This is a genomic window from Nocardiopsis sp. SBT366, from assembly GCF_001083815.1.
GTDB classification, from domain to species: Bacteria; Actinomycetota; Actinomycetes; order Streptosporangiales; family Streptosporangiaceae; genus Nocardiopsis; species Nocardiopsis prasina.
Genome location: NZ_LAVM01000016.1, coordinates 1 through 81,197 on the forward strand (window position 1 = coordinate 1; position 81,197 = coordinate 81,197).

Annotated in this window: 69 protein-coding genes; 30 read left to right on the plus strand and 39 right to left on the minus strand. The window is 71.2% G+C overall.

Features of this window, described 5'->3' with window-relative positions; all coding sequences use genetic code 11:
- Window positions 1–560: 560 nt before the first annotated feature.
- The 13 genes from ADX84_RS06895 to ADX84_RS06955 form a co-directional block, all read right to left on the minus strand.
- A complete protein-coding gene (locus ADX84_RS06895) occupies window positions 561–2,150 on the minus strand; it encodes a polyamine aminopropyltransferase (protein WP_049569232.1) in 1,590 nt (529 codons plus the stop codon).
- A 90-nt stretch (window positions 2,151–2,240) separates the two neighbouring features.
- Window positions 2,241–2,630, minus strand: coding sequence for a hypothetical protein (locus ADX84_RS06900; RefSeq protein WP_049569233.1), 390 nt, complete (start codon window positions 2,628–2,630; stop codon window positions 2,241–2,243).
- 12 nt (window positions 2,631–2,642) lie between these two features.
- Complete coding sequence (locus tag ADX84_RS06905) at window positions 2,643–3,155, minus strand: DUF2617 family protein (RefSeq protein ID WP_049569237.1); 513 nt, start codon at window positions 3,153–3,155, stop codon at window positions 2,643–2,645.
- A 7-nt stretch (window positions 3,156–3,162) separates the two neighbouring features.
- Window positions 3,163–3,762: a DUF4178 domain-containing protein gene (locus ADX84_RS06910; RefSeq protein ID WP_049569241.1), complete on the minus strand. Its 600-nt coding sequence runs from the start codon at window positions 3,760–3,762 to the stop codon at window positions 3,163–3,165.
- A gap of 334 nt (window positions 3,763–4,096) precedes the next feature.
- Entirely contained in the window at window positions 4,097–4,951 is an 855-nt protein-coding gene (locus ADX84_RS06915; protein WP_049569247.1) for a sulfurtransferase, read from the minus strand.
- Between the two features lie 9 nt (window positions 4,952–4,960).
- Window positions 4,961–5,365 carry a hypothetical protein gene (locus ADX84_RS06920; RefSeq protein WP_049569250.1) on the minus strand — a complete coding sequence of 135 codons (405 nt, stop codon included), beginning with the start codon at window positions 5,363–5,365 and terminating at the stop codon, window positions 4,961–4,963.
- 272 nt (window positions 5,366–5,637) lie between these two features.
- Window positions 5,638–6,075 (minus strand): hypothetical protein, encoded by a 438-nt coding sequence (locus tag ADX84_RS06925; RefSeq protein WP_049569253.1) that lies wholly within the window; start codon window positions 6,073–6,075, stop codon window positions 5,638–5,640.
- The gene (locus tag ADX84_RS06930) at window positions 6,068–6,430 is read right to left on the minus strand and encodes a hypothetical protein (protein WP_026129655.1); all 363 of its coding nucleotides are present in this window, start codon (window positions 6,428–6,430) and stop codon (window positions 6,068–6,070) included. Before ADX84_RS06930 ends, ADX84_RS06925 begins: the two co-directional genes overlap by 8 nt.
- Window positions 6,415–6,795 (minus strand): hypothetical protein, encoded by a 381-nt coding sequence (locus tag ADX84_RS26590; protein WP_234003859.1) that lies wholly within the window; start codon window positions 6,793–6,795, stop codon window positions 6,415–6,417. Before ADX84_RS26590 ends, ADX84_RS06930 begins: the two co-directional genes overlap by 16 nt.
- A gap of 12 nt (window positions 6,796–6,807) precedes the next feature.
- The gene (locus ADX84_RS06940; RefSeq protein WP_049569258.1) at window positions 6,808–7,650 is read right to left on the minus strand and encodes a hypothetical protein; all 843 of its coding nucleotides are present in this window, start codon (window positions 7,648–7,650) and stop codon (window positions 6,808–6,810) included.
- Window positions 7,651–7,730: 80 nt separating this feature from the next.
- Window positions 7,731–8,453 carry a MerR family transcriptional regulator gene (locus ADX84_RS06945; RefSeq protein WP_049569266.1) on the minus strand — a complete coding sequence of 241 codons (723 nt, stop codon included), beginning with the start codon at window positions 8,451–8,453 and terminating at the stop codon, window positions 7,731–7,733.
- 88 nt (window positions 8,454–8,541) lie between these two features.
- Window positions 8,542–10,590 (minus strand): N-acetylmuramoyl-L-alanine amidase, encoded by a 2,049-nt coding sequence (locus ADX84_RS06950; RefSeq protein ID WP_049569274.1) that lies wholly within the window; start codon window positions 10,588–10,590, stop codon window positions 8,542–8,544.
- A gap of 139 nt (window positions 10,591–10,729) precedes the next feature.
- Complete coding sequence (locus ADX84_RS06955; RefSeq protein ID WP_049569276.1) at window positions 10,730–11,167, minus strand: hypothetical protein; 438 nt, start codon at window positions 11,165–11,167, stop codon at window positions 10,730–10,732.
- Window positions 11,168–11,318: 151 nt separating this feature from the next.
- Here ADX84_RS06955 and ADX84_RS06960 point away from each other — a divergent pair, with 151 nt between their 5' ends.
- Entirely contained in the window at window positions 11,319–12,872 is a 1,554-nt protein-coding gene (locus ADX84_RS06960) for an NAD(P)H-hydrate dehydratase (RefSeq protein ID WP_049569280.1), read from the plus strand.
- Window positions 12,873–12,877: 5 nt separating this feature from the next.
- Here ADX84_RS06960 and ADX84_RS06965 read toward each other — a convergent pair whose 3' ends face one another.
- Window positions 12,878–13,378: an NUDIX domain-containing protein gene (locus ADX84_RS06965; RefSeq protein ID WP_234003860.1), complete on the minus strand. Its 501-nt coding sequence runs from the start codon at window positions 13,376–13,378 to the stop codon at window positions 12,878–12,880.
- Window positions 13,375–14,040 carry a TetR/AcrR family transcriptional regulator gene (locus ADX84_RS06970; protein ID WP_017546835.1) on the minus strand — a complete coding sequence of 222 codons (666 nt, stop codon included), beginning with the start codon at window positions 14,038–14,040 and terminating at the stop codon, window positions 13,375–13,377. Before ADX84_RS06970 ends, ADX84_RS06965 begins: the two co-directional genes overlap by 4 nt.
- 99 nt (window positions 14,041–14,139) lie before the next feature.
- Between ADX84_RS06970 and ADX84_RS06975 the strand changes: the two genes are divergently transcribed.
- The 3 genes from ADX84_RS06975 to ADX84_RS06985 all read left to right on the plus strand — a co-directional run bounded on the left by ADX84_RS06975 (window position 14,140) and on the right by ADX84_RS06985 (window position 18,846).
- Window positions 14,140–15,237: a hypothetical protein gene (locus tag ADX84_RS06975; protein ID WP_369801059.1), complete on the plus strand. Its 1,098-nt coding sequence runs from the start codon at window positions 14,140–14,142 to the stop codon at window positions 15,235–15,237.
- Entirely contained in the window at window positions 15,237–16,568 is a 1,332-nt protein-coding gene (locus ADX84_RS06980; RefSeq protein WP_049569408.1) for an isoprenylcysteine carboxylmethyltransferase family protein, read from the plus strand. Before ADX84_RS06975 ends, ADX84_RS06980 begins: the two co-directional genes overlap by 1 nt.
- Before the next feature lie 139 nt (window positions 16,569–16,707).
- Window positions 16,708–18,846 carry a PrsW family glutamic-type intramembrane protease gene (locus ADX84_RS06985; RefSeq protein ID WP_049569282.1) on the plus strand — a complete coding sequence of 713 codons (2,139 nt, stop codon included), beginning with the start codon at window positions 16,708–16,710 and terminating at the stop codon, window positions 18,844–18,846.
- Here ADX84_RS06985 and ADX84_RS06990 read toward each other — a convergent pair.
- The 6 genes from ADX84_RS06990 to ADX84_RS07015 all read right to left on the minus strand — a co-directional run bounded on the left by ADX84_RS06990 (window position 18,824) and on the right by ADX84_RS07015 (window position 26,415).
- Window positions 18,824–19,657, minus strand: a complete 834-nt coding sequence (locus ADX84_RS06990; RefSeq protein ID WP_049569285.1) for a CoA ester lyase — start codon at window positions 19,655–19,657, stop codon at window positions 18,824–18,826. The genes ADX84_RS06985 and ADX84_RS06990 overlap by 23 nt on opposite strands.
- Window positions 19,657–20,811: an acyl-CoA dehydrogenase family protein gene (locus ADX84_RS06995; RefSeq protein ID WP_199776497.1), complete on the minus strand. Its 1,155-nt coding sequence runs from the start codon at window positions 20,809–20,811 to the stop codon at window positions 19,657–19,659. Before ADX84_RS06995 ends, ADX84_RS06990 begins: the two co-directional genes overlap by 1 nt.
- Window positions 20,812–20,907: 96 nt before the next feature.
- Entirely contained in the window at window positions 20,908–21,810 is a 903-nt protein-coding gene (locus tag ADX84_RS07000; RefSeq protein WP_053107262.1) for a MaoC family dehydratase N-terminal domain-containing protein, read from the minus strand.
- A gap of 33 nt (window positions 21,811–21,843) precedes the next feature.
- Window positions 21,844–23,481: a DASS family sodium-coupled anion symporter gene (locus tag ADX84_RS07005; protein WP_234003861.1), complete on the minus strand. Its 1,638-nt coding sequence runs from the start codon at window positions 23,479–23,481 to the stop codon at window positions 21,844–21,846.
- Window positions 23,482–23,506: 25 nt separating this feature from the next.
- Window positions 23,507–25,162: a FumA C-terminus/TtdB family hydratase beta subunit gene (locus ADX84_RS07010; RefSeq protein ID WP_082206335.1), complete on the minus strand. Its 1,656-nt coding sequence runs from the start codon at window positions 25,160–25,162 to the stop codon at window positions 23,507–23,509.
- 53 nt (window positions 25,163–25,215) lie between these two features.
- Window positions 25,216–26,415, minus strand: coding sequence for a CaiB/BaiF CoA-transferase family protein (locus ADX84_RS07015; protein ID WP_049569291.1), 1,200 nt, complete (start codon window positions 26,413–26,415; stop codon window positions 25,216–25,218).
- Window positions 26,416–26,598: 183 nt separating this feature from the next.
- Between ADX84_RS07015 and ADX84_RS07020 the strand changes: the two genes are divergently transcribed.
- Complete coding sequence (locus ADX84_RS07020) at window positions 26,599–27,261, plus strand: GntR family transcriptional regulator (RefSeq protein WP_049569293.1); 663 nt, start codon at window positions 26,599–26,601, stop codon at window positions 27,259–27,261.
- Window positions 27,262–27,588: 327 nt separating this feature from the next.
- On the opposite strand, the gene ADX84_RS07025 is transcribed toward ADX84_RS07020, so the two are convergent.
- Window positions 27,589–29,925, minus strand: coding sequence for a molybdopterin-dependent oxidoreductase (locus ADX84_RS07025; protein ID WP_199776498.1), 2,337 nt, complete (start codon window positions 29,923–29,925; stop codon window positions 27,589–27,591).
- Window positions 29,926–30,090: 165 nt separating this feature from the next.
- On the opposite strand from ADX84_RS07025, the gene ADX84_RS07030 reads away from it, so the two are divergent.
- From ADX84_RS07030 to ADX84_RS07040, 3 genes are all read left to right on the plus strand, one after another.
- On the plus strand, window positions 30,091–31,038 hold the full coding sequence (locus ADX84_RS07030) for a CoA ester lyase (protein ID WP_049569299.1): 948 nt from the start codon (window positions 30,091–30,093) through the stop codon (window positions 31,036–31,038).
- 76 nt (window positions 31,039–31,114) lie between these two features.
- Entirely contained in the window at window positions 31,115–31,813 is a 699-nt protein-coding gene (locus tag ADX84_RS07035) for a response regulator transcription factor (protein ID WP_049569417.1), read from the plus strand.
- Between the two features lie 29 nt (window positions 31,814–31,842).
- Window positions 31,843–33,495: an ATP-binding protein gene (locus ADX84_RS07040; protein ID WP_369801060.1), complete on the plus strand. Its 1,653-nt coding sequence runs from the start codon at window positions 31,843–31,845 to the stop codon at window positions 33,493–33,495.
- Here ADX84_RS07040 and ADX84_RS07045 read toward each other — a convergent pair.
- The 3 genes from ADX84_RS07045 to ADX84_RS07055 all read right to left on the minus strand — a co-directional run bounded on the left by ADX84_RS07045 (window position 33,492) and on the right by ADX84_RS07055 (window position 37,308).
- A complete protein-coding gene (locus ADX84_RS07045) occupies window positions 33,492–33,878 on the minus strand; it encodes a hypothetical protein (protein WP_049569301.1) in 387 nt (128 codons plus the stop codon). The genes ADX84_RS07040 and ADX84_RS07045 overlap by 4 nt on opposite strands.
- Before the next feature lie 118 nt (window positions 33,879–33,996).
- Window positions 33,997–35,256: a glycosyltransferase gene (locus ADX84_RS07050; RefSeq protein ID WP_049569303.1), complete on the minus strand. Its 1,260-nt coding sequence runs from the start codon at window positions 35,254–35,256 to the stop codon at window positions 33,997–33,999.
- A gap of 318 nt (window positions 35,257–35,574) precedes the next feature.
- Window positions 35,575–37,308 carry a trypsin-like peptidase domain-containing protein gene (locus tag ADX84_RS07055; RefSeq protein ID WP_049569306.1) on the minus strand — a complete coding sequence of 578 codons (1,734 nt, stop codon included), beginning with the start codon at window positions 37,306–37,308 and terminating at the stop codon, window positions 35,575–35,577.
- A 230-nt stretch (window positions 37,309–37,538) separates the two neighbouring features.
- Between ADX84_RS07055 and ADX84_RS07060 the strand changes: the two genes are divergently transcribed.
- Window positions 37,539–38,144, plus strand: a complete 606-nt coding sequence (locus ADX84_RS07060; RefSeq protein ID WP_049569308.1) for a response regulator transcription factor — start codon at window positions 37,539–37,541, stop codon at window positions 38,142–38,144.
- Between the two features lie 105 nt (window positions 38,145–38,249).
- Here the strand turns inward: ADX84_RS07060 and ADX84_RS07065 are convergent, their stop codons facing one another.
- The gene (locus tag ADX84_RS07065; protein WP_049569314.1) at window positions 38,250–40,415 is read right to left on the minus strand and encodes a SpoIIE family protein phosphatase; all 2,166 of its coding nucleotides are present in this window, start codon (window positions 40,413–40,415) and stop codon (window positions 38,250–38,252) included.
- A gap of 417 nt (window positions 40,416–40,832) precedes the next feature.
- Between ADX84_RS07065 and ADX84_RS07070 the strand changes: the two genes are divergently transcribed.
- Window positions 40,833–45,257: a HAMP domain-containing protein gene (locus ADX84_RS07070; RefSeq protein WP_049569318.1), complete on the plus strand. Its 4,425-nt coding sequence runs from the start codon at window positions 40,833–40,835 to the stop codon at window positions 45,255–45,257.
- Window positions 45,258–45,263: 6 nt separating this feature from the next.
- On the plus strand, window positions 45,264–45,902 hold the full coding sequence (locus tag ADX84_RS07075; RefSeq protein ID WP_049569320.1) for a two-component system response regulator: 639 nt from the start codon (window positions 45,264–45,266) through the stop codon (window positions 45,900–45,902).
- Between the two features lie 769 nt (window positions 45,903–46,671).
- Here the strand turns inward: ADX84_RS07075 and ADX84_RS07080 are convergent.
- Window positions 46,672–47,829, minus strand: a complete 1,158-nt coding sequence (locus ADX84_RS07080) for a PAS domain-containing protein (protein WP_049569322.1) — start codon at window positions 47,827–47,829, stop codon at window positions 46,672–46,674.
- A 154-nt stretch (window positions 47,830–47,983) separates the two neighbouring features.
- On the opposite strand from ADX84_RS07080, the gene ADX84_RS07085 reads away from it, so the two are divergent.
- Both ADX84_RS07085 and ADX84_RS07090 read left to right on the plus strand, forming a co-directional pair.
- Window positions 47,984–48,751 carry an ANTAR domain-containing response regulator gene (locus tag ADX84_RS07085; protein ID WP_049569324.1) on the plus strand — a complete coding sequence of 256 codons (768 nt, stop codon included), beginning with the start codon at window positions 47,984–47,986 and terminating at the stop codon, window positions 48,749–48,751.
- A 163-nt stretch (window positions 48,752–48,914) separates the two neighbouring features.
- Entirely contained in the window at window positions 48,915–49,262 is a 348-nt protein-coding gene (locus tag ADX84_RS07090) for an STAS domain-containing protein (RefSeq protein ID WP_049569326.1), read from the plus strand.
- Here ADX84_RS07090 and ADX84_RS07095 read toward each other — a convergent pair.
- Entirely contained in the window at window positions 49,252–50,247 is a 996-nt protein-coding gene (locus tag ADX84_RS07095; protein ID WP_049569329.1) for an anti-sigma factor RsbA family regulatory protein, read from the minus strand. The genes ADX84_RS07090 and ADX84_RS07095 overlap by 11 nt on opposite strands.
- A gap of 17 nt (window positions 50,248–50,264) precedes the next feature.
- Window positions 50,265–51,539 (minus strand): glycosyltransferase, encoded by a 1,275-nt coding sequence (locus tag ADX84_RS07100; protein WP_049569332.1) that lies wholly within the window; start codon window positions 51,537–51,539, stop codon window positions 50,265–50,267.
- Between the two features lie 847 nt (window positions 51,540–52,386).
- Here ADX84_RS07100 and ADX84_RS07105 point away from each other — a divergent pair.
- Window positions 52,387–53,148, plus strand: a complete 762-nt coding sequence (locus ADX84_RS07105) for a PP2C family serine/threonine-protein phosphatase (protein WP_049569333.1) — start codon at window positions 52,387–52,389, stop codon at window positions 53,146–53,148.
- Between the two features lie 62 nt (window positions 53,149–53,210).
- On the opposite strand, the gene ADX84_RS07110 is transcribed toward ADX84_RS07105, so the two are convergent.
- The 3 genes from ADX84_RS07110 to ADX84_RS07120 all read right to left on the minus strand — a co-directional run bounded on the left by ADX84_RS07110 (window position 53,211) and on the right by ADX84_RS07120 (window position 54,952).
- Entirely contained in the window at window positions 53,211–53,828 is a 618-nt protein-coding gene (locus ADX84_RS07110; protein WP_049569341.1) for a copper resistance CopC family protein, read from the minus strand.
- 110 nt (window positions 53,829–53,938) lie between these two features.
- The gene (locus tag ADX84_RS07115; protein WP_049569344.1) at window positions 53,939–54,505 is read right to left on the minus strand and encodes a hypothetical protein; all 567 of its coding nucleotides are present in this window, start codon (window positions 54,503–54,505) and stop codon (window positions 53,939–53,941) included.
- Between the two features lie 183 nt (window positions 54,506–54,688).
- Window positions 54,689–54,952, minus strand: coding sequence for a WhiB family transcriptional regulator (locus ADX84_RS07120; RefSeq protein WP_049569348.1), 264 nt, complete (start codon window positions 54,950–54,952; stop codon window positions 54,689–54,691).
- A gap of 779 nt (window positions 54,953–55,731) precedes the next feature.
- Here ADX84_RS07120 and ectA point away from each other — a divergent pair.
- The 7 genes from ectA (at window position 55,732) to ehuA (ending at window position 61,693) form a co-directional block, all read left to right on the plus strand.
- Complete coding sequence (ectA, locus tag ADX84_RS07125; RefSeq protein WP_255352558.1) at window positions 55,732–56,238, plus strand: diaminobutyrate acetyltransferase; 507 nt, start codon at window positions 55,732–55,734, stop codon at window positions 56,236–56,238.
- A 92-nt stretch (window positions 56,239–56,330) separates the two neighbouring features.
- Window positions 56,331–57,599: a diaminobutyrate--2-oxoglutarate transaminase gene (ectB, locus tag ADX84_RS07130; protein ID WP_049569350.1), complete on the plus strand. Its 1,269-nt coding sequence runs from the start codon at window positions 56,331–56,333 to the stop codon at window positions 57,597–57,599.
- 147 nt (window positions 57,600–57,746) lie between these two features.
- Window positions 57,747–58,148, plus strand: a complete 402-nt coding sequence (locus ADX84_RS07135; RefSeq protein ID WP_026129663.1) for an ectoine synthase — start codon at window positions 57,747–57,749, stop codon at window positions 58,146–58,148.
- A gap of 449 nt (window positions 58,149–58,597) precedes the next feature.
- A complete protein-coding gene (ehuB, locus tag ADX84_RS07140; RefSeq protein WP_369801061.1) occupies window positions 58,598–59,446 on the plus strand; it encodes an ectoine/hydroxyectoine ABC transporter substrate-binding protein EhuB in 849 nt (282 codons plus the stop codon).
- Between the two features lie 6 nt (window positions 59,447–59,452).
- On the plus strand, window positions 59,453–60,181 hold the full coding sequence (ehuC, locus tag ADX84_RS07145) for an ectoine/hydroxyectoine ABC transporter permease subunit EhuC (protein ID WP_049569355.1): 729 nt from the start codon (window positions 59,453–59,455) through the stop codon (window positions 60,179–60,181).
- A gap of 20 nt (window positions 60,182–60,201) precedes the next feature.
- Entirely contained in the window at window positions 60,202–60,870 is a 669-nt protein-coding gene (gene ehuD, locus ADX84_RS07150) for an ectoine/hydroxyectoine ABC transporter permease subunit EhuD (RefSeq protein ID WP_049569424.1), read from the plus strand.
- On the plus strand, window positions 60,857–61,693 hold the full coding sequence (ehuA, locus tag ADX84_RS07155; RefSeq protein ID WP_017546873.1) for an ectoine/hydroxyectoine ABC transporter ATP-binding protein EhuA: 837 nt from the start codon (window positions 60,857–60,859) through the stop codon (window positions 61,691–61,693). The genes ehuD and ehuA overlap by 14 nt, the downstream gene beginning before the upstream one ends.
- Before the next feature lie 86 nt (window positions 61,694–61,779).
- Here the strand turns inward: ehuA and ADX84_RS07160 are convergent, their stop codons facing one another.
- Window positions 61,780–62,478, minus strand: coding sequence for a class I SAM-dependent methyltransferase (locus ADX84_RS07160; RefSeq protein ID WP_049569357.1), 699 nt, complete (start codon window positions 62,476–62,478; stop codon window positions 61,780–61,782).
- Between the two features lie 239 nt (window positions 62,479–62,717).
- Between ADX84_RS07160 and ADX84_RS07165 the strand changes: the two genes are divergently transcribed.
- The 5 genes from ADX84_RS07165 (at window position 62,718) to ADX84_RS07185 (ending at window position 68,382) form a co-directional block, all read left to right on the plus strand.
- On the plus strand, window positions 62,718–63,659 hold the full coding sequence (locus tag ADX84_RS07165; protein WP_247665942.1) for a CPBP family intramembrane glutamic endopeptidase: 942 nt from the start codon (window positions 62,718–62,720) through the stop codon (window positions 63,657–63,659).
- A 196-nt stretch (window positions 63,660–63,855) separates the two neighbouring features.
- Window positions 63,856–65,958 (plus strand): RNA degradosome polyphosphate kinase, encoded by a 2,103-nt coding sequence (locus ADX84_RS07170; protein ID WP_082206331.1) that lies wholly within the window; start codon window positions 63,856–63,858, stop codon window positions 65,956–65,958.
- A gap of 74 nt (window positions 65,959–66,032) precedes the next feature.
- A complete protein-coding gene (locus ADX84_RS07175) occupies window positions 66,033–66,977 on the plus strand; it encodes an NUDIX hydrolase (RefSeq protein WP_049569429.1) in 945 nt (314 codons plus the stop codon).
- Window positions 66,978–67,032: 55 nt separating this feature from the next.
- Window positions 67,033–67,476: an SRPBCC family protein gene (locus ADX84_RS07180; RefSeq protein ID WP_049569363.1), complete on the plus strand. Its 444-nt coding sequence runs from the start codon at window positions 67,033–67,035 to the stop codon at window positions 67,474–67,476.
- 174 nt (window positions 67,477–67,650) lie between these two features.
- Window positions 67,651–68,382: a M50 family metallopeptidase gene (locus tag ADX84_RS07185; RefSeq protein ID WP_199776500.1), complete on the plus strand. Its 732-nt coding sequence runs from the start codon at window positions 67,651–67,653 to the stop codon at window positions 68,380–68,382.
- A gap of 80 nt (window positions 68,383–68,462) precedes the next feature.
- Here ADX84_RS07185 and ADX84_RS07190 read toward each other — a convergent pair whose 3' ends face one another.
- The 3 genes from ADX84_RS07190 to ADX84_RS07200 form a co-directional block, all read right to left on the minus strand.
- Window positions 68,463–68,819 carry an STAS domain-containing protein gene (locus ADX84_RS07190; protein WP_049569369.1) on the minus strand — a complete coding sequence of 119 codons (357 nt, stop codon included), beginning with the start codon at window positions 68,817–68,819 and terminating at the stop codon, window positions 68,463–68,465.
- Window positions 68,820–69,415: 596 nt separating this feature from the next.
- A complete protein-coding gene (locus ADX84_RS07195; protein WP_049569431.1) occupies window positions 69,416–71,614 on the minus strand; it encodes a hypothetical protein in 2,199 nt (732 codons plus the stop codon).
- A 301-nt stretch (window positions 71,615–71,915) separates the two neighbouring features.
- Window positions 71,916–73,013, minus strand: coding sequence for a CaiB/BaiF CoA-transferase family protein (locus ADX84_RS07200; RefSeq protein ID WP_049569371.1), 1,098 nt, complete (start codon window positions 73,011–73,013; stop codon window positions 71,916–71,918).
- 358 nt (window positions 73,014–73,371) lie between these two features.
- Between ADX84_RS07200 and ADX84_RS07205 the strand changes: the two genes are divergently transcribed.
- Window positions 73,372–74,463: a resuscitation-promoting factor gene (locus ADX84_RS07205; RefSeq protein ID WP_049569434.1), complete on the plus strand. Its 1,092-nt coding sequence runs from the start codon at window positions 73,372–73,374 to the stop codon at window positions 74,461–74,463.
- A gap of 81 nt (window positions 74,464–74,544) precedes the next feature.
- Window positions 74,545–75,429 (plus strand): 16S rRNA (adenine(1518)-N(6)/adenine(1519)-N(6))-dimethyltransferase RsmA, encoded by an 885-nt coding sequence (rsmA, locus tag ADX84_RS07210; RefSeq protein WP_049569377.1) that lies wholly within the window; start codon window positions 74,545–74,547, stop codon window positions 75,427–75,429.
- Between the two features lie 336 nt (window positions 75,430–75,765).
- Here rsmA and ADX84_RS07215 read toward each other — a convergent pair whose 3' ends face one another.
- Window positions 75,766–75,990: a hypothetical protein gene (locus ADX84_RS07215; protein WP_049569384.1), complete on the minus strand. Its 225-nt coding sequence runs from the start codon at window positions 75,988–75,990 to the stop codon at window positions 75,766–75,768.
- A complete protein-coding gene (locus tag ADX84_RS07220) occupies window positions 75,971–77,629 on the minus strand; it encodes a PspC domain-containing protein (RefSeq protein ID WP_082206334.1) in 1,659 nt (552 codons plus the stop codon). Before ADX84_RS07220 ends, ADX84_RS07215 begins: the two co-directional genes overlap by 20 nt.
- A gap of 224 nt (window positions 77,630–77,853) precedes the next feature.
- On the opposite strand from ADX84_RS07220, the gene ADX84_RS07225 reads away from it, so the two are divergent.
- Window positions 77,854–79,059, plus strand: a complete 1,206-nt coding sequence (locus tag ADX84_RS07225) for an ATP-binding protein (RefSeq protein WP_049569387.1) — start codon at window positions 77,854–77,856, stop codon at window positions 79,057–79,059.
- A gap of 178 nt (window positions 79,060–79,237) precedes the next feature.
- Window positions 79,238–79,909, plus strand: a complete 672-nt coding sequence (locus ADX84_RS07230; protein WP_049569393.1) for a response regulator transcription factor — start codon at window positions 79,238–79,240, stop codon at window positions 79,907–79,909.
- Window positions 79,910–79,971: 62 nt separating this feature from the next.
- Here ADX84_RS07230 and ADX84_RS07235 read toward each other — a convergent pair whose 3' ends face one another.
- Window positions 79,972–80,901 (minus strand): nucleoside hydrolase, encoded by a 930-nt coding sequence (locus tag ADX84_RS07235; RefSeq protein WP_049569396.1) that lies wholly within the window; start codon window positions 80,899–80,901, stop codon window positions 79,972–79,974.
- Between the last annotated feature and the right edge of the window lie 296 nt (window positions 80,902–81,197).

The window sequence follows — 81,197 nt, forward strand, 5'->3', positions numbered from 1 at the left end:
GTACAACCGTGCGCCGGTCAAGCCCTACCGCGTCCTTCTGTGGCCTCCCCTGTGCGAGCGGGAGCCCGGTACTGCCGAAAAACGGTACAGCGTTACTGCGTTACTGCGGTCCTACCGGCCCCCGGCGCCTTGAAGCACGTGCGCACCGTCGAGCCGTCCTGCTCTGTTTCCTGCACGGCGTCCCCCGAAAGAGCGAAACGCCGCTCACACGGTCCTACCGGCCCCCAACGCCGAACAACCCCGCGCCGGTCAAGCCCTACCGCGTCCTTCCTCCAGCTGTGGTCCCCCCTGTGCGAGCGGGAGCCCGGTACTGCGAAAAAACGGTACTGCGTTACTGCGGTCCTACCGGCCCCCGGTGCCTTGACGCACGTGCGCACCGTCGAGCCGTCCATCCCTCCACCGGCGTATCCGGTGGTCCAGCCGTGTGTCTCAGTGGCTATGGCAGAAAAGATAGCAGCGAGCGGCGTGCATGTCTACATCAGCCGCTACAGGTTTCCAGTCCTGCTGGAGGGAGTTTCGTCGGGGGGTTCCGGGGAAGGAAAGGGGGCTGGCCGAACCGGTCAGTAACCGCGCCAGGCCTGGCGGTCCTGGTGGTAACCGATGATCTTCGGGTGCATCATCGTCGAGGCCTCCACCTCGCCCTCCTGTCGGTCGATGGGAAACACCAGCGCCGCGTCAAGCAGGTCCTGGTCCAGGAAACGCAGCTCGGGGGCATCCTCCGGCAGGGTCAGTTCGGGGGCGCCACCCGGCTCAGCACCGGACACCCCCAGGTAGAAACCCCAGTTCCCGAAGGTGGGCACGTCCACGTTGTACGGGGTCACCGCCAGCCCCGCCTCCTCCAGCGAGTGGCTCACGCTCCAGTAGGCGTCCGGGGCGAAGAACGGCGATCCGGCCTGCACGACCACCCGGCCCCCCGGCTCCAGAGCCTGCTCCAGCAGGGCGTAGAACTCGATCGTGTACAGCTTCGAGGTGCCCACGTCCGTGCCGTCCGGCAGGTCCGCGATGACCACGTCGAAGTTGGCCAGGTTGTCCCGCAGCCACTGGAAGGCGTCGGCGTTGACCACCTCCACACGCGGGTCCAGGAAGGAATCGTCGTTGAGGTCGCGAATCACCGGGTCCGTGGACGCCAGCTCGATCACGGCCGGGTCCAGGTCCACCAGGGTCACCGACTCGACGTCGTCGTAGCGCAGCAGCTCCCGGATGGCCAGGCCGTCCCCGCCCCCGAGCACCAGGACGTCCTCGCGCGCGCCGTCCATCGCCGGGTGGATCAGCGACTCGTGGTACCGGTACTCGTCCAGGGTGGAGAACTGGAGGTCGCCGTTGAGGAACATGCGCACGTCCCGGCCGTCCAGGGACTGGGTGAGCACGATCTCCTGGTACTCACTGCGCTCCGCGTGCGCGATCGGGTCCCGGTACATGGCCTGGCGGGCGTCCACCTCGAAGTTCTCGGCGAAGTAGTAGGCCAGACCCAGCACCGTCACGATGAACGCCAGCCCGACCGTCAGCCCCACGTACGCGAGCCGGGTCAGATCCGTGCGGAACAGCCACAGCACCACGGCCACGCCGATCACCGCGTTCAGCACACCCACCATCAGGGCGCCCTTGGGCAGCCCCAGCAGGGGGAGCAGCAGGAACGGGAAGGCCAGACCACCGATGAGGCCGCCCACGTAGTCGGCGGCGAACAGGTCGGCCACCGCCTCGGAGGCCTCCTGCTTGCGGATGCGCTGGATCAGCGTCATCAGCAGCGGGATCTCGATACCGATCAGCGTGCCGATCACGAACGCCAACAGCACCAGGGTGGGCTGGTAGGCGGAGGCGGACAGCCAGGCGAAGGACCCGTACAACAGCAGGACCGACAGACCGCCGACCAGGGACAACAGCCCCTCGACCACGGCGAACGACAGCGCCGGGCGGGCCTGGTAGCGCTTGGACAGCAGCGAACCCACACCCATGGCGAACACCATCACGGACAGGACCACGGAGGCCTGGGTGATGGTGTCGCCGAGCAGGTAACTGCCGATCGCGACGAGGGCCAGCTCGTACACCAGGCCGCAGGCGGCGCAGATGAACACCGCCAGCAGAACGAAGAACCGGGCCGCACGCGGCGGCACCGGGAGTCGGGGCCGTGCTTGGGCCGTGGTCTCGCTCAAGGTACTGCTCTCTCAGGAAGGGACACGAGGGTGTGGAAAGTGCGTCGGGGGGTCGGGCTGGACGCCAGCCCGACCCCCCGAACACGCGGACTACTTGCCGAAGCCCGAGCCTCCGCCGCGGCTGTCGCTTCCGCTACCGCCGCTGTTGGAGTTGGAGTTGTTGTTGTTCCCGCCACCGCCGCCGAAGCCGCCGAAGAAGAAGAACCCGCCGCCACCGCCGCCGCTGCGGTTGGAGCACTCGTCGGTCGGGGACGCGGACGGGCTGGGCGAGGCGCCGGACGCCGAGTTCGTGGTTCCGGCGGTGCCCGTCGCGTTGGTGGAGCTCGTGGCACTGGAGGTGGGGTCGGCCTTGGGCTCGCAGTCGGCGTTGTTGCTGCCGCCCGAACAGGCCGAGAGGAGGATCAGCAGCGCGGTGGCCCCGCCGATCGCGGCGATCTTGTGTCTGGGAGCGCGGGCTCCCCGGGTCGTTGTCGTGGCCATGTCGGCCTCCTCTTAGGGGGTCAGGGTCGTGGTCGTCGTCACCAGCTCGTCGCTCTGCGGGTAGGCGTGCCAGGTACGCCAGCGCAGGGACGCCCCACTGCCAGAGGTCAGGTGCAGCGCGGTGATCGCCAGAGGATCACCGGGGAAGGCGACGAGGAGCCCACCGGGTGAGTCGGAGGTCGCTTCGTGGATCTCCGCCACCCGGTGGGTGAGTTCGGCGCGAGGCAGCGACTCGACGATCGAGTCGAAGCGGTAGCCGCCCACCCCAGGCAGGGGGTGCTCGGCGTAACCGGGAAGCCCGCCGGAGGAACCCGGCAGGCAGGCGACCGTCTCCACCAGCGCCCCGCCGTCGGACTCCGGGCGCAGAACGACCTGGTGTGAAGCGCCGAGCACCCGCAGCTCGACCTCTCTGCCCGACACCGTGACGGTGCGGGTCGCGAGGGGTGCGACCAACGGGTGGTTCAGGGTCCAGACCAGGTCATCGGCCTTGGTGTCGACGAAGGGGGCGCTGATGCTCGCGCGCATGTGGGTGTCAGCTCCCGGGGAAGATCGTGAAGGTACCGGCGGCGACCTTGGTTCCGGTGCTGACTTCCCAGCTCCCGTGGTCGAAGCGCTCGAAGGCGAGCAGCTGGCCGTCCTCGGACTCGTAGTCGGCGTAGTCCATGCCACCCTCGGCCTTGAGACCGGTGGTGCCCTCGGAGCGGTAGGAGCCGGAGCCCTTCTCCTCGAGCTTGTAGGTGACGCCCTCAAGCTCGATGGACTTGCCCTGGGGGACCATGGTCAGGTCCGGGCGGCCGGTCCACAGGGCCAGCTCGACGTCGGGGTCCTCCTCGACCGAGAGCCAGCGCTTGCCGCCCTCGACCTCGAGGAAGTGCTCGGACCAGACGTAACCGCCCTCGGACAGGCGGAGGGTGCCGCGAATCCAGGTCCGCTCGTGGCCCCAGTCGATCATGTCGCCCGCCTTGATGGCGCGCGGGTCACCGGCGGTGTCAGTGGTGGAGGACGCGGCGAAGGGGTCCTGGGGAGGCGGGGGAGGGGTGTCCTGCTTCTGCGCCTGCGAGCGCTGCTTGTATATCAGGACCCCGATCACGATCCCGGCGATGAGAATCAGTAGCAGGAGGAGTTCGATCACCAGTGTTCCTCGATTCGCGGTGAAGCAGTCTTGGGGGTTCCCGGGGCCGGGCGGTCCTGTGTGTTCTGACGCCGGTTCGGGTGTTGTGGTTCCGCTCCTGGCCGGATCGGGTCAGGGAAAGAGGGCGTTGGGGGGAACTCGTTCGCGGGTGTCAGCGGTTGCAGGACCAGCACGTTCCGGATTATTCGGACCGTTGTCCCCCACCAGCCTAGGTGGTTTTCGGTCCTTCTGGGGGACCCGTACGCAGCGTGCCGGGGCCGCCACGGCCTGCCCGGACGCCACGACGGGGCCCGCGCGGGAGGCGCGGGCCCCGTCGTGGTGAACGGAGGCGGGGTCAGGGTCGGGAGTCGCCGGTCTCCAGCGGCAGGGAGTCGTCGCCGCCCCAACGGCTCCACGAGCCCGGGTACAGGCGGGTGTTGGTGAACCCCGCGTGCTCCAACGCCAGGAGGTCGTGGCAGGCGGTCACCCCGGAGCCGCAGTAGGCGGTGACCGTACCGGCCGAGTCCGCGCCGAGGGCGGCGAAGCGCTCCCGCAGGACCTCGGGTGCGGCGAGCAGACCGTCCGGGCCCAGGTTGGCGGGCCACTCGGCGCTGCGCGCACCGGGGATGTGCCCGGCGCGGGCGTCCACCGGCGCGGGCTCCTCGCCGGTGAAGCGGCCGTGCACGCGGGCGTCGAGGAGGAGACGGTCGGGGTCGGCCAGCTCCCGCTGGAGGGCCTCGGTGCCGACGACGCGGTCGGCGGGCCAGGGGAGCGCGGTCCGGTGCGCGGGCTCGGCGCTCACCTCGCCCTTCTCGAGTTCGCCGGTCCAGGCCTGGATGCCGCCGTCCAGGAAGGCCGCCGAGGTGCCCAGGACCCGCAGCATCCACACCAGGCGCGCGGCCACCGAGCCGTTCGCGTCGTCGTAGACGACCACGGAGGAGGTGTCGCCGATCCCGAGGCGACCCAGGGAGCGGGCGAGGTCGGCGGCGGCCGGAAGCGGGTGGCGGCCTCCCTCGCCGCTGGCGGGCGCGGCGAGGTCGGTGTCCACGTCGGCGTGCACGGCCCCGGGGATGTGGCCGTTCAGGTGGGCCTCCCGGCCGGAGCGGCCGTCGAGGTACCAGCGGGAGTCGACGAGCACGACCTCGTCGCGGTGGTCACGGAGCCAGGCGGCGGAGACGGCCACCGGCAGGGACAGTGTCTGATCGGACATGCCGCCAGCCTAGGGCGTGGAGCGGTCCGTGCCGGGACGGAAGGCCGCGTAGGCCAGCCCGGTCAGGAGGGGGACGGAGAACCAGAGCTGGTACCAGAACACCGAGCCCAGGTCCGTCCAGGGCATGGTGGCCACCGAGGCCGCGCCCACGACACCGATCGCGAACGTCACCACGCTCCGTGACACGCGCGGCGCCGCGCCGGGCGGGCCGTCGAGGAACAGCCGGGCGGCCAGGAGGGCGACGCCCATGAACCACAGGGAGAGGAAGATCCGGTGTCGAGCGGGGTCGGGTACTGAGTCGTTCCAGGCCACGAGGGTCAGCCACAGACCCGTGACGAGAAGGAGGGCGCCGCCCACCGCCGCGCGGGTGAGGGGCGTCCGGCTGGGGTGGCGCGTTCGCGTGTGTGCCTCCATAGGCCTCAGGCATGCCCGGAGGAGGCCGGTCCATGCCTGTGCGCCCGGGTCGGGTTCACCACAGGAAGCGAGGGTTTGAGGGGGTTGGTTCCCGAGGGGCCGCCAGCCAGGCGGGATACATCCGTGTTCCCCCACCCGGGCGTGGGGGCGGAGAGGTCGGCGGTCTCCGGGGCGGGCCGCCATGATCCTGCCGTGCGCCGCGTTCGTCGTGATCACGGCGGGGGGTGCGGCTGCCACCCGCCGGACCGGGCCAGCGCTGACCCCGTGACGTCCTAGGTGCGCGCCGCGTCCCGGTCCATGCGGTGGACGTGCAGGATCCACCACAGACCCAGCACCGGCAGGACCAGCGGGATGAACAGGTAGCCGCTGCCGAAGTGCGACCACACCGTGTCGTCCGGGAACGCCCCGGCGGCCAGCACGCTCACCGCCCCCACCAGGAGCACCCCGATCATCTCCACGGACACCGACACCAGCGCCACCAGGCGCGAGGTGCGCCCGGCGCGGGCCAGGCCGACCGCCGCCACCAGGTAGATCAGCCCGGCGAGCACGGAGAGCCCGTACGCCAGCGGGGCCTCGTCGAACCGGGTGGCGAGCTGGTAGGAGCCGCGCGCGGTCGCCGCGAGCGCGAACACGGCGTACACCGCCACCAGGAGCCGGCCGGGGCCGGTGCGCAGGGTGCGGTCGCCGACGGGATCGGGCGCCTCAGACAACGGGACTCCACAGCTGCTCGACGCGGACCATGAGGACGGGGAGGATGAGGCAGGCGAAGGCGATCACGGCCGGACCCCACTTGCTGCGCTCCATGAACCCCCACACGGCGCAGGCGGGCGGCAGCAGCGCGACGGTCGCAAGGTAGGAGACGAGCATGACCGTCTCACCCGGGCGTTCACCGCCGACCATCGCCACGGTGATCGCGCCGACCTGACCGAGCACCAGCAGCCACAGCACACCCATGCCCACCAGGTGGGGGACGAGCATCGGCTGGTCGCGGAAGGTGGAGACGAGACACCACACGGCCATCGCCAACGACACCATCTGAATGGTCATGGTCAGCCAGTCGACCACGCCGCCTCCGCTCGGGTACTCCGCACGTCCGCCCATGTCAGCGGACCACAACAAACTACGACGCATCGTAGTCGTAGCCGGGCACCACCCCGTACCCGGGGGAGGGCCCCGGACACCGGAGCACGGGCCGGGCCGGGGTCGCGTTCCTCGTGGGTCTGGCTGACCTCGGCCGTGATGGTCTCCTGGAGACCGAACAGCTCGGCCATCTCGACGGAGGCGATGTCGAGGTCGTCGCCGACCACCGCGATCTGGCCCTCCACGCGCTGACCAGGGCTGAGGGAGACGACGGAGAGCTTGTCGATGTCCGCGAAGAGTGTGTCCGACCAGTCGGAGCGGACCGTGCCGTCGGCGAGGACAACCGCCACCGGATCCGCGAGTCAGGGGGAGCGGTCGAGGTGGCCGACCAGGACACGCACGGCCTCCTCGGGTGAGTCGGCGTGGAAGCGGACGGCGGTCACGTGCTCCTCCTCACGGTCGAAGAAGCGTGCGGGTACCGGGACGCCGAAGTCGACCACGACATTGGTCCCGCCGAACACGGAGACCGTCAGCGTGCCCTCGTCCACTGAGACGGGGCCGCCCCGGTGGGCGCTCCGGGACACCCTCGCGGAGACCACCTCACTCGTGGGAAAGGCGAAGTCCGCGTTCGCGCCATGACGCACCCGTAGGAACCGCTCGCTCACCAGGTGGCCCTGCCTGCCGTAGAGGGACCAGAGACCGAGCGCGTAGAGGACGAAGTAGACGGCGACGGCGAAGAGCACCCAACGAAGCCAGCCCGGCCCGCCTACGAACAGGAGAGCGAGCACGGCGCCCGACAGCGCCAGCACCGACATGGACAGGGCGACGGCTGCGGTGGGCCCACCAGAGCGCACCGACGTGACGCCTTCGGCCCGCGACTCCCGGCGGAACAGACGGGGCAGGGCCAGGGTGACCAGCAGCTCCTGCTTCACGACGAAGGCGACGCTCGGCGGGAGGCAGGCGTCCAGGCCCGCCATGAAGGCCTGGGTTCGGCTGGCGCCACGGGAACGGGCCCTCCGGTAGGCGATCCGGATCGCTGCGAACTCCGCGACGACGACCCCGAGCAGGCACACCTCCAGGACGACGACGATGATCGCGGCCCGGGCCAGGTCGACCACTCCGGTGAGGACGAGGAGGAGGTTGGCGGCGATGACCACGAACGGCAGCCACCGCAGGAGGGCGGTCACCCGGGGATTGCGGAGCACGGAGTCCGTCCTTTCCGTCGGCGTCACGGAAGGGCCATGCTGGCGCCCTGACGCGGCGTCAGGGCAAGTCGGTTCGGGAGTCAGTCCGGGCTGGCGGAGAGGCGCGACACGACCCTGCCCAGGACGCGCCGCTGCGCCGGGGTGAAGGAGGAGAACAGTTCCGAGGTGAGCCCGTCGGCGGGGCCGGTGGGGCCCGCGTCCGTCACGAAGGGCCGCGCCAGGTCGACGAGGTCCTCCACCAGCTGTTCCGTCCCGGCCGACTTCTCCGTCTCCGGGGACAGCTCCATGAAGCCCTCCATGACCGGGCCCAGGCGTGGGTCGGCCCCGGCTGCGCCGGGATCGTCGGGCGCCCCGCCGAAGAGCGACATGAGCTGGAGCGCGGTCCTCTCCTGTTCGACGAGGTCCGGGGCGACGCCCTTCTCGTTGAGCACGTCCACCCAGGCCGACCAGGGTTCCAACGGGCTCCCCGGGCCGAGCCGACCGGCGTCCTCCCGCAGCCGCGCGATCATCAACCGTCGCTGCTCCAGCCTCTCCTGCTGCCGGACGATCTCCGCCTCCCACCTCTCCAGCGCGGAGCCGAGGTCGGTGCCGTCGGCGTCGACCAGCCCGGCGCACCGGTCCAGCGGGAGGTCCAGTTCGCGGAGGGCGAGCACGGACTTCAGCGCGTGGAGCGTGGCGATGTCGTATCTCCGGTGGCCCAGTTCGTCCCTCTCCGGCTCGGGGACGACGCCCCGGGAGTGGTAGAAGCGGAGCGTGCGCGGGGTCGTTCCGAGAAGGCGGGCGGCCTCTCCGATGGACAACATGGCCCCATTATCGCCGCGTGGCCCGCGACGGAGCGGGGTGACGGGGTGGTCTCCCGGAGGCCGGGTACCACCCCGTTCACTCGGGGGCTCAGCGCTTCCAGTAGAAGACGTCGGCGGTCGCCGAGGTGATCCGCGCCTCCGCCTTGCCGAACTGCGCGACCCGGACGCGCACCCGGCGCCCGGCGGCCAGGTTGCCCTTCCAGGAGTAGGTGAAGTGCGCCTTGCCGCCCACGTGCACGGGGCTGTCCAGCGGGCGGTTGCGGGCCACCTTCCAGCCGCCGTCACCGTTGGGCTCGTACTCGGTGAGGCGGATCTGCGCCTCGGCGCCGGAGTCGAGCCCCTCCAGGGTCACCCCGACCGAGACGTCGTAGTAGGCGCCCTTGGTCTCCTCGACCCCCACCAGGGCGTAGAACTCACCGGTCTCGCCGTCGTGCCGCCGGTCGAAGGCCAGGCTCGCCCAGCTGCCCGACTCCAGGGTCTGGGCGTTGTCCTTCTCGAACCTGCGGTGTGAGGGCATGTCGTCTCCTTCAGAGTTTCCGGGAGCCTGTGCGAAGGTGCCGTCCTTGACCAGCTGGTAGGCCTTGTCGCCGGGGCAGGACGTGGAGATGAAGTCGCGGTGGCCGAGCACCTTCCCGGAGATGGAGGTGTCGGGTTCCATGAGCCACTGGCGCAGCACGCGGACCGCGTTGATCTGCTCGGGCGTGATGGTGTCCGAGGGTCCGGTGGCCAGGGTGCAGGAGTAGTGCGAGGAGTTCCCGCCGGGCTGGGCGGCCTGGGTGCGGTACAGCCCGCGCCCCTCCAGCACGTACCCGTGCGGACACGCCATGAACGAGTTGCCCGTGTAGTACACCGTGCCCCGGCGCCGGGCCAGCCAGGTGCCGTTGGGGGTGGTGGGGCACCACACGTGGCCGCCGTAGGTCTCCTCGCTGATGGAGAACGCCGCTTCGCGGGAGGCCGCGGCCTTCGGCGAGAAGTGGGTCCGACGGTGCAGCTCCACCCTCCACATGGCGTGGCCGGTCGAGTCGGCGGGCGGCACACGGGTCAGCGAGGTCGCGTGACCGGCCAGGATTGCGGCGAACTGGAACGCCTCGGCCGCCGCACGGTTTTTCTGGCCGAGCGCCCGCGCGTCGTCTGTCCCGTTGTCGTGCCCCTCCGCCAGGAGAGACACCTCGACGAAGCGTTCGAGCTGCGTTCGGGTGAGGGAGCACAGGAACGCGTGAGTGGGAACCCGGTCCGGAGCCTGCTCCAGCAGGATCCGACCGGCGTCCACGGAGAGGTGGAACTCGACCAGGTCCTGGTTGGGCACCTCACGCCAGCGAGGAACGCCGTCCGAGTCCGAGCCGGTACGGGGGAACCGATCGCACGCGGGACCGAAGAGGTCCCCGAGGCAGGCCCTGATCCTCGCGACGTTCCGGGCGTCCTCCTCCCGCGGCTGGTGGATGACCACACCCGTGTCGGGTTCGCGGCCCCTGCCCGGGGGCTCCACGTGGCCCTCGGTCCAGAACCACCCGATCACCTCGACGAGGGAGTCGTCCCACTTGGGTTCGTCGGGCAGGCTGTCGCAGGGCGCGGACAGGGGAATCCCGTCCCAGTGGGTCAGCGACTCGGTGGTCGCCCACACCCGCTCCCGGCTCTGCTGTGTGCGTTCCGCGCGCCCGGTCGCGGCCCACGTTCCGTCCGCCGCCCTCTGGCGTTCGGTGCCCGTCCGTCGGTGGGACCGTTCCACGGGCCAGCGGTGCTGGGGGGTGGTCAGGGAGGAGTGCGAACGCCCCTCCATGCGGACGAGCGTGCGCTCGGTGGAGGGGAAGACGTTGACGGCCTGGACCGGCTGCCACTGGGAGGTTCCGGTCGTGTGGTCGAGGGTCAGGACCACGTCACCCGTGCGGAGGTCGCGGAAGGTCCGCCAGCCGTCCTCGGTGAGGATCTGCGTCTCCTCGTCGGCGCAGTAGCCGATGTCCGCCCAGCCGCGGGAGGGGCCGGTGTGGAAGTTGCGGGTGTTGCGCCAGTAGGTCAGGCAGGCGGAGTGATCCTTGTTGGCGAGGTTCTGGTCGCCGCTGTCGTAGTGGATGACGAGACCGGAGCGGGGGTTGGCCTGCTCGGCGGGGGAGGCACCCCAGCCCAGATCGGACCTGGACACATATTTGCTTGGTCGAGGCATACACCTATTGTCCCCTGCGAGGACTTCTCTACGTGGTGAATCCGTGACAACGGGCTATATGTGAATAGGGTGATCTCTGAGCCAGGAATCCCTTTTGCGAATTCTGTGGCCGGAGTGGTTATCGGGGCCAGAGGAACACCACGGCCTCCGCCGCGACCAGGTGTGCGTCGGCCTCACCGAACTGCGCGGCCCACACCTCCACGCGATGGCCCGGCTCCAGCCGGTCCTTCCACGCGTACGTGAACCCCCCGTGCCCGAACCCGTGGGTGGTGACCTCCACCGGCAGGTCCCGGTGGGTCCGCCACCCTCCCGAGCCGTCGGGAGCGAGCTCGACCGCCCGCAGTCGCACCTCGTGATCCGGGGTGATGTTGGTCAGCGTCACCCCCACCGAGAGGTCGTACAACGCGCCGGAGGGTTCGTCGGCCCCCACCAGCTCGGCCGGGTCCGCCGGGGCCAGGCCGTCGCGGAGGTCGAAGCCGATCCGGTGCCACTCCCGTGGCTTCAGGGCCTGGGCGGTGGTCTTGACGAAGCGTCGGTAACCGGGAGTCGGGGGCATGGCAGTTCCTCGCGTCGGGGTCGGGTGGCCCTGCCACCTGCGGTCACATCAAAAAGTAATCGAGTAGGCACCGTTCGTGCGTGTGGCGGTGTGGGCGCGTCCCGAGCCGGGTGCGCCACGATGGGGGGACCGCCCCTCGAAAGGTGTGACCATGCGCTCCGCCCACTCCGTCAGCGCCGTCCGGCAGGCCGAACAGGCGCTCATGGCCCGACTGCCCGAAGGCGCGCTGATGCGCCGCGCCGCCATGGGCCTGGCCGTCCACTGCGCCCGCCTGCTGCCCCGTGTCCACGGCGCCCGCGTGACCCTGATGGTCGGCGGCGGCGACAACGGCGGCGACGCCCTCTTCGCGGGGGCGGACCTGGTTGCGCGCGGTGCCTCCGTGCGCGCGGTGCTGGCCGGGAGGCGCGTCCACCCCGAGGGGTTGGCCGCGCTGGTGGCGGCGGGTGGCCGGGTGATCGAGGGTGTGACCACTGGGGCTCATGGGGCCACAGATATTTCTGAGACTGGTGGGGATGGTGGTCCGCAGATCACAGTCGAGGCGGAGTCGGCGCTCCTGGAAGCCGACCTCGTCGTCGACGGTCTCGTCGGGATCGGGGGGCGCGGTGGCCTGCGCGAACCCTACGCGGCGCTCGCCGCCCTGGCCTCGGACTCGCGCGCCGTCGTGGTCGCGGTGGACCTCCCGAGCGGAGTGGACGCCGACACCGGGGAGGTCGCCGGGGAGGCCGTACGGGCGGACGCGACGGTCACCTTCGGCACGTACAAGCCGGGGCTGTTCGTGGATCCGGGGGCCGGGCGGGCCGGGCGGGTGAGCCTCGTGGACATCGGGCTGGGGCCGGAGCTGCCCGACGCCGACCTCGTCCGTCCACAGCCTGTGGACATCGCCCGGCTCCTGCCGATCCCCTCCGCCGAGGACGACAAGTACCGCCGGGGCGTGCTCGCCGTCCGCGCCGGATCCGACCAGTACCGCGGAGCCGCCGTCCTGTGCGTCGGCGGCGCGCTGCGAACCGGGGTGGGCATGGTCCGCTACGGAGGCGGTGAGGACGTCCTCTCCCAGGTGATCTCGCGGTGGCCGGAGGTCGTGGGGCTGCACTTGGACCCGACGAGCAGCACGGACCTCGCCCCGGGACGGGTCTCGGCGGTGGTGGTCGGACCCGGTCGCGGCACCCACCCCGCCAACGCGGACGAGCTGCGGGCGCTGCTGGAGAGCGACGTCCCGGTGCTGCTCGACGCCGACGCGCTCAACCTGGTGTCGAGCAGCGTCTCCCTCACCGAACTCGTGCACCTGCGGAGCGCGCCGACACTGCTCACACCGCACGCCGGCGAGCTGTCCCGGCTGCTGCCGGACACCGACCGCGCCGAGATCGAGGCGCACCGGCTGGCACAGGTCACCCGCGCCGCGAAGCTGTACAGGTCCACGGTCCTGCTCAAGGGGTCGACGACGGTGATCGCCCACCCCGGGGAGCGGACGGTGGTCAACCCCACGGGCACCCCGCTGTTGGCCACGGCCGGTTCGGGCGACGTGCTCTCGGGGGTGGCCGGGGCGCTGTTGGCCTCGGGCCTGTCCGCGCAGGACGCCGCGATGTGCGCCGCCTACCTGCACGGACGGGCGGCCGTGCTGGCCCGGGGCGGTGCGCCGATCAGCGCCTCGGACCTGTTGGACGCGCTGCCGCTCGCCGTCGCGGAGCTTCGGCGCGCGGCCGCCTGAAGCCGTCAGGAGCGGGAGCGGGCGGCCTCCAGGCCCAACTTGACGATGTCGGTGATGAAGTAGTCGCCGGGGTCGCGCGCGTCGCGCAGCAGGTGCAGCTTCGCGTCGTCGACCCACATGTACTCGGTGTGCTTGTCCGCCTCCAGGACCGGGGCGGTGAGGTCGCCGTCCACGCGGACCAGGTAGTCCACCTCGCGGCGGGTCACGCCGTCGCCCGGGTCCCAGTCCAGCCGGTACAGCTCGGCGACCACGGCCGACAGGGTCCAGCCGGTCTCCTCGTGGATCTCGCGGGCCAGGGCCCCGAGCATGGTCTCGCCGTCCTCCACGTGGCCGCCGACGACGTCCCAGCAGTTCGGGAACACCTTGCGGGTGGCCGACCTGCGCTGGGCGAAGGCGCGCCCCTGGGCGTCGACGACCACGGCCCCCGCGACCCAGCGCTCCCCGTCGGCGGTGTCGGGGAAGGTGATCCCCTCGGCGATCTCCACGTTCACGGTGCTCTCCTTCACGGGTGGTCCTGTGCGGGGGTCCCCTCGGGCGCGGAGCCTCGGCGGGGCAGGCGCAGCGTGAGCAGTTTGGCGCGCGGTGCGAGCGTCCCGGCCAGGTCGAACACGCCCTCGGTGCGGCTGCGGTCCTCGTCCAGCACGGAGAACAGGTTGACGCCCAGGTAGAAGGTGATCGCCGCGTTCGCGACCTCCTGGGCGGGCAGCAGCCGACCCAGGGCCGACCCCCCGAGCACACGATCCCACTCCCCGGCGATGAAGTCGATCCAGGGGCGGGAGCGCTGGTTGATCTCCGCGCGCAGTTCGGGCTTGGTGACCGCCGCCGCGACCAGCTCGGAGAACTCGGCGATGTAGCCGCGCTCCAGGTCGGTCCGGTAGACGCGGGTGGCCACCTCCACCAGCTCCTCCAGGGTGTGGGCGGCTCCGGCCATCTCGCGGTACAGGGCCATGCGCTCGGCGCTGGACCTGTCGAGCGCCGCGAGCAGGAGTTGGTCGACCCCGCCGAAGTGGTAGAAGACCAGCGCCGAGTTGGCCTCCGCGCGGGCGGCGATCGCCCGGGCCGAGGCTCCGGCGTAGCCCTCCTCGCGCAGGACCTCGCTGGCCGCCGTGATCAGGCGGTCCCTGGTCTCGGCGCTGTTCTTGCGGCTCCCGCCGCCGGTCCTGGACATGGTCCTCCCTCTGGTCGGGGTTCATCATACGGTTTAATCAAGTGATTAAATCGTGTGCTTTAATCATGTCGTCAAAGTGCGACAGCGAGGAGTGCCACAGTGACGCAGCCCCCCGAGTTCTCCGCCGCCCCCGAACCGGGGCGGGATCCCGAGACGAGCCATCCCCGCGACGCCGAGATCGCGGAGCGCTGTGCGGCCCCCCACCGCTCCTTCGAGCCGATCCGGGGCGTCCCTGCGGACGGGGAGGGCCTCCCCAGGCCCTCGACGGCCCGGTGGGTCCTGGCCGGGATCGTCCTCGCCGCCTTCGCCGCCCTGCTCGCCGTACGGGTGACCAGGTTCGGCGGCCTCGACCAGACCGCCCTGTTCTACGTGGGGCTGCCCGCGTTCCTGGCCCTGCTCGTGATCCTCTGCGTCCGGGCGCGCGGCGGGCTCGGCGCGGCCATGGCCGTCACCACGGTCTGCCTGCTGCTGGCCGGACCGATGCTCGGCGAGGGGATGGTCTGCCTGGTCATCTCCGCCCCGCTCATCTACGGCGTCGTCGCCCTGGTCGCCTGGGTGGTCGCCTCGCTCCGGCGGCGCGGCCGACGCCACCCCCACGCGATGCTGGCCGTCCCGATCCTGTTCGCCCTGGCCATGGAGGGGATCGGCGGGTTCTCCCTGCTGCCGCGCGAGGACTCCGGAACGGGTTCGGTCCTGGTCGGCGCGACCCCCGCCGCGGTCGCGGCCGCGCTGGCGGCCCCGCCCGGGTACGACGCCCCCGACGCCTTCCTGCTGAGCGCTGTCCCCTTTCCCGAACCGGTCGAGGCGCTCGGTTCGGGCCTGGAGGTCGGAGACACCAGGACCGTCCACTTCACGCCGCGCCGGACCCTCGCGCCCGGCGCGGAGCCCACCCCGCGCCACCTGGGGCTGGAGGTCGCGGAGAGCGACGTGCGCGCGGACGGCGGCCGGGTGGTCTTCGAGGTCACCGAGGACACCGCCTTCGCCAACTGGATGGAGATGGAACGCGCCGTGGCCACCTGGCGGGGCGAAACCGACGGGACCCGGCTGGCCTGGGAGATCGAGTACACCCGCACCTACGACCCCTCCTGGTACTTCGGGCCGGTGCAGTCGCACGTCACGGGCCTGGCCGCCGACTACCTCGCGCGGACCTTCCAGGAGGAGGCCCAGGCGCTCACGGGTGGGGAGCCCCGGCGTTGATTCCCGCACTCACCCCCGCCCCGGAACTCCCCTCTCTGCTGGTCCGGGGCGCGGGCCTGCTCCTGCCGCTGCTCGCGGTCACCGCCGCGTGCCTGTGGCGGGCACCCCGGCCCCGGGAGGTCGCTGCGATGATCGTCGCCTCCGGCTGGGCGCTGTTCACCCTCCTGCCGCTGAACCTGATCGCGCTGCGGGCGGGCTGGTGGTCCTTCCACGCGCAGGGCGCCGTGTGGCAGGGGCTGCCGGTGGACCTGCTGCTGGCCTGGGTGCTGCTGTGGGGCGCGCTGCCCGCGATCATGCTCCGGATCCTCCCGGTCCCGCTGGTCACCGCGGTGCTCGTGTGGCTGGACCTGATCCTCATGCCGCTGGCCGAACCGGTGGTGGTGCTGGGGCCGCTCTGGCTGCTCGGGGAGTTCCTGGGCGCCACCCTCTGCCTGATCCCCGCGCTGCTGCTCGCCCACTGGACCCGGCGCGGCCAGCTGGTCCACGCCCGGATGTGGACACAGGCGGTGCTCGCCCTCGGCCTGATGGTCGTCCTGCCGGTGTACGTGCTCGCCACCGCCCCGGCCGGGCTCGCATGGACACCGACCACCTCCTGGCGGTGGTGGACCGCCTCCCCGGAGACCCTGACCGCCGGGGCGCAGGTGCTCGCCCTGGTCTGCCTGCCCGGTCTCGCGGCGGCACGGGAGTTCGCGGCGGTGGGCGGCGGGACACCGCTGCCCTACGACCCGCCCGCACGGCTGGTGACCAGCGGCCCCTACGCGTACGTGCGCAACCCGATGCAGCTCACCGTCACCCTCCTCTACCTGGTTTTGGGCCTGCTCCACCCGCCGCTGCTGCTCGGTGTCCCGGTCGCCCTCGCCTACGGGGCCGGGTTCGCCGCCTGGCACGAGGGCGGGCAGCTGCGGGCGGCCTTCGGCTCGGACTGGGACACCTACCGCGCGGGGGTGCGCGCGTGGCTGCCGCGATGGCGGCCGTGGCCCGGGAGGGCGCGGGGCACCCTGTACGTGGCGGCGGACTGCGGCCCGTGCCGGGGCGTGGGCGCCTGGCTGGCGGCGCGCGGACCGACGGCCCTGACCCTGCTCCCGGCCGCCGAGCACCCCGAAGTGCTGTACCGGCTCACCTACGAGACCGCGGAGGGGGTCCGGTGGAGCGGCGTCGCCGCCCTGGCCCGGTCCATGGAGCACCTGCACCTGGGGTGGGCGATGGCCGGGTGGGCGCTCTCCCTGCCGGTGCTGCGCCACTTCGTCCAGCTGTGCGGGGACGCCTTCGGCGTCGGGCCGCGTCCCTCCAGGAAGCCGGACACACCGGCCATCTTGTCCAGTTCGGGCTGACGCGAGCCCACACCTGAACAATCGCCGCGAACTCACATGTTCCACGGGACCCCCTCGCCGTTATGCTCGGGCGGGGCCGCGCCTCCCTTCGGAAACGCCCGGCCCACACCGCACCCAGCCCCCCGGTACGAGGAAGTCCATGGAAGAACAGGCGATGCTCGCGCGCGACCTCGTGCTGCGCGTCTGTGCCGGTCCCACCGAGTTCGCTCCCCAGTGGCTCCGGGCCAGGGGCAAGGTCACCGCCCCCTTCGTGGTGGCGCGCGACCGCGACCTCATCCGGGGCCTCGTCGAGGCCGGACGGGCCCTGGGGGTCGACCGGCTCCTGGTCTGCCGCACCCGCGCGGAGTACTCCTACGACCCGGTGACCGAGGTGCCCCTCGACACCGACACCCTCATCGACCTCATCCGGGGGTGGGGGCCCACGCCCACCGACTTCCTCGTGTGCGTCGAGGACTTCTCCGCCGCCGTGCTGGTCTCCGCCAGCGAACTCACCGTCGCCGCCGGTCCGGTCGACTTCGTCCGCGAGATCGTCGGCCCGGACATCCCCGGGGTCCGCGCGAACTTCGCCACCAGGGCCCTGGACGGCAACCGGCCGGACCTGCTCCGGGCCGCCCAGCACTACAACTGCGTCGATCCCGGCGCCCGGCACGCGCGCGCCCCCCGCAGCCCCGGACCCGACCTGGCCGAACGGCTCGCCCGAAGAGCCGAACGCGCCCGCGGGCGCAACCCCGGAACGGTCCGGTTCCTGCGCGCTCTGCGCGGCACCTGGGGCTGGGCCATGCTCGGCGTCCTGCTGCTCGCACCCCTGGCGGTCCCGGCCCTGGCCGCCGCCCCGCCCGCCCTGTTCCTCACCTACCTCCTGCTCTTCCAGCTGGCGCTGCTGGCCCGCTCCCGGACCGTCTCCTTCGCCACCCTGCTGAGGGTGGCCGCGCTCGGGGCCCTCCTGCTCTGGCCGCTGGCACTGGCCTCCGCGCTGGTCAGCGGAGCGCTCGGGTGGGACATCGACGACGTGCTCAGCCAGACCTATGTGGCCGTCACCGTCGAGGAAACGGGCAAACTCCTCCCGCTGCTCCTCCTCGTGCTGCTCGCCCGCCGCCGCGTGCGCCGCCTGTCCGCAGTGGACTTCCTCCTCCTGGCGGCCGCCTCCGGGGCCGGGTTCCAGCTGGCCGAGCGGCTGTTCGTCGGGATCTCCGCGCCCCTGGCCGACCCCGTCACCGGGCTCGTGAGCGGGGCCGCGCCCGAACCGTACGCGGGGCACGCCGTCGCCACCGGCCTCATCGGCGCGGCCCTCGGTCTGGCGATCGTCGGACGCCGGTACGGGGGCTGGCTGTGGCTGCTGCCGGTCCTGGCCACCTCACTGGTGTTCCTGGACCACCTGGACGTCAACGCCCGTGCCGCCGGGGCCCGGCTCGACGCGTTCTCCACCTTCGTGCACACGCTGTTCGGCGGCGGCTCGCTGACCCCGTGGCTGCTGCTGCTCGCCCTGCTGTTCGCGGTGGCGATGGACTACCGGGTGATCGCGACGGCGGCGGAGACCACGCCCCCGCTGCCCGGCCGGACCCCGCTGCCGGGGCTGCGCCGGTGGGCGCACGGCAGGTCGGTGGCCCTGCGGGTGCGTATCCCCGCCGACATCGCCCCGACCTTCCGCCGGATCGCGCTGTCCTGGGTCAACCTGCCCGCCACCCTCGCCACCACGGTCACCACCATCGCCCACGAACTCGCCACCGCCACCATGGCCGCCAAGCAGGGCCCGGGCGCGCTCGGCGACGCGCTCCGGTTCCTGCGCTGGCGCCGGGCCAACGCGATGGGTGAGGCCCGCTCACGGGGGAGGAACTGGCGCCGCTACCCCTCCGAGGAGGAGCTGGCCGACAGCGCCCGCGACCTGGCCCGGAGGATCGGCCTGGCCGGAACCGGGGGCCTGCTGGTGGCCGCCACCGCGCTGCTCGCCCTCGGCTCCGGACCCGTGCCGGGCGCGGTCCCGGAGGGAACCCCCGGCTACGCGGTACGGGCGGTGGAGCTGATTCTCGGCTGGCTCACGGCGGCCGACACCGCCACCCTCGTGTGGACCGCACTCGTCGGGCTGGCGGTGCTCAGCCTGCTCACCATGGGCAACGCCGTGCCGCACGCCCACCCGCGCATGGGCGAGTTCCTGCGGGCCCCCACCGCCAACACCGGCGCCATCCTGGGGATGCTGGCCCCCGGTCAGGTCGGGTACGCGTTCCTGGGACTGGTCGGTCTCATCCTGCCCGCGAGGGTCAACCGGCTGATCCGCCGCTGAACCGCAGGATCGTCCGGGCCCGTTCGATGACGGGGGCGTCGACCATGCCCCCCTCGAACCCGAACGCGCCGCCGCGCGCCTCGGCCGCCGAGAGCACCCGGCGGGCCCAGGCGACCTCGTCTTCGGTCGGCAGGAAGGCCGAGCGGACGGCGGGCACCTGCCGGGGGTGCACGCACGCCTTGGCGTCGAAGCCCGCGTCCGCGGCGTCGCGCGCCTCGTGGCCCATCCCCGCGACGTCCTCGATGTCGGTGTACACCGTGTCGATCGCGAACCGGCCGGACGCCCGCGCGGCGAGCAGGACCGTCCAACGGGCGTGCTCGGCCACGGGCGTCCGGCCCCGGCCGGGACGCTGGCGCCCGCCCAGGTCGGCGGCCAGGTCCTCCCCGCCCCACATCAGCGCGACGCAGTTGTCCGCCCGGGCGATGGACGGCGCCTCCAGGACGCCCGCCGCCGTCTCGCACAGGGCGATGACGGGCCGGGGCGCCAGCGCCTCCACCTGCTCCCGGGAGGCGGTCATGGGCAGCATCACGACGGCGTCGGGCAGGTCGGCGAGGGCACGGACGTCGTCCTCGTGCCACCGGGTGCCCACCGCATTGACGCGCACGACGATCCGTCCGGTCCCGAGCTCGCGCAGGGCGTCGACCGCGTGCCCGCGCGCGACCGCCTTGTGCTCCGGGGAGACCGCGTCCTCCAGGTCGACGATCACGGCGTCCGCGAGCCCGGCCGCGCCCCGGACGCGGTCGGGCCGGTCGGCGGGGCAGAACAGCGGTGCGGGTCCGGGCCAGGGGAGGGGGCGGGTTCGCGAGGGCATCAGTCCAGCCCGCCGCGCTTGACCAGCTGGGAGACGATGACGTTGCGCTGGATCTCGTTGGTGCCCTCGCCGACGATCATCAGGGGCGCGTCGCGGAAGTAGCGCTCCACGTCGAACTCGGTCGAGTACCCGTAGCCGCCGTGCACGCGGATCGCGTCCAGGGCGATCTCCATCGCCGCCTCGGAGGCGAACAGCTTGGCCATGCCCGCCTCCATGTCGCAGCGCAGCCCGGCCTCCGCCTTCTCCGCCGCGTTCAGGATCAGCTGGCGGGACGCCGTGAGCTTGGTGGACATGTCCGCGAGGTAGTTGCCGATGGACTGGTGGCGCCACAGCGGCTTGCCGAAGCTCTCCCGCTCCTGCGCGTAGCGGAAGGCGTCGTCGAAGGCCGCGCGGCCCACCCCCAGGGCACGGGAGGCCACCTGGATGCGGCCGGTCTCCAGCCCCTTCATCATCTGCGCGAACCCCCGGCCCTCCTCGCCTCCCAGGAGGGCGGAGGCGGGGGCCCGGTAACCGTCGAAGCTGAGTTCGCAGCTCTCGACCCCCTTGTAGCCGAGCTTGGGCAGGTCCTTGGACACGGTCAGCCCGGGGCCGTGCTCGACGAGGAGGATCGAGACGCCCCGGTGCTTGGGCTCGGCGGCCGGGTCGGTCTTGCAGAGCAGGGCGATGAGCTGGGACCGGCGGGAGTTGGTGATCCACGTCTTCGTCCCGTCGACCACGTACTCCTCGCCGTCACGGCGGGCGACGGTCGTCATGGCCTGGAGGTCGGAACCGCCGCCGGGTTCGGTCAGGGCCATGGTCGCCCGGATCTCGCCGGTGGCCATCCTCGGCAGGTAGTGGTCCTTCTGCTCCTGGGTCCCGTAGGCGAGGAGCAGCTTGGACACGACGGTGTGTCCGCCCATGGCACCGGCCAGGGACATCCAGCCGCGGGCCAGCTCGGCCGTCACGAGCGCGTAGCAGGGCATGGACACACGGGAGTCGCCCCAGGGTTCGGGGATGGCCAGGCCGAAGACCCCCATCTCCTTCATCTGCCCGATGAGCTTCTCCGGGTAGGTGTCGGAGTGTTCGAGGTCGCGTGCGACGGGGCGCACCTCGCGATCCACGAACTCGCCGACCAAGGAGACCACGGCCTGTTCTTCACTGCTCAACTCGGTCATCGCGGGTTCCTTCTCTGCTTCTTGCCTGTGACTGTGCCGGTGCGCTGGCGGCCTCGGCTGGCTGGTGGTCGTGGTGGGCGGTGGTCGTGGCGGGGTTCAGGGCGCGAGGACGGCGGACGCGCTGATCGATGTGGGACCGCCCTCGGCCGAGGCGGACAGCACGAGCTCGTCGCCGTCGACGGCGTGCCCGTCGGCGATCACCCGCTGGCCCGAGAACACCGGCGTGTGCAGGCGGAACGCGAACGACTCCACCATGCGGTCCGGGTAGGCCGTGCGGGGGATCTCCATCAGGAGCAGGGCCAGGAGGGGGCCGTGCACGACCAGCCCGGGGTAGCCCTCCACGTCCGTGCAGTAGGGGAGGTCGTAGTGGATGCGGTGGGTGTTGTAGGTCAGGGCGCTCACCCGGAACAGGAGGGTGGGGTCGGTGTCGAGCACGACCCGTGTGGTGCCCGGCGGGGGCCCCGCGTCCGTTCCGGCGAGTGCCTCCTCGGGCAGCGTCGCGGGTCGCTCGGGCGAGCCGCCCCGCGTCGGGCGCCGGTCCCCGGAGGGCTGGGAGCGGTAGACGACGTCCTGGTCCTCGACGAGCAGCACCTCGTCCCCACGGCGGAACCGGGAGCGCACGGTCACGAACACCATCTCGCCGCTGCGTCCCCGCTTGACCTCGACCCGTTCGAGCGAGGAGTCGCGGGTGACCTCGTCCCCGATCCGAATGGGTGCGTGCCAACGTACGCGTGCGCCCGCGAACATGCGGCGGCGGTCCGGGACGGGTGGGAGGAAGGCCCCCTCGGCGGGGTGCCCGTCCTCGCCCAGGTCAGACCGGGACGGGTGGTCGAGCAGGTGGAACCAGTGCCACATCGGGGGCAGTGGGTCCCCGGGCGCCAACCGCGTCGGCAGGTCCAGCGCCCGGGCGAACGCCTCACCGGGCCACGGGTCGACGACCCCGGTGACGCTCACCGGCGCGGGGTCCCAGCCCTCGACGGCCTTGCTGAGAAGGGACATGCGTGTTCCTCCGTCTTTCTCTCTTGTGGTCGGTCAGAGGCCCAGGACCCAGGAGGCCAGGGTGAAGATCGCCAGTGGGACCAGGGCCATGGCCACGAGGTTGAGCCAGACCCCTCCACGCATCATCTGACCGATGGTCACGTGGCCCGAGGCGATCGCGATGGCGTTGGGCGGGGTCGCGATCGGCAGCATGAAGGCGAACCCGGCGGCGAAGACGGTCGTCATCACCAGCAGCAGCGGGTCGTGTCCCAGGCCGGCCGAGATGCCGGCCATCACCGGGACGTACGTGGCGATCGTGGCGGTGGTGCTGGTCAGCTCGGTCAGGACCAGGATCAGTACGGCGACCACCACGACCGTGACCACCACCGGGACGCCCGAGAGGAACGCGACGTGTCCGCCCAGCCAGTCGCTCAGCCCGGTGTGGGTGATCATCGCGGACATGCTGAGGCCGCCGCCGAACATCAGCAGGATTCCCCAGGGCACATCGGCGGCGTCCTCCCAGCGCATCAGCATCTGGCCCCGGCGGGCGTGGACGGGCAGGACGAAGCAGGCGATCGCGGCGACGACGGCGATGCCCGCCTCCGAGACGCGCCCCAGCCACGGTGCGAGCTCGGCCAGCGGTGCCCAGCTCGCGAGGAAGGGGACGAAGACCCACGACAGCGCGGTCGCGGTGAACAGGGTCGCGATGATGCGCTCGCCGCGGCCCATGCGGCCCAGATCGCGCAGCTGGCTGCGGACGAGGTCCTCGCCGCCGGGAATCTCCGTGATGCGCGGGGGGAAGACGAACCGGGTCAGCAGGAACCAGGCGATCACCAGGAACAGCATGGACAGCGGCGTTCCCACGAGCATCCACTGGGCGAAGGTGATCTCGATGCCGTGGGTCTGGGACATGTAGGCGACCACGAACGCGTTGCCCGGAGTGGCGACGATCGTCGCCGTCGTGCTCATCGTGGCGCCGTAGGCGATGCCCAGCATGAGGCAGACCGAGAAGTTCCGGTCGACCTCGACGCCGTCCCTCCTGAGCAGCGCCAGGATCGACAACCCCATGGGCAGCATCATCATCGCCGTGGCCGTCGAGCTCACCCACATGCTGATCAGCGCGGTGGCGAGCATGAACCCGCCGATCAGACGGGTGGGCCTGGTGCCCACTGCCAGGACGATGCGCAGGGCGACCCGGCGGTGGAGCCCCCACCTCTGCATGGCCAGGGCCAGGACGAAACCGCCCAGGAACAGGAACACGATGTCGGAGGCGTAGGGCGCGGCGACCGTGGTGACGTCCGCGACCCCGAACACGGGGTAGAGGGCGATCGGCAGTAGCGCGGTCACCGCGAACGGCACCGCCTCGGTCATCCACCAGACGGCCATCAGGACGGTCACGGCCGCGACCACGCACGCGGAGGTCGTCAGCTCGTTCTGGCCGGTGGCCAGGAGGGCGAACACGGCCAGCCCCAGCACGGGGCCCAGCCCGAGCCCGATCGCGCGCCGCAACGGCATGCGCTCGGTCTCGGCGGTTCCGGTCCCGGTCGTGCCGGTTCCTGATTCGAGGGTGGCGTCGTCGGGCGGAGCGCCGGGGGAGGCCTCGGGGCGCTCGTCCGAGGTCTGCGGCGCCGCGTCTGCGGGCACCGGCGAGGCCGTTCCTCGACCGCCGCCGCGACCGTTCTGTCTTGCCATGGGGGGTTCCTCTGTCCGGAAGGGGTCAGACCCCGGGGCGGGGGGTGATGTTCAGGGTCGGGGAGGAGATGGGCGCGAAGAAGTCGTCACCCTTGTCGTTGATCACCAGGAAGGCCGGGAAGTCCTCGACACGGATCCGCCAGACCGCCTCCATGCCGAGGTCGGAGTGGTCCAGGACCTCGACCTCGCGGATGCACTCCTCGGCCAGCCGTGCGGCGGGTCCGCCGACGGACCCCAGGTAGAAGCCGCCGTGCCTACGGCACGCGTCGACGACCTGCCGCGAGCGGTTCCCCTTGGCCAACATGACCAGCGAACCCCCGGCCCGCTGGAACTCCTCGACGTAGCCGTCCATGCGTCCCGCCGTGGTCGGGCCGAAGGAACCGGACGGGCGACCGTCCGGGGTCTTGGCCGGACCGGCGTAGTAGACGGGGTGGTCCCGCAGGTACGCGGGCATCGGCTCGCCGCGCTCCAGGGCGGCCCGGACCCGGGCGTGCGCGATGTCGCGGGCCACCACGATGGTGCCGTCGAGACTCACCCGCGTGCCGACGGGGACACCGGAGAGCTGTGAGCGGATCCGGTCCATGGGCTGGTCCAGGTCCACGCGCACCGCGTCCTGGGAGAGCCGTTCGTCGGAGACCGGCGGCTGGAACCGGGCCGGGTCGGTCTCCAGCCGTTCCAGGAAGGCGCCCTCCGGAGTGATCACCGCCTTGGCCTGGCGGTCGGCGGAGCAGGACACCGCCATCGCGATCGGAAGCGAGCCGCCGTGGCGCGGCAGCCGCACGACGCGGACGTCGTGGCAGAAGTACTTGCCGCCGAACTGGGCTCCGTAGCCGATCCGGCGGGTCAGCTCGTGCACGCGCCGCTCGAAGGCGTGGTCGCGGAAGCCGTGGCCCAGGGGCGATCCCCGGTCGGGCAGCGCGTCGAGCTGTCGCGTGGAGGCGAGCTTGGCGACGGTGAGCGCCTGGTCGGCGCTCGAACCGCCCACGACGATCGCCAGGTGGTAGGGCGGGCAGGCCGCGGTGCTCAGGGAACGGAGCCGCTCCTCCAGGAAGGCGAGCATGCGCTCCTCCTCGAGCACGGCCTTGCTCTCCTGGTACAGGAAGGTCTTGTTGGCGCTCCCGCCGCCCTTGGCCATGAACAGCAGCTCGTACCGGGGCTCGTTGCCCGGCAGGAGCTTGACGTCGATCTGCGCGGGCAGGTTGGTGCCCGTGTTGACCTCGTCCCACATGGTCAGCGGTGCCATCTGGGAGTAGCGCAGGTTGAGGCGGGAGTAGGCGTCGTACACCCCGGCCGAGATCTGCCGGTGGTCGTCCCCGTCAGTCAGCACCGCATTGCTCCGCTGCCCGATGACCACGGCCGTGCCGGTGTCCTGGCACATCGGAAGCACGCCCCCGGCGGCGACCGCCGCGTTGCGCAGCAGGTCGGAGGCGACGAAGCGGTCGTTGCCGCTGGCCTCGGGGTCGTCGACGATCGAGCGCAGCTGCGCGAGGTGGGACGGGCGCAGCAGATGGGCCATGTCCTCCATGGCCTGCCGGGTCAGGGTCCGCAGCACCCGGGGCCCGACCTCCAGGAAGGGGCGACCGGCGACGGTGCGCGACCGGAGGCCCTCGGTGCCGACGAGGCGGTACTCGGTGGTGTCCGGACCCAGGGGGAGCGGTGCGGTGTAGGGGATCTCCGACACGGGTGTCTCGGGCAGGGGGGTCTGCGAGACGCCCTCCTCGGGCAGGGGGTTCGTCACGAGGTCCTCCCAGATCCGGCGGGACCGGCCGAAGAGGAGCCGCCGGTCGGGGACTCGGCGAGTTCGGCGAGCTCGGCGCGGATGGCCTCAGTGTGTTCCCCCAGCGCCGGGACCGGTCCCATCACGGGCTCGACGCCCCCCGGAGTCACCGGTGGGAGCAGCGCCCGGACGGGCCCTCGCGGTGTGTCGACCTCGCGCCAACGGTCGCGGGCCGCGAGCTGGGGGTGGTCGGCGAACTCGGCCATGGTGCGCAGGCGCGCGTTGGCGATCCCCGCCGCGTCCAGCCGGTTGGTCGCACCGTCCGCGGTGAGGTCGGCGAAGGACGCCTCCACGGCCTCCGCGACCCGCTCCTGGTTGCGCACACGGTCGCTGTTGGTCGCCAGCTCGGGGGCGGAGGCGAGTTCGGGGCGGCCCAGAACACGCGTGCACAGGGCCTGCCACTCGCGGTCGTTCTGCACCGCGAGGAACACCTCGGCGCCGTCCCCGGTACGGAAGGGGCCGTAGGGGGAGATGGAGGCGTGGCGGGCCCCGGTGCGCCGGGGGGCCGTCCCCCCGTAGTTCGCGTAGTAGTACGGGTAGCCCATCCACTCGCCGAGGGCGTCCAGCATGGCGACGTCCACGTGGGTGCCCGAACCGGTGGCCTCGCGTTCGTACAGGGCCGCCAGGATCCCGGAGTAGGCGTACATTCCGGCGGAGATGTCGGCGATCGACACCCCGGCCTTGGCGGGTTCCTCCTCGGAGCCGGTGATGGACAGGAGCCCGGCCTCGCACTGGATGAGCAGGTCGTAGGCCTTCTTGTCGCGGTAGGGGCCCTCGGTGCCGTAACCGGAGATCTGGCAGGTGATCAGCCGCGGGTTGCGCGCCCGGAGCGCGTCGGCGCCGAACCCGGCCCGCTCGGCGGCGCCGGGCGCCAGGTTCTGCACGAACACGTCGGCGCGGTCGATGAGCCTGCCGAGCAGTTCCGCGTCGCCGGGGTCCTTGATGTCCAGGGCGAGGCTCTCCTTGCCCCGGTTGATCCAGACGAAGTGGCTCGACATCCCCTGGACGGTGGTGTCGTAGCCGCGTGCGAAGTCGCCCGAGCCGGGGCGCTCCACCTTGATCACCCGGGCGCCGAGGTCGGCGAGCTGACGGGTGGCGAAGGGGGCCGCGACCGCCTGCTCGATGGAGACGACGGTGACACCGTCCAGAGAGGGCATGGGTAACTCCTTCGGCGCCTCCTGGCGGGGAGACGCGGTTGGGGGCCGGGCGGATCGGACCACCGCTCACGGTGGCCGCGTGCGCCGCGCGTCACTGGTGGATGTGACGCGCGGCACGAACGGCGACGGGAGAGACAATAATTTATAAATGACAAAATGCCAAGGTGCGATAGTCTGACCCCCATGTCGATCGAGCGCGCGGAAGCCCCGACCAAGTCCGAGGTGGCCTACCGCGCACTGCGTGACGCCATCCGCTCGGGAGAACTGCCTCCGGGGGAGCGGCTACGTCTCCAGGACCTCGCGCGCAGGCTCGGGATGAGCCTGACCCCCGTGCGGGACGCCCTCCGGATGCTCGCGGCCCACGGCCTCATCGAGCAGAAGGCCAACCTCGGGGCCGTCGTCGCCCAGTGCACCCCCGAGCGGGCGGAGGACGTGTACCGGCTCCGCCTCGTCCTCGAACCCATGGCGGCCCGGCTGGCCGCGGAGCAGGCCACGGACGCGCAGCTGGAGGAGATGGCGGAGGCCCTGAAGGTCCTCGACCGGGCCGTCGCGGACGGGCGCAACGAGGACATCACCGGGCTGAACGTCCGTTTCCACCGAACGGTCTACGGCGCGGCCCGCTCCGACTACCTCATGGACTTCATCGACCGGCTGTGGAACGGGGTCCCCTACCAGGCGATCAGCCTCGTGGGGCGTGCCCACGCGTCGTCCGAGCAGCACCACGCGATCATGGCCGCGCTCCGGGACCGGGACGGCGAGCTGGCCGCCGAACTCATGCGCGCGCACATCGACGAGGCGGCCGAGCACACGATGCGCCAGCTCACTGCGGAGACCGCTGGCGACTGAGGTGGTCGCCGGTGCGATCGATGGGCCGGGATGGTGTTTCTGAGCCCTCCGGCCCGGGGTTGAACATGCCAGGCGGACCCGGGGCCAGGATTCGGTCCTTGGGAGTGGTGCGAGGCAGCCCGGTGGGCCTACACGACAGGGACCGTGTTCTGGGCCCTCTGGTCGGAGGCCCAACGCCCTAAGGAACCCGGGCTCGGATTCCGTTCCAGTGCGTGGTCCGACTGAGACAACTGCCAGTGGGGCCGAACCGGGGCGGCCCGGGGGCAGATCGCCCCAGGGAGCCCGGGGTCGGGTCCCACCCCTGGTCGGTACTTCGCCGTGCCCCGGTCAGCCCTCGAACGGCTCCACGCCCAGCGGGGGGTCGAAGGCGCGGACGCGGGGCGGAGCGCCCTCGTACGGCTCCACCCGGACCCGCACCAGCTGACCGGTGCACCCCTGGGACAGCGACGAGGTGCCCACGTCCTCGGTGAGGGCGTTCGGGTTGCCGTGCACGCAGGTGACGTCGGTGCCCGAGGGGTCGTACCAGGCACCGGTCGAGAGCTGGACCACCCCGGGGCGCAGGGCGTCACTCACCACCAGACCGGCCAGGCACGAACCCCGCGCACCCGACACACGCACCACCTCGCCGTCGCGGACCCCGGCCCGCTCGGCGTCGTCGGGGTGCATCCGCATCGGGTCGCGGCCGTCGACCTTCCGGGAGGCGCTGTAGGCACCCATGTCCTGCTGACTGTGCAGCCGGGTGCCGGGTTGGTTGGCAACGAGCACCAGCGGCAGGTCCGCGTCGTCGGCGCCGGTCACCACCGGACCGGGCAGCCAGACCGGGTGCCCGGGGCAGTCCTCGTAGCCGAAGGACGCGATGGTTTCCGAGTACAGCTCGATCCGCCCGCTCGGCGTCCGCAGCGCGTTGGCCTCGGGGTCCTCGCGGAACTCGCCCAGGTGGGTCTCGTCCTCGACCCGGCCGGGCATCTCGATCCGCCCCCGCTCCCAGAACTCGTCGAAGCCGGGGATCTCCAGGTCACGGCGCGCCAGCAGCGACCGCCACCGCTCGTAGGCCACCCGCGCCCACTCGCCGCTGGTCCGCCCCTCGGTGAACTCCTCCCGCACACCCAGACGTTCGGCCAGGTCGGCGTAGGTGTCGTACTCGTCGCGCGCCTGCCCGTGCGGCGCGACCACGCGCGGCATCGCTCGCAGAGCCAGGTCGCCGTGGCTGGCGGCCATGTCGTCCCGCTCCAGCACGGTGGTCGACGGGATCACGATGTCGGCGTGCCGGGCGGTGGCCGTCCAGTGCGTCTCGTGCACCACCACGGTGTCGGGACGGCCGAAAGCCCTGGTCAGCCGGGCCAGGTCCTGGTGGTGGTGGAAGGGGTTGCCACCCGCCCAGTACACGAGCCGGATGTCCGGGAAGACGCGGCGCTCGCCGTTGAAGTCGTAGGCCTGCCCGGGACGCAGCAGCATGTCGGAGACCTGCGCGACCGGGATGGAGGCGGTCACGGCGTTGTTCCCCTGCGGCATGCGCGGCAGCCCCAGCGGGGTGGCCCCGCCCCCGTAGTTGCCCATGGAGCCGTACCCCGACGCGAACCCCGCCCCGGGCAGCCCCACCTGGCCCAGGACACAGGCCAGCGCGAACCCCGCCCACAGCGGCTGCTCGCCGTACCTCGCCCGCTGGAGCGACCAGCCCACGTTCACCAGGGTGCGCTTCTCGGCCATCCGCCGGGCCAGGGCGCGCAGGTCGGCGGCGGGCACCCCGCTCACCCGCTCGGCCCACTCGGGGGAGCGCTCCACCCCTCCCGGATTCCCGCGCTCGTCCCGCTCACCCATGACGTAGGCGCGCACGCGGTCCGCGCCCTCCGTGTAGCGGTCGAGGAAGGCGGTGTCGGCCAGCCCCTCGGAGAACAGCACGTGCATGAGGGCCAGCATCACGGCGGTGTCGGTCCCCGGCCGGAGCGAGATCCACGCCGACTTCACCCCGGCGTCGGTGTCGTCGCGCAACGGCGACACCGAGACGAACTCGACCCCGGCGTCCGAGGCCGCGCGCATCGCCTGGGCGGCGGTCTGCGAGTCCCGCCCGCCCGAGGTGGTCCATGTGTTGCTCACCCGCAGCCCGCCGAAGCTCACCAGGAGCTCCGTGTGCTCGCGGATGCGCTTCCAGGACGGCACCCGCCGGAACAGGCGGTTGGCCGCCCGCGTGCCGATCAGGTGCGGGAACAGCACCTCGAGGGCGGCGTGGCTGTAGGTGTTCACCGACCGCGTGTAGCCGCCGATGGTGTTCAGGAACCGGTGCAGCTGGCTCTGCGCGTGGTGGACGCGACCCGCGCTGCCCCAGCCGTAGGAACCCCCGAAGACCGCCTCGTTGCCGTGCTCCGTTCGCACCCGGTCCAGCTCCCCGGCGAGCAGGTCCAGAACGGTGGACCACTCCACCTCCACGTAGGAGTCCTCGGGGTCCCCCCGGAGCGGGTCGGGGCCGGGGCCGTGCTCCAGCCAGCGGCGGCGCACCGCCGGGCGGGCCACCCGGGTGCGGTGGTGCTGCGCCACGGGGGTGTTGCCGATGACCGGTGACGCCTCCGTGTCCTCTGGGTTGGCGCGCACGCCGACCACCCGGTCGTCGTGGACCTCGACCTGGTAGCTGCCCCAGTGGGCGCTGGTCGGGCGAAGCGTCGCGGACATGTGCACTCCCGTGTTCCCCTGCGTGACCCGGACGGGGGTTCGACCCCTGTCCCAGGTCACACTCTACGCAGCGCGGGGGGCGCGCCTCGTGCGGCGACGGGACGCGGTGCGATGATGATCCGCGCAGCCAACACCAGGACACACGCGGCAAGGGAGCAGGCGAAGATGGGCGAGCTCAGGTCACGGCGGTCGGTACTCGCGGTCCCGGGGTCCAACCCACGGTTCGTGGAGAAGGCCCGGGGACTGGAAACCGACGCCTTCTTCCTGGACCTGGAGGACGCCGTCGCGCCGACGGAGAAGGAGGCGGCCCGCGCCACCGTGGTCCGGGCGCTCAACGACGGCGGCTGGGAGGGCCGGGTCCGGTCGGTGCGCGTCAACGACGTCGCCACCGAGTGGGCCTACCGCGACGTCATCGCCGTCGTTGAGGGGGCCGGGGCGCACCTGGACACCCTCGTCCTGCCCAAGGTCACCGAGGCCCGGGACGTCCACTGGCTGGACACCCTCCTCACCCAGATCGAACGCGCCTCGGACCTGCCGGTCGGCCGGATCGGGATCGAGGCGCAGATCGAGGACGCCAAGGGACTGGTCGAGGTGGACCGGATCGCCGCCGCCTCACCCCGCCTGGAGACCCTGGTCTACGGACCCGCCGACTTCATGGCATCGGTCAACATGAAGAGCCTGGTCGTGGGGGAGCAGCCGCCCGGCTACGACACCGGTGACGCCTACCACCACGTCCTCATGCGCATCCTCGTGGCCGCGCGCGCCCACGGACTCCAGGCCATCGACGGCCCCTACCTCCAGATCCGCGACGTCGACGCCTTCCGCAGGGCGGCCGGGCGCACCGCCGCGCTCGGGTTCGACGGCAAGTGGGTCCTGCACCCGCTCCAGGTGGAGGCGGCCAACGAGGCCTACGCGCCGACCCAGGAGGACTACGACCACGCCGAGCTGATCCTGGACGCCTACCGGCACGCCACCACCGTCGACCGGCGCGGCGCCGTCATGCTCGGCGAGGAGATGCTCGACGAGGCTTCCCGCAAGATGGCTGTGGTCGTGGCGGGCAAGGGCCGCGCCGCCGGGCTCACCCGCACCCGCACGTTCGAACCCGGCGCCTGACCCGCGACCACCGGTCTCGCACCCCTCCGGCCCGCCTCTTACCGACCTCTCACCAAGGTGGGAGAGCATGTCCCCCATGGAAAGCACCGCCACCGTCCTGATCGCCGACGATGACCGGGCCATCAGGGAGTCCCTGGAACGCGCCCTCCAACTGGAGGGGTACACGGTGCGAACGGCGGCGGACGGCGTCCAGGCGCTGGCCGCCGTCCACGCCGACCCCGTGGACCTGCTCGTCCTGGACGTGATGATGCCAGGGGTCGACGGGCTCGGAGTGGCCCGCGTGCTGCGCGCCGAACAGGACAGGACCCCCATTCTCATGCTCACCGCCAGGGTGGAGACCCCGGAGCGGGTGGCGGGGCTGGACGCCGGGGCCGACGACTACCTCGCCAAACCCTTCGAGCTCGACGAACTCCTGGCGCGACTGCGCGCCCTGCTGCGCCGCGCCGCACCCGTGCCCGAGGAGGCCGACGGCGACGCTCCTCTGCGGGTGGGCGAGCTGCGGCTGGACGCCAGGGCCCGCCGGGTCTGGCGGGGCGAACGCGAGATCGAGCTGTCCAAGACCGAGTTCGACCTGCTCGAACTGCTCATGCGCAACTCCGGGATCGTGCTCGACCACGCCACCATCTACGACCGCATCTGGGGCTACGACTTCGGTCCGGAGTCCAAGAACCTCGCGGTCTACATCAGCTACCTGCGCCGCAAGCTGGAGGACGGTGGCCCGCCGCTGATCCAGACGGTCCGGGGTGTCGGGTACACGCTCCGTCCCCAGGGGTGAGGCCCGTGTCCGCTCCCGCTCCCGCACCGATGCCCGCTCCCGCCGGGCCCTCGCGCGCCAGCATGGTCCTGCATCCCAGGGAGTGGCGCCTCGGCACCCGGTTCGCCGTGCTGTTCGCCCTGGTCGCGGCGTTCACCATCGCCCTCGTCGGCACCCTGGCCTACAGCACCGCCGCCGCGCTCATCCGGGCCGACGCCGAGAGCGAGTTCGACGAGGCCGTGCAGAACCTGTCCCGGCAGCTCGTGGTCTCCGCGCAGAACAACCAGGACGCCCCGGACGGCAGCACCTTCACGTTCCTGGCGCCCGGCAGCCTGGACGCGCAGATCCTCACCCCGGACGGCACCTGGGCGCGGCTGATCGCCAACCGGCACGAACTCTCCTCCTTCCACCCCACCTCGGCGGACCTGGAGGTGGCCCGGGCCGCGGGCGCCGGGGTCGTGGACACCAGGGAGACCCAGATCCAGGGCCAGGAGTACCGGGTGGGCACCGTGTCCCTGGGGGAGGGGCGCGGCGCGATCCAGCTCCTGCAACGGCTCTCGCCCGTGGAGCAGATGATCGGGCGGCTGGCCACCCAGATCCTGTGGGTGGGCCTGCTGGTCGCCCTGTGCGCGGCCTCGGTGGGCTGGCTGGCGGGCCACCGCATCACCGGCCGCCTGGTCCGGCTCACCAACGCGGCCGAGTACGTCAGCTCCACCGGACGCCTGGACCCGGTCACCCCGAACCGGAACACCCACGGCGAGCAGGGCGACCCGACTGGAGGGACCGGCGCCCCGGAGGAGCCGGGCAACGACGAGGTGGGACGGCTGAGCACCGCGTTCAACGCCATGCTGGCCCGCCTGGCACGCTCCAAGGACGAACAGCGCCGTCTGGTGCAGGACGCCGCGCACGAGCTGCGGACCCCGCTCACCAGCCTGCACACCAACGTGCAGGTCCTGGGCCGGGTGGACCGGCTCAGCCCGGAGGGGCGCCAACGGCTCATCGACGACCTCCAGGGGGAGACCCGCGAGCTGACCGGGCTGGTCAACGAACTGGTCGGGCTGGCCACCGGCAACCACGAGGACGAGTCCCCGAGCCCGGTCGCGCTCGCCGACGTCGCCAGGCGGGTGGCGGCGCGCAGCCACCGCCGCACGGGCAGGGAGATCCTGGTGGACGCGGACGACAGTGTGGTGTGGGGACGGCCCGGCTCCCTGGAACGGGCCCTGGCCAACCCGGTGGAGAATTCCGCCAAGTTCGACCCCGAGGGGAGCGAACCGATCGTCATCCGGGTCCGCCAGGGCGTGGTGGAGGTCCTGGACCGCGGTCCGGGCGTGGACCCGGCCGAGATCGGTCACCTCTTCGAGCGCTTCTTCCGGGCCACCGTCGCGCGCGGCCTGCCCGGCTCCGGACTGGGGCTGGCCATGGTCCAGGAGATCGCGCACACGCACGGCGGCCAGGTCTTCGCCCGCAACCGGGAGGGCGGGGGCATGGTGATCGGCCTCCAGCTGCCGCTCCACCGGCCGCCGCAGGACGGCCCACCGCCCGCGGACCCGGGAGGTTCGGGACCTGCGCCCGGACCCGCGGCCGCGCCGCCGGGACCTGCGGCCGCGCCGCCGGGACCTGCGGCCGCGCCGCCGGGACCTGCGGCCGCGGCGCCGGGCACGCCGCCAGGGGTTGCGCCAGAGCCCCCGGGACCACCCGCCTAGCCGGTCAGGGGGAAGGCGTCGGGGGCGGCCGCGACGGCCAGCTGGTCGAAGGTGCGGTGCAGCACGGCCCGGCGCTCCTCCCTGAACTCCGGGGAGGGTTCGAGCCCGTCGATGCTCCGCTCCCAGGCCGCCATGTAGACCCGGCGCCAACCGAGCACCACCTCGGGTGCGGGCAGCCGCCCGCCCGAGTAGCCCTCACGCGCCAGGACGTACAACAGCTCCAGGTGGCACGGGAGGGCGTCGCCCCAGTACTCGTCGGCCTCCAGCTCGACCGGGTCACCGGCCATCGCCGCGGCGACCTCCCCGACGAGCCGGTCGACGACGACCGACAGGTGGTCGGCGGCCGTGTCGTTGTCGAGGTTTCCGCTGCCCCAGGTACCCATGGACGTCCTCCCGGTCACGTGTTCCGACTGTGGACATCGAACCAGGCGGCACCGACACTTCCGGGTCGGTGCGGCTCCGGGGCGGGACCCCGGGCCGACCCCGGGCCGGTCGGGACTCTCACCAGGGGCGCGCGCCGACCATCGCCTCCCGGTAGATCCGCTCGAAGCGCTCCAGGGAGTCCTCCAGACGGTGCCGGGACGCCATCGACCTGCTGTGCGCGCCCATCCGCTCCCGCGTCGCCTCCTCGTCCAGCACCAGGCGCAGCCGTGCGGCCAGCTCGATCGGGTGGCCCGGCCGGTACAGGTAGCCGTTGCGGCCCTCCTCCACCAGGTGGGGCAGGGCCATGGCGTCGGCGGCCACCACGGGCAGCCCGCTGGCCATGGCCTCCAGGGTGGCGATGCTCTGCAGCTCCGCGGTGCCCGCGATCGTGAACACGTCCGCGCACCGGTACACGTCGGGCAGGTCCCCGTGGGCGACGAACCCGAGGAACACCACCCGTTCGGCCACCCCCTCGGCGCGGGCCAGCTCCTCCAGCCTCTCCCGGTGGGCGCCGTGCCCGGCCAGCACCAGCTGGACGCCGGGCAGGAGCCCCACGGCCCGGACCAGCTCGTCGGCGTTCTTCTCCTCGTCCAGACGGCCCACGAACAGCATGGTCGTGCGGTCGGGGACGCCGAGCCGCTCACGCAGGCGCCGCCGTTCGGCCGCCGGGGCCCTCGCGGGCAGCGGCTGGAACCGGGCGAGGTCGATGCCGCAGGAGACGGGCTCCACCGGCCGCGCGAACCCCTGCTCCGTCAGGAGCCCCGCGGCGGCCGGGGTCGGTGTGGTCACGTGCTCGACCTTCGACAGCACGCGGCCCAGGTCCCACCAGGCCAGGCGGGCTGCGTACGGGCGCAGCGGCTCGGGTATGCGCATGGGGTCGAAGAGGTTCTCGGGCATGAAGTGGTTGGTAGCCACCACCGGGATGCCATGGGCGCGCGCGGCGTGGGTGAGGATCCGGCCGACCACGAAGTGGTTCTGGATGTGCACGGTGTCCGGGCGCAGCCGGTCCAGGAGCCGGTTCAGGTGCCCACGGACCCCTGGCGGCAGGGCCAGGCGCACGCTCTCGTGCGCCAGCGACGGCATGGACCGCAGGCGGTGTTCCACCACTCCGTCGCGCTCGGCCACGAAGGGGCGGCCGGTGGGCGAGGGGCCCAGGACGTGCACCTCGGCACCGCGCTCGGCCAGCCCGTGGGCCAGGCGGGCGGTGAAGTAGGCGGCGCCGTTCACGTCGGGCGGGTAGGTGTCGGTGCCGATGAGGACCCGGACGCGGCGCCCCCCGCGACCCTTGTCCGGCGACCGGGGAACGGTGGGGGACTGCGGTACGAAGGACGTGGACATACCGGTTCTCCTGGAGGCGTCGAGCGGCTGGGCCGTGCTCTGGTCCGGTGCGGTGTACGACGAGTGTGGTCCACCGGTATGGACCGTCGCCGACCTCCCGGTGACGCCGAGGCGGCCGGCGAGGTAGCAGAAGGCGCAGGGAAGAATACTCTCCGTGGTCGCCTCGTGTGTCAAGGCACCGTGTGTCAAGGCACAACGGCCGCGTCCCGGACACCGGTTCGCAAAGCCCCCACCCCGCACAGCGGACGGGGGCGGACCGGCCCCCTGGCCAGTCCGCCCCCGTCCCGGGATCGGAGAAGGAAAAGGAAGACGCCCCCGTCAGTCCTCCTCGATCTCCGAGGCCTCCTCCTCGGCCGCGGCCGCGCTCTGCTCGCCCAGCGTCACCGTGACCTCCTGCTCGGAGCCGCTGCCACCGGGCAGTACACCCAGGGTGACCTCGTCACCGGGCCGCAGGGCACGGATGAGCGCGATCAGCTGGTCCGGGGAGGAAACGGCCTCCCCGTCCACGGACACGATCACGTCCTCGACCTTCAGGCCCGCCTCCTCGGCGGCCCCGCCCTCGGTCAGCTCCATGATCTGCGCGCCGCCGACCGGGCTGGGCGCGATGGTGGCCTGGATGGCCGGGTAGCTCGCGCTGCCGGTCTCGACCAGCTGCTCGGTGATCGGCCGGACCTGGTTGATGGGGATGGCGAAGCCCAGTCCCACCGAGCCGCTCTCCTGGGAGAGCCCGGCGATCGCGGTGTTGATCCCGATCACCTCACCGGCCATGTTCACCAGCGGGCCGCCGGAGTTGCCGGGGTTGATCGCGGCGTCGGTCTGGATCGCGTTGATCACCGTCGCGGTCTGGCTGCCGCCGCTCTCGGTGGCACCGGTGTTCACCGGGCGGTTGAGCGCGCTCACCACACCCGTGGTCACCGTGCCGGACAGCCCGAGCGGCGAACCGATCGCCACCACGTCGCCGCCGACACCGACCTGGTCGGAGTCGCCGAGCTTCGCGGGGGTGAGGTCGGTGCGGTCCTGGGCCTGGAGCACGGCGATGTCGGAGACCGGGTCGGCCCCGAGCAGCTCCGCCTCCGCCGAGGTGCCGTCATTGAACCGCACGAGCAGGGGCCCCTCTCCGGCGGCCTCCACCACGTGCGCGTTGGTCAGGATCTGGCCGTCCGAGGAGATGACGACACCGCTGCCGCCGCCCGCGCTGGTCTGGATGGAGACCACGCTGGGCAGGACCTCGTCGGCAACGTCGCCGACGGCGCCCTCGGTCGCGGTCGTCCCCTGCTCGCCGGTGAGCGAACTGATCGGCGAGCTGCCCCCGCCGGGCATCAGGTAGGCGGTGCCCAGAGCGGCGGCCGGGCCGACGATCAGGCTGGTGACGAGTGCGGTCGCCGCCGCCACGCCCACGATCCGGCCGGTGCCGCGCTTCCTGCGGGCCTCCTGCGGCTGGCCGGGGAAGGGTCCCTGACCGAACTGCGGGTAGTGGGACGGTCCGAACGGACCCGTCTGGTGCGGCCCTTGGGGCTGCGGACCACCTTGCGGCTGCGGCCCCTGGGGGTGCGCTCCACCGAAGCCACCCGGCCCCTGCGGGCCGCCGTGACCCCCGGCCATGAAGGCCGCCGTGTGCGGCCCCTGGGGCGGCGGCGCCCCGGGAGGCTGGTGGCCCGCGATCCGCGGACCCTGGGGCGGGCCGAACGGGCCGCCGAAGCCGCCGGGCCGCTCGGGGCCGTCACCGGGCCGCGGGCCCTCCGGCGCGGGACCGGGAGCCGAGCCCGCGTGGCCGTCTGGGCCGGGGAAGACGTAGGAGGCCCGGTCGGTGTCGTTGGGGCCGGTCGCCCAGCCGGGCTCGGATCCCTCGGGCGCGGTGAAGCGTGGCGCGGACGGGCCGGGCTCGCCCGGCTGCTCGTTCGCGGCGTCGTCGGGGAGGGTGCCCTCGAAGGGACGCGCCTCACCGGTCTCGGGCTGGTCCGTGGCACCGGACCCGGTGTGACCGTGCTCGGCGTCGCCGCGCTCGGCTCCAGCACCGGTCTCCGGACCTTCACTCGGGTCGTTCGGGTGCAACTCATCCTCCGGCTGACGGGACGATGTACTGACTTGCTTCATCTTGGGGGGCGTGGGTTAGAACAGGGTGAGAGCCCCATACATCGTGGTTTCGAGTTGGCTCCGGCCCTGGTCGGCGGTGCGCCCCGGTGTGTGTTGCCCTGCGAACACAGGGACTTATGCACCACAATGTCCGAAACGATACCGCGCCCCCGCCTCCAGAACCCGGTACGACAGGGAAGGCCCCACCCGTGATCAAGCTCGTGCTCGCCGACGACGAACACCTCGTGCGCGGAGCGATCGCCGCGCTCCTCGGACTGGAGGACGACCTGGAGGTCGTCGCCGAGGTGGGGCGCGGGGACCAGGTGGTCGACACCGTCCTCGAACACGGGGCCGCCGTCGCCGTCCTGGACATCGAGATGCCGGGCGCCACCGGGCTGGAGGCCGCCGCCGAACTGAAGGAGCGCGCCCCCGACTGCGGGGTGGTCATCCTCACGAGCTTCGGCCGCCCCGGCTACCTGCGCCGCGCCCTGACCTCCGGGGCCCGGGGCTTCCTCGCCAAGGACGCCCCCGTCGAACAGCTCGCCGGGGCCATCCGCAGGGTCCACGAGGGCGGGCGCTACATCGACACCGAACTGGCCGCCGCCGCGATGGTCGGCGGGGAGAGCCCGCTCACCGACCGCGAGTCGGAGGTGCTCCGAGCCGCCGCCGACGGCGCCACCGTCGCCCGCATCGCCAAGGCCCTGCACCTCACCGAGGGCACCGTCCGCAACTACCTGTCCAACGCCATCGGCAAGACGGGCGCGGACAACCGCATGGCCGCCATCCGCACCGCCCAGGACATGGGCTGGCTCTGACCGGCTCGGGACTCCGGCCGATCCGGCGTGCCCGGTCCGGCTCGGGACCGGCGCGACCGGAAGGGTCGTCGGGAACCGACGGGGCCGGGCCGGAAGGCGGCCGGGCTACAGGAAGCGCAGGACGAGCATCGCGGTGTCGTCGGAGTTGCCGCCCGGGGCGTACTCCTCCAGCTCACGGTCGATCCGGCTGATCACGGCCTGCGCGGTGAGCCCGGCAGCGCCGGAGAAGATCTTCATCAGACCCTCGTCACCGAGCATGTCCGAACCGCTGCGGCGCTCGGTGACGCCGTCGGTCACCGCGAGCACCACCTCGCCCGGGCGGATGTCCACGCTCTCCGTGCTGAAGCCCACGTCCTCGAAGGCGCCCAACAGCGGCTGGGACGTGCCGAACGGCTCGACCTCGCCCTTCTGGTTCAGGCGCAGCGGCAACGGGTGCCCGGCCGAGACCATGCGCACCCGCATCCCGCCGGCCTCGTCCGTGGCCGGGGTCATCTCCCCGTAGAGCATGGTCAGGAACCGGGTCGAGGTGTTCTCGTCAAGGATCGCCAGGTTCAGCCGCTGCATGATGTGCGCCGGGGTGAACCCCTCCCGGGCCAGGGCGCGCAGCGTGTGCCGGGCCAGACCCGTGACAGCCGCCGCCTCCGGTCCGGTGCCGCACACGTCACCGATGGCGAAGCACCAGCGGCCGCTCGCGGAGAACACGTCGTAGAAGTCCCCGCCCACCTCGCTGCGCTCGTCCGAGGGCCGGTAGTAGACCGCGTGGTCCACACCAGGGATCACGGGTTCCTTGTCCTTGGGCGGCAGCAGACTGCGCTGGAGCGCGGTGCTCATGGCCGTGTGCCGCTCGTGCAGCCGCGCGTTCTCCATCGCCGACGCCACCCTGCGGCTGAGGTCGTCCGCGACGTCGGCCTCCTCGCGGGTGAAGTCGTCCGAATCGTTCTTTCCGATGGTCATCCGGCCGAGCGCGCGCCCGTGGGCCACCAGCGGGATGCTGATCGCCGGACCCCGCGCGATCGCCCCGGTCATCTGCTCGTCCAGACCCTCCTCGGCCAGCTCCTTGTTCGACCACAGCGGGCCAGGCTCACGCTGTTCACGCGGGGGAAGCCCGGTCAGCAGGGAGCGCAGGACGTCGTTGAGGTTCTCGTCCCCGTGGACCACGTGGGTGAGCCGGGAGATCCCGAGCTCGTTGGTGGTGTGGATGGCACACCACCGGCCCAGCCGGGAGGTGATCAGCTGCGCGGCCAGCGCACCCGTCATCCGCTCGTCCAGCGTGCCCGCGAGCAGGTCGCTGGCCTCGGCCAGGAAGCTCAGCGAGGCGCGGCGGCTCAGCTCCACCTCGGCCAGACGGGACCGCTCCACCGGCAGGGCGATCAGGTCCGCGCCCTCCTGGAGCCGCTTGGCCGCGGCCGGACCGAAGTGCCGGGCCCTCGTGGATGCCACGCCGAGCAGACCGGTCACCCGGCCGTCGACGATCAGCGGAGCCGTCACCAGCGAACGCATCCCGGCCCTGGCCAGGGCGCCCCGGGTGGTGCGGGCGATCATCAGGTCGTCGTTGATCACCGGTCCGGGTTCGGGCGCCGCGGACGGGAAGATCTCCTCGGAGCGCACCCGCAGCGGACGCCACGGCGCACCGCCGGTGAGCCCCACCGCCGAACGCACCTCCCACATGGTCTCGTCCGAGGTGGCCAGCGCGACGTAGGCGGCGTCCCCGCTCAGCGCCGTGGTCGAGTACTCCACGGTGCGTTCCAGCAGCTGGGGCAGGGACAGCCGGGAGCCCAGCGCCGAGTCCAGCGCCGACCACGCGGGCGGGCGCACCGGACGGGTCGGGCCCCTGCGCACCGGAGGGGACTCCAACGACGGGTGGTCCCCGGGCCGGTCCTCGATCCGGAACCACACGGCCTTGTCGTTGCGTCCGTAGCTCACGCCCCAGCTGGAGGCGATCGCCGACGCCAGGGCCAGTCCCAGGCCGCCGCTGCGCTCGTCACCGGTGGAGGGAGAGGTGTCCACGGCGAGCGGCCCGGCCTGCGGCACGGCGCGCTCGGGCGCGGAGTCGGTGACCATCACCTCGGTCGAACCCTCCGCGCGGCGCACCGCCACCTCCAGCGCCGAGTCCGCGTGGATGACGGCGTTGGTGACCAGTTCGCTCACCAGCAGGATGATGTCGTCGAAGGGGTCGGGCACGCCCCAGCTGAGCAGGGTGTCGTGCACGAACTCTCGGGCGGCCGCCGCGGTCTCGGGAGCAGGGGGAAACTCTCGTCGTGCGACCTTCAACGCGTCTTGTGCTGCCAAGCCGTCGGTGTCCTTCGTCACTGGGCGCGGGTGTGGGAGGGGTGGCCACTGCCACGATACGCGTGCCGTCCTCCCTGGGAACCCCGAACCACCCCGAACCTCACGCGACCCCGCGCGGGAACGGCTCTCACGGACGGGAACCCGAGGCGGGTCAGCCACGAGCGAAAGGGGAACATGCCCAACACTCCTGTGCGCTTTGGCTCCGCCAGTTAGTGTAAGACGACACATCCGCTTCTTTCGGGTGGTATTCCGCGACGATAACGTGACGGGGTGTCACCAGGGGTGCTCGTGAGGCACGTGCACCTCCGTGTCCCGTGCGTGCGATTCGTACGGGGCCGTTCACCGTGGGCCGATACGCGTTCGGTGGCCGAGAAGACGTGCGGGATTGAGGAGGGGTTCATGCCCGAGGCGGTCACGGAACTGGCCGACGACCAGCTCGACGAGATCCTGAGTGCCCTGTACCGGATGCGTGACGGCGACTTCAGTGTCCGGCTCAGGTCGCGCGGCAGCGGCAAACTCCGCGAGATCACCTCCGTCTTCAACGAGGTGATCGACCACAGCGAGCAGCTCAGTACCGAACTCCAGCGGGTCGGCGACGTCGTGCGCGACGAGGGCAGGCTCAACGAGCGGGTCAACGTCCACCCGGCACGCGGCGCGTGGGGCAACAGCGCCCGCGCCCTCAACGTCCTCCTCGACGAGGTCGCCGAACCCGTCACCGACGTCGCGCGCGTCCTGGACTCGGTCGCCGAGGGCGAACTGAACCGCCGGGCCTCCACCGAGGGCCGCCGGGGCGAGCTCAAGGGCGACCTCCTGCGCCTGGCCAACACCGTGAACCGGATGGCCGACCAGATGAGCGGCTTCACCGAGGAGGTCACCCGGGTCGCCCGCGAGGTGGGCACCGAGGGCAAGCTGGGCGGCAGCGCCCGCGTCGAGGACGTCTCCGGTGCCTGGCGCGAGGTCACCGAGTCGGTCAACCAGATGGCCTCCCGCCTCACCCTCCAGGTCCGTGACATCTCCACCGTCACGACCGCCGTCGCCCGGGGTGATCTCAGCAAGAAGATCACCATCGACGTCCAGGGCGAGATGCTGGAGCTCAAGGACACCTTCAACACGATGGTGGACCAGCTGTCGACGTTCGCCGACGAGGTCACCAGGGTGGCCCGCGAGGTGGGTACCGAGGGCAAGCTCGGCGGCCGCGCCAACGTCCGGGGGGTCCAGGGCATCTGGAAGAACCTCACGGACAACGTGAACTCCATGGCGGACAACCTGACCAACCAGGTCCGCGACATCTCCAAGGTGACCACCGCGGTGGCGCGGGGCGACCTCACCCGCAAGGTCGAGGTGGACGTCCAGGGCGAGATGCTGGCCCTGAAGAACACCGTGAACACCATGGTCGACCAGCTCGACTCCCTGGCAGACGAGGTCACCAGGGTGGCCCGTGAGGTGGGTACCGAGGGCAAGCTGGGCGGTCGCGCCAACGTCAAGGGCGTGTCGGGTATCTGGAAGGACCTGACCGACAACGTCAACTCGATGGCCAACAGCCTCACCTACCAGGTCCGCAACATCTCCCAGGTGACGACGGCGGTCGCCAAGGGCGACCTGAGCAAGAAGATCACCGTCGACGCCCAGGGCGAGATGCTCGACATGAAGGACACCATCAACAAGATGGTGGACCAGCTGTCGACGTTCGCCGACGAGGTCACCAGGGTGGCCCGCGAGGTGGGTACCGAGGGCAAGCTGGCCGGGCAGGCCCATGTGCGGGACGTGTCCGGGGTCTGGAAGGACCTCACGGACAACGTGAACTCCATGGCCAACAACCTGACCTACCAGGTGCGGCAGATCTCCATGGTCACGCGGGCGGTCGCCGCCGGTGACCTGACCAAGAAGGTCACCGTCAACGCCAAGGGCGAGATGCTGGAGCTGAAGGACACCATCAACGTGATGGTGGACCAGCTGTCCGCGTTCGCCGACGAGGTGACCCGCGTGGCCCGTGAGGTGGGTACCGAGGGCAAGCTGGGCGGACGCGCCAGCGTCCGGGGCGTCTCGGGTATCTGGAACGACCTCACCGAGAACGTGAACTCGATGTCGCACAACCTCACCACCCAGGTGCGCAACATCTCCGAGGTCACGACCGCCGTCGCCGCCGGTGACCTCACCAAGAAGATCGACGTCAACGCCCAGGGCGAGATCCTGGAGGTGAAGACGACGGTGAACACGATGGTCGACCAGCTGTCGGCCTTCGCCACCGAGGTCACGCGAGTGGCGCACGAGGTGGGCAGCCAGGGGCAGCTGGGCGGCCAGGCCAAGGTCGAGGGTGTCACCGGCACGTGGAAGCAGCTGACCGACAGCGTGAACGGGCTGGCGGGCAACCTCACCACACAGGTCCGCGCGATCGCCGAGGTCGCCAACGCCGTCGCCAAGGGCGACCTGACCCGCAACATCCAGGTCGACACCCGCGGCGAGATGGAACAGCTCAAGGACAACATCAACCTGATGGTGTCCAACCTGCGCGAGACCACCGCCGACCAGGCCGACGCCGACTGGCTCAAGTCCAACCTGGCCCGCATCTCCGGTCACATCCAGGGCCACCGCGACCTCAACGAGCTCGCCCGCCTGATCATGACCGAGGTGACGCCGCTGATCGGCGCCCAGCACGGAGCCTGCTACCTGCCCGAGGACCAGGACAACGAGGGGGTCTTCCGCCTCTACGCCGGGTTCGGCTTCGACCCGCCCGAGGGGCGCCAGCGCATCCGCAAGGGCATCGGCCTGGCCGGTGAGGCGCTGTCCCAGCAGGTCGAACAGCAGATCTCCAACATCCCGCCCGGTTACGTGCAGGTCGAGTCCGGGCTGGGCGGCGCGCAGCCCCGCAACCTGTACATCCTCCCGATCGTCACCGAGGGGCGCTCGCTCGGCGTGGTCGAGTTCGCGTCCTACGACGAGTTCCGCGAGATCCACAAGAACTTCCTGCGCCAGCTGGTAGCCCTGCTCGGCACCACCATCAACACCATCCTGGCCAACAACCGCACGGAGCACCTGCTCGAACAGTCCCAGCAGCTCACCAGCCAGCTGCGCGAACGCTCCAACGAGCTCCAGCGCCAGCAGGAGGAGCTGCGCGGCAAGAACGCGGAGCTGCGGCAGAAGGCCACCCAGCTGGCCAACCAGAACCGCGCGATCGAACTCCAGAACCAGCAGATCCAGCGTTCCCGCAACGCCCTGGAGGAGCGCGCGCACCAGCTCCAGGTCTCGTCCAAGTACAAGTCCGAGTTCCTGGCCAACATGTCGCACGAGCTGCGCACGCCGCTGAACAGCCTGCTGATCCTGGCCCGCCTGCTCGCGGACAACGCCGAGCAGAACCTGTCCGCCAAGCAGGTGGAGTTCGCGCAGACCATCCACAAGGCCGGCAGCGACCTGCTGCTGCTCATCGACGAGATCCTGGACCTGTCCAAGGTGGAGGCGGGCCGCGCCGAGGTGCAGCCCAGCGAGGTCTCCATCGCCCAGCTCGTCGACTACGTGGAGGCCACCTTCCGCCCGGTCACCGGCGAGCAGGGGCTGGCGTTCGCGGTGGACGTCTCACCGGACATCCCGGGCACCCTGTGGACCGACGAGCAGCGCCTCCAGCAGATCCTGCGCAACCTGCTCTCCAACGCGGTGAAGTTCACCCCGCAGGGCGAGGTGCGGCTGCTGATCGAACCCGCCTGGGCGCTGGAGAACGCCGACCTCGACATGTTCGTGGAGAACGAGGAGGTCATCGCGTTCACCGTCGCCGACACCGGGATCGGGATCGCCGAGGACAAGCTCCAGGTGATCTTCGAGGCCTTCCACCAGGGTGACGGCGGCACCTCGCGGCGCTTCGGCGGCACGGGCCTGGGCCTGTCCATCAGCCGGAACTTCGCCCGCCTGCTCGGCGGTGAGATCCGCGTGCAGAGCGTGGCCAACCAGGGGTCGACCTTCACCCTGCTGCTCCCGGTCCGGCTGCCCGACGACGCCGGGGAGAACGCGGACGAGATCACCACCAGCCTGGAGCCGGTGCCCGCGATCGAACCGAGCCGGATCGAGTTCGACTCCCTGCCGGACCTGACCGACGACGAACTCAACATGCCGGACGAGGACTTCGACGCCGTCGTGGCGGCCCTGACCGACTCCGGGGAGACGGTCGAGCCGCTGCCCATGGTGCAGGTGCTCAAGGCGCCCGATCCCGCCGAGGCGGAGTCGAGTGAGAGCTCCCAGGAGACGGTGGAGGCCCGGACCGACCCCGAGCGGCGGGCCGTACTGGCCGGACAGCGGGTGCTGATCGTCGACGACGACGTGCGCAACGTGTTCGCGCTGACCAGTGCCCTCGAAGCCGAGGGGCTGGAGGTCCTCTACGCTGACAACGGGCACACCGGCATCGAGAAGCTGGAGGCCAACGAGGACATCTCCCTCGTCCTGATGGACGTGATGATGCCCGAGCTGGACGGCAACCAGACCACCCAGCGCATCCGCGAGATGCCGCAGTTCGAGGACCTGCCGATCATCTCCCTGACGGCCAAGGCCATGCAGGGCGACCGGGAGCGCAGCCTCGCGGCGGGGGCCACGGACTACGTGACCAAGCCGGTGGACCTGGACCACCTCCTGGACGTGATGCGACGCTGGCTCACGGCGGGCCCGGAGGAGACCAGAGCGGGCGCGGCGGGCGACGACCTCAGGGCCGGTGGAGCGGACGCGACCGAGGCCGGGCACAATGGCGCCACGGGCCACCACGGCCACGGCGAAACCACGGATAACAACGACGCGAGCGGGGACACTGGCAGCACCGGTAGCACCCCGACAGAAGACTCGGAGTAGCCAGCAGTGACTCAGAAGGCCAACATCCTTCTCGTCGACGACCGAGACGAGAACCTGATCGCTTTGGAGGCGGCCCTCACCTCCCTCGACCAGAACCTGGTCAGGGCCAACTCCGGTGAGGAGGCTCTGAAGCACCTTCTGGGCACCGACTTCGCGGTCATCCTGCTCGACGTGATCATGCCGGGCATGGACGGGTACGAGACCGCCGCGCACATCAAGCAGCGCGAGAAGACCAAGGACGTGCCGATCATCTTCCTGACCGCCCAGGAGGTCGATCGGCACCAGGTCTTCCGCGGTTACTCCTCGCGCGCAGTGGACTTCCTGATCAAGCCGTTCGACCCGTGGGTGCTGCGCTCCAAGGTCGAGGTGTTCGTGGAGCTGCACCAGCTCAAGGCGCAGATGCGTGAACAGGCCAGGTCACTCCAGCGGGTCCTCAACCAGGAGACCGGGGAACCCGGCCGGGTCCTGGCCGAGCAGCTGGCCCAGCGCTCGCGCCAGGTCCAGGCCGACCTCGCCTCCCTGCGCGAGCACGTCGTCGACAACTACCAGGAGGCCGACCAGCCGCTGGTGGACGCCGTCCGACGAGTCGACCGCTCCGCCTCCCGGCTGTCCACCCTGGTCGACACCCTGCACGGGCCCCAGTAATTCGGGGCCCTTGCGGGGTACCTTCGGTGTCTGCGGTGTGATGGCTCGTTCCTCGCAATCCCACCTCCACCACCTCCAGAACCCTCTCCGGCGCCTTCACCTTTTTTGGGCCTCCGCTTCGCTTTGGCCCGGGTTCGGCGCCTTTGCAGAGGAACCTTCGGTGTCTGCGGTGTGATGGCTCGTTCCTCGCAATCCCACCTCCACCACCTCCAGAACCCTCTCCGGCGCTCTCACCTTTTTTGGGCCTCCGCTTCGCTTTGGCCCGGGTTCGGTGCCTTTGCAGAGGAACCTTCGGTGTCTGCGGTGTGATGGCTCGTTCCTCGCGATCCCACCTCCACCACCTCCAGAACCCTCTCCGGCGCCGAACCAAGCACCCCCCTTGGGGTGAGCGCGTAGAGGCTGGACTCACGCCTGTGGCTGAGGGGGCGGCCAACTGTGTGGCACCCCCTCGCGGCGCACGCCTGTGGCTGAGGTGAGCCTGCGGGTTGCCGCCTGCGGCTGGGGCGGTCGGGCCTTCGGCCGCACGGGCGCCCATGGCGGCTGAGACCCCCGATCGAGCATCCGGCTCTGCCATGCGCGGAGCTGCCTGTACACCTGAGCCACGGTCGGGAAAGCCGACCCACCGCGTCTGCCACGCCAGCAAGCCGCCAGCGAGGAACGAGCCAGGCGTGGACGAGGACACTGTGTCCCGAAACCCGAATCCTCTCCAAGGCACCGAACACGGGCCGAAGCGAAGCGGAGGCCCTGGAAGGACGCGGAGGCCCGAATATCAGGGACGGGGTGGGAGGGCCAGGCCGATGTGCTCGCCGATCTCCTCGATCAGTCCGAGGTCGGCCAGCCGGAAGCTGCCCCGGTTGCTGCGGCGGATCAGGGTGAGTGCGCCACGCACCCCCCGACTGCCCCTCAGCGGCACGGACAGCAGCGAACCCGCGCCGAGGACGGACAGGAGCGGGGCCCCGACCCGCGAGTGCCCCAGGACCGTCTCGTCCTCGATCAGGGGGAACAACAGGGACTGGCCCCGGCCCAGCACCTCGCCTGGGATGTCCGAGTCACCCGGAGTGAGTGAGGCGACCTCCTCCCGCTGTCCCTCGGGGGCGTCGGCGGGGCCGACCACGGTCGCGCGGCGGGCCGCCCTGGGGCCCTCGGGCAGGTCGCAGACGTCGATGATCACCCAGTCCGCGTAGGAGTCGGCCAGGAGGTCGGCCGCGTCGGTCAGGGCCAGGTCCCTGGTCGGGGTGGTGCCGCGCAGCAGCAGCCGGGTCATCCGGGTGAGCACGTCCAGGCGTCGAGCGGCCAACACGACCACCTGGTCCTCCACCTCGGACTCCAGCGGGGCCGGGCCCTCCTCCTCCGCGCCGCTCATGGGCGGCGACATCGCCACCAGCACCAGCGGCTGCGCCTCGGTGGGCAGCTGCAGGCGGGTGAGGGTCAGGTGCACGTCCTCCGCCCAGCCGCGCTGGGCCAGGCGCGACTCCAGGTGCGCCGGGCCGTCTCCGCGCAGGACCGCAGCCAACCACGACTGCATCGCGGCGCGTTTGCGCAGGTCCACGAAGTGCGTGAAGGGTTTGCCGGTGAGGTAGCCGGGGGCGCTGCCCAGCTGGGTGGCCCCGGCGCCGTTGATCCTTCGGACGTAGCCGTCGTGGTCGAGCAGGACCACGGGCACGCTGAGTTCGTTGAACACCGCGCGCAGCAGTGCGCGGTCGCCGTCCTCGGCGGGTCTGCGGGGTTCGGGCGGCTCGCTGTGCGCGCGGGCCAGCTCCGACCCGGCGGTCCCGAGCAGGCGCTCGGCGTACTCCAGTTCGGCCAGGGCCGCCTCCGCGGTGCCCTGGGCGTCGTCCGGGTACATGGCGTGCGTATTGCGCAGGGCAACTATCCGCTCACTCAGAGCAGCGATCTCGCGTTGCAGATCGGCGAGGTTCTCCGACACGCTCAGGGTCTCCCGGTCATCGTCGAGGGCGTCCCGCCAGCCACGGGCCTGACACCGTTGACCCGCGGCCGGGTCGGGCGACCGTCCGGTCGAGGGTCTCCCGAAGGTTACCTTTGGAGCGGGGACCCGGGAATCGTCGGAGGAGGTTCGGACAGTGTGGATCGAACGCCTCGCCCGTGACATCGGAGCGTTGGGGCAGGCCGAGCACACCACCCTCCAACGTGCCCTGGACCAGATGAGCAGGGCCGCCGCCCTCGGGGTCCCGGGCTGCTCGGCCGCGCTGGTGGTGGTCTGGCGCGAGGTGGTGGGACAGGACGGCTCCATCCGCCACGTGGTCACCGACTACGGCGCCTCGCACTCCGACCTCGCCGAGGCCCTGGAACACCAGTACACGACCGACCAGGGCCCCACCGTGGAGGCCGTCCGCGAGATGACCCAGGTCCGCGTCGCGGACGTGCTCCGCGAGAACCGCTGGCCCCGGTACACGAGCATGGCCGTGCAGTGCGGCGACCGCTCCTCCGTCACCCAGCCGAGCAAACTCACCGGCGACGGCGACGAGGACCGCATCCTCACCTTCGGCGTGCACTCCGGCCGCGCCGACGCCTTCGACGAGGTGGTCGTCACCCAGCTCACGGCGCTGCTGGCCGAACACGCCGCGATGGCCCTGAACACCGCCGACCGCCAGGCCGACGCCGCCCGCGAGTCCGCCCACATGCGCCGCGCGATGTCCGCGCGCACGGTGATCGACCAGGCCAAGGGCATCATCATGCACGCCCGGGGCTGTGACGCCGACACCGCCTTCGCCGCGCTTCGGGAGGTGGCGCAGCGTAACCGGAAGAAGGTCGTGGACGTGGCCCGGGATCTGGTCGCGGAGAACACCGGGCCGCAGCGGTCGCGCCGTCCGAGGCCAGACGGGCGCTGAGACGGCGGCTTCGCCTACTGGTCGAGGTCACTCCGAGTCCAGAGCGTGACCGTGAGCCGTCATGATGAGGGTTCGGGGCCGTCGCGGTACGCGGTGGCGGTCGGTCCGCCCGGGGGAGCGTCGAGCTCCGCTCGGCGCACGTGAACGACAAGGAGAACCGAGCGTGACGTCAGACATCTCGATCCGCCGCGAGGATGGCGTCGTCATCGTGACACCCGTGGGGGAGATGGACGCCGTCACCTCACCCGCCCTCGCGGAGGCCCTCGACGAGGTGCTGTCCGCGCCCCTGCCCGTCGGAGTGGTGGTCGACCTCGCCAAGGTGGGCTTCTGCGACTCCCGCTGCATCGGGGTGCTGGTCTCGGCCTTCCGCCAGGCCCGCGACCTCGGACTGGGCCTCGTCGTCACCGAACCGCAGCCGCAGGTGAACCGCCTCTTCGTGATAGCGGGCATCGACCAGGTCATCCCGATCGACGCGAGCACGGACAACGCCGTGGACACGCTCAAGGCGTGAGCTCGACCCCCCGGCCGCACCCCGCCCGGGCACCGACCGAACCGCCCTCATGGTCGACACGTGTCTGATCGACGAAGTGCAGCCGGGTCAGCGACCCCTCACCGCTGCCGCAGATCTCCAGGAAGTCACAGGTCTGCCGGGTGATCCACAGCCCGTAACCGCGTGATCGGAGGGTGTCGGCCGGGCGGTAGCCCGCCAGCGGATCAGTGAGGTCGCCGTGTTCGTCGAGCACATCGCACACCCACCGGTCCCGCGCACGCCACAGGTGGACGCTGCCCTTGCCCGCGCCGTGTTCGAGCACGTTCGCCGCGAGTTCGTTCACCGCCACGACCATGCTGTCCACCCGCGCCCGGGGCAGGCCGACCGCGCCCGCCAGCGCCGCCAGCTCCTCGCGCAGACGGGGGAGCGACTGCCCGATCTCCAGCCGGTGCACCGGCCCCCTCACGGCGAGCGGCTCCGGCGCCAGGGGGCGGCGGCCGAAGGTCTCGGTCCCCAGGTAGGCGGGGTTGGGTCGCGGACCCGCCTCGTCCACCAGCGTCGGGTGGGTGGCGCGGATCGCGGCGCGCACGCCCGGCCCCAGGGGGCGCTCGTCGTGCACGCACAGCATGCGCATGCGCATCGGCGCCAACGCTGTGCTCAACACCGACTCCAGCCGGTGCCACTCGCGCAGCTCCATCGTCGGCCCGTCCGCCAGTGACGCCAGGGGAGGCTCGGCCACCACGCTCACCGGCCCCGGCCCGTGGAGGAGGGCCAGCCGGTGCAGGGCGGCCAGAGTGCGCCCAGGGGCCTCGTAGAGGTCGTCCCTCCCGATGACGTTCACCCTGTCACGCTCGTGCCGGTCCAGCTCGTTCAGGAGCGGTCCGGGGTCGGCGACGGAGAGCACGACGTGGGCGTCGGCGCGGACGGAGGACCGCAGCCGCTCCAACGCCACATCGTGGAACCGTCTCTCACGGCGGAACAGGAGTCCCTGGTGTTCGAACGTCATCGGTGTGGGCGGACCGTTCAGTTGGCGGAGCCGGACAGGAGGAGGTCCGCCTCATCCTCCTCGATCTCGTCGCGCGCGGCCAGATGCGGACGCGAACGTTCGTAGGCGAGCTCGGTCTCGATGGCGATGCGCTGCCACGTGAACCGGGAGCGGGCCCGGTCCACGGCGGCGATCCCGTAGGCGGTGCTCATCGTCGGGGTACCCAGGACGGCGCGAACCGAACGGGCCACCTCGTCGGGGCGGCCGAAACGCATCAGGACGCCGCTGGTGCGGTGCAGGACCGCGCCGGGGACAGCGCCGGTGGCGGTGGCCACCACGGGCAGCCCGCAGGCCATGGCTTCCAGGACCGCGCCGCCGTAGGGGTCATAGGAAGCCGCGGAGACGAAGACGTCGGCCGAACGCAGCAGACGCGGGAGCTCCTTGCGCTCCACCGGACCGGTCAGGTGCACGCGGTCGTCCACGCCCAGCTCCTTGGAGAGCAGCTCGATGCTCCGGGCGTTCTCGTCCAGGGCCACGTCCCGGTCCTCGGCCGTGGACACCAGCACCAGCTCGGCCTCGGGCAGGCGCACCATCGCCTCCACGAGGCGCCGGGCGCCGCCCGCCTCGGTCAGGGGGGTCACGGAGACCAGCCGGGCGCGCTCCTCGCGGCGGGCGTGCCACGGCTCGGCCGAGGCGCTGCCCTCCACGCTGAAGTGGTCCGGGTCCACGCCGAACGGCACGACGCTCACGTGGTGGCGCGGCACGCGCAGGCGGGCCAGCTCCCCCTGCTGGTCGGTGGAGTTGACCAGGACGTGGTCGGCGCGGGAGGCGAGGATCGTCTCCATGCGGGCGCGGTCGGGCCGCTCGGGCAGACCGGAGCGCTGCTCGCTGGCGTTGAGCGAGTGGAAGGTCTGGACGATCGGGGTCCCGCTCTGGTCCTTCTCGCTGTGTGCCTGGGCGTGCAGGGCGGCCAGACCGCTGGTCCAGCCGATGGCGTGCAGGACGTCGGGCACGTCCTCGTCCAGGACGGCGGCGAGCGCGGTCCCGAAGGCCCCGGTGTGCTCGGCGTGCTCCTCCTCGGCGAGCGGGCGGGCGGGCCCGGCGTCCAGGTAGGCGACGGAGACGCCGCGCGCCATGCGGGTGCGGCCGTCGGGCTGGGCGGGGTCGCTGCGGCGGACGTAGACGGTCACCCGGTGCCCGCGCTTGGCGAGCTGGCGGGACAGGGCACACACGTGCAGGCTCGCGGGGCAGGCCGGCTCGCCCCGGTGGGCGGGGAGGGGATTGGCGTGTTCGGCGACCATGGCGATCTTCACTGGGCTTCGGACTCCTTGGACACCGCCGTGGTGTCCGTCGTGGATGGGCCCGGCGGGACTCCGGAGCGGGGAGTCGGAATCCTGCCGGGCGGGGCTTGCGCGGTGGTCCCGCACCGGCGGCCGCGGTGGCGCCGGGCCGCTCGGGCACGGGAGCGGGGGACCAGGGGGAGCGGGGCGGACGGGTTCAGGAAGACGCGCGTCCGGGACCGGGGTCCGGTGGAGGGGGATGGCGGGCAGCGCTGAGGACCGCGCGCACGCGGTGCGCACGGACGGTGGAGACCGGAGAGGAGAGAGGAAGGGAAGGACGCATGAGACCACACCAAACGACCGTCGAAAGGGAGTTCGAGCCACCGGGGCACCCGAGGAAGTCAGGGCACCGCACAGGGCGGTCGTGTGTGTCTGCGTCTTAGACACCCAACGGGACCATTCTGCCAGACCCTCAGGGAACCGACAACGTGGCATCGATCCCCTTCAGGGCGCCGCGGGAGCGGGCGCACCCCTGTCCGGCGCCTCCGGGCCGTTGTCGCGCGGGGCCTCTGGTCTGCGGGTTGTCCGAACCTGGCGGTGGGCCCTGTCGGGCGGTCCCCGGCACCGCTACTGTCGGACCCGAACCGAACGACGGCACCACACACGTCCCAGGATCAACCGCGACCACACTTTTGGCGGCGAAAACCGGTGCGGGAACTGCATATCCGGGTGTTTTCCGCCATGATGTACGCGGATTTTGACCGACTCCGGCGGTGGCTCGGTACGGTTACTGAATCCAGACGATGTACGGGACTCGACCAAGGCCCGGCGCCAGGCGCCGGGCAACCGGCCACGGCCGATGAAACGGGAGGAAGGGCGTATGGGTGTCGCTGGTGGGGAAGTCATTGTCACGGCCCTCACGCACCGGGGCGCTATTCGCCCCGCCAACGAGGACTCCGTGGTCATGGGTGCTCTCACCGTCGCCAGCGCGAACATGACCTCCCCGGTCCGCTGCGTGCTGCCGGTGAGCGAACCGGTCATCCTCGCGGTCGCGGACGGGATCGGCGGCCAGGCCGCCGGTGAGATCGCCTCCGAACACGCGGTGCACCGCATGGCCGAGATGGGGCCGCGCCTGAACGGCGCCGAGGAGATCGCCCAGCTCCTCACCAACATCGACGAGGAGATCAAGGACCACGCGCTCCAGCACACCGAGTTCTCCGGCATGGGGACCACGGTCGCGGGCGTGCTGCTCAACAGTGACGGCAACTTCTGGTTCAACGTGGGCGACTCCCGCACCTACCGCCTCGAGGGCCGTCACCTGCGCCAGCTCTCCGAGGACGACTCCCCGGCCCTGCCCCCCTCCGAGGACGGCCGCCCCGTCACCACCAACTTCATCACCCAGTCCCTGGGCGGCAGCTCCGGCGGCTCGATGGTCCCCCACGTGGGACGCGACGACGCCGCCGACCCCAGCGCCTGGCTCATGTGCAGCGACGGCCTGTCGGACCTGGTGCTGCCCGAGGAGATGGAACGGATGATCGCGGAGGCCGGCAGCGACGAGGCCGCCGTACACGCCCTCTGGCAGGCCGCCATGGAAGCCGGCGGCAAGGACAACATCAGCATCCTGCTGGCCCGCAGAAGGTAGCCGGCGCTCGAACACGGAAGGGGCCCGCACGCGTCGGCGTGCGGGTCCCCATGTCGTGGGTGCTACTTCTGGGAGCCCTCTCCGGAGCCGGGGCGGTTGCGCGAACGCACCACCACGAGCACGACCGCGCCGATCGCGGCGACGGCCACGACGACACCGGCCAGGATCATCAGCGGGGAGGTCCCGCCCTCCTCGGCGGCGGTCTCCTCGGCCACGGGGGCCTCGCTCGTGGTCTCCTCAGGTGTCTCCTCCTCGGCGCCCGCGGGGTCCTCCTCGGGCTCCTCGGGGGCGGCGGCCGCGACGGCCTCCTCGGACAGCGTGAAGCTCAGGGTGTCCTGGATGGGGTGGCCGTCCGAGGACACCACCCGGTACGAGATGCCGTACTCGCCCTCCTCGGTGGGCGGCGTGAGCGCGACGGACACGTCGGTGCCGTCGAAGGTCAGCTCGCCCTCCTGGATCTCCTCGCCCCCGGGGCTGGTCACGACGATGGCGCTGCCGCTGCCACCGGACATCGGGGCGTTGTTGAAGGTCAGCGTGACCTCCTCGGGGACGGTGTCCAGGGTGACGCCGTCCTCCGGGTCGGAGGCGATCAGCACGTCGTGGGCGAAGGCGGGGGCGGGGGCCAGCAGCAGCGCGGCGGCGAAGGGGGCGACCAGGGCCGCGGTACGGATTCTTCTCATGATCTTCTCTCAGGCCGTTCGGGTGCGGTTCGCGCCCGGCGGGCACGGGTCGGGGACCGGTGCTCGTCGGGGCTCTTCGGGGGACCGCCTCGACCGCCGGAGCCCTGGGGCTACGGGGCCGTGCGGAACGCGGGCGAACCGGGAGGCCCGCGGGGACCGTGTGTCGACGGCTCTGGGGAAGGCGGCGCGAGGGCCGGGGGCGCGACGGGCGCGACCCCGGACTCCGCGGGCGTGAGGTCGGGCAGGCGCGGCGGCCGAGGGAGGGCCCGGGAGACGGCGGCGGTGAGGAACCAGAGCGCGGACTCGCCATGGGACAGCAGCGCGGAGGCGAGCAGGGCCGCCCACAGGTGGGCGAACAGCATCCCCGGCGCGAGGCCCAGGGCGGCGGAGCCGTGCCCGGCGTGCTCGACCTGGACGGTCCCGGGTCCCGACAGCTGGAGGATCAGGTGCAGGGCGACCTGTGCGAGGGCCATCACGGCGAAGATGTCGCCGAAGCCCCGCATGATCCTGGTGAACCGCCAGAGGAGACCGAACAGGAACGCCGTGGCCAGGAGGAACCCCCAGGCCCCGGCGGGGGTGTCGGCCCCGACGTTGTGGCCCACCCAGGCAATGCCCGTGCACGCACCGGCGAGGAGCGCCGTGCGTGTGAGGCGGAGCGTGCCGTGAGCGGGTCGCACGATAGTGAACCTAGGCCGTGCCACAGGGGCCCGCAAGACCTCCGGACGTGAGAACGCGCTCGAACGTCTCGGAGTGGGGCCTCGGTGGCGGAGATGAGCCGCCGGACGCGAACCCTCGCGTCCGGCGGCGCCACCTCGCCAGGACGTGTTCGGCGGACGCACGCGGCGTCCGCCGAAAACGACCTAACCCGCCGGAACCAGCTCGCGGCGCATGTAGCGACGCTGCTCGGGGGTGGTGCCACCCCAGACTCCGTGAGCCTCCCCGGCGCGCAGGGCCCACCGCAGACATTCCGGGCGAACAGTACAGCTGCGGCAGACGTCCAGGGCCCGCTCCGTGTCGGTGCGGCCGATCCCGGTGCTGCTCACCGGGAAGAAGATCTCGGGGTCGTACGAGCGGCAGTTCCCCTGCTCGACCCAGTCCTCGCTGTCGTGGTACAGGCGGTTCACGGACGCCTCCGATCCCTGGTCAGTGGTCCTCGCCGTGTTCCCACGGCGGGGGCGACGAAGTTCGAGTCCGCACTGCCGTCCCGGGGGTGCCGGTCCCGCATGGGCTGCGGCGAAGCGGTGCGACTAATCGTAGTACTACATGAGGTCGTACTACACAGAGTCTGATGGAAAGTCGGAGATTCATCAAGGACGTACGACGGTGGTCCCGGTCTCCACTGGTCGGTCGGGGGCGAGCCGAAGGGCGGTTCGCGGGGGTTCGTCCGGCGTCTTGAACCGAAGGAAATTCCTGCGTACAAGTGGTTCCCACGGGTGTCACGCGTAACGTGTGACGTGGGTGGTGAGTCACCCAGGGCGATATGTCGCGAGCTTTCCACCGAATTGATGTGACTTAACGCACGCTTAATATTCGTCGTGGAGGCTCTATGTTTGACCCTGACGGTTGCCGACCACCCGCCCGCGAGTCACCTCTCACCTCGCGCGACGCCGGTCCGCCCTGGGGGCTGAAGCCCCTGATAGACAGGGCGTGGACGGGCGGTCCGGCCGCTACCCAGCGTCACCTGGGAGCCCCGCCCAAGGCGGAATCAAGCTGCTAAATAAACAAGCCCTACCCATTGGTAATCCTCCCAAACATCTGCGCGGAATCTCGCCGAAACTCCTTTGACCTTCTTTCGCTAAGTTCGATCGACGTGCCACATCAACGAACGAACCTCCAAGCACGCGACCGAATCGAAGGTGGGGCTGTGAGCTCCGAGACCACGGAGGCCGCGGGCCGTGAGGACGTGCGCCTCTCGCACCCCTCCCCGGAGGACGGGCCGCACATGTGGCGGTTGGCCGGCGACACGGGGATGGACGTGAACTCCCCGTACGCCTACACGCTCTGGTGCCGGGACTTCGCCACGACCAGCGTCGTGGCACGGGACGCCGACGGCCGGATGGCGGCCTACGTCACCGGCTACGTCCGTCCCGACAGCCCGGACACGTACTTCCTCTGGCAGGTGGCCGTCGGCTCCGAGTACCGGGGTCAGCGGCTGGCCCGCCGGATGCTCGACTTCATCGGCGAACGCCTCGCCGGACAGGGCCTGCGCTACCTCGAAGCGACCGTCACCCCCGACAACGAGGCCTCAAGGGCGCTCTTCTCCTCGTTCGCGCGGAGCCTGGGCGCGGAGGCCGTGTGGAGCCCGCTCTTCGGTGCGGAGCACTTCCCGAAGGACGGCGAAGGGCCCCACGACCCCGAGGACCTCGTGCGCATCGGGCCCATCGGCGCGCACTCCGACACCGACGACTAACCGACCGTCCCGGATCGAACGCGATCCCCACCCGCCCCTCGTCCCAAGCCCTGAGCCCACGAAGTTGGGGAAAGGAACCAAGGAACATCACGATGGAGACCTTCCAGCGCCTCGAGTCCGAAGTCCGCGGATACTGCCGGAACTGGCCTGTCGTCTTCGACAAGGCGGTCGGCAGCCACGTCCACGACGAGACCGGCCGCCCGTACCTGGACTTCTTCGCCGGGGCCGGATCGCTCAACTACGGGCACAACCACCCCGAGTTGAAGACCTCGCTCATCGAGTACCTGACCGACGACAAGATCGTCCACAGCCTCGACGCCTACAGCGTGGCCAAACGCGAGTTCCTGAAGACCTTCGAGGACGTCATCCTCAAACCCCGGAACCTGGACTACAAGGTCCAGTTCCCCGGCCCGGCGGGAAACAACGCGGTCGAGGCCGCGCTCAAGCTGGCCCGTAAGTACACCGGTCGCCAGACCATCATCAACTTCACCAACGGCTTCCACGGCATGACCCTGGGCGCCCTGGCCGTCACCGGCAACTCCATGAAGCGCGGCGGTGCCGGTGTGCCGCTCGACCACGTGGCCACCATGCCGTTCGACAACTACCTCGACGGGAAGACCCCGGACTTCCTGTGGCTGCGCACCCTCCTGGAGGACAGCGGCAGCGGTCTGGACGCCCCGGCGGCCGTGATCGTCGAGGCCATCCAGGGCGAGGGCGGCATCAACGTGGCCAGTGCCCCCTGGCTGCGCGGCCTGTCCGAGCTCTGCCAGGAGTACGGCATCCTGCTGATCCTGGACGACATCCAGATGGGCTGCGGCCGTACCGGCGAGTTCTTCAGCTTCGAAGAGGCCGGCATCACCCCGGACATCGTCACCCTGTCCAAGTCCATCAGCGGCTACGGCCTCCCGATGGCGCTCACGCTGTTCAAGCGCGAGCTGGACGTCTGGGAGCCGGGCGAGCACAACGGCACCTTCCGCGGCTTCAACCCGGCCATGGTCACCGGTACCGAGGCGCTGCGCCGCTTCTGGTCCGACGACACCTTCGCCCAGGCCACCCTGGCCAAGGGCGAACTGGTCGCGGGGCGCCTCGCCGAGATGGCGGAGGAGCACTCCGACTTCGGCGCGCACGTGCGCGGCCGCGGCCTGGCCCGTGGTCTGGCCTTCGACGCCGAGGGCGGCATCGCCAAGAAGGTCGCCGCCGGGTGCTTCGACCGCGGTCTGCTCCTGGAGACCTCCGGTCCCGAGGACGAGGTCGCCAAGCTGCTCCCGCCGCTCACCACGACGGAGGAGGAGCTGACCACCGGCCTGGACATCATGGCCGACGCCGTCCGCGAGGCCGTCAAGGTTCCCCAGACCGCCTAGTACGCGACACGCCGGTGCGGTTTCGGACCGGCGTGCCCATCGAATCCGGCGCGGGGCCGACCAGTACCTCTACCCGGGGTGACGGTCGGCCCCGTACCGTGTACCACCAGCGCACACAGCGCGCATCAGAGCGTGAAGGAGACACAAGTGATCGTTCGCAGTATGGACGAGGTCAACGACACCGACGCTGACATCAAGACCGAGAACTGGCGGAGTCGTCGGATCGTCCTGGCGAAGGAGAAGGTCGGCTTCTCCTTCCACGAGACCGTTCTTTACGCGGGCACCGAGTCGACGTTCTGGTACGCCAACCACATCGAGCTCGTGCACTGCATCGAGGGCGAGGCCGAGCTGACCAACGAGGAGACCGGGGAGAAGCACATCATCACCCCGGGCACCCTCTACCTGCTCAACGGCCACGAGAAGCACACGGTCCGCCCGAAGACCGACTTCCGCGTGCTGTGCGTCTTCAACCCGCCGGTCACCGGCCGTGAGGTCCACGACGAGAACGGCGTCTACCCGCTGGTCGTCGAGGAGGACGTCAACGCCTAGGCGTAGAGCCAACGCGGGGCGGGGTCCGGTGGTCCGGACCCCGCTTTCGTGTTTTCGGGGGTAGGAATCCCTCGGTAACGGGCATAAGAACCCATAGTCACGAACCACAGGTGGCCAGCTCGGAGGGAGTACGTCGTCGGGTCACCCGACGAACAGCGACTCATAACCAGTGCATAACGGACCAATCGGGTTCAGTTACTGCACCTCGGGCTCGGGGAGGGAGACCCCGTACCAGCGCCGTCGTCCCGAGCACCCGGGCAACGGTCACGACCGCGGCCACCGAGCCGCGGACCCCGCCCACTTGAGGCGATTCAGCATCCGAACGCGTGAGGCCCTCGCCCCGTCCTTCGGGCGAAGGCTCCGCACCCGCGAGTTTTCGAGGAGCAGTCGTGAAGAATCAGGTACCAGCGCGTCGGCGGGGAACCTGGGGACGTCGAGACGCGTTCCGCCTGGCCGGAGCTGGCGTCGCGGTGGCCGCCCTGGCTCCGTCGCTCGCGTCGTGCTCCAGGGTCAGCAGCGGTGCGTCCCTGGCCGACCTGCGTGAGCAGGGGTTCGTCCGGGTCGGCCTCGCCAACGAGATCCCCTTCGGGTTCGTCGACGGGTCCGGGGAGGCCGCGGGGCAGTCGCCCGCCGTCGCCAAGGCCGTCTTCGAGGAACTGGGGATCCCGGAGATCGTCGCCACCTCCACCAGCTGGGACGGCCTGATCCCGGGCCTCCAGAACGACCAGTTCGACGTCCTCGCCGCCGGTGTGTTCATCACGCCGGACCGGTGTCAGGAGGTCGCCTTCAGCGAGCCGACCGCCACCGCACCCGAGGCCTTCATGGTCGCCCAGGGCAACCCCAAGGCCATCCAGCACTTCGAGGACATCGCCGCCGACCCTGACATCAGGCTGGCCGTGCTGAACGCCTCCGTGGAACAGAACTACGCCGAGTTCTTCGGCGTCCCCGAGGGCCAGATGGAACTCATCCCGGACCAGACGACCGGCTTCGAGATGCTGGAGAACGGCCGTGTCGACGCCATCTCCATGCTGAAGGTCTCGCACGAGTACCTGCTGATGGAGCGCGGCGGCGACTTCGAGGTCACCGAACCGTTCTACCCGGTCATGGACGGCAAGGAGGAGAAGGGCTGGGGCGGCCTCTGCCTGCGCCAGGGTGACGACGAGATGCTCGACGAGGTGAACCGGGTCATCGCCGAGTTCACCGAGAGCGGCCGCCTCCTCGAGCTCGGCGAGGAGTGGGGATTCACTGAGGACGACCTGCCCGACGGCACGAGCACCGCCGAGCTCTGCGAGGGCTGATCCAGCGTGGAGTTCCTGCAAGCACAGCTACCCCGCTACCTCGACGGTGCCTGGATCACACTCCAGCTCACCTTCGGGGGGGCCGTCCTGGCCTTCGTCTTAGCCATGGTCTTCGGGATCATGGGCACCGTACGGTCCTGGCTCCTACGCGCGATCACCACTGTCTACGTGGAGGTCTTCCGGGGGATCGCCGCTCTCGTGGTGATGTTCTGGTTCGTCTTCGCGGTCCCGGACATGACCGGTTTCGAGCTGGAGCCGATGTTCGCCGCGATCCTCGCGCTCGGCCTGAACGTCGGTGCCTACGGCGCCGAGGTCGTGCGGGCCGCGCTCAACGCGGTGCCCAGGGCCCAGGTCGAGGCCACCGTCGCGCTGAACCTCTCCTGGTTCCAGCGCATGCGCCTGGTTGTCGTGCCACAGGCGTGGGCGCAGATGCTGCCCACGTTCGGCAACCTGATCATCGAGCTGATGAAGGCGACCGCCGTGGTGTACATGGTCGGCATCCTCGACCTCACCGCCGTCGCCCGTGAGGTGCGCAGCGGTACGGGCGAGACGTTGGCCGCGTTCGCGATCGCGTTCGTCATCTACTACCTGATCGCGCAGGTGCTGATCTTCGGTATGCGACTGCTCGAGCGCCGCGCCAACCAGAAGCTGGGCCGTACCCCGCCGACCGGCGGCGGGATCATGAGCCTGCTCCGGCCCCCGTCGGTCGGTACCCAGGTGGGGGTGGCCAAGTAATGAACAACGATTCCACGCCCATGATCTGGGACTTCGCCTTCACCTTCGAGGTCATACCGAGCCTGCTCCAGGGCCTGCTGGTGACGATCCAGCTCACGCTGATCGGCTACAGCATCGCCCTGACCCTGGGCCTGTTGATCGCGGTCGTGCGACGGGTCCCGTACGTCGGTTCCATCGTGCACTTCGTCATGGAGTTCATCCGGACCACACCGCTGATCATCCAGCTGGTGTTCGTCTTCTTCCTGCTGCCGGCAAGCTACGCACTGCCGGTGGTCGGCCCGGTCCCCATCACCGCGTTCACCGTCGGTGTGGTGGTCCTCGGCGTCCACTACGCGGCCTACACCGCCGAGGTGTACCGCTCGGGTATCGAGGGCGTGGCCAAGGGCCAGTGGGAGGCGGCCCGGGCCCTGAGCCTGCCGACCACACGGACCTGGGGAGCGGTCGTGCTTCCCCAGGCGATCCGCAAGGTCATCCCCGCTCTGGGCAACTACCTGATCTCCATGTTCAAGGACACGCCGCTGCTCTTCGCCATCGGTGTGGCGGAGCTGCTGACCAGGGCCCAGCGGGTCGGCAGCGAGAGTTTCCGGATGATGGAGGCCATCACCCTGGTCGGGCTCCTCTTCCTCCTGGTGAGCATCCCGTCCGCGATTGTGATTCGACGACTGGAGAAGCGATATGCCGCCGTCTGATACCCCTGAGAACACGACGGCACCGGGTGTCGGGGACGGCGTCGCCGACGGCCCGCTGATCGTGTTCGACCAGGTGGTGAAGCGCTTCGGCGACCTCACCGTCCTGGACCACCTCGACTTCGACGTGGCCGCCGGCGAGCGCGTCACCCTGATCGGGCCGAGCGGTTCCGGCAAGACCACCATCCTGCGCCTGCTCATGACGCTGGAGAAGGTCACCGAGGGCCGCATCAACATCGGCGGAGAGCCGTTCAGCCACATGCCGAAGGGCAGTGGCCTGGCCCCGGCCAGCGAGAGCTACCTGCGGCGCCGCCGCAAGAGCATCGGCATGGTGTTCCAGCAGTTCAACCTGTTCCCGAACATGACGGTGCGCAGGAACATCATGGAGGCGCCGGTCAACGTCCTCGGACTGTCCAAGGACGAGGCCAGCGCCCGGGCCGAGGAACTGCTGGACCTGGTGGGCCTGGGCGACAAGATCGACGCCCACCCGACCCAGCTGTCCGGCGGTCAGCAGCAGCGCGTGGCGATCGCCCGCGCCCTGGCGATGCGCCCGGAGATCCTCCTGCTGGACGAGGTCACCTCGGCCCTGGACCCGGAGCTGGTGGCGGGCGTGCTGGACGTGCTGCGGGAGGTGGCCGAGACCACCGACATCACGATGCTGTGCGTGACCCACGAGATGGGCTTCGCGCGGGACGTGTCCCACCGGGTCATGATGTTCGACGAGGGCCGCATCGCCGAGGAGGGCCACCCGGACCAGATCTTCGGGGACCCCCAGGAGGAGCGGACCAAGACCTTCCTGAAGTCGGTCCTGGAGAACGGGCACTAGATCCGGAGACGGGGCCCGCCCGGGCGTCGCGGCACACGACCGCGACGGTCCGGGCGGGCCCCGCCCCGTGTCAGCTCCTGTTCGGCCTACTCGGCGACCAGGACGAAGAAGAGGAACCCGAGGAACCGGGTGCGCCCGCGGAGCCGCTCGGGCAGCAGGTGCCGGGGGGTGTCCGGCGCGAAGGGCGGTTCGTCGATGTCCGCGACGCGGAAACCGGCCCCGGTGAAGTCCCGGACCATCGCGTGCAGCGGGCGGTGCCAGACGCGCAGGACCGCCCTCCGGCCCTGGAACTCCCACTCCACCGGCCAGGGGGAGACCTCGAAGTAGTCGGTGTCCGGCTTCAGCAGCGCGTGGGCGGCCGGATGGTCCACGGAGACCAGGAGACGGCCGCCGGGCCTCAGGACCCGGCGCAGCTCCCGGAGCGGTCCCTCCCACTCCCTGAGGTAGTGCAACGACAGCGAGGAGACGACGTCGTCGAACCCGCCGTCGGGGAACGGGAGCGGTTTCGCCAGGTCGAGCACGCGCAGGTCGGCGTCGTCGCCGAGGCGCTTCCTGGCCAGCCCGACCATCTCCGTGCTGGAGTCGAAGCCGGTCACCTCGGCGCCCCGGTTCCGCAGTTCCAGGGAGAGGGGGCCGGAGCCGCAACCCGCGTCCAGGATGCGGCGGCCGCCGACGTCACCGGCGAGGTTCAGCATGGCGGGGCGCTCGTAGTGAGCGTTCATGAGGTTGGCGTCGTTGTCGGCCGAGTACGCCTCGGCGAAGTCGTCGTAGTCGCTGGTGGTCACGTTGGCCTCGACTCCTGTTCGGGGGGTGGTCGGGTCCGACGGTAAGCGGTCAGGAGCCCCTTGGGGGCGCCGTCCTCCGTCTGGGTGCCACCTGGCCGGATTCCGGTCGTGGGTGACGCTCTCCGGGCGTGTCGGGGCCCTGGTGACAACGGGGTAACGACATACCGTAGTCATTAAGTCGCTTTTAGTTTTCCCTGGTGCAGAATGTGTGTTCTGAGACAGGGGGGACACTTGTGACCATGGTGCGAAGATGGGGGCTCGCCTGGGCCGTCGCCCTCGCCGCCGTCCTGATCATCGGGCCGGCGCTCATCCGGCCGGGGATGCGGGACGACGTCCTCGGTGAGTCGTCCGTGCTGTACCTGGTCTCCTGGATGCCGATGTTGATCGGCATCGTCATGGCCTGGGGACTCGTCCGGGCGTTCGGGCGACGGGACGAGCTGGACCGACGGATCGCCACCGCCATGGACGGCCACCCCGTCCTGCGCGAACTCGGCTGGATGGTGCTCCTGCTCGTCGGGTTCGTCCTCTCGATGGTCGTGCTGTCGTGGATCTTCACCGTCTACGGGGAGGAGACCGGCGTCTCCCCGGACCTCGCGATGTCCGTGGCGCTGGTCTCGCGCCTGCTGTTCCTGTTCGCCATCCCCCTGCTGATCCTGGACCGCTCGGGGCTGACCGTCGACGGCAAGGGCACCGCCATGCCCTCGATCGCCCTGAAGGTGGGGGAGCTCTGGCGCTGGCTCGGGGTGGTGCCCGTGTTCGTCACGGTGGTCCTGATGGGCTTCCTGATCACGCCGCACATCGGGCTCCCCGAGCCCTCACTCACGCTGTACGCCATGCTGGTCGCCTTCATGGTGATCGCCACCTGTGAGGAGATCTTCTTCCGGGGCATGATGCAGACCCGGCTGGAACTGCTCCTGGGGCGCTGGGGCGGCATCGTGCTGACCTCGGTGGTGTTCGCGATGACCTACGCGTTCATCCAGCCCTACGACGCCGTCTCCCAGCTGCCCGGCATCGACTTCGTGCACGACACCGGCATGGCCCTGCTCACCTACGGCGCCGCGGGCCTGTTCTACGGCTACCTGTGGGCCTGCTTCCGCAACACCTGGATCAACGTCCTCATGCGTGTGGCCATGTTCCTGCTCATCCTGCCGCCCGACCTCCAGATCGGCATCAGCCGGTAGCTCCGCCGCCCGCGAGTCCACGCGCCCCTCCAGGTCAGGTGGGGCGCGTGATCGCGTCATGAGGCAAAACTTGCCCGGCCTCCAGGGACACGGGCCGCGATATGGGTACAGGTCCTCCACAGCAGTCGCGTTGCGGTCATTTTCCCCTCACGGGGACGTCACCGTGCGGTCATGCAAAAGGGGGAGTCTGCCCACTGTGAGCACGGAATCAGCGCCAACGCCAGCGGGGCCCGCCACCGCCGACCTTCCCGCCGACAGGTTCATGGACCGGGAGGAGGGGTGGCTCCGGTTCAACCAACGAGTGCTCGAACTCGCGGAGGACGAGAACATCCCGCTGCTCGAACGGACGCGGTTCCTCGCGATCTTCTCCAGCAACCTGGACGAGTTCTTCATGGTGCGGGTGGCCGGGCTCAAGCGCCGTCTGGCCACGGGCCTGTCCGTCGCCTCACCCAGCGGGCACCACCCCAGGGACCTGCTGGAGCGCATCTCCCTGTTCACACACGACCAGATCCTGCGCCTGATCGCCTGTTTCGAGGACAGCGTCGCCCCAGCCCTGGCCCGGGAGGGCATCAGCATCGTCCGGTGGAGCGAACTGGACGACCGCGAACGCGAGTACCTGCACGGCTACTTCCGCCGCGCCATCTACCCGCTGGTGACGCCGTTCGCGGTCGACTCCGCGCACCCCTTCCCCTACATCTCGGGCCGTTCGCTCAACCTCGCGGTCACGGTGCGCGACTCCAACGACGACCGGCCCATGTTCGCCCGGGTCAAGGTGCCCAGCGCGCTCCCCAGGTTCATCGAGCTCACCACCCACGGCGGCGGCCGCTTCGTCCCGGTCGAGGACATCATCGCCGCGCACCTGCCCCAGCTGTTCGAGGGCATGCAGGTGGTCGAACACCACGCCTTCCGGGTCACCCGCAACGCCGACCTGGAGGTCGACGAGGACGAGACCGACGACCTCGTCCAGTCCCTGGAGAACGAACTCCTGCGCCGCCGCTTCGGACCGCTCGTGCGCCTGGAGGTGGAACAGTCCATCAGCGACGGGGCGCTGTCCATCCTCCGCGAGCAGCTCGGTGCCGAGGAGGAGGAGATCTACCGGGTTCCGGGGCCCCTCAACCTGGCCGGGCTCGCCCAGATCGCCGACACCGACCGCCCCGACCTGCGCTACCCGCCCATGGTCCCGGTGGAACCGCGCGCGCTCACCTCCGGCGACCTGTTCGCGACCATCCGCGAACGCGAGGTGCTCGTCCACCACCCCTACGAGTCCTTCGCCACCACCACGGAGCGGTTCCTCACCCTGGCCTCCACCGACCCCAAGGTCGTGGCGATCAAACAGACCCTGTACCGCACGAGCGGCGACTCACCCATCGTCGAGTCGCTCATCGAGGCGGCCAGGGAGGGCAAGGAGGTCGTGGTCCTGGTCGAGGTCAAGGCCCGCTTCGACGAACAGAACAACATCCAGTGGGCCCGCAAGCTGGAGGAGGCGGGCTGCCACGTCGTCTACGGGGTCGTGGGGCTCAAGACCCACTGCAAGCTGTCCATGGTCATCCGCCAGGACGACGACGGCCTGCTCCGCCGCTACTGCCACGTGGGCACGGGCAACTACAACCCGAGCACCGCACGGATCTACGAGGACTTCGGCCTGTTCAGCGCCGCCGCGGAGGTGGGCGAGGACGTCAGTGACCTCTTCAACAGCCTCACCGGGTTCTCCCGCAAGAAGCACTACCGCAGGCTCCTCGTGGCCCCCGCCGCCCTGCGCCGGGGACTCCTCAAACAGATCGCCACCGAGGTGGAGAACGGCCTCAAGGGCGAGCCCGCCCACATCAGGATCAAGGTGAACTCCCTCGTCGACGAGGAGATCATCGACGCCCTGTACCGAGCCTCTCAGTCCGGGGTCGACGTCGACCTGTGGGTACGCGGCAGCTGCGTGCTGCGCGCCGGGGTTCCGGGCCTGTCCGAGAAGATCCGGGTGCGCAGCATCCTGGGCCGCTTCCTCGAACACTCACGGGTGTTCGTCTTCGCCAACGGCTGGCGTCCCAAGGTGTGGATCGGCAGCGCCGACCTCATGCCCCGCAACCTCGACCGGCGCGTGGAGGCACTGGTCCGGATCGCCGACCCCGAGCAGTGCCGTCGGCTTGTGGGCATCATGGAGCTGGCGATGTCCGACAGCACCTCCTCGTGGCGGCTCGAACCCGACGGCTTGTGGAAGCGGGTCACCCACGACGCGGAGGGCCAACCGCTGGTCGACCTCCAGGACACCCTGAGAGGCGACCGGCACCTGAGAGTGGTGGACGGGTGAACACCCACGAACACGGGGCAGGTCACGAGGGCCCCGACGCGGGACCCTCGAGGACGAACGTCCCCGAGATCCGTATGACCAGTGCCTTCCCGCCGCGCGACACCGCGGTGGGCGGCTACCTGGAACCCATCCGCGCGGGCGGCGCGGTGCTCTGGCGCGACGGCCCCTCCGGTCGGGAGGTCGTCCTCATCCGGCGCCCCGACCGGGGTGACTGGACCCTGCCCAAGGGCAAGCTCAAGAACGGGGAACACCCCATCATCGGCGCCGTCCGGGAGGTCGAGGAGGAGACCGGCCTCACTCCCGTGATGGGGCGCCGGCTCCCGCCGCAGCGCTACCTCAAGGACGGCTGGCCCAAACAGGTGGAGTGGTGGGCGGCCACCCCGGCCCAGCCCGGCGGGCGGATCGACTACGAACCGAACGAGGAGGTGGAGACGGTCGAGTGGGTCGCCGTCGAGGAGGCCCGTGCCCGTCTCACCTACGACCACGACGTGCAGGTGCTCGACAACTTCCGGGTCGGTCCCGCGCGGACCTTCCCGATCGTCCTGCTGCGGCACCTGTCAGCGGGGGAGAAGCGCTCCTGGACCGACAGTGACCTGCTGCGACCGCTCGACGAGACCGGCCGCGCCGACGCCCTCGCCCTGCCCCGGGTGCTGGGCGCCTACGGGGGACTGCGCGCGCTGACGTCGGCGGCGGCCCGCTGCACGGAGTCCCTGCTGCCGCTGACGGTCGAGTGCGACGTCCCGATGAGTACAGAGCGCGCCCTCACGGTGGGACTCGAGGGCGGGGGCTACGACGTGGAGGAGGCCCGGGAGGTCATCGCGCGCGTCCTGGACGAGCAACGGCCCACGGTCGTGTGCACCCACGGTGAGCTGGTCCCGCACCTGCTCACCGAAGCGCTCACACGGCTGGGCGCGCCGCTTTCGCAACAGCGCGGCCTGCGCAAGGGGTCGTTCTGGGTGGTGCACGTCTCCCCGGAGGGGGAGCTGGCCGGGGTGGAGCGGCACGGGGTGCGCGAGTAGGTCCGCCCGTCGGCCCCGGTGAGGGAGTGGTCCCCGACGGTGACATGATGCCGTCATGCCCAAACACATGGTGGCCCGGAGCGTCGTGGTCGACGCACCGGCCAAGCGGATCTTCGACATCGTCGCCACACCGTCCCAGCACGCCGTGCTCGACGGCTCCGGCACCGTCCAGGGCGGGCCGTCCGGCCCGGACCGGTTGGAGCTGGGCTCCGAGTTCGGCATGGACATGAAGATGCTCGGGCTCCCCTACCGGATGACCAACCGCGTGGTGGAGTTCGAGGAGGGGCGGCTCATCGCCTGGAGGCACGTGGGCTCGCACCGCTGGCGCTACGAGTTCCGGGAGCTGCCCGAGGGCGGGACCCTCGTCACCGAGACCTTCGACTACTCGCGGGGCCAGATCGCCCTCTACGTGCTGAGCGGGGCCCCGGCGCGCAACGCGCGGGGCATCCTCCTGACGCTGGACCGGCTCAAGGCGGCCGCCGAGGCCGAGGAGGCCTGACCGCGACCGGGGCTCGCGATCCCCCCGGTCAGCGGTCGACCGCCACGCACGGCACTCTCCGAAATGCCCTAAAGTTCGGCAAGGGCCGCGTTCCCCCGCGCCTCCCGGCCGCCGCGGCGCGCAGGGTGAGCGGGCCCGCTGACAGGGAGTTTCCGGTGACAGGCGTGCCGGTCGATGCGGGAAGTCGGGAGACCAGTGGTGGGAACGAGCTTGGGCGACGTGTGGCAGGACGTGCTGACCGGCCAGCCCGATCCGGAACAGTGGATCATCGTCACGACCGCCGTGGTCGCCCTGGCGGCCGTGCTGCTGGGTCCGCCCTGGCGCGTGGCTCGCAACGTCGTCACCATCGCCCATGAGGGCGGGCACGCACTCGTGGCCCTGCTCAGCGGCCGCCAGCTGACCGGGATCCGACTGCACTCGGACACGTCCGGGGTGACGGTCTCCCGTGGCAGGCCCACGGGCATCGGCATGATCCTCACGGTCTTCGCGGGCTACGTCGCCCCGAGCGTGATCGGCCTCCTCGGCATCCTCATGCTGATGGCGGGCTACATCACCGCGCTGCTGTGGCTGAGCATCGTGATCCTGGCGGCCATGCTGCTCATGATCCGCAACTTCTACGGCGTGCTGTCGGTCGTGGTCACCGGAGCGGTGGTCTTCGGGGTCAGCTGGTTCACCCCGCACGAGGTCCAGGCGGCCTTCGCCTACCTGTTCATCTGGTTCCTGCTGTTCGCCGGTGTGCGCCCGGTCATCGAGCTCCAGTCACAGCGCGTGCGCAACCCCTCCCCGCACTCCGACGCGGACCAGCTCGCCCGCCTCACCGGACTCCCGGGCACCCTCTGGGTCGGGGTGTTCCTGCTGGTGAACGCCGCCGTCACCGCCCTGGGCGTGTGGCTGCTGTTCTTCTGAGCGGGAGACGCCGACCCGAGAGACGAAAACAGGCCCCGCGTCAGGACGCGGGGCCTTCGTCGTGCCCGGAGGCGGTGCGGCTACTGGGCGGTCTGCGGGGCGCTGAGCGCCAGGGCGACCGAGGCGAACACCGGGATGCGGGTGTCCAGCGAGGTGACGCGCAGGGTCTGCACCACGCGCGGCAGCGGGGCGGCGATCACCAGGAGGGCCTGCTGTTCCTTGGCGGCCTTGTGGGCGCGGATCAGCACGCGCAGCCCACTGGAGTCGATGAACCGCAGGTCGGCGCAGTCCAGCACGACGCGGCCGAAGGGCTGCGTGGTCAACGCCTCCGTGACCGCCTCCTGGAAGCGGTTCTCGGTGGCCATGTCGATCTCGCCGTCCAAGGCCAGCACTCTTCCGGCCTCGTGGAGGGTGGAGGAAATGGTCAGGTCGGGCATTGCGACTCCGGCGTACTCGGGCCGTGCCCGACGGGTCGGCGAGGCAGGCCGCACGTCGCCCCATCGGGGACGTGCGGTGACCGGTGCGATGGATGCGTTACCGCGTGAGCCAAGCTGATGGTTCATCAAGTTCCTTGCGTGGTGCCCCGGGCTGGGAACCGGGGAGGAAACGCCTTTCTCGCCTGGTTTGCTCGGAAAAGCACGGCACCGGGGTAACGCCTGGCCAGGGCCAGGAGTTCCTGGTGCCGTGTGTCGGTGTGACGTGCGTCGGTGTGACGTGCGACGAGGGCTCGGTGCATGGTGTCCCCGCGCTCGGCCGTCCCGCCGTAGCCGGCGGCCGCGTCGGGTCCTCCACTCGTGAGAACCCGCCCGCGACGGCGGGCATTCCCCGGTGGGTCGCGGCGGGGACCGTGGCTGGGCCGGTGGTCCCCGGTGGACCCGACTCCTCCCGGCGCACTGTCAGGGCGCTGGGACGCGTTGGAGTCGGGGCCGTCCAGCCTCGGACTTTACCACAGCGCCGTGGCCGATTCGTGACGGGAGCGACGCAAGGTCGTGCCCCCGCCAATTCACCGTTTCCGGGATACCTGGTGTATGGATTACGCCTTTTGCACGCACGGGGGCTCCGCGGGGTTCTCCTCGGGTTCGCGCTCGCTCTGCTGGACCGCCCACACACACGCGGAGAGGGTGAGCGGGACCGCCACGGTCAGCGCCAGCGCGGGGATGGCCACGCCCGAGTCGTTGGCCGCGAATCCCACCAGGGCCGTCACCAGGGAACCGGTCAGCCCGGCCCGGAGTGTCGGGGCGTACTCGTAGGCCCGCTGGAGCGCGCCGATCCGCCATCTGCCCGGCCGGTTGAGGACGGCGAACAGGAACACCAGGGCCCCGGCGGCCAGCAGGGTGAGGTGCCAGTTGCCCAGGGTGCCCAGCATCGCGCCCAGCTTGCGGGCCAGCACCGTCCCGGCGTCCCCGTTCACCACCAGCTCCGCGAACGCGCCGAAGTGGCTGCGGTCCTCCACCGGGCGCAGGTAGTCCATCCAGGCCAGAAGGGAGATCGCCGTGACCGAGACGACGGCCACCGCGGCCATGCGCAGGGCGGTGATCCGCACCCCCGCGATCATCATCGTGGTCACCGCCAGACCGGGGATCAGCGCGATGACGCCGCCGAAGTCCGTGCCCAGCCCCGGCCAGCCGATGATCAGCACCGAGGCGGCTCCCACGACGATGGTCGTCACGACGGCGGCGCGGCGCCTGCCCCGCGAGATCAGCGAGTGGGAGATGCCCGCCACCGCCATGAGCATGCCGGTGGCGAAGGTCGCGAAGGCGATGTTGCCGATCCCGTAGAACCGTCCCGCCACGATCGGGGAGTAGCCCGTGGGCGAGTTCATCTGGAGGTGCGCACCGACACAGAGGTCGATGAAGAGCACCAGGGTGGTCGCTCCCGCCACCACCGTCATCGGACCCAGGATCGTCCGGCGCCACGGTCCCGCCACAGCCAGTGCCACCACCAGGGCGTCCACGGCCAGGACCGAGGCCAGCAGGGCCAGCAGCGGGAACTGCGTCGCCCACCACGGGATCAGGTTGGCCAGATAACTCGCCACGGGGAAGGCCGCGCCCGCCAGCGCCACAACGCGCGTCACCGACAGCACCACGGCCCGCTTGCCCCGCTCGCCCCACGAGTACCGGTGCATCGCGTAGGCCGCCGCCGCGTAGATGAGCAGCTGGATGGCGACCAGGCCGCTGAAGAACCCGGGGATGGCCGTGCCCACGACAACGGCGGCGGTGTTGAAGTCCACCAGGCGGACCATGGCCTCCTCGGCGGGTTGCGGGCGGTCGGTGGTCTGCCACGCCCGACCACCGGTGGGCCCGCCCGGGTCCATGCCCAGAGTGCGCAGCACGGTGACGGTGGTGTCGGTCAGGGTCACCAACCCGGGACGCCGGGTGGACTCCGACGCCAGGAAGGCGGAGGGCCCGACCAGCCCCTGGGCTGTCATCTCCCCGGTGAGCGCCACGGTCAGCTGGGAGGGGCCGGTGTCCATGGAGACGCCGACCACCATCAGGGTCGCGCCCGCGGGCAGGTTCCGCACCAGAGCGGACAGCCGGGAGTCGAGTGTCTCCAGGGTGTCCTCGCGGATCTGCTCGGGCACGTCCTCGGGCTTGGCCTCCTGGGGTTCGTCGTCCTCGTCGGGTTCGGCGGGGTACAGGCTGGTCAGCTCGGGCAGTTCCACCGTCGCGAGGGACACGCCCTGGAGGCGCTCCTGGGAGAGGTCGCGCGCCGAGTCGACGTAGTGGTCGACCCGCCCCGACTCGTCCGCGGCGCCCAGAGCGGCGCCCGGACCGGCGGCCAGGGTCAGACCGCCCTGGTCACGCACGGTCTGTCCGAGCAGGCCCACCGGTGCGGAGAAGACCGACCGCGCGTTCTGGTCGACGAAGTCGCCGAATCCCGGGACGGTCGCTCCCGACCCGTCCACGACCGGCTCCGGGGCGGGCTCGCACACGGTGAAGCGCTCACGGTCGGAGAGTGCGCGCTGCCCGGCCGAGACCGAGAGCCACCCGTCAGTGGGGCAGGTCCGCGAGGTGGCGGTGCGGATGGACACGTTGCCGATCGCCCCGGCCTCGGCCATCTCCCACAGTGCGGGCGTGTGCTCGGGGGTGACGTCCTCCCAGAGCAGGCCCGGAACGCCCACCAGCACGACCGGGCCGTCGGCCTGACCGGTGTGGTCCGGGCCGAGGTTCGCGGAGGCCCCCGAGCTCGCGGCGGCGGGAGCCGTGCAGAGCAGGACCGCGGCTACCAAGATGAGGGCGTACGGGCGCCTTCTGGGGCTCCTGCGCGGGAGCCCTCCTGGGAGCCCGCCCGGGCGCCCTCCCGGTCGCCGGGCACGGCCTTCGGCCGAACACCGTTCCGAGCGCAGGCCGAGCCATCGACTCGGTGACATGGCGGTCCCCCCGATCGCGATCACCTCACTGGTCGCCCACCCTAGTGATCACACCGCTCTGAGCGGGGAAAACGGCGATTCCGGACAGGGAGGAACCGGACGGGAGAAGCGGGGCGCGGAGTACCGGGGGACCGGGGCGCGGCCTCGGGGCGGGCACCGTGGTTCAGGGGGTCAGGCCCCACTCCTCCAGGGTCGCGTCGGCGTTGGGCAGGGGGCGTCCCCGGGTGACCTCGCCGGGGGTGCGGCCGAACCTCGGCGCCGGGCCCGCCACCAAGCGGTCGCCCTCGCCTCGCACGAGCGCGCCCCGGGCCCGCACGTGCGGGTGGTCGGGCGCCTCCGCCAGGGACAGGACGGGCATCACACAGGCGTCGGTGTCCTCGAACACCGCACCCCACTCGTCACGACCGCGCGTGCGCAGCACCTCGGCGAAGCGTGCGCGCAGCCGGGGCCACCCCTCGGTGTCCCACTGTTCGGGCAGGTCCTCGCCGTCCAGCCCCACTCCCGTGAGGAACGCGGCGTAGAACTGCGGCTCGATGCAGGCCACGGAGACGTGGCGGCCGTCGGAGCACTCGTAGACGTCGTACCAGGGAGCGCCGGTGTCGAGGTAGTTGGTGCCGCGTTCGTCGGTCCACGCTCCGCGCGCGCGGTCCTCGTGCACCATCGACATCAGCAGGGCGCTGCCGTCCACCATCGCGGCGTCCACGACCTGGCCGCGCCCGGAACCGCGCCGCTCCAGCAGTGCGGCCAGGACACCCGTGACCGCGAACATCGTCCCTCCCGCGAAGTCACCGAGCAGGTTGATGGGCGGGACCGGGGGCCCTTCCGCGCGTCCGATGGAGTGCAGGGCTCCGTTCACGGACACGTAGTTCATGTCGTGCCCTGCGGTGCGGGCCAACGGGCCGTCCTGCCCCCAGCCGGTGACCCGCGCGTACACCAGGCCCGGGTTGAGCTCCAGACACTCGTCGGGGCCAAGGCCCAGCCGTTCCATGACCCCCGGTCGGAAGCCCTCCAGGAGGACGTCGGCGCGGGCGACGAGTTCGCGGGTGCGGGCCATCCCCTCGTCGGACTTGAGGTCGGCGCCGACCACGGTGCGCCCCTCGCTCATGTGCGGTCCCGTGGAGCCGCCATTCATGGCGTCGGCGGCCATGGGGCGGTCGATCCGGATCACGCTGGCGCCCATGTCGGCCAGCAGCATCCCGGCCATCGGTGCCGGGCCGATCCCGGTGAACTCGACGACGCGGGTTCCGTTGAGCGGTCCCATGGTGCCTCCGGGGTGTTGGTCGGGAGTGGTGACTAGAACGACGTTCGGTTCATTGTGCAGGCTGTGTCGCCCCGACGCCAGGTCGCCGACTCCGGCCGGGGAGGGGAAAAGAATAGAGGGAAATACGTGATTTGCCAGGGAATGGTTTTCGGGTCATGTCAAAACTCCACGTACTCCTGGTGTTAATGTGACCCTGTTCGGCGCCCCCGAACACCCCTCCACCACCGAGAACTCCACGAACCAACCCTTGAAGAAGGGCTCGGAAGTCATGCCCAGAAAACCCGGGAAGAACGGCGCCAGCCGCCGTTCCCGAAGGCGTCGGCGACGCAGGGCGTCCCTCGTCCTTCCGCTGCCGGTGATGGCGGCCGCCGTCGCCGCCGTACTGGCCGCGGCGGGCGGAGGAACGGCCCTGGCCATGGAGAAGACCGTTCGGCTGGACGCCAACGGTGAGCAGAGCGAGGTCCGTACCTTCGGCGACAGCGTCCAGGACGTCCTCGACTCCGCCGGGATCGAGCTCGGCGAACACGACGTGGTCGCCCCCTCCCCGGACACCACCCTCAGCGCCGGTGACCACGTCGTGGTCCGCTCGCCCAGAGAGCTCACCGTCGACCTCGACGGGCACGAACTCGCCCACCGGGTGCACGCCGCCACCCTCGGCGAGGCCCTCGGACAGATCGGACTCGACCCCGAGGGCGTCGAACTCTCCCTGGCCCACGACGCCGCGATCCCCGAGGGCGGGCTCGAGGTGAGTGCCCAACGCGCTCCCCGGATGGTCGTCATGTACGACACCGTGCGCTCCGAGACCCGCACCACCGGCGAGACCGTCGCCGACGTGCTCAGCGCGGCAGGGGTCGAGACCGGCGAGCACGACATCGTCTCCCCGGAGCCCGACGAGCCCGCCGAACCCGACATGGTCGTCCGCGTCCTGCCCGCCCTCGGCACACCCGAGACCGAGGAGGTCGTGATCGAGGCCGAGACGGTCGAGCGCGAGAACCCCGACCTCCCCGAGGGCGAACGCGAGGTCGTCACCGAACCGGAGGACGGGCTCAAGGAGGTCACCACGCTGCGTGTCCTGCGCCACGGCGAGGAGGCCGAGCACGAACTCTCCGAGAAGGTCGTCACCGAACCCGTCGAGGGCCTCGTGGAGATCGGCACCAAGGTCGAGGAGGAGCCCGACCCCGACGAGGCCAGCGGCGAGGCGAGCGGCCTCAACTGGGCCGGGCTGGCCCAGTGCGAGTCCGGAGGCAACGCCTCCGCGGTGAACTCGGCCGGCGGCTACTACGGGCTCTACCAGTTCAGCCCGAGCACGTGGGCGTCGGTCGGCGGCAGCGGGCTGCCCTCCGAGGCCAGCCCCGCCGAGCAGACCCAGCGCGCCCAACAGCTCTACGACACCGTCGGCGGGAACTGGCAGAGCCAGTGGCCGCACTGCGGGGTCCACCTCTTCGACTGACCGGGACGAACAGGCCGTTCGTCGGGAGGCGATCCCACCGAACGCGGCGTGGATGAGCGGGTGGGCGGCGGCTGGCAAGATGTGTGGGTGACACAGACACCCGAATCCGACCCCGCCGACCGTTCCCGCCTGCTCACCCCCGCCGACGTGCGGGCCCTCGCCGAGCGGTTCGGTATCCGGCCCACCAAGACCCTGGGCCAGAACTTCGTCATCGACCACGGCACCGTCCGCCGCATCGTCCGTGTCGCGGGCGTCGGCGCCGACGACGTGGTCGTCGAGGTGGGGCCCGGACTCGGCTCGCTCACCCTCGCGCTGCTCCCGCACGTGCGGCAGGTCACCGCGATCGAGATCGACCCGGGGCTGGCCGAGGCGCTGCCCGGCACCGTCGTTGACCACGCCCCCGACCTCGCCGACCGGCTCACGGTGGTTCCCGGCGACGCCATGCGCGTCACCGAACTGCCCGGCCCCGCCCCCACCGCGCTCGTGGCCAACCTGCCCTACAACGTCTCCGTGCCGGTCCTGCTGCACCTGCTCGAACTCCTGCCCAGCCTGGAACGGGTCCTGGTGATGGTGCAGGCCGAGGTCGCCGACCGGATCACGGCCACCCCGGGTGGCCGTATCTACGGGGTGCCCTCCGCGAAGGTCGCCTGGTACGCCAGCGCGCGCCGGGCCGGTTCGGTCGGCCGCAACGTCTTCTGGCCCGCGCCCAACGTCGACTCCGGGCTGGTGGAGCTGATCCGCCGTCCCGAGCCCAGCACGAAGGCGCCGCGCCGGGAGGTCTTCAAGGTCATCGACGCCGCCTTCGCCCAGCGCCGCAAGACCCTGCGCGCGGCCCTGTCCGGGTGGGCGGGCTCGGCCCCCGCCGCGGAGGAGGCGCTCCGGGCCGCCGGTGTCCAGCCGAGCGCGCGCGGTGAGTCCCTGGGCATCGAGGAGTTCGCGGCGATCGCGGAGCACCGGCCGGAGTAGTGCCCGGAGTGCCGTTGGGGCACCGGCGGGAGTGCTCCTGGAGCGCCGCCCGGGGTGCGCTGGGCGCACCGCCAGGGGGTAGCCGCGGGAGTGGCTCGGCCGGGGACACCGCGAGGGACACCGCCGGGAGCAGCGGCCGAGGCGTGCGGTGTGCCCGGAGCGCGCCAGGGGCTGGCCGGGGAGTAGGCGGCGGACGGGACGCGTGACGGTTGGACGCGCGGCGTTCGGGTGGGGCGGGTTTCGGACAGGAACTCGCAGGCATCCATCGGCGCGCATGACGAAGGGGCGCCCTCCGAGGAGGACGCCCCTTCCTGTTCCTGAAGCCGGGGCGGCGAATCAGCCCCGGTCCGGCGGGGGAGGGAGTTCCTCCGACTCCCGGGGGCGGGACCGGAACAGGGCCCGCGCCACCGCGGCCACGCCCAGACCCACCGCCAGCACCGGCAGCAGCCACAGCACGTTCGGTTCCCACTCGCCGCTGCCCCGGATGACGAACGCGACCGCGAGCCCCAGGAACAGCAGTCCCGCGAGCAGCGAACCCCAGTCAGTTCCCCGCTTGGTCATACCGCACCTCCACTGTTCCGGCCCTGCTCATGGCGTGCACGTTGATCACCGGCACACCGTCCTGTCCGTTCCCTGCTTCCCCGGTCCCCTCGGCGCTTCCGGATCCTTCGGTACTCCCGGAACCCTCCGGGGCTCGCGTCGGCTCGAAGGTCTCCTCATGGGTGACGCGCAGCCCGGTCACGAAGTCGCCGTCGGGCTCGGCGTCCCCGACACCGACCGTCCCGGCCCAGACGTTCGACACCAGGTTGACGCGGGCGTCCTCGGGGATCACCAGGACCAGGGAGCCCACGTCCACCCGGGCCGTCACGTCCACCGACTCACCGGGGTCGACGTCCGCGGGCAGCCCCGTCAGGTCCAGCGTCCCCGACCCCACGTTCAGCCACAGGTCGTCCGACCCGGCCTCGGCGGCCGTGGCCGGCGCCCAGTCCCGGTCACCGATCCGGACCTTGGTGACGTCGGTGGCGGACACCAGCATCGCGCCGAGCACGGCGAGGCAGCCCAGGGACATCAGCCCCCGAGGGTTGCCCACCCAGGCCCCGACCAGTGCGTACAAACCGATCACCGCCACCACGGCGGCCATGAAGTAGACACCGAGGTCCGGCCCCCACAGCAGCTGGGCGGTGCTCGCCTCGGACACGGGCGGGCCCAGGTGCGGGGCGGTGAACGCCCACGCGATCCCCATGGCGACCACGGTCCACAGCGCGTGTGAGGCCAGCGGTGAGGAACGCGGCTTCCATCCGTGACCCGAACCGTCGCCACGGCAGCCCCCGCCGTGCCGGTCCGCCTCCTTCCTCCCCCCGTCGCAGGTGTCCTCGTCCCCGTCGTCCTCGTACTCGTCCTCTTCGTCGTCCGGGTCCAGCGACGTGCGCTCGGACACCACCGCCAGGTCCACCGGGCCCTGCGGGGCCGAGGCCCACGGCTGGGCCGGGTTGTAGTAGGCGGGAACCGGTTGCGGCACCGGACCGGTGGGCGGCGGTTCGCGCGTGGCGAGGTCCGAACGGAGCGCGAGCAACGAGGCCCGCAGGTCCACACCCCGGTTCCTCGCGGTCAGCAACCCCAGGACCAGCGGGATCGCCAACACGAGCGTTCCCCAACCGAACCCGCCCACCAGGCTGAGCGCCGTGGCTCCGGCGAGGCCGACGGTCAGCAGCTTCAGCACCGCGTGCGGCGGGATGCTGCGGTTGAGCATCTGCTCGAAGGTCGCCGGACCGCCCTCCGAGTCGCGCATGAGCATCCACGCCGCGATGTACAGCAGCAGCCCGGCACCACCGGCGAACGCGGTCAGCACGAACGCCGCCCGCCACACGACGGGGTCCACCCGCGTGTACGCGCCCAGTCCGGCGCACACCCCGGCCAGGGCCTGTCGCTGGTCGTCGCGGCGCAGCTCGGGGCCGGTCGCCCGGCCCGACGCCCCAGCGGGCGGATGGTTCTCGGTGGCCACGCCCTCGGCCGCCGTGGCCCCGAAGCCGGAGCCCGAGCCCGAACCGAAAGCGGTGGCACCGGAACCGGTGGGACCCGCAGGGCCAGTGGGACCGCCCCCGGGGGGGCCGTACCCGAAGGCCGCCCCGTCTCCAAGGGCCCCGTTGCCCAGGGGGCCGCCCCCCGCCGACGCCCCGGTCGGCGACTGTCCGTCAGACATGGACGCTCACCACACTTTCCTCATGGAACCATCGTGACCTCTGATACGTCGCGAAGGGAATCCGGGACGACCCTGAACCCACCCTGACCAGAACACCAGGGCAGGACCAGGGCCGTGCCCCGGATGTCCCACGAGGCTCACACAGGGCATGCTGGAACCGTCCAGAACCACGCGCGAGCCCACGCCAGGAGGGTCGCGCCACACACGAAAGCGGTGATCGGGCGGTGCCAACGACGGCCGTGGAGACCCCGCGGCTCACCCGCGCGGTCAACGGCAGACTCCTCGGCGGCGTCGCCTCGGGGCTGGCCCGGCACCTGGGCCTGGACCCGGTCGTGGTCCGCCTCGCGTTCATGGCGCTCGCCGTCGGCGGCATCGGGGTGGCCGTCTACGTGGCCCTCTACTTCCTCGTACCCAAGGAGGAGGTCGGCGGCGACGGACCCGAACCGGCCGAGGACGCCAGGCGCAAGGGCCGCGACATCTCACAGCTCGTCGCCTACGTCGGCCTCGCCGCCGGGCTGGGCTTCCTCTTCCTGATCTTCGGCGGAGTCTTCGACCCACTCCTGTGGTTCGTCATCTTCGGTGCGCTCGGGGCCACCATCCTGTGGCAGCAGGCCAACCCCGCCGAACGCAACGAGTGGATGAACAGCACAGTCAGCCGCACGCGACCCAAGAGCATCATGCGCACCGCCGCCGGTGTCCTGCTGGTGGTGGTCGGCGTGATCGGCTTCCTGGTCTTCCAACAGCAGCTCCAGGAGGCCCGCGCCGGACTCACCTTCGCGTTCACGCTCATCACCGGGATCGCGCTGATCGTCGCCCCCTGGATCATCGGGCTCATCCGCGAACGCGACTCCGAGCGCCGTGAGCGCATCCGCAACGCCGAACGCGCCGAACTCGCCGCGCACATCCACGACTCCGTCCTGCACACGCTGACCCTCATCCAGCGCCGCGCCGAGGACCCCCGCGAGGTCCAGCGCCTGGCCCGCGTGCAGGAACGCGCCCTGCGCAGTTGGCTCTACCAGCGCCCCGCCGACGCCGAGACCACCGTCACACCCGGCCTGGAGCGGGTGGCCGCCGAGGTCGAGGAGGAACACGGCGTGCCCATCGAGGTGGTGTGCGTCGGCGACGCGCCCATCGACGACGGCATCAGCGCCATGCTCCGCGCCGCCCGCGAAGCCATGGTCAACGCCTCCAAGTACGCCGGAACGGACAGCATCTCCGTGTTCGGGGAGGTGGACGAAGGTGAGGTCCTGGTGTTCGTGCGGGACCGTGGCGCCGGGTTCGACCTCGACGACATCCCGGAGGACAGGATGGGCGTGCGCGGCTCCATCATCGGCCGCATGGAGCGCCATGGTGGGACCGCGCGCATCCGGACCGAGCCGGGCGAGGGCACCGAGGTACAACTCCGCATGCCGCGTATCCCCGACATGTGAGCGGGCCCCGTCGGCCGGAGGACCCCTGGGTCCGGACGCGCGGGGCCGGAGCCCCGGAGCCCACGGGCCCGTGGGTCCGGCGACCAGTGCTCCGGGAAGTGGCCGCTTCGGGCCAGAGGAGGTCCGGAGCGACGCGGGCCACTACCTACCGGGTGACTTCCCTGGATAGGGTCCAGGTGTGGGAGAAGAGAGCACGAACTTCAGTGACGGAGACGCGGTCCCCCGCGTCGTGATCGTGGACGACCACCGGCTGTTCCGCAGCGGGGTACGCGGGGAACTCGGGGACGCAGTCAACGTCATCGGCGAGGCCGGGGACGTCGACAGCGCGGTGCACGTCATCGGTGAGACCCTGCCCGACCTCGTACTCCTCGACGTGCACCTGCCCGGAGGCGGGGGAGTCGAGGTGCTCCGGCGGGTCCTGGCCAAGCACTCCCAGATCCGCTTCCTCGCCCTGTCGGTCTCCGACGCGGCCGAGGACGTCATCGGCGTGGTGCGCGGCGGCGCCCGCGGCTACGTCACCAAGACCATCTCCGGCAAGGACCTGGCCAACGCCATCGTCCGGGTCGCCGACGGGGACGCGGTGTTCTCACCGCGACTGGCCGGATTCGTGCTGGACGCCTTCTCCGCGACCGACGCGCCCCCGGTCGACCCCGAGCTGGACCGCCTCACCCAGCGCGAACGCGAGGTCCTGCGGCACATCGCCCGTGGCTACGCGTACAAGGAGGTCGCCAAGGAGCTGTTCATCTCGGTCAAGACGGTCGAGACGCACGTGTCCTCGGTGCTGCGCAAGCTCCAGCTGTCCAACCGGCACGAACTCAGCCGCTGGGCCACCGCCCGCCGCCTGGTCTGAGCCCGGCGGGGACGCGCTCCACGAAGGGTGCGGTCCCCGCTCGGCGGTCCCCAGGGGCCCGGTCAGCGCAGGGAGTCGAGCATGCGGTCGAGGAACTCGTCCTCCCGCACCTCGGTGATCACCCGCGCGGCCCGGCGCTCGTCCGCGCTCGGCCGCAGCCGCCGGTCCGCGACGGTCATCCCGCGGGTCAGCCCGCCGGTGAGCTCCACCCGCACCGGAGCCTCGAAGGCACCGGTCACCAGGTGCGGGTCCACCAGCACCGCCGCGGCCAACGGGTCGTGCATCGCGCACTGGCGCACTCCGAAGATGCCCCGGTAGAACTCGGCGTAGAAGTCCAGGAACGCGGACGTGTTCTGGGCGCGCGCCCCCGGAACCTCCTGGAGCCGGTCCAGCCAGGCCCCGGTGGCCACGGTCCGCATGGTGATGTCGAGCGCGATCAGGTCCAGGTCGAACCCGGCCGCGAACACAGCCTCGGCGGCCTCGGGGTCGTTGGCGATGTTGGCCTCCGCGTGCGAGGAGACGTTCCCGGGCACCTCCACGGCGCCGCCCATCACAACGAGGCGCCGCACCAGTTCCGGCAGACGCGGCTCCAGGCCGAGCGCCAGCGCCAGGTTGGTCAGCGGTCCCACGGCCAGGACGTCGATCTCGCCCGGGTTCTCCCGCACCAGGCGCACGAGGAGTTCGGCGGCGGACTCGGCCACCGGCTCGCGGGCGGGCTCGGGGAGCTTCACGTCACCCAGGCCGTTCCCACCGTGCACGTGACCGGCCAGACTCGGCTCCTGCACCAGCGGGCGGGCGGCGCCCACGGCCACCGGCACGTCCGGGCGGCCGTACAGGTCGAGCAGGCGCAGTGCGTTCAGCGCGGTCACCTCGACCGTGTTGTTGCCGAACACCGCGCCGATCCCGACGATCTCCACCTCCGGCCGCGCGGCCAGGTAGGCGAGTGCGACGGCGTCGTCGATCCCCGGATCGCAGTCGACGAACACACGCATGGACTCCTGGTCAGCCAAGACCAATCTCCCCCCGAACAGGACACGGACCAGCCAGGCGAAGGACCTGGTTGGTGTTGGGGGCGTGTCCGGTGGCCTCGTGCCCGGCCGCGTCACAGGAGGAGCGGCGGGCGCGCCCGCGTCCCGTCGCGTGGCGTGCACGCGCGCGACCGGCGACATCCACCGAAAACGCCCCTAACAGGGTAAGCCGCCGACCACACCGGACGTCGACGGATGGCTCGGGCCGGGGGAGGAGGAGAACCTCCCCCGGCCCGAGCCATCCGTCGACGTCCGGTGTG

Bases quoted from the DNA above. Each gene is read 5' to 3' on its own strand.
- ADX84_RS06900 (WP_049569233.1), bottom strand. From the start codon at position 2,630: ATGGCCACGACAACGACCCGGGGAGCCCGCGCTCCCAGACACAAGATC.
- ADX84_RS06905 (WP_049569237.1), bottom strand. From the start codon at position 3,155: ATGCGCGCGAGCATCAGCGCCCCCTTCGTCGACACCAAGGCCGATGAC.
- ADX84_RS06915 (WP_049569247.1), bottom strand. From the start codon at position 4,951: ATGTCCGATCAGACACTGTCCCTGCCGGTGGCCGTCTCCGCCGCCTGG.
- ADX84_RS06920 (WP_049569250.1), bottom strand. From the start codon at position 5,365: ATGGAGGCACACACGCGAACGCGCCACCCCAGCCGGACGCCCCTCACC.
- ADX84_RS06945 (WP_049569266.1), bottom strand. From the start codon at position 8,453: ATGTTGTCCATCGGAGAGGCCGCCCGCCTTCTCGGAACGACCCCGCGC.
- ADX84_RS06955 (WP_049569276.1), bottom strand. From the start codon at position 11,167: ATGCCCCCGACTCCCGGTTACCGACGCTTCGTCAAGACCACCGCCCAG.
- ADX84_RS06960 (WP_049569280.1), top strand. From the start codon at position 11,319: ATGCGCTCCGCCCACTCCGTCAGCGCCGTCCGGCAGGCCGAACAGGCG.
- ADX84_RS06970 (WP_017546835.1), bottom strand. From the start codon at position 14,040: ATGTCCAGGACCGGCGGCGGGAGCCGCAAGAACAGCGCCGAGACCAGG.
- ADX84_RS06985 (WP_049569282.1), top strand. From the start codon at position 16,708: ATGGAAGAACAGGCGATGCTCGCGCGCGACCTCGTGCTGCGCGTCTGT.
- ADX84_RS06990 (WP_049569285.1), bottom strand. From the start codon at position 19,657: ATGCCCTCGCGAACCCGCCCCCTCCCCTGGCCCGGACCCGCACCGCTG.
- ADX84_RS06995 (WP_199776497.1), bottom strand. From the start codon at position 20,811: ATGACCGAGTTGAGCAGTGAAGAACAGGCCGTGGTCTCCTTGGTCGGC.
- ADX84_RS07000 (WP_053107262.1), bottom strand. From the start codon at position 21,810: ATGTCCCTTCTCAGCAAGGCCGTCGAGGGCTGGGACCCCGCGCCGGTG.
- ADX84_RS07005 (WP_234003861.1), bottom strand. From the start codon at position 23,481: ATGGCAAGACAGAACGGTCGCGGCGGCGGTCGAGGAACGGCCTCGCCG.
- ADX84_RS07015 (WP_049569291.1), bottom strand. From the start codon at position 26,415: ATGCCCTCTCTGGACGGTGTCACCGTCGTCTCCATCGAGCAGGCGGTC.
- ADX84_RS07020 (WP_049569293.1), top strand. From the start codon at position 26,599: ATGTCGATCGAGCGCGCGGAAGCCCCGACCAAGTCCGAGGTGGCCTAC.
- ADX84_RS07025 (WP_199776498.1), bottom strand. From the start codon at position 29,925: ATGTCCGCGACGCTTCGCCCGACCAGCGCCCACTGGGGCAGCTACCAG.
- ADX84_RS07030 (WP_049569299.1), top strand. From the start codon at position 30,091: ATGGGCGAGCTCAGGTCACGGCGGTCGGTACTCGCGGTCCCGGGGTCC.
- ADX84_RS07035 (WP_049569417.1), top strand. From the start codon at position 31,115: ATGGAAAGCACCGCCACCGTCCTGATCGCCGACGATGACCGGGCCATC.
- ADX84_RS07040 (WP_369801060.1), top strand. From the start codon at position 31,843: ATGCCCGCTCCCGCCGGGCCCTCGCGCGCCAGCATGGTCCTGCATCCC.
- ADX84_RS07045 (WP_049569301.1), bottom strand. From the start codon at position 33,878: ATGGGTACCTGGGGCAGCGGAAACCTCGACAACGACACGGCCGCCGAC.
- ADX84_RS07050 (WP_049569303.1), bottom strand. From the start codon at position 35,256: ATGTCCACGTCCTTCGTACCGCAGTCCCCCACCGTTCCCCGGTCGCCG.
- ADX84_RS07070 (WP_049569318.1), top strand. From the start codon at position 40,833: ATGCCCGAGGCGGTCACGGAACTGGCCGACGACCAGCTCGACGAGATC.
- ADX84_RS07095 (WP_049569329.1), bottom strand. From the start codon at position 50,247: ATGACGTTCGAACACCAGGGACTCCTGTTCCGCCGTGAGAGACGGTTC.
- ADX84_RS07105 (WP_049569333.1), top strand. From the start codon at position 52,387: ATGGGTGTCGCTGGTGGGGAAGTCATTGTCACGGCCCTCACGCACCGG.
- ADX84_RS07110 (WP_049569341.1), bottom strand. From the start codon at position 53,828: ATGAGAAGAATCCGTACCGCGGCCCTGGTCGCCCCCTTCGCCGCCGCG.
- ectB (WP_049569350.1), top strand. From the start codon at position 56,331: ATGGAGACCTTCCAGCGCCTCGAGTCCGAAGTCCGCGGATACTGCCGG.
- ehuD (WP_049569424.1), top strand. From the start codon at position 60,202: ATGATCTGGGACTTCGCCTTCACCTTCGAGGTCATACCGAGCCTGCTC.
- ehuA (WP_017546873.1), top strand. From the start codon at position 60,857: ATGCCGCCGTCTGATACCCCTGAGAACACGACGGCACCGGGTGTCGGG.
- ADX84_RS07165 (WP_247665942.1), top strand. From the start codon at position 62,718: ATGGTGCGAAGATGGGGGCTCGCCTGGGCCGTCGCCCTCGCCGCCGTC.
- ADX84_RS07175 (WP_049569429.1), top strand. From the start codon at position 66,033: ATGACCAGTGCCTTCCCGCCGCGCGACACCGCGGTGGGCGGCTACCTG.
- ADX84_RS07180 (WP_049569363.1), top strand. From the start codon at position 67,033: ATGCCCAAACACATGGTGGCCCGGAGCGTCGTGGTCGACGCACCGGCC.
- ADX84_RS07185 (WP_199776500.1), top strand. From the start codon at position 67,651: ATGCGGGAAGTCGGGAGACCAGTGGTGGGAACGAGCTTGGGCGACGTG.
- ADX84_RS07190 (WP_049569369.1), bottom strand. From the start codon at position 68,819: ATGCCCGACCTGACCATTTCCTCCACCCTCCACGAGGCCGGAAGAGTG.
- ADX84_RS07200 (WP_049569371.1), bottom strand. From the start codon at position 73,013: ATGGGACCGCTCAACGGAACCCGCGTCGTCGAGTTCACCGGGATCGGC.
- ADX84_RS07205 (WP_049569434.1), top strand. From the start codon at position 73,372: ATGGCGGCCGCCGTCGCCGCCGTACTGGCCGCGGCGGGCGGAGGAACG.
- ADX84_RS07215 (WP_049569384.1), bottom strand. From the start codon at position 75,990: ATGACCAAGCGGGGAACTGACTGGGGTTCGCTGCTCGCGGGACTGCTG.
- ADX84_RS07220 (WP_082206334.1), bottom strand. From the start codon at position 77,629: ATGTCTGACGGACAGTCGCCGACCGGGGCGTCGGCGGGGGGCGGCCCC.
- ADX84_RS07235 (WP_049569396.1), bottom strand. From the start codon at position 80,901: ATGCGTGTGTTCGTCGACTGCGATCCGGGGATCGACGACGCCGTCGCA.